At 31.7% G+C, this 115,343-nt stretch carries 113 protein-coding genes and 2 tRNA genes (2 of these 115 only partly in view); 64 read left to right on the top strand and 51 right to left on the bottom strand.

Annotated elements, in window-relative coordinates:
- From Q0807_RS06095 to Q0807_RS06105, 3 genes are all read left to right on the top strand, one after another.
- Positions 1 to 347 carry the final stretch of an MATE family efflux transporter gene (locus Q0807_RS06095; RefSeq protein ID WP_299107561.1) on the top strand. It extends 1,036 nt beyond the left edge of the window, so the window shows 347 of its 1,383 coding nt (coding positions 1,037–1,383); its start codon lies beyond the left edge, outside the window; the stop codon is at positions 345 to 347.
- A 247-nt stretch (positions 348 to 594) separates the two neighbouring features.
- Positions 595 to 822 carry a hypothetical protein gene (locus tag Q0807_RS06100; protein ID WP_299107563.1) on the top strand — a complete coding sequence of 76 codons (228 nt, stop codon included), beginning with the start codon at positions 595 to 597 and terminating at the stop codon, positions 820 to 822.
- The gene (locus tag Q0807_RS06105; RefSeq protein WP_299107565.1) at positions 822 to 1,391 is read left to right on the top strand and encodes a phosphatase PAP2 family protein; all 570 of its coding nucleotides are present in this window, start codon (positions 822 to 824) and stop codon (positions 1,389 to 1,391) included. Before Q0807_RS06100 ends, Q0807_RS06105 begins: the two co-directional genes overlap by 1 nt.
- Here the strand turns inward: Q0807_RS06105 and Q0807_RS06110 are convergent.
- The 6 genes from Q0807_RS06110 to Q0807_RS06135 all read right to left on the bottom strand — a co-directional run bounded on the left by Q0807_RS06110 (position 1,378) and on the right by Q0807_RS06135 (position 6,373).
- Positions 1,378 to 2,988 (bottom strand): glycosyltransferase family 39 protein, encoded by a 1,611-nt coding sequence (locus Q0807_RS06110; protein WP_299107567.1) that lies wholly within the window; start codon positions 2,986 to 2,988, stop codon positions 1,378 to 1,380. The genes Q0807_RS06105 and Q0807_RS06110 overlap by 14 nt on opposite strands.
- A gap of 2 nt (positions 2,989 to 2,990) precedes the next feature.
- A complete protein-coding gene (locus Q0807_RS06115) occupies positions 2,991 to 3,614 on the bottom strand; it encodes a lipid-A-disaccharide synthase N-terminal domain-containing protein (RefSeq protein WP_299107570.1) in 624 nt (207 codons plus the stop codon).
- Entirely contained in the window at positions 3,611 to 4,327 is a 717-nt protein-coding gene (locus Q0807_RS06120; protein WP_299107572.1) for a glycosyltransferase family 2 protein, read from the bottom strand. The genes Q0807_RS06115 and Q0807_RS06120 overlap by 4 nt, the downstream gene beginning before the upstream one ends.
- A gap of 77 nt (positions 4,328 to 4,404) precedes the next feature.
- Complete coding sequence (locus Q0807_RS06125; RefSeq protein ID WP_299107574.1) at positions 4,405 to 4,638, bottom strand: hypothetical protein; 234 nt, start codon at positions 4,636 to 4,638, stop codon at positions 4,405 to 4,407.
- Between the two features lie 74 nt (positions 4,639 to 4,712).
- Complete coding sequence (gene meaB / locus Q0807_RS06130) at positions 4,713 to 5,792, bottom strand: methylmalonyl Co-A mutase-associated GTPase MeaB (RefSeq protein ID WP_299107576.1); 1,080 nt, start codon at positions 5,790 to 5,792, stop codon at positions 4,713 to 4,715.
- Between the two features lie 14 nt (positions 5,793 to 5,806).
- On the bottom strand, positions 5,807 to 6,373 hold the full coding sequence (locus Q0807_RS06135; RefSeq protein ID WP_299107578.1) for a DUF2911 domain-containing protein: 567 nt from the start codon (positions 6,371 to 6,373) through the stop codon (positions 5,807 to 5,809).
- Positions 6,374 to 6,581: 208 nt separating this feature from the next.
- Between Q0807_RS06135 and Q0807_RS06140 the strand changes: the two genes are divergently transcribed.
- The 4 genes from Q0807_RS06140 to Q0807_RS06155 all read left to right on the top strand — a co-directional run bounded on the left by Q0807_RS06140 (position 6,582) and on the right by Q0807_RS06155 (position 10,155).
- Positions 6,582 to 7,139, top strand: a complete 558-nt coding sequence (locus Q0807_RS06140; protein WP_340155346.1) for a sigma-70 family RNA polymerase sigma factor — start codon at positions 6,582 to 6,584, stop codon at positions 7,137 to 7,139.
- Complete coding sequence (locus tag Q0807_RS06145) at positions 7,123 to 7,704, top strand: hypothetical protein (RefSeq protein ID WP_299107583.1); 582 nt, start codon at positions 7,123 to 7,125, stop codon at positions 7,702 to 7,704. The genes Q0807_RS06140 and Q0807_RS06145 overlap by 17 nt, the downstream gene beginning before the upstream one ends.
- A 52-nt stretch (positions 7,705 to 7,756) precedes the next feature.
- Positions 7,757 to 9,343, top strand: coding sequence for a hypothetical protein (locus tag Q0807_RS06150; RefSeq protein ID WP_299107585.1), 1,587 nt, complete (start codon positions 7,757 to 7,759; stop codon positions 9,341 to 9,343).
- A gap of 125 nt (positions 9,344 to 9,468) precedes the next feature.
- Complete coding sequence (locus tag Q0807_RS06155) at positions 9,469 to 10,155, top strand: peptidoglycan DD-metalloendopeptidase family protein (protein WP_299107587.1); 687 nt, start codon at positions 9,469 to 9,471, stop codon at positions 10,153 to 10,155.
- Here the strand turns inward: Q0807_RS06155 and Q0807_RS06160 are convergent.
- From Q0807_RS06160 to Q0807_RS06210, 11 genes are all read right to left on the bottom strand, one after another.
- A complete protein-coding gene (locus tag Q0807_RS06160; protein ID WP_299107589.1) occupies positions 10,152 to 11,450 on the bottom strand; it encodes an APC family permease in 1,299 nt (432 codons plus the stop codon). The genes Q0807_RS06155 and Q0807_RS06160 overlap by 4 nt on opposite strands.
- A gap of 72 nt (positions 11,451 to 11,522) precedes the next feature.
- Positions 11,523 to 11,930, bottom strand: a complete 408-nt coding sequence (locus Q0807_RS06165) for a hypothetical protein (protein WP_299107591.1) — start codon at positions 11,928 to 11,930, stop codon at positions 11,523 to 11,525.
- A gap of 62 nt (positions 11,931 to 11,992) precedes the next feature.
- Positions 11,993 to 13,072, bottom strand: a complete 1,080-nt coding sequence (gene corA / locus Q0807_RS06170) for a magnesium/cobalt transporter CorA (protein ID WP_299107593.1) — start codon at positions 13,070 to 13,072, stop codon at positions 11,993 to 11,995.
- A gap of 3 nt (positions 13,073 to 13,075) precedes the next feature.
- Positions 13,076 to 13,609: a mechanosensitive ion channel domain-containing protein gene (locus tag Q0807_RS06175; RefSeq protein WP_299107596.1), complete on the bottom strand. Its 534-nt coding sequence runs from the start codon at positions 13,607 to 13,609 to the stop codon at positions 13,076 to 13,078.
- A 39-nt stretch (positions 13,610 to 13,648) separates the two neighbouring features.
- A complete protein-coding gene (locus tag Q0807_RS06180; RefSeq protein WP_299107598.1) occupies positions 13,649 to 14,584 on the bottom strand; it encodes a septum formation inhibitor Maf in 936 nt (311 codons plus the stop codon).
- Positions 14,585 to 14,662: 78 nt separating this feature from the next.
- The gene (locus Q0807_RS06185) at positions 14,663 to 15,256 is read right to left on the bottom strand and encodes a Maf-like protein (protein ID WP_299107600.1); all 594 of its coding nucleotides are present in this window, start codon (positions 15,254 to 15,256) and stop codon (positions 14,663 to 14,665) included.
- Position 15,257: 1 nt separating this feature from the next.
- Positions 15,258 to 16,184 carry a geranylgeranylglycerol-phosphate geranylgeranyltransferase gene (locus Q0807_RS06190; RefSeq protein WP_299107602.1) on the bottom strand — a complete coding sequence of 309 codons (927 nt, stop codon included), beginning with the start codon at positions 16,182 to 16,184 and terminating at the stop codon, positions 15,258 to 15,260.
- An 8-nt stretch (positions 16,185 to 16,192) separates the two neighbouring features.
- Positions 16,193 to 16,504, bottom strand: coding sequence for a hypothetical protein (locus tag Q0807_RS06195; RefSeq protein WP_299107604.1), 312 nt, complete (start codon positions 16,502 to 16,504; stop codon positions 16,193 to 16,195).
- 7 nt (positions 16,505 to 16,511) lie between these two features.
- On the bottom strand, positions 16,512 to 17,045 hold the full coding sequence (locus Q0807_RS06200) for an HAD family hydrolase (protein WP_299107606.1): 534 nt from the start codon (positions 17,043 to 17,045) through the stop codon (positions 16,512 to 16,514).
- 11 nt (positions 17,046 to 17,056) lie between these two features.
- Entirely contained in the window at positions 17,057 to 17,629 is a 573-nt protein-coding gene (locus Q0807_RS06205) for a hypothetical protein (RefSeq protein ID WP_299107608.1), read from the bottom strand.
- Positions 17,626 to 18,414, bottom strand: coding sequence for a Rossmann-like and DUF2520 domain-containing protein (locus tag Q0807_RS06210; protein WP_299107610.1), 789 nt, complete (start codon positions 18,412 to 18,414; stop codon positions 17,626 to 17,628). Before Q0807_RS06210 ends, Q0807_RS06205 begins: the two co-directional genes overlap by 4 nt.
- A gap of 69 nt (positions 18,415 to 18,483) precedes the next feature.
- On the opposite strand from Q0807_RS06210, the gene Q0807_RS06215 reads away from it, so the two are divergent.
- From Q0807_RS06215 to Q0807_RS06235, 5 genes are all read left to right on the top strand, one after another.
- Positions 18,484 to 18,876 carry a group III truncated hemoglobin gene (locus Q0807_RS06215; protein WP_299107611.1) on the top strand — a complete coding sequence of 131 codons (393 nt, stop codon included), beginning with the start codon at positions 18,484 to 18,486 and terminating at the stop codon, positions 18,874 to 18,876.
- Between the two features lie 54 nt (positions 18,877 to 18,930).
- Positions 18,931 to 19,380, top strand: coding sequence for a large conductance mechanosensitive channel protein MscL (mscL, locus tag Q0807_RS06220; protein WP_299107613.1), 450 nt, complete (start codon positions 18,931 to 18,933; stop codon positions 19,378 to 19,380).
- A 104-nt stretch (positions 19,381 to 19,484) separates the two neighbouring features.
- Positions 19,485 to 22,682, top strand: coding sequence for a cytochrome c biogenesis protein CcsA (gene ccsA, locus Q0807_RS06225; RefSeq protein WP_299107616.1), 3,198 nt, complete (start codon positions 19,485 to 19,487; stop codon positions 22,680 to 22,682).
- Between the two features lie 100 nt (positions 22,683 to 22,782).
- Entirely contained in the window at positions 22,783 to 23,022 is a 240-nt protein-coding gene (locus tag Q0807_RS06230; protein ID WP_299107898.1) for a T9SS type A sorting domain-containing protein, read from the top strand.
- A 48-nt stretch (positions 23,023 to 23,070) separates the two neighbouring features.
- Positions 23,071 to 24,225, top strand: a complete 1,155-nt coding sequence (locus Q0807_RS06235; RefSeq protein WP_299107618.1) for a PLP-dependent aspartate aminotransferase family protein — start codon at positions 23,071 to 23,073, stop codon at positions 24,223 to 24,225.
- Between the two features lie 68 nt (positions 24,226 to 24,293).
- Here the strand turns inward: Q0807_RS06235 and Q0807_RS06240 are convergent, their stop codons facing one another.
- The 3 genes from Q0807_RS06240 to Q0807_RS06250 are packed head-to-tail and all read right to left on the bottom strand — an operon-like array spanning position 24,294 to position 28,543.
- Complete coding sequence (locus tag Q0807_RS06240) at positions 24,294 to 24,980, bottom strand: DUF2490 domain-containing protein (protein WP_299107621.1); 687 nt, start codon at positions 24,978 to 24,980, stop codon at positions 24,294 to 24,296.
- Positions 24,981 to 25,035: 55 nt separating this feature from the next.
- Positions 25,036 to 26,646, bottom strand: coding sequence for a phosphoenolpyruvate carboxykinase (ATP) (pckA, locus tag Q0807_RS06245; protein ID WP_299107623.1), 1,611 nt, complete (start codon positions 26,644 to 26,646; stop codon positions 25,036 to 25,038).
- A 58-nt stretch (positions 26,647 to 26,704) separates the two neighbouring features.
- Positions 26,705 to 28,543, bottom strand: a complete 1,839-nt coding sequence (locus Q0807_RS06250) for an SLC13 family permease (RefSeq protein ID WP_299107625.1) — start codon at positions 28,541 to 28,543, stop codon at positions 26,705 to 26,707.
- Between the two features lie 222 nt (positions 28,544 to 28,765).
- Here Q0807_RS06250 and bshB1 point away from each other — a divergent pair, with 222 nt between their 5' ends.
- Positions 28,766 to 29,488: a bacillithiol biosynthesis deacetylase BshB1 gene (gene bshB1 / locus Q0807_RS06255; protein WP_299107627.1), complete on the top strand. Its 723-nt coding sequence runs from the start codon at positions 28,766 to 28,768 to the stop codon at positions 29,486 to 29,488.
- Positions 29,489 to 29,547: 59 nt separating this feature from the next.
- Positions 29,548 to 29,623 (top strand) — tRNA-His (locus tag Q0807_RS06260).
- 110 nt (positions 29,624 to 29,733) lie between these two features.
- On the opposite strand, the gene Q0807_RS06265 is transcribed toward Q0807_RS06260, so the two are convergent.
- The 3 genes from Q0807_RS06265 to Q0807_RS06275 form a co-directional block, all read right to left on the bottom strand.
- Complete coding sequence (locus Q0807_RS06265; protein ID WP_299107629.1) at positions 29,734 to 31,311, bottom strand: M28 family peptidase; 1,578 nt, start codon at positions 31,309 to 31,311, stop codon at positions 29,734 to 29,736.
- Positions 31,312 to 31,441: 130 nt separating this feature from the next.
- Positions 31,442 to 32,473: a M28 family metallopeptidase gene (locus Q0807_RS06270; RefSeq protein ID WP_299107631.1), complete on the bottom strand. Its 1,032-nt coding sequence runs from the start codon at positions 32,471 to 32,473 to the stop codon at positions 31,442 to 31,444.
- A gap of 169 nt (positions 32,474 to 32,642) precedes the next feature.
- On the bottom strand, positions 32,643 to 32,999 hold the full coding sequence (locus Q0807_RS06275) for a hypothetical protein (RefSeq protein ID WP_299107633.1): 357 nt from the start codon (positions 32,997 to 32,999) through the stop codon (positions 32,643 to 32,645).
- 264 nt (positions 33,000 to 33,263) lie between these two features.
- Between Q0807_RS06275 and Q0807_RS06280 the strand changes: the two genes are divergently transcribed.
- From Q0807_RS06280 to Q0807_RS06380, 21 genes are all read left to right on the top strand, one after another.
- A tRNA-Ser gene (locus Q0807_RS06280) sits at positions 33,264 to 33,348 on the top strand.
- Positions 33,349 to 33,555: 207 nt separating this feature from the next.
- Positions 33,556 to 34,014, top strand: a complete 459-nt coding sequence (locus Q0807_RS06285) for a hypothetical protein (protein WP_299107635.1) — start codon at positions 33,556 to 33,558, stop codon at positions 34,012 to 34,014.
- A gap of 26 nt (positions 34,015 to 34,040) precedes the next feature.
- Entirely contained in the window at positions 34,041 to 34,265 is a 225-nt protein-coding gene (locus Q0807_RS06290; protein ID WP_299107636.1) for a hypothetical protein, read from the top strand.
- 10 nt (positions 34,266 to 34,275) lie between these two features.
- A complete protein-coding gene (locus Q0807_RS06295) occupies positions 34,276 to 34,641 on the top strand; it encodes an arsenate reductase family protein (protein WP_299107638.1) in 366 nt (121 codons plus the stop codon).
- Positions 34,642 to 34,736: 95 nt separating this feature from the next.
- Positions 34,737 to 35,123 (top strand): hypothetical protein, encoded by a 387-nt coding sequence (locus Q0807_RS06300; RefSeq protein WP_299107640.1) that lies wholly within the window; start codon positions 34,737 to 34,739, stop codon positions 35,121 to 35,123.
- Between the two features lie 6 nt (positions 35,124 to 35,129).
- The gene (locus tag Q0807_RS06305; protein ID WP_299107642.1) at positions 35,130 to 36,404 is read left to right on the top strand and encodes an MgtC/SapB family protein; all 1,275 of its coding nucleotides are present in this window, start codon (positions 35,130 to 35,132) and stop codon (positions 36,402 to 36,404) included.
- 261 nt (positions 36,405 to 36,665) lie between these two features.
- Positions 36,666 to 36,932, top strand: coding sequence for a DUF5661 family protein (locus tag Q0807_RS06310; protein ID WP_299107644.1), 267 nt, complete (start codon positions 36,666 to 36,668; stop codon positions 36,930 to 36,932).
- Between the two features lie 136 nt (positions 36,933 to 37,068).
- Complete coding sequence (locus Q0807_RS06315; RefSeq protein WP_299107647.1) at positions 37,069 to 37,578, top strand: ferritin; 510 nt, start codon at positions 37,069 to 37,071, stop codon at positions 37,576 to 37,578.
- A 32-nt stretch (positions 37,579 to 37,610) separates the two neighbouring features.
- Positions 37,611 to 39,212 (top strand): oleate hydratase, encoded by a 1,602-nt coding sequence (locus Q0807_RS06320; protein ID WP_299107649.1) that lies wholly within the window; start codon positions 37,611 to 37,613, stop codon positions 39,210 to 39,212.
- A 26-nt stretch (positions 39,213 to 39,238) separates the two neighbouring features.
- Positions 39,239 to 40,057 carry a DUF1269 domain-containing protein gene (locus tag Q0807_RS06325; RefSeq protein ID WP_299107652.1) on the top strand — a complete coding sequence of 273 codons (819 nt, stop codon included), beginning with the start codon at positions 39,239 to 39,241 and terminating at the stop codon, positions 40,055 to 40,057.
- A 105-nt stretch (positions 40,058 to 40,162) separates the two neighbouring features.
- Complete coding sequence (locus Q0807_RS06330; RefSeq protein WP_299107655.1) at positions 40,163 to 40,873, top strand: 2,3-bisphosphoglycerate-dependent phosphoglycerate mutase; 711 nt, start codon at positions 40,163 to 40,165, stop codon at positions 40,871 to 40,873.
- Between the two features lie 4 nt (positions 40,874 to 40,877).
- The gene (locus Q0807_RS06335; protein ID WP_299107658.1) at positions 40,878 to 41,336 is read left to right on the top strand and encodes a hypothetical protein; all 459 of its coding nucleotides are present in this window, start codon (positions 40,878 to 40,880) and stop codon (positions 41,334 to 41,336) included.
- A 23-nt stretch (positions 41,337 to 41,359) separates the two neighbouring features.
- A complete protein-coding gene (locus Q0807_RS06340) occupies positions 41,360 to 41,860 on the top strand; it encodes a hypothetical protein (protein ID WP_299107661.1) in 501 nt (166 codons plus the stop codon).
- 8 nt (positions 41,861 to 41,868) lie between these two features.
- Positions 41,869 to 42,438, top strand: a complete 570-nt coding sequence (locus Q0807_RS06345; protein ID WP_299107664.1) for an HdeD family acid-resistance protein — start codon at positions 41,869 to 41,871, stop codon at positions 42,436 to 42,438.
- 30 nt (positions 42,439 to 42,468) lie between these two features.
- On the top strand, positions 42,469 to 43,113 hold the full coding sequence (locus Q0807_RS06350) for a DUF2238 domain-containing protein (protein ID WP_299107667.1): 645 nt from the start codon (positions 42,469 to 42,471) through the stop codon (positions 43,111 to 43,113).
- 160 nt (positions 43,114 to 43,273) lie between these two features.
- Positions 43,274 to 44,626, top strand: a complete 1,353-nt coding sequence (locus tag Q0807_RS06355) for a ferric reductase-like transmembrane domain-containing protein (RefSeq protein WP_299107670.1) — start codon at positions 43,274 to 43,276, stop codon at positions 44,624 to 44,626.
- A gap of 310 nt (positions 44,627 to 44,936) precedes the next feature.
- Positions 44,937 to 45,590, top strand: coding sequence for a BON domain-containing protein (locus Q0807_RS06360; RefSeq protein ID WP_299107673.1), 654 nt, complete (start codon positions 44,937 to 44,939; stop codon positions 45,588 to 45,590).
- A gap of 175 nt (positions 45,591 to 45,765) precedes the next feature.
- Positions 45,766 to 46,428: a BON domain-containing protein gene (locus tag Q0807_RS06365; RefSeq protein WP_299107675.1), complete on the top strand. Its 663-nt coding sequence runs from the start codon at positions 45,766 to 45,768 to the stop codon at positions 46,426 to 46,428.
- A 58-nt stretch (positions 46,429 to 46,486) separates the two neighbouring features.
- Positions 46,487 to 47,383, top strand: a complete 897-nt coding sequence (locus Q0807_RS06370) for a 3-hydroxyacyl-CoA dehydrogenase (protein WP_299107901.1) — start codon at positions 46,487 to 46,489, stop codon at positions 47,381 to 47,383.
- Between the two features lie 74 nt (positions 47,384 to 47,457).
- Positions 47,458 to 48,111, top strand: a complete 654-nt coding sequence (locus tag Q0807_RS06375) for a BON domain-containing protein (RefSeq protein WP_299107677.1) — start codon at positions 47,458 to 47,460, stop codon at positions 48,109 to 48,111.
- 31 nt (positions 48,112 to 48,142) lie between these two features.
- Positions 48,143 to 48,907, top strand: a complete 765-nt coding sequence (locus Q0807_RS06380; protein ID WP_299107679.1) for an exodeoxyribonuclease III — start codon at positions 48,143 to 48,145, stop codon at positions 48,905 to 48,907.
- Between the two features lie 26 nt (positions 48,908 to 48,933).
- Here the strand turns inward: Q0807_RS06380 and Q0807_RS06385 are convergent, their stop codons facing one another.
- The 5 genes from Q0807_RS06385 to Q0807_RS06405 are packed head-to-tail and all read right to left on the bottom strand — an operon-like array spanning position 48,934 to position 51,842.
- Complete coding sequence (locus Q0807_RS06385; protein ID WP_299107682.1) at positions 48,934 to 49,287, bottom strand: hypothetical protein; 354 nt, start codon at positions 49,285 to 49,287, stop codon at positions 48,934 to 48,936.
- Positions 49,288 to 49,312: 25 nt separating this feature from the next.
- The gene (trxA, locus tag Q0807_RS06390) at positions 49,313 to 49,624 is read right to left on the bottom strand and encodes a thioredoxin (protein ID WP_299107685.1); all 312 of its coding nucleotides are present in this window, start codon (positions 49,622 to 49,624) and stop codon (positions 49,313 to 49,315) included.
- 57 nt (positions 49,625 to 49,681) lie between these two features.
- A complete protein-coding gene (locus tag Q0807_RS06395) occupies positions 49,682 to 50,089 on the bottom strand; it encodes a hypothetical protein (protein WP_299107688.1) in 408 nt (135 codons plus the stop codon).
- A gap of 11 nt (positions 50,090 to 50,100) precedes the next feature.
- Complete coding sequence (locus Q0807_RS06400) at positions 50,101 to 51,057, bottom strand: J domain-containing protein (protein ID WP_299107691.1); 957 nt, start codon at positions 51,055 to 51,057, stop codon at positions 50,101 to 50,103.
- 14 nt (positions 51,058 to 51,071) lie between these two features.
- Positions 51,072 to 51,842, bottom strand: coding sequence for an RNA polymerase sigma factor (locus Q0807_RS06405; protein WP_299107692.1), 771 nt, complete (start codon positions 51,840 to 51,842; stop codon positions 51,072 to 51,074).
- 168 nt (positions 51,843 to 52,010) lie between these two features.
- Here Q0807_RS06405 and Q0807_RS06410 point away from each other — a divergent pair, with 168 nt between their 5' ends.
- From Q0807_RS06410 to Q0807_RS06420, 3 genes are all read left to right on the top strand, one after another.
- The gene (locus tag Q0807_RS06410; protein WP_299107694.1) at positions 52,011 to 52,661 is read left to right on the top strand and encodes a BON domain-containing protein; all 651 of its coding nucleotides are present in this window, start codon (positions 52,011 to 52,013) and stop codon (positions 52,659 to 52,661) included.
- A 17-nt stretch (positions 52,662 to 52,678) separates the two neighbouring features.
- Positions 52,679 to 53,224 (top strand): hypothetical protein, encoded by a 546-nt coding sequence (locus Q0807_RS06415; protein ID WP_299107697.1) that lies wholly within the window; start codon positions 52,679 to 52,681, stop codon positions 53,222 to 53,224.
- A gap of 206 nt (positions 53,225 to 53,430) precedes the next feature.
- Complete coding sequence (locus tag Q0807_RS06420; RefSeq protein WP_299107700.1) at positions 53,431 to 53,814, top strand: protease inhibitor I42 family protein; 384 nt, start codon at positions 53,431 to 53,433, stop codon at positions 53,812 to 53,814.
- Positions 53,815 to 53,879: 65 nt separating this feature from the next.
- Here the strand turns inward: Q0807_RS06420 and Q0807_RS06425 are convergent, their stop codons facing one another.
- A complete protein-coding gene (locus Q0807_RS06425; RefSeq protein WP_299107703.1) occupies positions 53,880 to 54,362 on the bottom strand; it encodes a hypothetical protein in 483 nt (160 codons plus the stop codon).
- 228 nt (positions 54,363 to 54,590) lie between these two features.
- On the opposite strand from Q0807_RS06425, the gene Q0807_RS06430 reads away from it, so the two are divergent.
- Genes Q0807_RS06430 through Q0807_RS06440 form a run of 3 tightly spaced genes read left to right on the top strand, consistent with a single transcriptional unit; the run spans position 54,591 to position 55,490 of the window.
- Positions 54,591 to 54,923: a YtxH domain-containing protein gene (locus Q0807_RS06430; RefSeq protein WP_299107706.1), complete on the top strand. Its 333-nt coding sequence runs from the start codon at positions 54,591 to 54,593 to the stop codon at positions 54,921 to 54,923.
- A gap of 2 nt (positions 54,924 to 54,925) precedes the next feature.
- Positions 54,926 to 55,291 carry a hypothetical protein gene (locus Q0807_RS06435; protein WP_299107708.1) on the top strand — a complete coding sequence of 122 codons (366 nt, stop codon included), beginning with the start codon at positions 54,926 to 54,928 and terminating at the stop codon, positions 55,289 to 55,291.
- Positions 55,272 to 55,490: a DUF6327 family protein gene (locus Q0807_RS06440; RefSeq protein ID WP_299107710.1), complete on the top strand. Its 219-nt coding sequence runs from the start codon at positions 55,272 to 55,274 to the stop codon at positions 55,488 to 55,490. Before Q0807_RS06435 ends, Q0807_RS06440 begins: the two co-directional genes overlap by 20 nt.
- Before the next feature lies 1 nt (position 55,491).
- On the opposite strand, the gene Q0807_RS06445 is transcribed toward Q0807_RS06440, so the two are convergent.
- The 6 genes from Q0807_RS06445 to Q0807_RS06470 form a co-directional block, all read right to left on the bottom strand.
- The gene (locus tag Q0807_RS06445) at positions 55,492 to 56,562 is read right to left on the bottom strand and encodes a response regulator (RefSeq protein WP_299107712.1); all 1,071 of its coding nucleotides are present in this window, start codon (positions 56,560 to 56,562) and stop codon (positions 55,492 to 55,494) included.
- Position 56,563: 1 nt separating this feature from the next.
- Positions 56,564 to 59,281: a PAS domain-containing protein gene (locus Q0807_RS06450; RefSeq protein WP_299107714.1), complete on the bottom strand. Its 2,718-nt coding sequence runs from the start codon at positions 59,279 to 59,281 to the stop codon at positions 56,564 to 56,566.
- 24 nt (positions 59,282 to 59,305) lie between these two features.
- Positions 59,306 to 60,352, bottom strand: a complete 1,047-nt coding sequence (locus Q0807_RS06455; RefSeq protein WP_299107717.1) for a mechanosensitive ion channel family protein — start codon at positions 60,350 to 60,352, stop codon at positions 59,306 to 59,308.
- A gap of 101 nt (positions 60,353 to 60,453) precedes the next feature.
- Positions 60,454 to 61,221 carry a patatin-like phospholipase family protein gene (locus Q0807_RS06460; RefSeq protein ID WP_299107719.1) on the bottom strand — a complete coding sequence of 256 codons (768 nt, stop codon included), beginning with the start codon at positions 61,219 to 61,221 and terminating at the stop codon, positions 60,454 to 60,456.
- 83 nt (positions 61,222 to 61,304) lie between these two features.
- Positions 61,305 to 62,732 carry a cardiolipin synthase gene (gene cls, locus Q0807_RS06465; RefSeq protein WP_299107721.1) on the bottom strand — a complete coding sequence of 476 codons (1,428 nt, stop codon included), beginning with the start codon at positions 62,730 to 62,732 and terminating at the stop codon, positions 61,305 to 61,307.
- Between the two features lie 14 nt (positions 62,733 to 62,746).
- Positions 62,747 to 63,346, bottom strand: coding sequence for a DUF6134 family protein (locus tag Q0807_RS06470; RefSeq protein WP_299107723.1), 600 nt, complete (start codon positions 63,344 to 63,346; stop codon positions 62,747 to 62,749).
- A 309-nt stretch (positions 63,347 to 63,655) separates the two neighbouring features.
- Here Q0807_RS06470 and Q0807_RS06475 point away from each other — a divergent pair, with 309 nt between their 5' ends.
- The 4 genes from Q0807_RS06475 to Q0807_RS06490 are packed head-to-tail and all read left to right on the top strand — an operon-like array spanning position 63,656 to position 68,434.
- On the top strand, positions 63,656 to 65,095 hold the full coding sequence (locus Q0807_RS06475) for a TolC family protein (protein WP_299107726.1): 1,440 nt from the start codon (positions 63,656 to 63,658) through the stop codon (positions 65,093 to 65,095).
- Positions 65,092 to 66,066 carry an HlyD family efflux transporter periplasmic adaptor subunit gene (locus tag Q0807_RS06480; protein ID WP_299107729.1) on the top strand — a complete coding sequence of 325 codons (975 nt, stop codon included), beginning with the start codon at positions 65,092 to 65,094 and terminating at the stop codon, positions 66,064 to 66,066. Before Q0807_RS06475 ends, Q0807_RS06480 begins: the two co-directional genes overlap by 4 nt.
- Positions 66,067 to 66,074: 8 nt before the next feature.
- Entirely contained in the window at positions 66,075 to 67,256 is a 1,182-nt protein-coding gene (locus tag Q0807_RS06485; protein ID WP_299107732.1) for an ABC transporter permease, read from the top strand.
- Positions 67,253 to 68,434, top strand: coding sequence for an ABC transporter permease (locus Q0807_RS06490; protein ID WP_299107735.1), 1,182 nt, complete (start codon positions 67,253 to 67,255; stop codon positions 68,432 to 68,434). The genes Q0807_RS06485 and Q0807_RS06490 overlap by 4 nt, the downstream gene beginning before the upstream one ends.
- A 28-nt stretch (positions 68,435 to 68,462) precedes the next feature.
- On the opposite strand, the gene Q0807_RS06495 is transcribed toward Q0807_RS06490, so the two are convergent.
- From Q0807_RS06495 to Q0807_RS06510, 4 genes are all read right to left on the bottom strand, one after another.
- Positions 68,463 to 69,146: a hypothetical protein gene (locus Q0807_RS06495; RefSeq protein WP_299107738.1), complete on the bottom strand. Its 684-nt coding sequence runs from the start codon at positions 69,144 to 69,146 to the stop codon at positions 68,463 to 68,465.
- Positions 69,147 to 69,196: 50 nt separating this feature from the next.
- Positions 69,197 to 69,736: a hypothetical protein gene (locus Q0807_RS06500; RefSeq protein WP_299107741.1), complete on the bottom strand. Its 540-nt coding sequence runs from the start codon at positions 69,734 to 69,736 to the stop codon at positions 69,197 to 69,199.
- 119 nt (positions 69,737 to 69,855) lie between these two features.
- Complete coding sequence (locus Q0807_RS06505; protein WP_299107744.1) at positions 69,856 to 70,788, bottom strand: PorP/SprF family type IX secretion system membrane protein; 933 nt, start codon at positions 70,786 to 70,788, stop codon at positions 69,856 to 69,858.
- Positions 70,789 to 70,792: 4 nt separating this feature from the next.
- A complete protein-coding gene (locus Q0807_RS06510; RefSeq protein WP_299107747.1) occupies positions 70,793 to 78,481 on the bottom strand; it encodes a BspA family leucine-rich repeat surface protein in 7,689 nt (2,562 codons plus the stop codon).
- A gap of 393 nt (positions 78,482 to 78,874) precedes the next feature.
- Here Q0807_RS06510 and Q0807_RS06515 point away from each other — a divergent pair, with 393 nt between their 5' ends.
- From Q0807_RS06515 to Q0807_RS06525, 3 genes are all read left to right on the top strand, one after another.
- Complete coding sequence (locus Q0807_RS06515) at positions 78,875 to 79,504, top strand: NAD(P)H-dependent oxidoreductase (RefSeq protein WP_299107750.1); 630 nt, start codon at positions 78,875 to 78,877, stop codon at positions 79,502 to 79,504.
- Positions 79,505 to 79,567: 63 nt separating this feature from the next.
- Complete coding sequence (locus Q0807_RS06520) at positions 79,568 to 80,761, top strand: DegT/DnrJ/EryC1/StrS aminotransferase family protein (protein ID WP_299107753.1); 1,194 nt, start codon at positions 79,568 to 79,570, stop codon at positions 80,759 to 80,761.
- A 16-nt stretch (positions 80,762 to 80,777) separates the two neighbouring features.
- Positions 80,778 to 84,539 (top strand): transglutaminase domain-containing protein, encoded by a 3,762-nt coding sequence (locus tag Q0807_RS06525; protein WP_299107756.1) that lies wholly within the window; start codon positions 80,778 to 80,780, stop codon positions 84,537 to 84,539.
- Positions 84,540 to 84,597: 58 nt separating this feature from the next.
- Here Q0807_RS06525 and ribB read toward each other — a convergent pair whose 3' ends face one another.
- From ribB to pheT, 8 genes are all read right to left on the bottom strand, one after another.
- Positions 84,598 to 85,746: a 3,4-dihydroxy-2-butanone-4-phosphate synthase gene (gene ribB / locus Q0807_RS06530; protein ID WP_299107759.1), complete on the bottom strand. Its 1,149-nt coding sequence runs from the start codon at positions 85,744 to 85,746 to the stop codon at positions 84,598 to 84,600.
- Positions 85,747 to 85,781: 35 nt separating this feature from the next.
- The gene (locus tag Q0807_RS06535; RefSeq protein WP_299107762.1) at positions 85,782 to 87,770 is read right to left on the bottom strand and encodes an LptF/LptG family permease; all 1,989 of its coding nucleotides are present in this window, start codon (positions 87,768 to 87,770) and stop codon (positions 85,782 to 85,784) included.
- A gap of 18 nt (positions 87,771 to 87,788) precedes the next feature.
- Complete coding sequence (locus Q0807_RS06540) at positions 87,789 to 88,430, bottom strand: outer membrane lipoprotein carrier protein LolA (RefSeq protein ID WP_299107764.1); 642 nt, start codon at positions 88,428 to 88,430, stop codon at positions 87,789 to 87,791.
- A gap of 24 nt (positions 88,431 to 88,454) precedes the next feature.
- A complete protein-coding gene (locus tag Q0807_RS06545; RefSeq protein WP_299107766.1) occupies positions 88,455 to 90,908 on the bottom strand; it encodes a DNA translocase FtsK in 2,454 nt (817 codons plus the stop codon).
- A 45-nt stretch (positions 90,909 to 90,953) separates the two neighbouring features.
- Positions 90,954 to 91,739 (bottom strand): M15 family metallopeptidase, encoded by a 786-nt coding sequence (locus Q0807_RS06550; protein ID WP_299107768.1) that lies wholly within the window; start codon positions 91,737 to 91,739, stop codon positions 90,954 to 90,956.
- A gap of 79 nt (positions 91,740 to 91,818) precedes the next feature.
- Entirely contained in the window at positions 91,819 to 92,187 is a 369-nt protein-coding gene (locus Q0807_RS06555; protein ID WP_299107770.1) for a diacylglycerol kinase family protein, read from the bottom strand.
- A gap of 4 nt (positions 92,188 to 92,191) precedes the next feature.
- Complete coding sequence (gene tpx, locus Q0807_RS06560) at positions 92,192 to 92,692, bottom strand: thiol peroxidase (protein WP_299107772.1); 501 nt, start codon at positions 92,690 to 92,692, stop codon at positions 92,192 to 92,194.
- A gap of 190 nt (positions 92,693 to 92,882) precedes the next feature.
- Positions 92,883 to 95,309, bottom strand: coding sequence for a phenylalanine--tRNA ligase subunit beta (gene pheT, locus Q0807_RS06565; RefSeq protein ID WP_299107775.1), 2,427 nt, complete (start codon positions 95,307 to 95,309; stop codon positions 92,883 to 92,885).
- Between the two features lie 166 nt (positions 95,310 to 95,475).
- Here pheT and Q0807_RS06570 point away from each other — a divergent pair, with 166 nt between their 5' ends.
- The 3 genes from Q0807_RS06570 (at position 95,476) to Q0807_RS06580 (ending at position 97,603) form a co-directional block, all read left to right on the top strand.
- Positions 95,476 to 95,703, top strand: a complete 228-nt coding sequence (locus tag Q0807_RS06570) for a hypothetical protein (protein WP_299107778.1) — start codon at positions 95,476 to 95,478, stop codon at positions 95,701 to 95,703.
- A gap of 17 nt (positions 95,704 to 95,720) precedes the next feature.
- Positions 95,721 to 96,275 carry a hypothetical protein gene (locus Q0807_RS06575; RefSeq protein ID WP_299107781.1) on the top strand — a complete coding sequence of 185 codons (555 nt, stop codon included), beginning with the start codon at positions 95,721 to 95,723 and terminating at the stop codon, positions 96,273 to 96,275.
- A gap of 101 nt (positions 96,276 to 96,376) precedes the next feature.
- Entirely contained in the window at positions 96,377 to 97,603 is a 1,227-nt protein-coding gene (locus Q0807_RS06580) for a peroxiredoxin (RefSeq protein ID WP_299107784.1), read from the top strand.
- Positions 97,604 to 97,749: 146 nt separating this feature from the next.
- Here the strand turns inward: Q0807_RS06580 and Q0807_RS06585 are convergent, their stop codons facing one another.
- Entirely contained in the window at positions 97,750 to 98,652 is a 903-nt protein-coding gene (locus Q0807_RS06585; RefSeq protein WP_299107786.1) for a LysR family transcriptional regulator, read from the bottom strand.
- A 93-nt stretch (positions 98,653 to 98,745) separates the two neighbouring features.
- Between Q0807_RS06585 and Q0807_RS06590 the strand changes: the two genes are divergently transcribed.
- Positions 98,746 to 99,342 (top strand): NAD(P)H-dependent oxidoreductase, encoded by a 597-nt coding sequence (locus Q0807_RS06590; RefSeq protein WP_299107788.1) that lies wholly within the window; start codon positions 98,746 to 98,748, stop codon positions 99,340 to 99,342.
- Positions 99,343 to 99,680: 338 nt separating this feature from the next.
- Positions 99,681 to 100,562, top strand: a complete 882-nt coding sequence (locus Q0807_RS06595; protein WP_299107790.1) for an NAD(P)-dependent oxidoreductase — start codon at positions 99,681 to 99,683, stop codon at positions 100,560 to 100,562.
- Between the two features lie 99 nt (positions 100,563 to 100,661).
- On the opposite strand, the gene Q0807_RS06600 is transcribed toward Q0807_RS06595, so the two are convergent.
- Positions 100,662 to 101,549, bottom strand: coding sequence for a hypothetical protein (locus Q0807_RS06600; protein WP_299107793.1), 888 nt, complete (start codon positions 101,547 to 101,549; stop codon positions 100,662 to 100,664).
- Between the two features lie 236 nt (positions 101,550 to 101,785).
- Here Q0807_RS06600 and Q0807_RS06605 point away from each other — a divergent pair, with 236 nt between their 5' ends.
- From Q0807_RS06605 to Q0807_RS06615, 3 genes are all read left to right on the top strand, one after another.
- On the top strand, positions 101,786 to 101,941 hold the full coding sequence (locus Q0807_RS06605) for a YqaE/Pmp3 family membrane protein (protein WP_299107795.1): 156 nt from the start codon (positions 101,786 to 101,788) through the stop codon (positions 101,939 to 101,941).
- 8 nt (positions 101,942 to 101,949) lie between these two features.
- Complete coding sequence (locus tag Q0807_RS06610) at positions 101,950 to 102,591, top strand: SDR family oxidoreductase (protein WP_299107797.1); 642 nt, start codon at positions 101,950 to 101,952, stop codon at positions 102,589 to 102,591.
- A 76-nt stretch (positions 102,592 to 102,667) separates the two neighbouring features.
- On the top strand, positions 102,668 to 103,228 hold the full coding sequence (locus tag Q0807_RS06615) for a type 1 glutamine amidotransferase domain-containing protein (RefSeq protein WP_299107799.1): 561 nt from the start codon (positions 102,668 to 102,670) through the stop codon (positions 103,226 to 103,228).
- Between the two features lie 55 nt (positions 103,229 to 103,283).
- On the opposite strand, the gene recG is transcribed toward Q0807_RS06615, so the two are convergent.
- Positions 103,284 to 105,386: an ATP-dependent DNA helicase RecG gene (gene recG, locus Q0807_RS06620; RefSeq protein ID WP_299107801.1), complete on the bottom strand. Its 2,103-nt coding sequence runs from the start codon at positions 105,384 to 105,386 to the stop codon at positions 103,284 to 103,286.
- A 155-nt stretch (positions 105,387 to 105,541) separates the two neighbouring features.
- On the opposite strand from recG, the gene Q0807_RS06625 reads away from it, so the two are divergent.
- On the top strand, positions 105,542 to 107,509 hold the full coding sequence (locus tag Q0807_RS06625) for a M1 family metallopeptidase (protein WP_299107803.1): 1,968 nt from the start codon (positions 105,542 to 105,544) through the stop codon (positions 107,507 to 107,509).
- Positions 107,509 to 108,393: a patatin family protein gene (locus Q0807_RS06630; protein WP_299107805.1), complete on the top strand. Its 885-nt coding sequence runs from the start codon at positions 107,509 to 107,511 to the stop codon at positions 108,391 to 108,393. Before Q0807_RS06625 ends, Q0807_RS06630 begins: the two co-directional genes overlap by 1 nt.
- A 43-nt stretch (positions 108,394 to 108,436) precedes the next feature.
- Here Q0807_RS06630 and Q0807_RS06635 read toward each other — a convergent pair whose 3' ends face one another.
- Positions 108,437 to 108,958: a hypothetical protein gene (locus Q0807_RS06635; protein ID WP_299107807.1), complete on the bottom strand. Its 522-nt coding sequence runs from the start codon at positions 108,956 to 108,958 to the stop codon at positions 108,437 to 108,439.
- Positions 108,959 to 109,176: 218 nt separating this feature from the next.
- Between Q0807_RS06635 and Q0807_RS06640 the strand changes: the two genes are divergently transcribed.
- From Q0807_RS06640 to Q0807_RS06665, 6 genes are all read left to right on the top strand, one after another.
- Positions 109,177 to 110,214: an LVIVD repeat-containing protein gene (locus tag Q0807_RS06640; protein WP_299107809.1), complete on the top strand. Its 1,038-nt coding sequence runs from the start codon at positions 109,177 to 109,179 to the stop codon at positions 110,212 to 110,214.
- A gap of 34 nt (positions 110,215 to 110,248) precedes the next feature.
- Positions 110,249 to 110,677, top strand: coding sequence for a hypothetical protein (locus tag Q0807_RS06645; protein ID WP_299107811.1), 429 nt, complete (start codon positions 110,249 to 110,251; stop codon positions 110,675 to 110,677).
- A 54-nt stretch (positions 110,678 to 110,731) separates the two neighbouring features.
- Entirely contained in the window at positions 110,732 to 111,400 is a 669-nt protein-coding gene (locus Q0807_RS06650; RefSeq protein ID WP_299107813.1) for a hypothetical protein, read from the top strand.
- A 29-nt stretch (positions 111,401 to 111,429) separates the two neighbouring features.
- Entirely contained in the window at positions 111,430 to 112,119 is a 690-nt protein-coding gene (locus Q0807_RS06655) for a hypothetical protein (RefSeq protein WP_299107815.1), read from the top strand.
- 13 nt (positions 112,120 to 112,132) lie between these two features.
- Positions 112,133 to 112,681 (top strand): hypothetical protein, encoded by a 549-nt coding sequence (locus Q0807_RS06660; protein WP_299107817.1) that lies wholly within the window; start codon positions 112,133 to 112,135, stop codon positions 112,679 to 112,681.
- Positions 112,682 to 112,762: 81 nt separating this feature from the next.
- Positions 112,763 to 115,343, top strand: the 5' portion of a protein-coding gene (locus Q0807_RS06665) for a sensor histidine kinase (protein ID WP_299107819.1). 245 nt of this gene lie beyond the right edge of the window; 2,581 of the gene's 2,826 nt are visible here — the first part of the coding sequence; its start codon is at positions 112,763 to 112,765; its stop codon lies beyond the right edge, outside the window.

Here is a 115,343-nt window from a genome sequence, read left to right on the forward strand (position 1 = left end):
TGGATTTAGATGATCCAGCAAATGCAGTAGATGCAGCTGAGGTTGTAAAAATTGCGGCAACGTTATTATTAGCGTCTGCTGTTTTTCAGATTAGTGATAGTCTTCAGGTTATTGTGCTTGGTGCTTTACGTGGACTTCAAGATGTTAAGATACCAACTATAATAACTTTTATTTCGTATTGGGTTGTCGGTTTTCCTATCAGTTATTATTTAGGAAAAGAAGATGCTTACGGAAGTTTAGGTATTTGGATTGGTCTTATTGTAGCCCTAAGTGTAGCTGCCATTTTATTATTCATTAGATTTAATTACCTGACTAAGAAGTTGATTTTAGAAAGTGATAAGATTTAAATTTTCAAGTACTTAAAGTGCCTTAAGTTTATAGAAATAAGTTAGTTCGAGTGAATTTAACGATTGATAAATCGTAAAATTAGTATCTAGAATAAGTATTTCGGTCTTATATAGTTCTCCAAATCATTTTATTAAATCAAAAAATCACTCTAACAGACCTTGTAAATCATTAGTAAATTTAAGAGTCTTAAACTAAAAGAGATTTACTACTTTTGCTATACAGTACTTACAACTTTAATCTAATTACATGGAATTACCAAAATTCATTTTAGGAGACAATACAGATCATCCTGATGCTATTTATATTATACATACAGAATTTCCTCGTTTTATCATTAATTTAGAGAATGACGAGGTAGAATGGTTTGAAGAATTTGACCAACACGACGAAAAAGAATTAGAATCGGAAACTGAAAACTACATCCAAGAAGCAACCGATTTTTATGATAGAGAAGTAGCGAGATACGACGATTAATGTTAGAGCAACTTTTACAATACGATAAAGAACTTTTTCTATACCTTAATAATTTAGGTTCTGAAACTTGGGATGGCTTATGGTTGGTAATAACCAATAAGTTCTCTTCAATACCTTTATACCTTGTATTGTTGTTTTTAATTTACAAGAAATTTGGCTGGAAAGCCTTAGTGTTAATGGTTTTTGTAATTGCAGGTATGATTGCTTTTACGGATCAAATGACCAATTTGTTTAAAGACACATTTCAACGTCCAAGACCATGTAGAGCAGAAGGCGTAATGGATTTAACGCGCTTTATTGCACCACGTTGTGGTAAGTATGGCTTTTTCTCTGGTCACTCTTCTAATTCCATGGCAACGGCTATTTTCGCTGGTTTGTTATTGAGACCTTATTTTAAGAATCTTATTTATTTACTAATAGTCTGGAGTTTGGTTGTAGCCTATAGTCGTATTTATGTAGGCGTACATTACCCTATAGATGTTGTTTGTGGCTTAACCTTTGGTGTTTTTGCAGGTTTCGGATTCTACAAATTGACACTATATCTTATAAAACGCTTTATTTCAAAGTAAGTTTATATAGCTGATTCACTAACCTAGATCGGTGTTTGCTTTCAGAAAAGTTTAAGTCGTATGTGGCAATGAATTCAATTGAATAAAGTTTAGAAAGCTCAATTGTTTCTTCAGGTTTTGAGGTTGCCGTTAATAAATAGAATTGCTTTTCTGCCGGAATAACAATACCATCATCAGTTTTAATACTCAAAATTTTATCACCATAATTATAGATGGCTTCAGGAGAAACAGCATCTAAAGTGTAAAGTGGTAAATTGTCTGAAGCTAATTCTGAAACTGCTTTGTAATTATCTTGAGCTTGAAGCTTAGCTAGTGGTAAAGCCAAGAAACCTATACTCATCATAAAAGCAATAAAAAGATAAAATACCATTTTGATATTTTTAGCTTTCAGAAATTTAAAAATATAAACACCAATAACAGCCAAAACTAGACTAGAAATTATAAATCTTACCCAAGTTAGTCCTGTTAAAGAAGGCGCTAAAAAGAAGCCAGCAACCCAAAATAATACAGCAATACTTCCTATTAATCCGAATTGAAAATAGACAGGAAATGTTTCTTTTTTCGATTTTAAATTCTTGAATTCACGAATGAGGTATTCAATATAAAAGCCAATATTTATAGCCAAAGGAATTAAAACAGGCATTAAATAGCGCGATTTCTTTTCAGGAATAACAGATAATAGAATGACTGCAATAATAGTCCAGAAGAAACTAAAACGATAAGCTTTTAAGTTTGAAACTCTCGTTTTTAAATAAGGATAAAGCAAACTTATAAATGCAGGAATGGTCCATAAACCACTCTGAATAAAGAAACTCCAGTAATAATAAAACGGTCTTACATTGTAACTGCTCCAATTAGACGTTTCACGTTCTGCAATGGCTGTAAAAGTTTCAGGGTCTGCAACCCTAACATGAAAATACCACCAACCACCTAAAACAATTCCGAAAACTAAAAGGCTTATTAATTTTAAAAAATGAATAGGTTTTGCTCTAAATTTAAATGTAATGCCATAAGAAACAACAAATGGTAAGAATAAAACATAAAGAGAAACAGGTCCTTTAGATAGCACAGAACCAGCCAAACAGAATACAAACAGAATACTTCTTAAAATTGATGTTTTTTGGTCTTTAAATAGAATGAATAATTGATACAAAGCCATGAGCATAAAGCCATGTGTGTAAATATCCCAAGGTGCTTCAATGGTAATACCAATGCAATAGAATGATGTTAAAACAATGAAGCCATTAATTAAACTGTGGGCTTTGCTGAGTTCTAATTTTTTAGATAACAGATATATTGAAATTCCTAGGCTTGCTAAAAAGAGTAGTGCAGGCAAACGTAAAGCTAAAACAGAAGTTATACCAAATATGTAACCAAACATTGCCGTAATCCAAGTTGGTAAAGGTGGTTTTTGGTAACGCGCTTCACCATTCATAGTTGTTAATATCCAATTGTCATCGGTAAGCATTTCTCTAGCCGAAATAAAATTACGCGCTTCCATAATAGTTACCGGAATCGCATCAATCGTAAACCCAAGCATCACAATAACAAAAAGCAATAGACTGATGATAGGATATTTTTCTATAAGTTTAATCATGCTTAATCTTTAGTTTTTCGGATTAAATAAGCATTACGAGCATAAATTATTAAGCCAAATAAATGGCCAACAAATAAAACAGGGTCTTCTCTAATAATGGCATAGGTAAGTATTAATCCTGCGCCAATTAAACTCAACACCCAAAATCCCATTGGTAAAGTAGATTCTTTTTGTCTTTCAGAATGAATCCATTGGTAAACAAAACGTAGTGTAAAAATTACTTGTGCTACAATACCTAAAACTAATAGCCATGTTGGGATGTCAGCATTTTTAAATAGTAAATCAACATCTATTTGATTATTGTTAAAGTAAAATATAACAATAAAAATAGGCGCAAAGAATAACAAGTATCGCACTAGTTTTGGGAATTTTTGCCATTGACCTTGTAACTGTAAATTTCTAATATATATAAAATACGTTAAACTCTGACCCAACATAATGGCAAAGTCTAAGCGTAAATAACCATATATAAAAAGTAAAAATGAGGCGATTAAACTCAGTGTCCAAAATGTTTTTGGTGTAATAACCTTACGTTGCTTTTCAGAGGTTATCCATTGAATGATTAAACGCGAAGAAAATAATATCTGAGCTAAAAATCCAATGCTATAAATTATCCAATCTTTCATTTACTGGATTTAGAAACTTCGTAATTAATATACTTTTTCTTCATCCATAGATATGCAAAGCAATCCATTAAAGGTCCTAAAAGTCTATTCCATAATCCAAATTTTGCTGTACCAGCCATTCTTGGAAAATGTTGAACCGTTATTTGAGTTACACGTCCATTTTGTAACATTATCATTGCAGGTAAAAAACGATGTAAACCTCTAAACATTGGTATGCGTTTAGCGTAGTCTGTTTTTATAACTTTAAGAGGACAGCCAGTATCATCCATGCCATCATGCGTAAATGCGCGTCTAATTCCGTTGGCAATTTTAGACGACATATTTTTTACAAATGAATCTTTTCGGTTAGAACGTACACCTGTAACTAATTCATAAGAGTCAATATGTTCTAATAAAATATTAAAATCTTCTGGAGCGGTTTGTAAATCCGAATCGATATAACCAACCAGTTCAGAATCTACATGGTCAAAGCCAGCTTTAATAGCTGCACTTAAGCCTCTATTTTCTTTAAATAAAATGTATTCAAAAGCGTCGTTACGTTCGCAAATAGCTTCAATTAATGTCTGACTTTTATCTGTAGAACCATCGTTCACAAATAAAATTGAAGTAGAAACTGTGGCGATATTTAGATAGCTAGAAAGTTCTTTTTCTACGCGTTCTAAATTGTCTTCCTCATTATAAACAGGAACTATGATGGTAAACTTATACGTCATGTATTTATTTGCTTAGTCGTTGCAAAAGTATTGTTTTTTTAAATACGGATAAAGACTAATTATTTATAGCTTTTTAATTAAATAAACATTCGCCAAATACTAAAGATAGAGAGTATAATTGCTAGTAAAGAAATTAAGGAAGCTAATAATGCTAATTCCTTACTTCTTTGTTTAATAGCAATAATAATACTAATTATAAAACCAATAGCTGGTAGAGTTCCGTAATAACGTTTATAACCGTAACTTAATGATTCTGTTAAACCAAATAATGCTCTATTCTTTCCGGTAGTTGATAAATAATGATAATACATACTAAATTGTATTTTTACCAATATTAAGAGGCAAAATCCACTTATTATTATAATGCTATATATTATTTTTTTACTCAAATTTTAAGCAGGAATTCTGCCGCAGCAAAAGGCGTTGTTTTTGCTTCTTCTACCAGTTTTATTTGCTTTTCTAATTCTACTTTAATCTTAGGGGAATTATAAAAATTAGATTTTAAACGGTCTTCTATGGTTTGCAGTAGCCAAAACTTATTCTGATTATTTCTGTTCTCTTCAAAATAATGATTTGCTTTTGTAATTTTGGTGTAGTCTTTAATCATATCCCAAACTTCAGAAATACCTTCACGTTTAAGAGCACTACATAAAGTAACTTTTGGAGACCAATCTGAGGATTTGGATGGATATAAATGCAAAGCTCTATTAAATTCTAACTTCGCTGATTTGGCAGCTTTAACGTTTTCACCATCTGCTTTATTAATAACAATAGCATCTGCCATTTCAATAATACCTCGTTTTATACCTTGTAATTCGTCTCCAGCTCCAGCTAATTTTAATAAGAGAAAGAAATCAACCATACTATGCACAGCAGTTTCACTTTGGCCAACACCAACGGTTTCTATAATTATAGTATCAAAACCAGCAGCTTCACATAATATAATAGTTTCACGTGTTTTTCTGGCAACACCTCCTAAAGAGTTTCCTGAAGGCGAAGGTCTAATAAATGCATTTTTGGTTTTTACTAAGTCTTCCATTCGGGTTTTATCACCCAAAATACTGCCTTTGCTTAAGCTACTACTAGGGTCTACAGCTAAGACAGCAACTTTTTTTCCAATAGAAGCAAGGTGAAGACCAAAGGCTTCAATAAAAGTGCTTTTTCCAACACCAGGTACGCCTGTGATACCAATTCGTGTAGATTTATTTGCGTAAGGCAAACATTGCGTAATAATGTCGTTTGCTTTTTTAGTATGCGAAGGATTAGTACTTTCTACTAATGTAATAGCTCTGCTTAAAGCCGTAATGTTTTCTGAGGTAATACCCGAAACTAAATCGTTAACAGATGGCTGTTTTCTACGGTTTTTCTTAATGGTATTGGCAGCCGTAGAACTTAAACTATTTGGCGGTTTTACACCATCTTGTTCATGCAAAGCAGATTTATATGATTTGTTTTCTTGTGCCACCTTGCATTAATAATTTAAGGTTTGTTTGCTACATATTCTGATAAAGGAACTTCAATAAAAGTGCTGTCCCAAGCCATTGTAAGTTTTAAATTCCCGGTTTTGTGATCAAAAGCAATAGTAAACTGTTCTACCGTTTCATCAATATGTTTTGACGGAACTTCAATCTCTAAAGCATCGTAATTAGGATCCCACATTGGTTCCATTTTTTCATTAACTCCCCAATCATATTGCTTAGAATTAAACATTACTTTCCAAGAGTTTTCCTTAGGAACGGTCCAAATAGTATATTTTCCTTTTTTTAAAACCATTCCATCAATCATTAAATCTTTGTTGGTTTGAAAGGTTGTTGCTTCATTTGCACCAGTTCGCCATACTTTATCAAAAGGCACAAGTGCACCAAAAACATCACGTTCGCGTTTAGAAGGTCTGTTGTATTCAACTTTTAATTTTAAATCGTTAAGTGTAATTTCAGCAGAATCTTTTGGACTTAAGCGTGGCGCAAAAATATTTTCTACAAATACAGAATATAAAAATAATCCTAAAGCTAAGATGCTTAGGATAATGACGAGGCGTTTCAACATAGTTGTTATTCTAAAAATTAAGTAAGTTCAATGAAATGCAAACTTATGCATTCTAAGTTTAAAGATAATTCAAATCCTTAAATTTATAAACTACAAACGATGAATTTTAAGCATTTCTTATAAAAAAAGATTTTTTATGAAAGTTTTTGCAACACTTCATTATTTGTATCGTCTTTAAGTTGTAACCAATCAAAAAATCAAAACCAAAATCAGTACGTTTCAAATTCATATAGTTGAACAATGCAAACAGAACAATAGACAAGCGCAAATGCAATTGTATAATCAATATTGCAATGGTATGTTGGTTGTTGCGAGCAGATATGTGAATAACACTATGGAAGCTGAAGATATTGTGCAAGATGCATTTATAAAGGCATTTTCAAAGTTAGAGCAGTATAAAGCCGAAGTAAGTTTTGGTGCATGGTTAAAACGCATAGTAATTAATAGATGTATTGATGTTTTAAAATCTAAGCATCAACGATTAGTTGAATTAGAAGATTTTCATTTGAATGTTATTGCGGATAAAAATGATAGTGATTGGCAAGTAGAAACTGACGTTACTATTGAAGATGTAAATTTTGAAATTGAAAAATTACCTGAAAAATATAAATATGTAGTGCTTTTGTATTTGGTAGAAGGTTATGACCATCAAGAGATTTCCGAAATATTACATATTACAGAAGTCGCTTCTAGAACGCAACTATCTAGAGGGAAACAAAAATTGAAAAGTGCCTTAAAATTGAAAAGAAATGAAGCAAGATATTAGAGATTTATACAAAAACGAATCTACAAATGAAGCTGTAAAAATGTCTGAAGGGCATCAATTACGTTTTCTTCAGAAACTTGAAAAAGAGTTGCCAGAGGCGCAAGATAAATCGCCAAAATCATCAAACATATTTACACTTTTTAATGTGGCTGCAAGTGTGGTTGTGTTGTTAGGTTTGAGTTTTGGAGCTTTTCAGGTTTTTCAAGATTCTAAAGTTGAAACAGATCCAGTTGAAGTTGTAGATACAGAAATTAAATCCTTAGGAGATGTTTCTCCAGACTTTAAACGTGTAGAAGATTACTATTTAGCAAGTATAAATTTAGAGTTATCTAAAGTGCAATTAACACCAGAAAATAAGGAATTGTTTGATGGGTATGTAGCACGTTTAAAAGAGTTAAATGACGAGTATAAAAGGTTAACTATTGAACTAAATGAAAACGGACCCAACGAGGCCACTTTAGATGCTTTAATAGAAAATTTAAAATATAGGTTAAAGCTTGTAATGCGTTTAAAGGATAAGCTAAATGAATTTAATTTAGACACGTTAGAGCAGCAAAGTTCATAGAAATCAATCAATCAAATTAAATCAAAAAACGAACAGTTAAATCAAAAAAATCATGAACAAAATCAAAATTTTACTCATCTGTCTTGTAACCACATTTGGCTATGCGCAGAAAAAACTAAGTAAAACATCGCAATCCATAAAAGTTAATAAAGATGTGGTAGTAGACCTAAATACTAGTAATGTAGAAATACAATTAGAGACGTGGAATAAAAACACCGTAGAAATTGAAGCTTACATTGAAAGTGATAAGCTAACTGATGAAGAATTAAAACGTGCATTAGAAGCTTGGAATCTTAAAGTAGATGGGTCTAGCAACAAGGTGAGTATTTCATCAAGTGGAGGAAGAACTATTGGTCTGGTTAACGCAGATGACTATTCTGGATTACTAAAAGATTTAGAATACCAACTCATAGAGTTTCCTGAGATGCCAGAGATGCCAGAAATGCCGAGACTTCCAGAAATGGTGCAAATGCCAAGAATGCCAGAATTACCAGAAATGCCTATTATGCCCAAATTGCCAGAGTTACCCAAAGGTGTTACAACCATTGAATTTGATTATGAGCGTTACCAAGAAGATGGTGAGGATTATTTGGCAGAATGGAGTAAAAAATATGAAAAGAAAGGTGGTAAAGAATTTCAGAAAAAAATGGAAGATTGGGCAAGGAAGTTTGGAGAGTCTCGTTACCAAGAGAAAATGGAAAAATGGGGAAAAGAATATGCCAAACGGTTTGATGGTAAATGGACTAAAGAAATGGAAGAATGGGGCGAAAAATTTGGAGAGAAATATGGTGAGGATATGGAGAAATGGGGAGAAGAGTTTAGTGAGAAATTTGGTAAGGAATGGGAAGAGAAAATGAAAGTTTGGGGCGAACGTTTTGGCAATGAAATGGATGAGCGTTCTGAAGTTTTGGAATTAAGAAAAGATGCGCTCATTAAAAGAAAAGAAGCTATGTACGAGCAAAGAGAAGCGCGTGTACATGCCTTAGAAGCCAGACGAGATGAATTACAAAACAGACGAGATATTCAGGTCATTCACCGTTTAGAAACAGGTAGCAATAGTAAAGTAAAAAAGGTGATTAAAATTAAAATCCCTAAAAAAGCGAAGTTAAAAACTAATATTAGACATGGTGAATTAAAATTGTCTTCAGTTATTTATAACATGGAGGGTGATATTTCACATTCCTTTTTAGTAGCAGAACATATTGATGGAGGTGATACCTCCATTAATGTGTCTTATTCACCAGTTATAGTGGATACTTGGAGTTTGGGGACGCTTAATCTTAATTTTGTAAATAAAGCTCAAATTAAAAATGCGAATAACTTAGTGTTGAATTCTAAATCATCTAATATTAATATCGAAAATCTCTCGGATACAGGTGTTATTGATGGTAGTTTTGGAGACTTAACTATTACTCATCTTACTGAAAGCTTTAAGAATCTTAATTTAGTTTTGGAGAATAGTGACGCTTTAATCAACTTACCTAATAGTTTAGATTATACACTTTACTTTAAGGGGAATCGTTCAAAGTTTAATAATAAAACGACCACACAAAAAACGATTCGTCATTATCCAGAAGGACAAAGTTCTGATCGTAATATTGTTATCAATGCTAAGTTTAGTGATGTGATTATTAATTGATTTTTTTATTCTGAGTTTATTTTAGAATCTTTAAGTCTTAAAGTAAATTCGTTTTATTTTTTTGAAGCACAATTTCTTCCTGTTTTCCATAGAATACATTTGTATTTTTATGGAAATTTTATTTTATGACCTTTTCGTCTTTTGAATCTTTTCTTAAATCTCTCAATGCGCATTCAGTAATTGGTGCTTCCATTAAAAAAACGGATTATATACCTTTAGATTTATCAATTGATAATGCAGAATTAAGAGTAGTTAACACGTCATCTTCTGCGGATTTAGAACAATTCATTTTCAATTACATAAAAACCAACAAGGCAAAAGTAGCTTTTGGTGGTTATCTCGAAAAACGTAACATCTATCAACGAAGCACGTATTTTAATCAACATAACTCTAAAGAAGAACGTAATATTCACATCGGTTTAGATATTTGGGTTGAAGCGAATACAGCCATTTATGCACCTTTAGATGGAACAATTCATAGTTTTAAAAACAATACTAATCATGGTGATTATGGTCCTACTTTAATTTTGAAACATCGGATAAACGATATTGAATTCTATACACTCTATGGTCATTTAAGTGAATCATCAATTGCTAATAAATCAGTAGGTGTAGAAGTGAAGCAAGGTGATGTTATTTCGGTATTAGGTGCTTCTGAGGTGAATGGTGATTATCCGCCACATTTACATTTTCAGATTATAAAAAATATAGAGGATTACAAAGGAGATTATCCTGGTGTTAGCAATTTATTGAATCTAGAATTTTATAAATCAAATTGCCCAGATCCAAATTTACTCTTAAAATTAAATTAGTTTTTTTGGTTACGCTCAGTGGTTTTGTACATCCATTCAGCAATAAAACATAGTAATATTATGGACATTGACACAATGACTCCGGTGAGATTGGTTAAATATTGTTGGTGAATTAAAATGACCAATGCCACCATACACAAAATAAAACCTATTATAGGAATTACTCTATTACTGCCTGTGTCTTTAGCGAGTTTAAAACCTACTAAATTTACAATACCAAATATGAGAATAAAGCCAACGCTTCCGGCTGTTGAAATACTTTCTAAATCTAAAACATTGACTAAAATTAAGGTTGCAATGGCTGTGATGAATAAACCTATGGGTTGATTCCAAAGTTTAGAAGTAAAGTGAGTTGGTAATTCATCATCTTCGGCAATTTCAAAATTGACACGACTTCCACCATATAATGATGCATTAATAGCCGAAAAAGTTGAAATCAAAGCCGCAATTGTAATTATGGTAAATCCTATTTTACCAAGCATAGGTTTAGCTGCTTCTGCTAAAACGTAATCTTCAGCTGTGGCAATTTTATCAAAAGTAAGCGAGCCAACGGTAACGATAGCAATTATAAAATAGAGAACAATTACAAAAATCACAGAGTAATAATAGGCTCTCGGAATGTTCTTTTTAGGGTTTTCGATATCTGGTGCTGCATTTGCAATGAGCTCAAAACCTTCATAAGCCACAAAAATAACCATACCAGCAGCAAATAATTGTAAAGGTGTTTCCCAGTTAGACATTGCTAATTGCGAGAGATTAGGGTTGCCAATAAGTCCGTAAGCACCAATGCCAATAAAACCTATTAGTATGATTAGTTTAATAATTACAGCATAAGATTCAATTTTACCAACTATTGCGACGCTATAATAGTTTATGGCTGTTGCTAAGATTATAATAGCGCTAGCATAAATATGAAAGTTTATGGTTTTGTTTTGTGTTATTTCAAATAAATTAGGAGCATAAGAGCCAAAAGCAGAAGCATACAAGGAGAGCATAATAATATAACTTACCCAAAGTAAATTGTTGATACTTCCACTAAAAATAGTCACACCAAAACCTTGATTGATAAACTTAACGGTTCCGCCTCTGTCAGGATATTTCTGTGATAATTTTACGTAACTATAAGATGTTATTAGAGCTAATAAACCAGCAAATAAAAATGCAATTGGTGTTCCGCCTTGTGCAATAGAAACTGCTAAACCTAAGACCGCAAATATTCCGCCTCCAACCATGCCACCAATTCCTATGGATATCGCTTCTTTTAAACTTATTTTGTCTGATGTAGCTATAGGCATTAATATGTTTTTAGATTAAGATTAGAATAATTTGGGAGTCAGTTTTATAAGCGCTAAATGAATTAATACAATCTAAAAATTTGTGATTTGTTTCTGAGCTATTATTTTTCCTATTAAAAATCCCGCAATAGCAAATATCCCATCGGAAATAGAGAACCATAACTCTTTTGGTAACATAAAAATGGTTACAAAAGTGGCTATTAGCATTAATCCACCAACGATGTAAGAAGGAATTATGCTTTGTTTAGAAATCTTTGCAGCAGCAAACATACCAGCAATAATACCAGCAAAATGAGCAATAACAACAAATATTTTTGAACCAGTAGGTATTTTATCCATGTTGTTTTTTATCCATTCCATATCTGAAAGTTGTGCCTCAGCAGGAAATGTAAATAGGTTATGACCAATTACGGCTTCAAAGAGGTGCACCGTTAAACCAGCGATAAATAATCCGATGATAGTTGCTAATACGTTTTTCATGGCTATGTTAATTAGAGGTATAAGATAATAAAATTATAGAATACGCATTATTAAGCGTCAAATTATAACCACTTTCTACGTTTAAAATAATATAATAATCCCAAAAACATTAAGAACATTACACCGAGTAAAACAAAGTAGCCATATCTGTATTTTAGTTCTGGGATGAATTCAAAATTCATTCCGTAAATACCAGCAAGAAAAGTTAGTGGGATAAAAATAGATGACATTATAGTCAGGACTTTCATAACCTCATTCATCTTATTACTAATCGTTGTCATATACATATCCATTAAACTCCATATCATTTCACGATAAATATCAATGTTTTCAGACACTTGAATTAAATGGTCGTAAATATCTCTATAATAGGTAATTGTGCGCTTGTAGATTAAAGGGTGTTCTCCTTTTTCAACGCGATTTATTATTTCACGCAGTGGAAATATAGCACGACGAACTTTTAATATTTCACGTTTTAGTTGTTGTACTTCAATGTTAATATTATCTCGAGAATGACCTTCAAATAAATCGGTTTCTAAGTCCTCAATTTTGTTGCCTAGAGTTTCTATAATACTAAAGTAATTATCTACAACAGCATCAATTAAAGCATATAGTAGGTAATCTGATTTTAAACCTCTAATTCTGCCATTACCGATTCTAATTCGTTCTCGTATGGTATCAAAAACATCACCTTCGGATTCTTGAAACGATAGCACATAATTTTTTCCTAAAACTAAGCTTACTTGCTCAATAGCAATGTTTTCATCATTATCATAATAAAGCATTTTAAGTACTACAAAAAGGTAATCGTCATACTCATCAATTTTTGGTCGTTGCGTAGTATTCACAATATCTTCTAAAACGAGTGGGTGTAAACCATACTGCAAACCAATATTTTCAATCTCGTCAATAGAGCTTAATCCATCTATATTAATCCATGTTACAGAATCGGTTTCTTTAAAAGATTTAGCATCTTCAATATTTGTAAGTATCGTTTCAGAAATAGAGTCCTTGGTATAATCAAAAGATTCTATTTTGACGTTTTTATGCGATTTTTCACCTGTGTAAACAAGCGTGCCAGGAACTTGACCTGTATGTTTTTTATAATGCTGCGTGCGTTTTTTGGTCCTTTTTTTATTCATACGTTATAAAATACTAGTATCATCTAAAGCATCCTTTTGCAATAAAGTTACAGCTTTTTGTAGAAGTAGATTGTTTGGATAAGTAACTAAGTCGCCATTATCTTCTCTTAGGTGAATCTGAAAGGCTCTAATGTCTTCTATAATAGCTTCAACAGGATAATCTTTATCGTGAATCCTAATTTTGTCTCCAACTCTATATGGAAAGGAAAAAAACATAATAACGCCAGAAGTAACATTGCTTAAAATAGACCAAATAGCAAATAAGCCGACACCAATGACTGCAAATACGGATGAGAAAACGAGTGAAACTTGTTCTGGTTCAACACCTAAAATAAACGTTTCTATGAGTATCGCAATTAAAACTAAGATTACAGTGATATAACGACCAATTAGTCCAGCACGTGCTTCTGTAGTTCCGCTTTTTTTGCCAATCTTTTTTACGGTTATAACAATGATAGATCTTATAATAATAAGTATTATGAGTAATATAGAAGTGTATATAATTATATCTTGATAGTTGGTTAAAATAGCAGTCATATAACGGGTAATTTACTTTTAATTAGAATCAAAGTTAGTTTATTGCAATTTTAAATCTTTTCTTAGACTTAAATCTGCATTACTTTTCTTATTCCAATAATCTGTTTTTAGAGTTTCTAATCTGGTCGCTTTTGTTGTTAAGGTTTTAGCAGAAAGACCATCACCTGTTGTTATGGTTTCTTTCCATCCTAAAATATCATAAGGAAAATTAGGGTTGAAGTCAATTTGTAATGTTCTGCCTAAATCTTCATAACTAACAATGTAACTCTTATTGTTTAAACTCGCTGTTGCGTTGTATGTTTTAAGTTCATCATGATTTAACCGTACACTTTCTATAGATGGTATAAGATTTATATCTCCAACAGGAAGACTTTTTGGGTCTATTCTTAATTTTGCCCATAATTCATTTTCTGTCCAGTTTTTGTTAAGTTTAAAAGTGGTATCTGCTTCACCTTGAAAGTAAGAATGTGAAACCACTTCAAAATCATCACGATTGTTTAATTGCGTATAAACATGACCACACCATTCTTGTACGGATGCCGAAATTTTTAAAGCGTGTTGGTTATTAGCTACAGGGAAAAAGGTGCTCTGCATTATAGAGTAAGGGTAAATACCAGTGTTGAAGTTCTTGGTCATATTCAATTTTAAAATCGGAATATTACTAGCATCATAATTATTAGCTTTAACCTGTTCGTTTGGTAAAAAATCTTCAGTCACAAAAATTAAGACTGACGTTCCTTCTTTTATTTCGCCATAACGAGCTTGTTCTAATTTATAAGATGTTATTTCCGCTTCACCATTATACCAATAATCTTTAAAGTCTTCAGACAATTTGGTTTTTGGTGCTAAAGGTTCAGCTTTTAACTCTGAAATCTGAGCAGTTTCCGTTATAGTTGTATTATTTTCTTTACAAGATGTAATGCTTAAAATACTTCCTGTTATTAAAACAACTATGAGTTTTAAATTCTTTATCATAATGTGAGTATTTCGTGGTTTTATAACCTAAAAAAGCATAGGTAATCCAATACTAATTTTTATAATAAAGGTACGCTTCTAAATACTGTCTGCAATGCTATTTAACGTTTTGTAAAGTAAATGTGTTGGTAAGCCTACAACATTATTGTAAGAGCCTTCAATGCTAGTAATAGCAACAGCACCAATCCATTCTTGTATGCCATATGCACCAGCTTTGTCTAGTGGTTTAAAATGGTTAACGTAGTACCAAATTTCTTCATCAGATAGGCTTTTGAACGTCACTTTTGTAATGGTGTTAACAATATATTGTTCAGCATTAAACGTGCAACAAATAGAGGTAACCACTTCGTGTGTTTTATTGCTTAACGATTTTATCATATTAAAGGCATCATCTAAATCCTTTGGTTTTCCTATGGCTTTATCGTCTAGCCAAACAATAGTATCACTTGTAATAAGAATATCATTGCTTTGTAGGTCTCCAGCAAAAGGTTCAGCTTTCAATTTGGATAAAAAATCAGTGATTTCTTCTCGCTTTAATTGCTCAGGATAAATTTCTTCAACTGGTTTTAACCGAATTTCAAAATCGAGATGCATGTCTTTTAAAAATGCATGACGACGAGGTGAAGCTGATGCTAAAATAATATTGAAGTCCTTAAGTTTGTCGTTTAGCATACTATTTTAATATAAAATTATAAAGTAATAACGATAACATGCCACTTAACATCACTAACTTATAGATTAAACTTATATGCTTGTATTCTGCTTTATCCTTGGCATTAAACAATTTGATACTTGCATAAATTAAAGGAGCAATGACCAAAATTAAAAAGTAACCTACAACAGTCAGTTGTTTAAATAAGTATGTGACAACGTAATACGTTATTGATAAAATAGGAACTAGTGAAATAAGAAATACAATTTTATTTGCGCGTTCTCTACCTAAAACTACAGGTAGCGTTTCTATTTCTGCTTTTTGGTCCCCTTCAATATCTTCTAAATCTTTAACCAATTCTCTAACCAGATTAATCATAAAAGCGAAAATCGCATAATCCTTAATAACGTTAATAAAGGTGGTTTGTACAGCTTCATTGCTAGCATTTATAGCAGGTATCAACTCAAAAACACCGACTAATAAAATACTTAAAGCAACAACTAGAGATACAACGGCATTACCAACAATGGCTATTTGTTTTAGCGATGTAGAATAAATATAGAGTAGTGCAGATGCAATAAAAAAGATAGCAAAAAAACTAGTTTTACCAATGCTATAAGTTAAATAAAAACCAAGACCAACACCAACAATATTGAGTACCATAAATAATGTTGTGGCATCTTTTTCACTGATGTATTTATTTATAATAAGTTTATTTGGTTTGTTAATTCTATCGGTTTCAATATCTTGAATATCGTTAATAACATAACCAGCAGCAGCAATTAAAAGTGTGGCTAATACTAACAGGAAAAAATTGAAATGCGACAATGTGGTTACAACACCATGACTTTCACTAAAAGGTAACAAAAGTGCATATTTTATTAAGTACTGCATTATTGCAATCATTAATAAGTTTTTCCAACGGATTAAATTGAGAAAGTGAATCATTTGAAGGTTTAATGAGATGATATTTTAGTAAATAAATAATAGGCAACAGCTGCAATGATAATAAAAACAATGATACTAAGAAATAGAGTTCGTTTTAAAAGTTGCTGTTCTTGCCGTCTTATTTTATCCTTAATTTTTTGTTTGTCTTCTTTAGTTAGATCAATATGCAAGAAATCCATTTCATAATGCAAATGAGCTTCTAGGTCTAGTTTCTCTTTGTATTTAGAAAAAGGTGTAGATGATTTTCGGTTAAATGTTGCCTGACTGTTTCCAAAACCAATATATCCAAATCCTGTACTATGTCTTCTTCTTCCTGACATATATCAATTAATCGTATTTGGCATTAAAATTACCATTCCATTTGCCTTGAACTTTTAAAACTTGTTCAATAACATCTCTAACAGCACCTTTTCCACCATTTTTGTGTGAAATGTATTTTGAAATCACCTTAATTTCTGGGACTGCATCTTGCGGACAACATGGTAAGCCAACTAATTCCATAACAGGAAAATCTGGAATATCGTCTCCCATATACAACACTTCAGATTTTGAAACATTGTGTTGATCTAAATAACTATTTAGTTGTTCTATTTTATTATGTGCACCTAAAAAAATGTCTTTTATACCTAAGGCAGCCAAACGTTTACGGACACCTTCGTTAGAACCACCAGAAATAATACACATATTAAAACCAGCATCAATAGCTGTTTTAAGTGCAAATCCATCTTTAATATTCATGGTTCTTAGCATTTCTCCGTCAGTAGTTACGGTAATTGTTCCGTCTGTTAAAACACCATCTACATCAAAAATAAATGTAGTAATGTCAGCTAAATATTCTTTATAACTTTTATCGTCGCTCATAGTCTATGATTTCAAAGATTTAAATCATTTAATTGGTTAAATATATCAAAATAATGTTGTTCCGTTCTTAATTCTATAGTCAAGGCATTTTTTAATTTATAAATTTTGTAAATTTCATTCAATTTAAATAATGGTAGAAATAATGGTAGAAATAATTGAATTAATTCTTGAATTAAATGTGACTTCTTTTCTGTTATTAAAAGGTAATTTGAAGCTGATTCTAACTCTATAATATTTGCATTGAATAGTTTTAAAACGGAATCTTTAGTAGCCTTTCTTCTTATTATAAAATCAGCAATATTTATTGCTGTAAGTTCAGTTTTCCATGTTGCTGAAACAAAAAGGTTTTGTGTCTTTGCCGATAATAATAAATTACCAGAAGAGAATGTAGATTTTTTATATTCTAAAATCCATTTTCTTGGTGTTTCAATTTTTCCAATAACTAAATAAGACCAAGCATTGTAATTACCTTTTATTTTGCCTTTATGCTCAATAATAAAATCTTCAAACTCTGAACAAGATGATTCATTCTTAATATAGAATGGTGAATCTGTTTCGTTCGTATCAGCGTTTGGTGTTATCATCGTTTTATTTGCTTGCTAGACCTGTTAGAAACATTATGGGTCTTTTTAATTGATGAGGTTAGCATTTTGTAAATCGCTTCATGCTCTTCTTTTTCAATCAATTTTAACTGTCGCTTTATAGTTTTTTTGTCATTGCGTTTTGCAGGACCAGTTTGTGCCATAAAAGGAGACATTTGTTGAATTTTCTTAGCCGTTTCTTCAATTAACGGATGTAAAATCTCAAATTCTATATTCTTGGTTTCACAAATTTCATGACCAATTCTATAGAGTTGATTTGTAAAGTTATTTACAAAAACAGCGGCTAGGTGAAGCGTTTGTCGTTGTTCGGTTGTAATCTTATGAGGTTTGCAACCCACAGCTCTTGCTAAATCCCTTAAAAGTTCGAGATTCTCTTTTTCATAAACTTCAACACAAATTGGCACTTCAGAAAAATCAATATCTGCGCCTTTAGAAAAGGTTTGCAATGGATAAAATACACCAATTTTATTTTTTTTGTCTATATCGTGCATGGCTACACTTCCAGAAGTGTGCACTACAAGACGGTTGGTGAATGGTAAAGTCGAAGAAAATTCGGCAATGCTATCATCGCTAACGGCAATAATATAAACGTCTGCTTCTTTTAATTCCTCTAATGAATCCGTTATTTCTACGTCATTTGAATACGAAGAAATTGAGGAACGGGTTCTATTATACCATTGTTTTACAGAAACGGTTTCCGAATTTGAAAATGCTTTATATAGATGTGTGGCCACATTGCCGGCACCAAGTAATATCACTGAAATCATGCTGTAAAAATACTAAGATTTCTTATCTTAGAATCACAAGAAAGCGATTAAAAGAATAACTTTGAAACTATGAATAAAAAAGACATAAAAACTAGAGAAGATGTTTTTCTTTTAGTTTCCAAATTTTACGCTAAAGTTAGGGGAGATCAAAAAATAGGACCGTTTTTTAATGAAACTATAAAAGATTGGGAAGCGCATTTAGAACATCTAACTACGTTTTGGGAATCGAGCTTGTTTTTAAAAACCAAATTTAAAGGCAATCCATTAGAAGCGCATACTAGAGTAGATAAAGCATTTAATCATAGTATTACAGAATTACATTTTGGACTATGGTTAAACTTATGGTTTCAAACTATAGATGAATTATTTGAAGGTGATTATGCAGAAAATGCCAAACGTAGAGCTCGTAAAATGGGCACTTTTATGTACATGAATATTTTTGCTGCGAGGAATAAGGAATAAAACGCTTCCTTCTTCATAAATTTGTGGTTTTAAAAATCTAAAATTAAAACACAAATGAAGCTTTTAAAAGAATTTAAAGAGTTTGCAGTAAAAGGAAACATGATGGATATGGCTATTGGTATCATAATAGGTGCAGCCTTTAATAAAGTTATAGATGTCCTAGCTAAGCAAGTTATTTTACCGCCTTTATCTTTATTAACCGATAGTGTTAGTTTTAGTGATAAAAAGTTAGTGCTAAGAGATGCAATTGTAGATGCCTCAGGTGCAATTACAACAACGGAAGTTGCGGTTGCTTATGGGAAATTATCTGAAGTGTTTTTAGATTTTCTGATTATTGGTTTTTCGGTTTTTATTATTGTGAAATTCATGAATAGACTTAGAAATAAAGCTCAAGATGCAAGTGATGAAACCGTGGCAACACCAAAGGATATTCAATTGTTATCTGATTTAAAAGATTTAATGGAAGAGCAAAACAAAATGTTGAAGGCAAATTCCAACCAATAAATCAATAGTATTAATAGAATTTTAACATCTTTTGCACCATTTAAGGGAACTCGTAAATCGTTAAAAAACCATATCTTTGCGCGAGCTTAAAAAAGCCCTTAGTTATGCAAAAGAAAATCGCTAATTTCCTATTCTCCACAAAACTTACCGGATTCTTATTTATTGCCTTTGCCGTTGCTATGGCAGTTGGTACTATTTTAGATAGAAATATGGGCACATCTCCAACGCCTTATACTAGAACATTGATTTATAATGCTTGGTGGTTTGAAGCTATTATGGTGTTTTTTATCATAAATTTTGCTGGCAATATTTTTAGATATCGCCTGTATAAAAAGGAAAAATGGGCAACTCTAATATTGCATTTATCTTTTGTTTTTATTCTGTTAGGTGCTTTTATTACACGTTATGTCAGTTTTGAAGGTATGATGCCAATTGTTGAAGGTGAAACTGAGAATGAATTTTTCTCTGCAAAAACGTATATAGGTGGAAGAATTGTTGGTGATTATAAAATTAATGGTGAATTACAACAGCGTAGAATAGAGGAAGAGGTCGATTTTTCTCCAAGGTTAGATAATGACTTTAATAGAACTTTTGATTATGGTGATACAGAAGTTACAATTAAACTTGAAGAGTTAATAAAAGGCGCAGAAAAAGATATTATACCTAATGAAACAGGAAAAAGATATCTAAAGATAGTTGAAGCAGGACAAGGAGCACCACACAATCACTTTTTAGAGGATGGTCAAACATCAAACTTGCATAATGTATTAGTATCGCTGAATAAGTTTCAAGAAGGCGCAATTAATATTATGGAAACTGAAAATGGTCTTTTCATTAATTCACCTTATGATGGTGATTACATGACTATGGCTACGCGAGCGCAAGGAAAATTAATAAAAGATAGCTTACAGCCATTAATCTTAAGATCTAGATATGTTATTGGTAATATGCAAATAGTTATGCCTAAACCAATTGTTAGAGGTGATTTCGGTGTTGTAAAAAAAGCATCATTTTTAAAAAATGATGAAGATGGCGTTATCTTAAGTGTCACGGCGAATGGTGAAACTAAAAAAGTGGGCCTTTTAGGAGGTCCTGGAAATTACGGAACTTTAGAAGAGTTTGAAGTAGGTGGCTTAGAAATGGGTCTACAATATGGACCTAAAGTATTAAAGTTACCTTTTGATATTAAACTTAATGATTTTATTGCCGAAAAGTATCCTGGTACAGAAAGCGCTTATTCATCTTATAAAAGTAAAGTGACCGTTTTTGATAAACAAGATGGCGATTTTGATTATGAAATATTCATGAATCATGTGCTAGATTATAAAGGATATCGATTTTTTCAATCTGGTTTTGATTCTAATGAAACACGAACTATTCTTTCTGTAAATCATGATTTTTGGGGAACATACATTACCTATGCTGGTTATATGCTATTGTATTTTGGTTTAATGGCAATTCTGTTTGCTAAACACACACGTTTTGATGATATACGCAGTAGATTAAAGAAATTAAGAAAAAAGAAGGCAGAATTGATGACTGTTATTTTGCTTTTAATCAGTTTATCTGGTTTTGCACAAGAACACTCAGCAGATGATGGACATGATCATTCTACAAAACCTGAAAAGGAGCAGATAGATTCAATTCTAAGAGTTCATATTACACCAAAGGAGCATGCTGCGAAATTTGCAGAAATGGTGGTTCAGGATTATAGTGGTCGTATGATGCCTATGCATACATATTCTTCAGAAATGCTTCGTAAGTTGAGTAAAAGTGATGTTTATGAAGAATTTAATTCAGACCAAATATTCCTTTCTATACAAGAGAGTCCGATGCTTTGGTACAATGTTCCAATTATATATTTAAAACCTAGGAAAGCGGATTCAATAAGAACAATTATCGGAATTGGTTATGATGTTGAGCATTCTAAACTTGTAGATTACTTTACACCAGATGGAAGATACAAATTAGCACCTTATTTAGAAGAAGCTTATAAGGCACAAGTGCCAAATGGTTTTCAGAAAGAAGTAAAGGAAGCTGACTCTAGAGTTAATTTATTATATAATGCAATAGAAGGTCGCTCTAATAAAATATTTCCTATACCAGATGATGAAAATAATAAATGGATTTCATCATTAGAATTTAGAGAACAAGGTTTCAGAGAAAAAATTAAAGACACACTCTACGGTAACTTTATTAATAATGGTTTTAGTGCTTATTTAGTAACATTAAATAATGCTAAACAAACAGGTGATTATTCTAAAGCCGAAGAATTACTTAGCGGAATTAAGAAAACACAACAGAAATTAGGTAGTGCCGTAATGCTCCCAGACGATAAAATTAAAGCCGAAATTCTATACAACGATTACGATATTTTTAAACGTTTGTTTAGTTGGTATATGTATGCTAGTACAGTGTTATTTATCCTTATTATAGTTCAGATTTTTAAATATAGAAGTAATTGGATTAATATAGCTATTAAAGTACTTATTGGTGTAATTATAGCATTGTTTGTATTGCATTTAGGTGGTTTAATATTACGTTGGTATTTGTCTGGTCATGCACCTTGGAGTGATGCTTATGAATCTATGATATATGTTGCATGGTCTGTAATGTTATTCGGATTGTTGCTCGGTATAAAGAAGAGTAGTTTAACAGTTGCAGCATCTGCATTTGTATGTTCTATGATATTAATGGTGGCACATTGGAATTGGATGGATCCAGCCATTGCAAATTTACAGCCTGTTTTACAAGGTTATTGGTTAATGATTCATGTATCTGTAATTGTCGCTAGTTATGGACCATTTGCCATCGGAATGATTTTAGGAGTTGTAGCTCTATTGCTAATGATATTAACAACTGAAGAAAATAAAGAGCGTATGCTCATTAATATTAAAGAGCTAACCATAATTAATGAAATGGCTTTAACTGTCGGTTTAGTAATGCTAACGATTGGGAATTTTCTTGGTGGAATGTGGGCTAATGAAAGTTGGGGAAGATATTGGGGTTGGGATCCAAAGGAAACTTGGGCACTTATTAGTATAATGATTTATGCTTTTGTAATACACATGCGTCTTATACCTGGTTTAAGAGGTCGTTGGATCTATAGTTTATTATCTATAGTGGCCTTTGCAAGTATTTTAATGACTTATTTTGGTGTTAATTTTTATTTATCAGGTTTGCATGCTTATGCAAGTGGAGACCAAATATTAAGCTTTCAGTTTATAGCAATCACAATCGTCGCAGTGGCTGTACTTGGTTTCTTCTCTTTTCTGAAGTATAAGAGATATTACAAGAAATAATTAGTAGATTGGTTATTTTTAGATTTTATTTTGTGGTAATTATGGATACCATTAGAGACAAGTATTATCTGTTTCTCAAACTGAATTTGAAGATATAAAAATATGGCATTCAGCACTACAGAATGAATTAAATATAAATGGACTTTCAAAATACAACGGTTCAATTGCTATAATGCTGCATAGTATTGATGGTAAACGAATTATTGACGAAAAAATCTCAGGTAATAACAATTCAAATACTATAAAACTCCCAACTATAGATATTACTGCAGGTGTTTATATTCTAATAATAGAATCAGATACGTATTCATACACAACTAAATTTTGTATTGAGAATTAAGATTCTACTGACTATTTTCATTAATTTTATTAAATTAATAATTATAAGATGTCAGAAAACAAGAATCTTGGTTTAAACACCATTTGTGCACATATTGGAGAAGTAAAAGATGAACAATTTAAAGGTGCAATTTCACCAATGTACTTAAGTTCATCTTATGAGTATTTAGATGTTGACGTAAAACGTTACCCTCGTTATTTTAATACACCAAATCAAGAATTTTTAGCTAAAAAAATAGCAGCTTTAGAACATACAGAAACCGCAATGATTTTTGGGTCTGGTATGGCTGCAATTAGCACTATGTTTTTAGCATTTTTAAAACAAGGTGACCATCTTGTGGTTCAGAATACATTGTATGGAGGAACCGTTAATTTTATAAAAGAAGAATTTCCAAAATACGGCATAGAATTTACGTTTACGAACGGTTATAAAGTTGAAGATTTTGAGGTTGCTATACAAAGTAATACCAAACTCATTCATATTGAAACTCCTTCTAATCCTTTATTAACTATTACAGATATTAAAGCAATTGCAAAATTCGGTAAGTCTCAAGGGATTTTAACTTCTATAGACAATACGTTTGCATCACCTGTAAACCAAAAACCTATGGATTTAGGTATAGATATGGTAATGCATTCGGCTACAAAATATTTTGGTGGTCATAGTGATATTTGTGCAGGAGCTGTAGCCAGTTCAGCTGAACATATAGAACGCATTTGGAATGTCGGAAAAAACCTTGGTGGAAGCTTAAGTGATATGACGGTTTGGATGTTAGAACGTAGTATGAAAACCTTAGGACTGCGGGTAAAAGCGCAAACGAAGAATGCTATGAAACTTGCGAAATGGTTGGATAAACATTCAAAGGTTTCAAAAGTGTATTACCCAGGATTAAAATCACATCCAGAATATAAATTAGCAAAATTGCAAATGAGTGGTTTTGGAGCAATGCTTTCTTTTGAATTGATAGATGGCTTAGATTCGCTACAATTTCAACAAGAATTAAAATTAATAAAATCTTCAATGAGTTTAGCAGGTGTAGAGAGTACAATGATATCACCACATCTTACTTCTCATGCTTTATTAAGTCAAGATGAGCGTGATGCTGTAGGTATCAGTGATCAATTGATTCGTTTTTCTGTAGGTATTGAGAATACTAAAGATTTAAAAGAAGATATTAACCAAGCTATTGAGAAATTAAAATAAAAAAGAGGCTAAATACTTAGTCTCAATTCAATGTATCCAAACAATATTTGGCAGAAAAATGATTTTTTTTATTGTTTTTTCTCTTTTCTAAAGTCGAATTTTAAATTAAGTTGAACTGATAATCGGTTAAAGCTTTTAGTTTTAAATGAATGTCGGGCATAGCCAAATTCTGCTTTTATATTTTTATCAAAACTAAAACCTAAACCAACGAAAACCCTGTTTTGTTGAAAATCGAATTGATTTAAATAAAAGTGAATTTCATCATAAATAGATACAAACAAAGTATTGTTAATAGGTATTTTTCCTTTAAATCTATAGCGTAATCTATGCTTAAGGATATTTTCAGTTTCATATTCTAAAAAACGCTGTTCTAATCTAAATCTTTGAGAAAGTTTAATTTTATTTAGTTTGTGATTAAATACAAGTTGTTCTAAAATACGGTGTTCTTTAGTGTGAGGTGTGTTATTAACTTCAAAAGAAGAGTCAATATCACCATAAGCATAGCCAATACCAATAGAAGTTTTTGTGTTTAAATGATAATTAGCACCTACTATACCCAAGAGTAAATGCGTTTTTTCTGCTGGCAACTCGTAATTCCAACTCGTTAGTGAGCCAAACAAGCTATACTTATCGCTAACTCTGTTAGATGAAGTGATTTCGTACCAAGAACCTAGTTTACTTTCTCCAGTATTTTGAGCTTGTAATTGGGTTTGAGTGAAAATAGCAATAATGAATATGTATATGTAATTTTTCATAAAAGATGTAATAAAAAAAGAGCCCTAAAAAGGACTCTTTTTAGTCATGGAATTATTAAACATGGTCGTTTAAGTGATGGTGTTCATCAATTAATGGACCGCCTTCAATAATTTGTTCTGATGCTTCACTCGCAAATTTTTCAAAATTTAAATGGAATGAATGTGCTAATTGAATTGCTTTACTAATGTATCCACCTTTTTGTAACCAAGTATTCATTGGGTCTAAAATTTCAGTAGGAACATTAGGACAGTATTTTGGCATGTGTAATCCAAATATTGGATGTTGGTCATAATCCACTTTGTCTAAATCACCGTTTAAAATTGCAGTAATCATAGCTCTAGTATATTTTAGTTTTATACGAGATCCAACACCATAAGGACCACCACTCCAGCCCGTGTTAATTAGCCAAACGTTAACACCTGCTTCTTGCATTTTTTTACTTAGCATTTCTGCATAAACTGTTGGGTGTAATGGCATAAATGGCTCTCCAAAACAAGCAGAGAACGATGGTACTGGTTCTGTTATACCTGCTTCTGTACCTGCAACTTTAGCTGTGTAACCAGAAATAAAGTGGTATGCAGCTTGACCTGGTGTTAATTTAGAAACTGGAGGTAATACACCAAAAGCATCTGCAGTTAAAAAGAAAATATTTTTTGGGTTATCTGCGTAAGAAGGTTTTTGAATATTATCTATATGGTATATTGGGTAACTTACACGTGTATTTTGCGTAATGCTACTATCCATATAATCAACTTCTCCATTGTCTTTAAAAACAACATTTTCTAAAATCGCACCTGGCTTAATAGCTCTAAAAATATCTGGTTCTTTTTCTTCAGAAAGGTCAATTACTTTTGCGTAGCAACCACCTTCAAAGTTAAAAATATTGTTGTTTGCAGTCCAACCGTGTTCATCATCACCAATTAATTTACGTGTAGGATCGGCTGATAATGTCGTTTTTCCTGTGCCAGATAATCCAAAGAAAATAGCAGTATCACCATCTTCACCAACATTAGCAGAACAGTGCATTGGTAATACATCTCTCTCTACAGGAAGAATAAAGTTTAAAGAAGAGAAAATCCCTTTTTTAATTTCACCTGTATAACCAGAACCACCAATTAAGGCAATTTTTTTAGAAAAATTAAGAATTGAAAAATTTCCTTGACGTAAGCCAACAGCCTTTGGATCTGGTGCTACATAACCAGGAGCACAAAGAACCAACCATTCTTCTTTGAAATTTTCTAATTCAGATTCATCTGATCTTAAAAACATATTATAAGTAAACATGCTAGACCAAGGGTATTCTGTAATGGTTCTTACGTTTGTTTTGTATTCTGGATCAGCACATACATAAGCATCTCTCGCATAAATTTCTTTACCACTTAAGTATTTAACGATTTCAGATTCTAATTTGTCAAAATTTTCAGGTGAGATAGCTTTGTTTGTTTTTCCCCACCATACTTTATCTGCTGTGTAATCATCTTTTACAATAAAGCGGTCTTGAGGAGAACGACCAGTAAATTTACCAGTATTAATAGCTAAAGTTCCGTTAGCGGTTTCTTTTCCCATTCCTTTTTCAACAGTAAAGGCTTGTAATTCTTCAGGACTTAAGTTCCATTTTGCAATGGCGTCTTTAATTCCGTATTTGGTTAGGTCTCTTGTTTTCATAACTAATTTGTTTAATAAAGTTTCCATAATTAAAAATTTTTATAATTCGACGTTCGATTTAAAATGGCCAAATTAATGGCACTAATAATAATGTTGTTATTAAAAAGAGTAGAAGCAGTGGTGCACCTACTTTTAAATAATCCATAAATTTGTATCCACCTGCTGTCATTACCATTGCGTTGGTTGTTGTACCTACAGGAGTTAAAAATGCTGTTGAAGCACTAATAGCAACCACAATCATAAATGGTGCAGGAGAAATGTTTAATGTATTTGCTGCTATAATTACAATTGGAGCCATTAATACAGCTGTTGCTGAGTTGTTTATTACTTGACTGAAAGTTGTTGTTAGTAAAAAGACACCTCCTAGTAAAACTACCGGATGAAAACTACCTAATGAGCTTACGAGTCCATTGGCAATTAATTCTGCTGTTCCTGTTTTTTGTAAAGCTATTCCCATGGGTATCATGGCAGCAATCATTACTACACTAATCCAACTAATTCCTTTATATGCTTTTACCATTGGTACGCAACCTGTAATTAAAATAATACCTGCAGAAATCAATGCTGCTATTGCACCAGGTACAATTTTAAAGACTAACATTACTATCATAAGTAATAGTGAAAATAAAGCAATGTAAGATCTTATAGAAAGAGTAGTTACTGTTTTTGCCATACCTTCTGGACTACCACAAATTACAAGATGTTGGTAATGATTTTTTAGTTCATCAATAGCACTCCATTCACCTCTAACTAAAAATGCATCGCCTGCTTTTACTGTAATATCTTGTCCGTCTAATGGTCTAGAATTTCTTGAAGCTGCCATTAATTGTAGATTATATCTTTCAAAGAAATGGCTAGATTTTATTTTTTTGCCAACCCAAGCAGATTGAGGAGTAACTAAAACTTCGGTCATACCAACTTCTTGATTGATAAGATTTTCTCTTAATTCATTTTCAATGGGATTTAGAGGTAACAAACCAAGTCTAAATGTTATCATTAGAGCATTTATGGCTTCGGTATTTCCTTTTACAGTAATAATATCGTGGTAAAGAAATTCTGTATCACCTGTTGGTAATTCAATAAATGGACTGTTACCCTTTAAACGATTAGGATGTCTTCTTTTTATACGAAGGATTGAAACATTAAACTTATTTTCAAAATCCCAATCACTTAATTTTGTATTTAATAATGGAGAAACTGACCTTACTCTTAATCTGTAGTATTCACCATCAACTTGGTAAGCTCCAATCCATTGGTGAAGTGTAGTGCTAATGTTTACAGGCTTGTTATTAGTTTTGTTACTTGGTAAAAGTCTATAACCAATAAATCTAAAATAGAGTAGTGCTAATATTAGTAAGGGTAGACCAATAAGACCAAATTCAAAGAATGAGAAACCTTCTAAACCACTTTCTATCATTGTGTTGTTTACAATAATATTAGGAGGTGTACCTGTTAAGGTTAGTAAACCACCTGTATTAGATCCAAAGGCAACTGGCATTAATAGTTTTGATGGCAATGTACCAATACTCCAAGCTGAAGATATAGTAACAGGCATTAAAGTCGCCACTGTACCAGTATTACTAACAACTCCAGAAAGTAGTCCTGAACCTAACGTTGTAATCAGTAAAAGTTTTACTTTACTTTTACCTGCTAGTTTTATAAATTTTTCACCAGCTAAAGCTGTCCAACCCGTTTGAGATAATCCTTCTCCTATAATAAAGAGCGCAGCAATCATAATTACAGTTGGGTTACTAAAACCACTTAAAGTTTCAGTTAGGTCTAATATTCCGAAAATAAATAGACTCAACATTGAAAGAAGTGCAATAATATCTGGAGTGAATTTTCCCCAAATGAAGAGAGAAATAGTGATGATTAGTATGGCTATCATTAAGCTCATATGGTGTGGTTCTTTTTAATTATAGTGTAAAGGTAGAATCAATAGGAACTATTATATATGACGAATGTCATACTTTGGTTGTATTGTGAATTTTTCAATTTTGATTAGTTTTTTTTATGAATTTGTAACTTTAATTCAGTCGATAACGTTTGCGAATTAAAAAGTAAGCTGATATCTACCTTCTTTTTAATATTTTTGGTATTCAGAAAAACAAAAACGAGCATGAAATTAGACATATTGGCTATTGGAGCACATCCGGATGATGTTGAATTAAGTTGTGGAGCAACCTTAGCAAAGGAAGTTGCTAATGGTAAAAAAGTTGGAATTATAGATCTAACACGAGGGGAATTAGGAACAAGAGGAACTGCAGAAACGCGTGATGAAGAAGCCTCTAATGCAGCAAAAATTTTAGGAGTACATACAAGAGCAAATATGCGATTTGCAGATGGCTTCTTTATTAATGACAAAGCTCATCAAATAGAAATCATAAAGATGATTCGTTATTATCGGCCAGAAATAATTATTTGTAATGCTGTTGATGATAGACATATTGATCATCCTAAGGGCAGTCAATTAGTAAGTGATGCTTGTTTTTTAAGTGGGTTAAAAAAAATCGAGACTAAATATAAGGATAGCAATCAGCTTCAAGAACCTTGGCGTCCTAAACAGGTATACCATTATATACAATGGAAAGATATAGAGCCAGACCTTGTCGTAGATGTAACTGGTTTTATGGATATTAAGGTAAAATCTGTTTTAGCTTATAAAACTCAATTTTTTGATCCAAACAGTAAAGAGCCTGAAACTCCGATTTCTAGCAAGAATTTTACGGATAGTGTTGATTATAGGGCAAGAAATTTAGGACGATTAGTTGGTGTGGAACATGCTGAGGGTTATACAGTTGAGCGTTTTGTTGCAGTAGATTCGATATTTGATTTAAAATAATTATAAAAAGTCTTTGTAGAAAAATGTAAATATTTTACATTTGCAATCCAATTTAAAATGGTGGTTGTAGCTCAGCTGGTTAGAGCGTCGGTTTGTGGTACCGAAAGTCGCCGGTTCGAACCCGGTCTTCCACCCAGAAGTAATAAGCCTTTCAGAAATGAAGGGCTTTTTTTGTGGATAGAATTAAAAAAGTCCTTCATTGTGTTAGTGAAGGACTTTTAATATGTATTTGATGAGATTGAAATCTATTCGCTAGCTTTATCAACAATAACTCTTTCAGCTCTGTTAGCTACTTCCCAAGCCGTATAGAAGACTAAACGTGATCTTGTTTCTAATAAGTCGTATTCAATTTTATCTGGCGTGTCCGATGGTTTATGGTAATCATCATGTGTTCCATTAAAATAGAAAATTACAGGAATATTATTCTTTGCAAAATTGTAATGATCCGATCGGTAGTAAAAACGATTTGGATCATTGTCGTCATTAAACTTATAATCCAACTCCATTTGGGTGTATTTTGTATTTGCTTCTTCAGAGATGTTATGTAACTCTTTGCTTAATTTATCACTACCAATAAGATATATATAATTTCTAGTACCGATAGTTCGTTTAGGGTCAGTTCTACCTATCATATCTATATTTAAATCGGCTACAGTATTTTCTAACGGAAAAATAGGGTCATTATCTGCATAATGCTTTGATCCAAGAAGCCCTTTTTCTTCACCCGTAACATGTAAAAACAGGATTGTACGCTTTGGTCCATGTCCTGCTTTTTCAGCTGCTTTAAAAGCTTGAGCTATCTCTAAAATCGCAACAGTACCAGAGCCATCATCATCTGCACCATTATATATTTCACCATTTTTAATACCTTCGTGATCTAAGTGAGCAGAGATTACAAGAATTTCATCTGGTTTTTCAGAACCTTTAATGTAAGCTACTACATTTTCTGAAATAACTGATTCAGATTTGTTTTCAACTTCAATATTAACATTTACATTAATTTGTTTGGCTGTAGCATCATCTAGAATAGTAGAATTAAGTGCTTTTCCTAAGTCTTCATTAATCATTAACATAAGAATGTTGTCTTCATTACTTTTTAAAGTTAAGCGACCTGTTGAGCCAGATTCTGCTTGTCTTTGGTAAAAAGGCGCATATTTAGAAAACGATTCGCTATTCATATATAAAAGCGCTTTAGCACCATTTGTTTTTGCGGCTTCTTTTTTACTAGAAAGCGCTTGTCGACCATTAGTCCATTTTGTATCATCAGTTTTACTAGAAGTAATAAAATTTCCTTCTTCGTCTTTAGGTTCACCAGCTTTTGCTAATACTATTTTATCGGTAACATCAATATTTTTATAGTCTGAATAGTTTTCATCATCAATACCATAGCCAACGTATACAATTTCATCTGCAGAAATCGTCATGCTCTTTGAAGCAGCTAAAACAATATGATTTTTAAAATTTTCGAATTCTTTTCCGTTAACGGATAATTCTGCTTCTGAAACTTGTTGTTTTTCTAAAGGAACTTCTTGAAAATAATCTTCTCCACCTAAAGGCGAAGGAATACCCATTGCCTGATATTTCTCTTTTAGATATTCAACTGCCATTTTCTGACCTTTATCACCAGTGTTTCGTCCTTCAAATTCATCTGACGCATATTTGTATAACATGGTTTTTAACTCATCTGAAGTAATGGTAGAAGCATAATCTGTAGGGGCAGCAATTACTTCTTTTTCAACCTGTGTATTGGTTTTGTTCTTTGTTGAGCTACCACAACCTAGAATAAGAAATGCACTACAACCTAGAATTAGTATTTTTTTCATGTTTAAGTTTTATTAAAAAGTTTGAGCAATTAGAAAGTTAATTTATCCTCAAATTGGTTTATTGTAAAAATATATAAAAAACAGTAATGCTTGTTGTGTTACTTATTTATAAAGGAATAATTTTTTTTAATTATATAATTTCGGGCTTTAGTCGTTCTTTAGAGTTTGCCAAATACCAAGCTGTTGCAAATATCAATTTAGCACGTTTTTCTAGAAGTGGATAATTTATTTTTTCCGCTGTATCAGTGGGTTTTGTGTAATCTTCGTGCTCACCATTAAAAAAGAAAATAACAGGTACACCCTTTAATGCAAAGTTATAATGGTCTGATCTGTAGTAATACTGATTTGGATCACTGTCATCATTGTATATATAATCTAATTCTAAATTTGTAAAAGTTGAATTCGCTTCTTGAACGATAAAATCGAGTTCAGTACTAATTTTATTTGATCCAATTAGATAAATGTAGTCTTCATTGTCTATATGTCTTGGATCTACGCGACCAATCATATCTATATTTAAAGTGGCAACTGCATCTTCTAATGGGAAAATAGGATTTTCTGTATAATACCTCGATCCATGAAGACCGACTTCTTCACCAGTTACATGTAAGAATATAACACTTCGTTTTGGTCTGTGACCATCTATAACAGCTTGGCTAAAAGCTTCTGCCATTTCTAGAACTGCAGCTGTACCAGAGCCATTATCGTCAGCACCATTATAGATTTGTCCATCTTTTATGCCTTCATGATCAGAATGTGCGGAAATATAAACATATTCATCAGGGAATTCAGATCCTTTTATATAAGCGATAATGTTTTGAGAATCGTTGAGATTGTTAGGCAGTGTTTCCTTTGGTACAACTTGGTAATAATTAGGATTTGTTTTTGGAGCAATTATATTTAAACCTATATATTGATTTCTTATAAAATCGCATACTTGGTTATGACCTTCTTCACCAGTCATTCTGCCTTTATATTTATCTGCAGATACTTCTACAACATAAGATTTTAGTTGTTCTGTATTAATAGTATTGAGATACTTCTCTACGATATCTTTATCATTATAATGAATACTATCTTTAAGATTGTCAATTTTCTCGCTATGTCTTAATGTGGCGCAAGAACCAACTAAAAGTAGAGCAGAGGCAATGAGTGTTTTCATGTGTTTTTATCTATAGTTCTTAGTGGTCACATGCTGTTAGCAACAAATCAATTTACTTGATACTTGGAGTTCTTTCTACTCTTGTTTCGTTTAAAAAAATGATTTGGGTAAAAATAAGTTAATTTGAGAGAAGATATTTCTACAAATGAAACCAAAACTTAAAATCTAATTAAATTTTTCCTTTTGGTTGACTTAATTGTGGATCTATTAATTCAATATTTTTTTGATCATCTTTGTCTACTTGATCAGTTTGATCAGTTTGTTTTATTTGTTCTGTTTCTATAGTTTTTGGTATAATAGTAATGTTTTTATAGATAGTAAGTCCTAAAGACATTATAACAAGTAGAAATATATACTGAATAGGTTTTGTTTTGCTTTGTGCCTTTTTTGTAATAAATAATAAAACTAAACCACTGATAAAAGCTATTATAATAGGAAGAACGGAAAAGCTATAAAATTTAGTCGCTGATAAAACGGTTGCTAATATTGCTGTGATAAACCCGACGATAATCAATATGTTTTTCATGTTTTTTTCAATTTTATTTTATTAATAAATTATTTCAATGTGATTAAAGAATTTCTTAGATTAAGATAATTCGTAAATTTAAACATAAAGTCATCATTTATTATGCCGAAAAAGATTAAATAGCCTTAAAAAGTATTGAATATTAACGTACTATAAACTGAATTTATATTTTTTCGAAAAAACTAGTCAAAAATATTTGTCTAAAACAAAAAGGGGCTTATATTTGCAGCCGCAATCAGGCAAATAGCTTGATGAGGCACTCAAGGAGAAATGGCAGAGTGGTCGAATGCGGCAGTCTTGAAAACTGTTGAGGGTCACACCTCCGGGGGTTCGAATCCCTCTTTCTCCGCAAAACGAAACCCATAACGAAAGTTATGGGTTTTTTGTTTTTACTATTATTTTAACCTCATTTCATAAATATCCAAAAACAAGAAAACTATATAGAACGGTATTTTTTTTAGTTTTTTCTGTTGAAGTTAATATTCTGCTCTAAATGACCTAGATCATTTTAAAGCCAAAATCACCAATTTATCTTTACACTATAAAATTTCTTATCATGAATGATTTTAGATACAGACCAAAAGATAAATATATTCAACAAGCCGACTGGCAAAAATTATATGTACTTACAGATCATTGGAAATCAGACCTTTTATTTTATAATGATGATTTAAGATTTTTACATCATCTTATTGATAAGTATTTTCTATGGATTTCAAAAAAAGAAAATATAGATATGGTGGAAGAGATAGAAGTTAATTTACTAAAAATAGATAAACAATGTGCTTTGTTATCCGAAAGAGTAAACACGCATTTACATCATCTTAAAGAATTAATTGATAATCCATTTGTATTTGTATCCGAAAAATTTAGAGATGAACACGAACTTTTAGAAGACGACTTAGCCCAGTTTTTAAAGGACTTTAGGGATAATCGAAAAGAAATTTTTAAAATTACAGAATACATAGTAAAACGGGAAGAATTGGAGGGGAAACTAAGCCGTGTTATAAAATAGTCACAGTTGAGAAAACAATTTGTATTATGAAAGATTTACATAACATGCTAAAAGAGATAACGGAACTCACAACTGATATAGAAACTAATTATCCAGAATTGTATCGCTCATTAGAGGAAATTCCAATGACTATCCCTACAAACGAAAACCCTAATGTAGATAAAGTAGTTATGCAAGACTATTTAGAAAGTTTAAAGCAATTATTAGAACATTACTTAAAAGAAGAAAAAGTAAGAGTTAGCAAGCCTTAAAATCATAATTATGGGAGAAATAGCAACATCCAACAGACAAGTTACTTTGTTTTACAATTCAGATTCACCAAGAGGAGAAAAAACTTTGGCTTATGCTAAAGCAAAACACTTAAAACTGGAAGAGATTGATATGCTAAAAACAAAACTTACAGGAACCCAAATTGTAGAGTTGGCACATAAATTACATTTAGAAGTTACTGATCTTATAAATCAAAACCATCCTGCATACGCTTCACATTTTGAGTATCATAATTTTTCTGAGGATGATTGGATTAAAATGATTCAGCATAATCCAGAGATTATGAAACAACCAATAGCTCTAAAAGGAGATAAGACTATTATAGTAGAAACGCCAACTGATATACTTAAAATCTAGAACCTTAAAAGGATTTGCTTGAGTCTGACTTAGGTCATTTGAAACCTTCTATTATTGATCAACCTTTGTTAAACAAATCATTAAAATCAAATACCATGGAAACTAAAATTTTATATAATTCAAACATGCATTTTGAACACAAACTTTGGAAAGGAGAACTCGACTTTTGGAAAGATGAATTAAAATCATTTAATAATCGTTTAAGTGAACTAGTAACGCGCTGGACCAACAAAGATGTTTTAGCGCAATTAGAACATTTTCAAAATGAATTTGTGCTTCATGGTTCAGTGATTGAAGATTTAGAAGAAACCATTAATGAACATGAAGAACGCATAGCTGGCCAAAGTATAGAAGGTGAAGATGCTATCGATGTGCCATTAGCTAAACAGCACGTTGAATTTAGAAACCGTATAGAGACACAACGTGAAATCTATTCAAAACTTAAAAAAGACTTTTTTAGTTTTCTAGAAAAATATATGTAATGCTATATGCAAATAGCTCAAGAAATAAACGAACTAGTTGAGTCCTATATTCTTGGGGTATTAATAAGTATGGGAATTGGTCTCATAATAGGTTTAGAAAGAGAATACGACAAAATTAAGGAAGACCAAGGATTTGCAGGAATACGAACTTTTCCTATTGTTGCAATTCTTGGTTTTTCTTTAGCTAGCCTAACAGAGTTTTTTACGCCTTGGTTATTAATAATTAGTCTAGGTTCGTTTATTCTATTTTTGGCGTTTAATCACTTTAAACAAGAAAAGGAAGAACATGGACAAGGATTAACCACTAATTTAGCTTTAATAGCAACATTTGTTTTAGGTGTAATGGTTTCTGTACAATATTATAGAGATGCCGTTGCAACGGCTGTTATTATAGTAACATTACTTTCTCTTAAAACGCGTTTTCGTTTATTCATAAGTAATATCACGTCCGAAGAACTTTTCGCATTTATAAAATTCTCAATAATTGCCTTATTAATTCTTCCTTTTTTACCGAACAAGGATTACGGTCCAGATAGCTTATTAAATCCTTTTGAAATAGGTTCAATTATTGTAATCGTTTCTTTTTTAAACTTTATAGGTTACTTTTTAGTAAAATTTGTGGGTTCTAAAAAAGGTATAATTCTTACTGCAATATTGGGCGGACTTATATCGAGTACAGCAGTGGCTTGGAACTACGCATCAAGAAGTAAAGAATCACCAGAACTTTCAAAAAAATATAGCGCAGGTATAATAGCAGCATCAGCAATTATGTTTCCAAGGCTAGCTTTACTAGCCTATATTTTTAATGTTGAAATCTTAAAATATTTAGCGCTGCCCTTTACTTTATTAACATTAGTATGTATTACAGCGACTTTAATATTGATAAGAAAAGACGACAATAAACCTGATACAAATATTAAATTAGGTAATCCTTTAAATATTTTAAATGCCATAGGATTTGGTGTAATGTACGTCGTTATTCTATTCGCAGTTTTTTATAGCAATCAATTTTTTGGAGAACGTGGTTTATACTATTCTGCTTTAATTGCTGGTTTGGCAGATACAGATGCCATTACAATAAGTATGTCAAAATTCTCTCTAGATGGCGACAAGTTAACGCTCGCATCATCCGTAATCATTGCAGCTACCATAAGTAATATGTTAGTAAAATTGGGTATAACCGCATTTAAAGGCTCTAAAATAACAGGCAAACTTGTTGGTTATGCCTTTGGTAGTGTTATCCTAGTCGGTATCATTTACATCCTTATTATTAGAGGCTAGTTACAATTCAATATTTAAAATTTGGGCGTGACCACAAGGGTCAGGCTTTTCGTTACAATTCCTCGCATCTCCTGCGTCGAGCTGTGGGATTTCCACTGCAATCCTTCACGCAAACCCCAAAAATCAAAATAACCTTCAATAAAACATTCCTTTTCATCATGCTGACCCAAGTCAGTGTTGGTATTCTTTTAGAAAAGTAATTTTATACTAGAAATTGTGACACTGGTCCTTTGAGATTTCTGTCAAATAAATAGTAATACCATGAAAAAATTAAATGCACAAGAAGCAAAAGAGATAGGTAATACTCTTGGTATTCATTGGGAAGATATACCATTAGATGAATTCACAAAAGGCATAAATGTCGAATTTGAACATGGTACCAGATATCCAGAAACCAATGTTACTAATAACGATAAAGCCTTAACAGGAAAAATAGCTTGGGCTCATTTAAAAGAGTTTCCAGATTACTATACACGCTTAGAAAAAATGGAAAATGAAGCGGAAGACTATTGGAACAAAAATAAGTAAACTGATTTAAATTAGTTTACTCACTCTGACTTAGGTCAGTGTGCCTCTCTTGATAACATTCTAATTTTGAAGTGTAAACAGATAACAATAGTTAGATGTACAATAGCAAAAAATAATTTATTTAAATAATAAGAAAATGAAAACTAAATCAGAATTTTTAAGTGAAGCAATGGTGAAATTGCTGAATTATAGAGTAGAGCAAGAAGAGTTTTCTGCGAGAATTTATTTAGCAATGTCCACATGGTTAGATGACAAAGGATTTGTAGGAGCCGCAAAGCTTTTTAAACAATATAGTGATGAAGAACTTATACATGCAGATAAAGCTAAGAAAATGCTTTCAGCTAATGGAATAAGACCTATTACACCAGCTTTAAAACAGCCAAAACAAGATTTTATTAGTCTTCCAGATGTTATAATATCAGCTTTGGCACACGAAAAAGAAATTACCACACAATGTTACGCACTTACTAAAGCTGCACATAAAGAAGAAAACTTTATGGTGGTAGAACTTGGTTTGTGGTATTGCAAAGAGCAAGCAGAAGAATTAAGTAAGGTACAATACTTAATAGATAGATTAGAAGCATTTGGCGAAGAACCAAGTATGCTCAGAAAATTAGATGAAGAAATGGGAGAGCTAGCAAATTAATTAGCTAGTTAAAAATCTTAAAATATTGTATTATGAATTTTTATAATAAAGATAGAAAAGCCTACTTCATAGGAGGAGGTATTGGATCATTAGCAGGAGCAGCATTTTTAATTCGTGATGGAGGATTCTTAGGAGATAATATTACAATCTTTGAGAGTTTACCTCTTCTTGGCGGAAGTTTAGATGCAGGCGGAAACCCAGAACAAGGTTATACTTTAAGAGGTTCTCGTATGTTCACATTAAATATTTATGAATGTACTTGGGACTTGTTTAAATCCATCCCTTCGCTCACAGACCCTAATACATCTGTAACCGAAGAAACCATTGCTTTTAATAAAAAAGTAATATCAAATTCAAAAGCCAGACTTATAGATAAAAACAGAGCAATTGTAGATTCGTCTAAATTGGGTTTTTCAAATTCTGATCGATTAGAACTATTAAAGCTAAGTGAAGCAAGCGAAGAGAAATTAGGTAATAGTTCAATTTACGACTGGTTTTCTCCCTCTTTTTTCGAAACAAATTTTTGGTTTATGTGGCGAACAAGTTTTGCATTCTCACCATGGCATAGTGCAGTAGAATTTAAACGTTATCTGCATCGTTTTATGCAAGAGTTTCCAAATGTAGAAACTATGACAGGTGTTAAAAGAACAATTTATAATCAGTATGATTCTATGGTTCTTCCTTTACAGGTTTGGCTAAAATCTCATGGTGTTAATTTTAAAAAAGAGAGTACTGTTACTGATTTAGATACTGTATATGCTTTAGATCCAGATACAGAAACTGAAAAGGTGGTAGTAAAACATATTACTTATAAAAATGCAGGAAACATAAAGACTATAGAAATTAAAGACAGTGATTTAGTGTTCCATCAAAATGGATCAATGACAGATGCTTCAAGCTATGGTTCAATGACAAGTGCACCAAAATTCTTTAATAAAGAAGATAGTCAAGGTTGGAGGTTATGGGAAAAATTAGCAAATAAATATCCTGGCTTTGGTAAACCTGAAGTGTTCAATTCTAATATAGCAGAGTCCTTTTGGGAATCTTTTACAATAACCTTAAAAGACACAGCTTTCTTTGATCAAATGGAAAAATTTTCTGGGAACAAAGCAGGTACAGGTAGCCAAGTAACCCTAAAAGATTCTAATTGGTTTATGAGTTTTTCATTAAATAATCAACCTCATTACAAAGATCAGCCATCTAATGTGCAAGTATTTTTTACCTATGGTCTACATCCGGATCGTGCTGGGAATTTTGTTGGTAAACCAATGACAGAATGTACAGGAGAAGAAATTCTTAAAGAACTATGCGGTCATTTAAAATTCGATTATGATGTTGTGTTTGCAAACGCAATTTGTATTCCATGCAGAATGCCATATATCACTAGTATGTTTATGCCACGTCTAAAAACAGACAGACCACTTCCGGTACCTAAAAATTCTAAGAATTTAGCATTTATTAGTCAGTTTGTTGAAATCCCAGATGATTGTGTATTTACAGTAGAGTATTCAATTAGAGCTGCACAAATGGCTGTTTACGAATTATTAGACATCGATTTAGAAATTCCACCAATAACAAAATTCGATAAAAAACTAAAAGTAGAATTAGAAACAGTTGCGAAAGCATTTCACTAAATAATAACACTTAAAATATAAACAAAATGGCAAATATTATCGTCGTTTCTTTTAAGGAAGAAACAAAAGCTATTGAAGCTTTGCATAGAATTAAAGAATTAGCTGTTTATGGAGATATTACACTCTACGAACACATAATGATTCGTAAAAAAGACAACAATCAATTCGAAGTTTTAAATGACCAAACAGATGGAGAAGGCTGGAGAACCTTAACAGGTATGGCTATTGGTGGTCTTGTTGGAGCATTTGCAGGACCTGTAGGTTTTGTCGTAGGGCTTCTTACAGGATCAGCAGCAGGTGCAATTTGGGATGTAAATCACTTTGATTTTGAAAATAACTTTATAAAAAAAGTAAGTGCCAAAATGAATGTAGGTACCATTACTATTATAGCAGAAGTAAATGAAGATAGTTCGGTATTTATTGATGATGCTCTTAAACCTTTTAGTTCAGAAATAATTAGAAGTGAAGCAGACCTTGAGTATAATGATTATATGGATGAGCAGGTAGAAGATTTAGAAGAGGAAATTGAAGAACAACGCGAAAAATTGAAAAAAGCTACTGCAGATGAAAAAACTAAAATCAATGCAAAAATAGCAGCTTTAAAAGCTAAACGTAAAGCTAAAATAAACGAATTAGAAGCTAAACGAAAAGCAACTCTAAAAGACATAAAAGATAAAACTAACGCCAAAATCAAAAAATTAGAAACACGTTTAGATGGCTATGAGAAAGCTGTCACTGATTCATTTGCAAAAGCGAGAAGAAATAGATTAGAAAAGAGAATTAAAAGAGAAGAAGAAAAATTATATCAACTCCATAATGCACTAGGAGAAGATATTGTGGATTGATTTAATGCTAATAGTGATTCAATGCCTTTGTTAGTCTTATTTAAAAAGGAAATTTTTTTACCAGAGCTGTAGAGTTTAGGGTTGTAATCATAAAATTGAATAAAAATGGGAAAGTTAATTTTAGTAAGACACGGAAAAAGCATCTGGAATATGGAAAATATTTTTACAGGTTGGACAGATGTAGACCTCGCGTCACAAGGTATTGAAGAAGCTAAAATAGCAGGTGAAATTATTAAAGACCATAGTGTAAATATTGATATCTGCTTTTCTTCTTATTTAAAAAGAGCAATTAAAACAGCTTCGATTATTATGGAGACAGCAGATATTATGCATATTGATTTTATTAAAAGTTGGAAATTAAATGAACGCAACTATGGTGCTTGGCAAGGGCGAAATAAGGATGAAGTAAGAAGTGAAGTTGGCGAAGACCTTTTCTGGAAAGTTAGAAGAGGCTATAGTGACGCTGCTCCTGCACTTTCATTAAATGATAAAAGATATCCAAAATTTGATTATAAATATCAAAGTCTAAATAGTTCAGATTTACCAGTAACGGAATCTCTAAAGGATACAAAGCAAAGAGCTGTTCAATATTATTTTGAAACTATTGTACCACAATTAGTAAACGGTAAAACAGTTCTCGTTTCTGCTCACGGAAATTCTATTAGAGCATTAATGACCGAAATATTAAATATTCCGGCAACTGAAATCTCAAAAGTTGAAGTACAAACAGGCGTCTTAAATATTTATGATTTTGATAGTACAATGATCTTAAAAGATCACTATAAATTAGAGCAAAAGGTTGAATTAGTAATGTAAAATCATGCTAAAAAAAGCAAACATATTATTCTTGATGATAATAGCGATTCTTATGTCTACTATGCCAATTCGTTGTGGTTCTGTAGCAAAAAAAGATACGGATTCATCAAGAGATTCTCAAAAAGAAATTAAAGTTACTGAAAAAGTAGATTGGGAAGAATTTAATAAAGATGCTCAGATTGCCATAAAAGAAAGAGAATCTCAAATAGAAGAATTACGAAAAGAAATTTTAATAAACAGAAAAAAGGAACAACAAAAATTGAATACTACGCTCGATTCGTTAGAGCGAAAAAAGAACAATTTAAAAACGAATTTAACACGTATTAATAAAAAACTTAAAACAAACTTAGATAATATTAATGAATCAGATAACGTCTTAAAATCAGCTTTTGAGAATGCATTTGTAAAAGATATGAATGAACTTTTAGATGGACTTAGAGATTTTTGGAAAACAAGCAAATGAAATAATTTTTAAAACAATTAATTATGAAAACAAATATTATATCCTTAATCATAATAGTATTTATGACAGGAACAGTTTTAACAAGCTGCGGAGAAGCCTCTAAACAAGATGCAAAAGCGGCTAAAGAAGATGCAAAAGAACTTAGTAAAGATTTAAAGCAAGGCGCAGAAGACACGAGTAAAGAAATTAAGACTGCAGTAAGTGCAGACTGGCAAAAATTTAAAGCAGAATCTGAAACAGCTATTGAAAATTCAGAAAAAGAAATTAAAGTACTAAGAGAAAAAATTTCAAAAGCAAGTAAAAGTGAAAAAGAAAAGTTGACTCAACAACTCGATAAGCTTGAACAAAAAAGTAATGAACTAAAAGAAAAATTAGCAAAAAGAGGCAAAGCATTTAAAGACGGAGTAATTTCTTTTAATGAGGCTTCTATCGCTACAGAGCGAAAATTTGAACGCGAGTTTACTCACGATATGAATGAACTAGGTACAGCCTTAAAAGATCTTTTTAAAAATAACGTAAATTAAAAAATGTCATGGCAACTACAGTATTCAGTTCAGCACAATCTGCAGTGAGAAATTGGTGGATATCACTCTTAATAGGGGTTTTATACATCATAGCTGGAGTTTGGGTGTTTCAAACGCCATTAACAAGCTATGTGTCATTAAGTATTGTTTTTAGTGTATTCATTTTTATTTCAGGTATATCTCAAATTTTGTTTTCTATTTCTAATAAAAACGACATAAATAATTGGGGTTGGTATCTCGCAGGTGGTATTCTAGATCTTATTATAGGCATATTATTAATATCACATCCATTAATGACTATGGCAATTCTACCTTTCTACGTTGGTTTTTGGCTATTATTTCAGGGCTTTATGGCCATTGGGCTATCGTTTCAGTTTAAAGCTGTTGATGTTCCAAATTGGGGATGGTTATTGTTTTTAGGGTTTCTTACATTAGTTTTTGCATTTCTACTATTGGCGAATCCTGTTTTTGCAGGTTTAAGCATTGTATATATGACAGCGATGGCATTTGTAAGTGCAGGTATATTTAGAATATTTCTGGCATTTGGTTTAAGGAGAATTAAGAACGACTTTAGTTAAAACAGCATTATTATATAGAATTATTTTGAAATGAAATGGAAGCACAGTGTTATAACTGTAATCGGACATAAGGTTTTTTGGTATGGTTTGCTATTTTGTATTGTTTGGACAAATTCTCTAATTGGCACTACGGACCTTAAGAATTGGCTTATAGAAAATACGTTAACAGTTATTTCACTGCTCTTTTTAATATTTAGCTATGAAAAATACAAATTTAGCAACTTTAGTTATTTGCTGATTTGTATTTTTTTATGCCTTCATGTTTATGGTTCCAAATACACTTATGCTCATAATAATTTTGGTTATTGGCTTCAACATATAATGCATTCTTCACGAAATCAATACGACAGGTTGGTACATTTTTCTTTTGGCTTATTATTATACTATCCACTTCAAGAATTCCTTTTTAAAGGGTTTAAAATGACAAAACAGATAGCACTTAAAATTCCTGTATTAATAATTCTTTCAGCAAGTGGATTATATGAAATTATAGAGTGGCTAGTTGCCGATATTTTTTTCGTAGAAGAAGGTGTTTCTTATCTAGGTACACAAGGTGATGTTTGGGATTCGCAAAAGGATATGGTAATTGCTTTTTTTGGTGTTGTGATTGCTGCTACCCTCTATTATGTGTACGCAAAATTAATAAATACAAGAAAAGATTCAATACTGATTTAGGTCAGGTCTATTGTTAATTCCATCTAATATATTTACTTGTAAGTAATTAAACGTGCTACATAACGTCTCTATTATTTCATCCTTAAAAATGGATAAAAACGTTATAATAATCTATAAATATTTACCGTATACGTTTGTTTATAGCCTAAAATAAATGACTATGCTTAGAAATATAAAAATCTCATTGTGGATAGTTTTAGTAGGTTTAACTAGTTTATGGGTATTTGCAAATATACCTTTTCTAGATACAATGTCAGGTAAAACTATTCGCGGTTTATTCATTCAATATTCTGGTGTCATTGGTATTGGTGTAATGAGTATTGCGATGCTGTTGGCACTTCGTCCTGTTTGGTTAGAACCCATTCTTGGTGGACTAGATAAATCTTATAGGCTTCACAAATGGTTGGGAATTATTGGTTTTGGAGCTACGATTTTTCATTGGGTAGCTACAAAAGCACCACATTGGTTATCTAGCCTTGGATTAATAGAGGGTAGTCATGGTCGTGGTGGTGCTGGCTCACATTTAAAATCCAATTCACTAAATCAAGTTCAGGCATTTTTTGATAGTCTACATGGACCTTCAAAAATCATTGGAGAATGGGCTTTCTATGGTTTGGTTCTACTAATTATATTGGCTTTAATCAAGCGATTTCCCTACCGACTTTTTGCCAAGACACACACTGTAATTGCATTGGTTTATCTCGCTTTGGTATTTCACACAGTAGTATTATTTAACTTTACTTCATGGACAGAGCCATTGGGTATTGTAATGGGATTTTTGTTAATAGTTGGAGTAGTATCAGCTATACTTGTTTTGACACAGCAGGTTGGTAAACGACGAAAAGTAGAAGGTACTATAGAGTCACAACACTACTTTTCAAAAATGAAGGTACTAGAAACTTTGATTCTACTTAAAGATGGTTGGAAAGGACATAAAAGTGGTCAATTCGCTTTTGTTAGTTTTGATAAGAAAGAAGGGCAGCATCCCTATACGATTGCCTCTGATTGGGATGCAAATAACCCACGTATTATGTTTATCACCAAAGCATTGGGTGATTACACAAATCACTTACCCGAAAAACTAAAAGTTGGTGACAAAGCAATTGTTGAAGGTCCTTATGGCTGTTTTACATTTACAGATGATGCTAAACGTCAAATCTGGATAGGTGGAGGAATAGGAATAACACCTTTTATTTCTCGGATGAAATACCTTTTTCATAATCCAAAAGCTCAACCTATCGATTTATTCCACTGTACAAGTGAAATAGAACCTGATGCGCTGAACAAACTAACTACTGATGCTACTGCTGCCAATGTGAATTTACATGTGATAATTGACAGTAGAGATGGTCAATTAAATGGAGAAAAGATTCGAAAATTAGTGCCAGATTGGAAATCGGCAAGCGTTTGGTTCTGTGGTCCTATTGGATTTGGGAAAGCACTACATAAAGATTTGTTGAAAAACGGTCTATCTCCTAAATCTTTCCATCAAGAGCTTTTTAGTATGCGTTAAGAATATTTGCAAATATATCTGAGGATATTAGGAAATACGCATTCTTTTTATAGATTGCTAGGTTTATCATTATAAGCTTTGAGAATAATTTCGAAGCTTTTTTATGGTTGAAAAAGGAAGCTCAGATTGAGTTAAATATGATAATAACTTTTACTTAGTAATTCTTTTTATTTCATATTCTATCTAAAAAATAAAATCTATGTTAAAACTTTCAGAAAAATAATTCCTTCTGATGTGTGTCATTGTCAGTGCTTTAAATCTAAAATATCTTTGATGTATTCAAACAAAGTTTAATTTAAATCATAAAATGATGAGAACAGATTCAAGTATCAAACAAGATGTATTAGATGAACTAGAATGGCAACCAAGTATCGATGAAACTCAAATCGGAGTCGTTGTAAAAGATGGTGTTGTTACACTATCCGGAACCGTTGATAGTTATGTAAAGAAACGAGAAGCAGAAAATGCAGTTAAAAGCGTTGTTGGCGTAAAAGCGGTTGCAGAAGATATAGAAGTGCACTATGGAAACGGCTATAAGAAATCTGATACGGAAATAGCATCTGCAGCAGTAAATGCCTTAAAATGGAATATTTCAGTACCTGAGAACAAAGTTGATGTAAAAGTCGAAAATGGCTGGGTTTACTTAACTGGTGAAGTGAAGTGGGATTTTGAAAAAAATGCTGCAAAAAAATCGGTAGAGAATCTACAAGGTGTAAAATATGTAGTTAATAATATCTCACTGAAAAATTTAGTAGATACAGGAGATATAAAAACTAAAATCAGAAAGGCTTTTGAGCGTTCTGCAGATATTGATTCTAAAGGTATTAATGTAACGGCTGAAGGTCATACGGTTAAATTAACAGGGAAAGTACATTCTTTAAAAGAAAAAGATGATGCCAGAAAAACAGCGTATTACTCACCTGGAGTTTGGACTGTGGATAATGAACTAGAAGTTGCTTATTAGCATTATTTTTTTGAATTACTCAAGGATTCAATATGTATTGCTTAAACAAAAAAAACAGCACTTGTCTTTACGAAGATTAGGGCTGTTTTTATAATGATCTAAGTCATTATCTAGCACGCTAAAGTGTGCTAATTTTACATTAAAATTAGTGTTATTTATTTAAAATAAATGCAAAATGAGAACAGATTCAGAAATAAAACAAGACGTACTAGAGGAGTTAATTTGGCAACCACTTCTAAAGGAAAAACTATTATGTATCGAAGTTAAATATGGTGTAGTTAGGCTTTCTGGTACAGTGAATAATTTAGCAGAGAAAGAAGTAGTTGAAAATGCAGTTAAAAAAGTAAAAGGTGTAAAGGCTGTTGAAGAAAATATTGAAGTTGAGTATAAAAGTAGTATCAATGACAAAGACCTTTTTAAAAAAATAAAATCGGATTTAGAATGGAACACCTCTGTACCACAAGAAAAAATTAATGTGCAAGTTAAGGATGGCCATGTTTTCTTATCAGGTATAGTAAAATGGGCATATCAAAAAAGTGAAGCAGAAAAAAGCTTAGAATATATTGATGGGATAAAAAGTATATCTAATGATATCACTATTGCGGCAAAAGTTCCGCCTATTGATATAGCGCATAATATCTTAAAGGCTTTTGAGCGTTCGGCAACAATTGATGCTAATAATATTACTGTTACAGTTGAAGGTAATACCGCAATCTTAAGAGGTGAAGTAAATTCAATTAAGGAAAAGGATGATGCTTTAAGAGCAGCCTATATGGCAGAAGGTATTACTGATGTTAAAAATGAACTACAAGTAGAATATGTTGCCATCTATATGTGATTAATAGAAGATTATTTAAAATTCAATAAAACACAAGTAACTATTAAAAATTATTATGATGAATTACAAAAATATTACCATAGCAGGAAGTGGTGTTTTAGGATACCAAATAGCATTTCAAACTGCATTTTATGGATTTAATGTAACTATTTATGACATTACTGATGCAAATTTAGAGAAAGCTAAAACAAAATTTAATACGTTAAGTGAGGCTTATAAAAGAGATGTAAATGCAACACAAAAACAAATTGATAGTACGTTTAAAAACTTAAGTTATACTTCAAATTTAGCTGAAGCTGTTAAAGATGCTGATTTACTTATTGAAGCTGTACCAGAAAACTCTAAAATTAAATTAGATTTTTATCAAAAATTAGCAAAAGTAGCTCCGAAAAAAACGGTATTTGCTACCAATTCTTCAACACTTTTACCGAGTCAATTTGCAGAAGTAACAGGGCGACCTTCTCAGTTTTTGGCATTACATTTTGCTAATACTATTTGGGTTCATAATACCGCAGAAATTATGGGTCATGCTACTACAGACTCAAAAGTTTTTAATGATGTTGTTGCTTTTGCAAAGGCAATTGGAATGTTGGCATTACCGCTTCACAAAGAACAACCAGGCTATATTCTTAACTCATTATTAGTGCCATTATTAAGTGCAGCAACAAGCTTATTAGTTAATGACATAGCAGATACTGAAACTATAGATAAAACATGGATGAAAGCAACTGGTGCACCAGTAGGACCTTTTGGTATACTTGATGTTGTAGGTATTACAACAGCTTATAATATTGATAAAATGGCGGCTGATAAGACCGAAGATCCCTTAAAAATAAAAACGGTAAAATACTTAAAAGAAAATTTTATAGATAAGAACAAATTAGGCGTTGCAACAAGCGAAGGGTTTTATAAATATCCTAATCCAACCTATAAGAAACCAGATTTTTTGAAATAGGTTGTTTATAGTTTAAAAGGCTAAGGTAAAAGTTTTTAAAACTTCAATAAATAATTACATAAATCCAGTAAATCATGAAAACAGATTTAGAAATTAAAAATAGCATTTTAAAAGAATTGGCATGGCAGCCCAATGTAAATGAAACTCAAATTGGAGTTGTAGTAGAAGATGGAACAGTCATGCTCACAGGTGTTTTAAACGACTATCTTAAAAAAGTGGAAGCAGAAGAAGCTGTTAAAAGAGTAAAAGGAGTAAAAGCTTTGGTTGGGAATATTCAGGTGAAGTATGGCACTAAATATAAACAAACAGATAAGGAAATTGCTAAGGCTATTGTACAGGCTTTTAAATGGAACACTGCAGTCCCTGAAGACAAAATTGATATTGAAGTACGAGACGGTTGGATTTCGCTTTCTGGTGTAGTTGCATCAGCTTACCAAAAAGATGCGGCTAAGCGTGTAGCAGAAGATGTCACAGGTGCAAAATGGGTAAATAATACCATAACTGTAAAAAATTCAGTTAACGTAAATGATATTAAAGACAGAATAGCAAATGCATTAAAGCATACTGCAGATATTGAAGCTAGTGGTATCACAGTAGAAGCAACCGAAGACTTAATTAAGTTATACGGCACAGTACATTCTATAGCAGAAATGAAAGCAGCTGAAAATGCAGCATATTTATTACCAGGTGTTGATGTTGTAATAAATGAATTAGATGTTTTAGATTAATGTCTTAACTTTAAGAGAAATAAGATTTAATATGAAAATAGTTTCTTGGAATGTTAATGGGATAAGAGCCATTGTAAAGAAGGATTTTTTTGATTCTATAAAGAAATTGAATCCGGATATTTTGTGTTTACAAGAAACAAAAGCTCAAGATGCTGAAGTAGAAAAAGCTTTATTACAATTATCTGATTATGAGCAATATTCTAATTCGGCAGAAAAAAAAGGATACTCAGGGACCGTAATTTTAAGTAAAATAAAACCTATATCAGTTACTAACGATATGGGTATAACCCAACATGATGCGGAAGGAAGACTTCAATGTGCAACGTATTTAAATTTCTATTTAGTGAATGTCTATGTACCTAATTCCGGACAACAATTAGACCGACTTGAGTATCGAAAACAATGGGATTTAGATTTTTTGCACTATTTAAAAGAGCTAGAAAAATCGAAGCCTGTAATTATTTGTGGAGATTTTAATGTGGCTCACAAAGCAATCGATTTAAAATATTATAAATCAAATTATAACAAGACAGCAGGTTATACACAAGTAGAAATAGATGGCATGGATAACCTTATTAATGCTGGTTTTGTAGATACGTATAGGTATTTCTATCCAAGTGATATTATGTATACTTTTTGGAGTTATCGCTTTAAGTCTAGAGAACGAAATACGGGTTGGAGAATAGACTATTTTTTAGCTCATACATTATTAATTAAAAAATTAAAATCTGCGACTATTTATACTCATATTTTAGGCTCCGACCATTGTCCAATTGCCCTAGAAGTTGATTTGTAGTTTTATCTAATGCTTCAACAAAAAAGTTACTTATTGAGATAATCATTTAAAATATCAACCTGAAATTCACTAACTACAGGTAAACTAGGATCCGCATTCATCATCACCAATCCATAACCTAAATCAGAAAGTTTACAGTCTTGAATAATTCCATCCTTTAATCCACTAAAAACTGGCATAAAATGCTTGTGTGCTTCAATTCCTGAAGAATTTGCTACTTTAATTGCAGCAGAAATAGCATCAGAGATTTGTACTGGTGACAAGCCTTTATCTAGAAGGTCACTTGCCAAATATTTCATGTGTGTAGCATAATAAATATTCATAAAATTTTGAACTGTATCTGCTATATCATAGGTTGTTGTATATATTGCTAATTCCATAATACTATTTTTTAAAGATTTATATTTATCCCAATACAGAGGTGTGTTGCTTAATTACATTTATAAGTTGCGACTTACTATGTACACCAGATTGTCGCCAAACTATTTCTCCCGCTTGGAACAAAACTAAAGTCGGTACGCCTCTTACATTGTAACGTTGTGCTACAGCTTGATTTTTATCAATATCTATTTTGATAATACGCACTTTTCCGTTTACTTCTTGTGCAAGTTCTTTAATAATTGGAGACTGCGCTTTGCAAGGACCACACCATTCTGCAAAGAAATCTACCAAAACAGGTGTTTGTTCATTTACTATTTTATAAAATTCTCCTTTCATTGTTTTTAATGTTAATCCAACTATTAATTCACTGATTAATAGTTGGATGATTTAATGTTATAGACCTTTAGAATAATCAAAAACTATTTTTTTAAAGGTTTTAAAATCATTAGAAAACGTGTCCATTTTGTTATGGATGTGCTGATGTTTCTGTCTGTAATCATTGTCTGATAATCCTTTCTCAGAAAGTTCTATTCTAGATAATAATTGTTCGTGTTCTATGATGCTTTCTTCTAAATCGTTAAACAAATCATTATGAATTTTGTCTAAATTTTTTAGCATGTTTTCATAGTCTGAATTGTTCTTTTTAGAAGCTTCTTTTTTAGTTAAAAGGTCTTCGAAAAATCTAACTTCATCTTTGTGAAAGTTAATAGTATCTAACCATTCTCTGCTTTCAAAGTGTAATACATCTAGTCCTGCACCTAATAGATATTGTGCTTTTGGGTTTGAAATTAATATGTCCATAATTGTATTTTTTATAATGCATTTGTTGTTTGTGGTTCTCTTAAACTTTGTAATTTTCTAAATAAATCTTGTTCTTCTTCAGTAAGTTTTTTTGGCATACTGATGGTTAATTTTACCAGTAAATCCCCATAAGTTGAAGGCTTACTATATTTAGGCATTCCTTTCCCTTTTAATCTTAGCGTTTTACCTGTTTCACTTCCTTTAGGGATGTTTACTTTTACACTGCCAGAAAGTGTTGGTACTTCTATTTTTCCTCCTAAAAGCGCTGTATATAAATCTACAGTTGCATTGTAAATAAGATTATCTCCTTTTCTTTCAAATTGAGGGTCTTGTTGTACGCGCAGAATAATGTATAAATCTCCTCTATGACCACCATTAACGCCTTGTTGTCCTTTTCCTTTTATTTTTAATTGCAGACCATCGTAAGAGCCTGGTTTAATGGTGATACGTAATTTTTTATTATGTATTTCAAAGGTGCGTTTGCTTCCTTGGTAGGCTTCTAAAAGTGTTATAGGCATTTCTGCTTTTGTATCCCCTCCAGAGTTATTAGTCCTTTGACCTTTTGCACTTTGTCTACCTGCTCCAAAAAATGTTTCAAAGAAGCTAGAAAAATCTTCGCCTCCTTGTGCACGTTGACCAAAGAAATCAGAAGGGTCACCTTGGTAAGAATAGCTATTTCTGCGGTTTTGTTGTTGATTAGCATTATTGGCGTAATCTCTCCAATCATCTCCTGTATTTTGATAAGCTTCCCAGTTAGAACCTAGCGTATCGTATTTTTCTCGCTTTTCTTTATCGCTGAGAACTTCATTGGCTTCATTTATTTCTTTAAATTTTTCTTCAGCTAACTTATCATCAGGATTCTTATCCGGATGATGTTTAGCTGCCAATTTTCGATATGCTTTTTTTATATCTTTAGCAGAAGCATCTTTTTTAACTCCTAATATTTTATAATAATCCTTGTAGTTCATCTTACAAAGTGATTTTATTGTACAGGATATCTATTTATAAAGCTGACTTGTAAGGCTTTTTTAGCATCCTTTAAAAGTTGTTGTACGTCAATAAGTGTATTGTTTCTTATCTGTGCAATTTCATCTAAACTTAAATGTTGAGTAGTGGAGAGTTGATATACAATTCGCATTTCTAAAGGCATATTATATAACATCATTTCTATGTGGTTATTAATATCTTTAGTACTTAAATCTTTATCAATTTTTTTAATCCAGTCGTTTTCATCATTCTCAATAAATACATGGTTTAATGTATAATCATTGTGATTATAAGATTGGTCATCTAATTCTTCAATAAGTAATAAATCACCACCACCATCTGTACTGTATTTTTCTTGCATTTCATCCCATTCAGGTCTTGTGTAATCGTCAATGTTTTTAAAGAAAAATTCGTCAAACTCTTCTTCAACCGTTATATCTTCTAACAGATTATTGGTTTTTTTAAATAGCCATAGGTAAAAGTCTTTTTCTTGCTTAACCTCTTCAATATGGTCATAGATTTCTATAAATAGTTGATCTATAATATCATCAGCTTTAAACTTGTTCTTAGAAAAGTGTCCTTTTTTTATAGCCGTATTTAATTGCGTATTTACATACTGTCTAATTTGTGGCATAATCTTAATCACTAAGGTATTAAAAGAGGCTTGGTTGCCTTCTTTTTTTAGTTGAACTAAATCCGAGTAAGATTTAGTTACAAATAGTCTAAACTCCTTTTTGTTTTGATAATAAGAAACATCGGTTTGCATAATACTAATTCTTAATAATTATAATGTAAAGGTGCAAACTTCAGCCCTATAATGAAATGATCCAGATCAGTGTGATAATTTATTTTGTTCTGATCTCAATCATTTCCAATGGCTTAATAGCGAGCTACTTTTGACTAGAAATAAAGTATAATTAAAACTTAGAATATTATGAGATCAGATTTAAGTATTAAGGAAGATGTTCTTGATGAGTTAGCTTGGCAACCCAACATAGACGAAACGGAAATTGGTGTTACTGTTAAAAACGGAGTTGTAACTCTAAATGGTATTGTAGATAATTACACAAAAAAGAGAGCAGTAGAAAATGCTGTAAAGAATGTAACAGGCGTAAAAGCTGTTGCAGAAGAAATAAAGGTTCAGTATTCAGTAAATGATAAACAGACTGATGCCGATATTGCTAAAGCAGCTTTTAATGCTATAAAGTGGCACTCTTCTCTGCCTGATGATGTTGTAAATGTTAAAGTAGAAGATGGTTGGGTTTACCTCACTGGAGAGGTTGAGTGGGAATATCAGAAAACGTCCGCTATTAATTCCGTTGAAGAAATTAAAGGTGTACACGGAGTATCAGATAGTATAACCTTAAAACGAGCGGTTAAGCCTGTTGAAATTAAAGAGAAAATAAAACGCGCTTTTGAACGAATGGCAGATGTAGAAGCTAAAAATATTATTGTTGAGGTAGAAGGGCATACAGTGAAGCTTATAGGTAAGGTAAACTCAATCTTAGAAAAAGATGAAGCCAGAAAAACGGCCTATTATGCTCCTGGTGTTTATGAAGTGAAAAATGAATTAGAAGTAATTTAATTATAAATATAAAAAAAATGAAGAAAATTTTTTTAGGCCTATTAACATTAGGAATAACAATGCATTCCTATGGTCAAGACACGTTTTTTAAAGTAAAAATCAAAAAGGAAACTGTTCCTACAACTATTATTGAATCTATTGATAATGATTATGGTAATTTAGAGGTTATTGAGTTTTATGCACTACCTATAGAATATATAGAAGAAGATGTATACATAAACGATGATATTGAATCCGAAGAAGATTATGAAACCTTTCAGGTCAAATTTAAAGGAGAACAAGGTAGTTTAGTAGTCACTTATAATAAAGAAGGAGAGGAATTAAGTACTGTAGAGCATTTAAAAAATGTGGCACCTAATATTGAAGTTAGAGAGGCTGTGGCTAAAAGTTTCCCAGGCTGGACTCTAAAAAAAGATTATTATAAAATGATTCATTTTGCTAATAAGAAATCTAAAGAGCGTTACAAACTTATTCTTAAAAAAGGAGATGATGAAAAAGTAGTATTTATGGATGAAAAAGGTGAAATTTTAAAAGTTCATAAAAAAATAAATATCAACCTTTAATAACGTTAAATTGATAGCTGAAATGGTATTTGTACTATGAGTTATCAACTTAAAACTCATAATTTGTAGTGAAAATTATCAGTTTAGAAATAACTAATTATTTGGCTAATTGATATGTTAAGCTATTAGTTTTAGGTTGGGAAAAGGAAGCCTTGGTTGGTTGGCTTCCTTTTTTTTTATTCTAACGTTTTACAAGACAAAACACTATGAAACTTAATTATTTAAATCTAAAAATTATTGCGACCTTACTAATTACTTTGATGTTAGTTAGCTGTTCTGGTCCAATTACTTACAAGTCTAATAACAAAACGATTGAGCTCAGTGAGGATGATCCTTTTCAAATTGTATTAGAAGGTGATTCAAACTCTGACTATCAGTGGGAATTGATTTCTAAAAAAACCTATGTTAAACTGCTAAAACCAGTAACCATATCAACAGAGACTGATAAAACAACCTACACATTCGATTTTAAGACACTTTCAGACGGTGAGCAAATTATTAAATTAATATATACTGATGGTGAAATAATAGAGGATGAATTTACTGTGACTATTATTGTAGGAACTATTGGTCTTATTACTGCAGATTAAATTATCAGCTATTAGTTAAATTACAATAAAATTGTATAGTACAATTAAGAAATTAGGTTGTTTTTCTATTTTTTTAAACTGTCTTCTAATGAAATTAATTCATTTTTATTTCCTCTAACTATTAATAAGAAATTGTTTTTATTTAGAGTTTTTAAATAACTACTTACACTGTTTGGTTCTATACCAAGACCTCTTAAAATGCCGAATATTGCGGTAGGCATTTCTCCTATTTGTTTTTTATTTACTTCTTGTAAAAACAAAGGCGCTAAAAATCCTGCTATAAAAATAGTGCCTATTTCAGGGTTTGAGATGATTCCGAAATTTGAAGATAGTTTCAATTCATTGTCACAGTATCTTTTTAAATCTAACCAAGAGTCTCCATGGTGTGTTTCTAAATCCATGCTCTCTAATTTTCCTAAAACTGAAATCTGGACAGTTTTAATATCCATTTTACAAATACGTTTTATTAAGTTTTCTATCAGTCGGATTTTTGGAAAGGATTGTATAAGTACTTTTTTCTCTCTTGCTATTTCTAATTTGGAGGCCATCTCTTTTGTATTATTTACTGCATTAAATCTTAATACCCTACTAAATTACTGCCATTAAGCTTTGTACGAAATGACCTATATCAATTTGGTAATTTTTAGCTTGTCTATATTTTTTTTTGAGAATGATGTAGGTCATTCTAATAAAGGGGTGTTTGCACTAATTTTGATGTATAAAAGTTAGTTAACCAGACCTTATTGCATTTGCATAGGTTTTAAATTATAGTAATCATGACAAATAATAGCGAAAACACATTATTGGCTTTATTAACAGGAGCAGTAATAGGAGCAGGAATTGGAATTTTGTACGCACCAGATAAAGGTTCTAAAACCAGAGGAAAAATTAAACAAAAAACAGAAGAAACTAAACATGAAATTGCAGAGCGTATTGCGCATGCAAAAGCAGACCTTACAAAAACTGTAAATGACAAAAAAGTAGAGTTTGAACAGAAATTAGATGATACCATTTCTAATATGAGTGGCAAGGCAGAAGATATTATTTCTAGTTTAGAACATAAGTTAGAAGAACTTAAATATAAAAATTCACACGCTCAAAAAAACTAATCATGGCTTTTGAGGAATTTAAAGAAAACTTATTGCAAGCAGATGTAAATATTCACGGATACATTGAGAGTAGTGAAGAATACATTAAGCTAAAAAGTTTTAAGGCACTTATGATTGGCGTTTTATATATTACTAAAATTATAATCATAGGTGCTCTATTAGGTATTACATTATTAATTTTATCTTTTGCTTTTGCATTTAGATTGGCGCAAGTTTTAGACAATACATTTTATGGATTCTTAATTGTAGGTGGTTTTTATGCTTTAGTTGCACTAATTACATATGTGTTTAGATCAAAACTAAATGGACCTTTATTGAGAAAATTTTCTAATTATTATTTTACTAAAGATGATACCAAAAAGCTATAATTCGTTTAACGAAATAGACAACCAATTAAAGATACTTAGTTTGCAAAAGCAAATTTATAAGGAGGGTTTAAAATTGAGTTTAAAAAATTCTAAATTAAACTTAAAGCCCTTGACAATTAAAAATGAATTGAAAGGATTTTTGCAAAATGAACTTTTAAGTTTAGTGACTGAAAAAGTTTTGAATAAATTCAAAAAATAACTTAACCAAATTCAGCAATATCCTTTAAGCTTTCTTTATCTAATAATACGAGCCTTCTGTTGGTCTCTACCGTGATTAATCCTTCGTTTTTAAACTCTGTTAGCATTCTAATAGCCGTTTCTGTTGCGGTGCCAATTAAGCCAGCAAAATCTTCTCTTGGTATACTTATACCTTTATGAGTTTCATCTGCAATCATACCTTTTGCATCTAGTTCTAACAAGGCTTTAGCTGTTTTTTGTCTTACAGAGGCAAAAGCCATATCTACTAAATGTTCTTGTAGGTCAATTAAATTATGAGACATCATCTCAATAAATTTATTAGACACTTCTTTATTACCATAGAGCAATTTTGTAAAGTCTGCTTTTGGAATACCACAGATTTCTGCATCCTCTAAAACACTAGCTGTTTCTATGTAAACACCAGAGTCACCAAGCAAAGATAATTGACCAATAAAATCTCCTTCGCCAAAAAAGCCAGTAACAAATTCTTTTCCAGATTCAGTAGTTCTGTATGTTTTTATAGTTCCGCTGTGTATATAAAATAATTGGTGTGCAGCGTTACCTTCATCAAAAATGCGTTCTTTACTCTTGTAAAATTCTTGTTTACGATTTTTAGATAATGCTTCTAAGTTGAGATATTCTGAAGCTTCATTTAGAAATTGAGTAATTCCTTCTGTGTTTTTAGAGAATTCTTTCTTTAGAAAGTCATTTTTTTTAATTCTACATTCAATAGCCTCCAGTAATTCATCTTCCTCAAATGGTTTAGTTAAATAATCATCAGCACCTAAATTCATGCCTTTTCTCATATCTGCTTTTTCAGATTTGGCTGTTAAAAAAATGAAAGGAATGCTTGCCGTTTTTGGGTTGTTACTTAAGCTTTTAAACACACCATAACCGTCTAACACAGGCATCATAATATCGCATATTATTAAATCTGGAATATTATTCAATGCTTTGTCTACACCTATTTTACCGTTTTCAGCAGTAGTTACCTCGTAATTTTCTAATTCAAGAATTTCGGATGTATTCTCTCTAACATCGTTGTTGTCTTCTATTAATAGTATTTTTTTCATTTTATTTTTTATTTAGAGGAAACTCAACCCAAAAAGTTGTGCCTACATTTAATTCGCTTTTAAATGAAATTGTGCCTCCCATAAGTTCGGTGTATTGTTTTACAATATTTAATCCTAATCCTGTGCCTTGAATATTGGTTGTGTTATTTGCGCGATAAAAACGTTGAAACATATTGTTTAAATCTTCTTTTGGGATACCAATACCTTCATCTTTAATTTCTATAACTAAATATTGGTTGGTTGATTCTATATTAAATGTAATCGGTTTATGTTCTTCGGAATATTTAATGGCATTAGATAATAGATTAAAGATGATATGTTTCAATAACTTTTGATCTAAAAATGCCGTAATATTTGGTTGTTGGTGATTAAAATAGATGTCTTGACCTTCTTTTTTAATGCCTTGGATTTCTTCAATAACAGATTTTGAAAAGTCAATAAAATTAAAAGATGATGGTTGTGCTATAATTTTTCCTTCTTGGAGTTTACTCAATGATAGAAAATCATTAAGTATTATCACTAAGTCTTTTACATTAGATCTAATTTTTGAGACATGCTTTAATCTTTTTTCCTCTTTACCAGGTGCGTTTAATTTTTCTATTAGTATGGCAGATGATAGTATAGCGCTAAGTGGTGTTCTAAACTCGTGCGATGCCATTGAAATAAAACGAGATTTTAATTCACTTAGCTCTTGTTCTTTTTTTAAGCTTTTTAATATTTTAGATTCTGCAGTTTTTTGAAGTGTAATATTGTTATGCACTAACAAAACTTGTTCTATTTTCTTTTCTGCATTGTATAAAGGTGTTGTGTTTACTAAAAATGTTCGGTTTTGATAGGAGATTTCAAAAGAACAATGTTCACCTTTAAATGTTTTTATAATGTGGGCTTTTACTTTGTTTTTCACATTATCCGGAACACCTATAAAATTGTCTAATAAAGTTTTTGATTCGGCTAATCCTTTAAATCCTAATTCTTCAACTTCTTCTCCTTCAACTAATAGTGTGTTAAAATCAGAGTCAAAAACAGCCACAAATCCTTTTGGGAAATTTTGAGAAATATTATCAAGTAAATATTTGTTCTTTTCTCTTTCGTTTTCTGCAGACTTAGTTATTAAAATTTGATCTTCTAAGCTCAAGTTAGATTCTATTAATTTCTGAACCGTAGATGTGAGTTCGTGGGTGCGTTCTTTTACCTTGTTTTCTAATTTTTCGGTATAATTACGTAAGGCTTCCTCATCTTCTTTTAGTTTTTGTTTTGTTATCTTTTTTGCAGTAATATCGTGGGTTACACCAATGATTCTTACTGGTTTTCCTGTTTTGTTTTTGAAAATTTTTCCTTTTTCGTGTAACCAGTGAACCGATTTGTCATTATGTATTACTCTATATTCTAAAGTATAAGTACTTGCTGTTTTTATAGCTTCTGATACTTTTGATTTTACATACGTTCTATCTTTAGGATGAACCTTATTTGTAAACGATTGGTACGTATCTGTATCGTTATTTATATCTAATAAATTCTCTTGAAAAGCATCTCTAACTATTTGGTCGGTAATTAAGTTCCACTCCCAAGAGCCAAATTCACCTACTTCTAAGGCCAGTCTTTTTCGTTCTTCATTTTCTAAAATACTCTTTTCAATGTCTTTTTTTTCTGTAACATCGCGAATTATAGTTAAAAAATTTCCTTCATCCGTTTGGATTATTCGCGATTCAAGATGTACTAATTTATTATTAATTTGAAGTGAGTACTCAATAGTTTGAATCTCCTTTGTTAGTTCACAATTAGTAAAACCTTGTCTAATTATTGTACAAACGTCTTTAGGAAGAATAGCATCAATATTTTTACCAATATGGTCATCGTAAGGTACTACAAGTTGATGGTTTTCGGGCGCATGTAACTCAAGGTGATTGCCGTGTTTGTCATAAACTATCATAACGTCTGGTAACGTTTTTAAGAGAACTCTTATCTGCGCTTCGTTCTTAATAATTTGCTTTTCTGCAATCTTACGTTCGGTAACGTCTCTAACAATAGTAAGAACGCCATGTGTATTTAAATGGACTACTCGAGCCTCAAAAAAATCTTCTCTAGCTTCAGTCTTAACGCTAAACTCTTCAATTTGTAATTCTCCGCTTTTAATGGCAAGACTATGAGCCTTTCTCATGATTTTAAATACATGAGAAGGTAATATTTCTTTCATGTTCTTACCTATAAACTTATCGGGAGATACAAACAGTTTTTCATCTTGTGGAGCATAACAATCGAGGTAATTTCCTTCTAAATCTTGAATGAATAGCATATCTGGCATAGCTTCTAATAAAGCCTTATTTCTAGCTTCCTTTTCAAATAATTGCCTTTCTGTTTCTTTCTGTTTTGTAATGTCTTGTATAAAACCTTCTAAAGCAGTTAAATTGCCATTAGTGTCATAAACACCTTGACCTTGTTCTAAAAAACTCCTAACTGTTCCGTTTTTATGCGTTATTTGGTATTCAATATTAAAAAGCACTTTGTTAATGATTGCTTTTTGTAGCTGTTTAGAAATTGAATTAAAATCTTTAGCTATAATCATTTGAGCTAAAGTTACTGTTCCATTTAAGAAATCCTCACGTGTGTATCCTGTTAAGGCAAAACAACCTTTACTTATAGCTTCTATTGTCCAGTTTTTATCGTTCTTTCTACGATAAAATAGACCTGATAGATTATTGATAAGGTTATCTAATTTCATATTTAGAGCTTTGTTTTAAGCATTTTAGTCTATGTTTCTACTGATATTAATTTGTCTTATTTTAGGAAGATTGTCTGCATGATTTTCTTGAATAAATTTAATTAGTTTTTCCCTTACATTACATCTTAAATTCCAAATATCACTTGCGTTTTTTGCACTAAATGTTGCCCTTAGTTCCATGGTATTTGAATCTGTATTTGTGACGAGTAACTCAGCGACATTCTTATCCCATAAGGCATCATTTTTTAGGACGTGCAATAGCTTTTTTCTTATATCAATAACAGGAAACATATAATCTACATGTAAGAATACGGTACCAATTAAGTCTTGTGTGCTAAATGTCCAATTAACAAAAGAGTTATCATTAAAATAATTAAGAGGAAGAACTAGACGTCTCCAATCCCATGTTTTAATAACAACATAGGTCAGTGTTATGTCTTCTACGACACCAAACTCACCTTGTATAACCACTTCGTCGTCAATTTTTATGGGTTGTGTAAATGCTATTTGAAAACCTGTAATGAGGTTGGCTATTGATTTTTGAGCGGCAACACCTGCTATGATTCCTATAACACCAGCAGAAGTTAATATGGTAGTACCAAGTTTTCTTACTGAAGGGATATTCCACAAAATTGCAGCAACAGCCAGCGTAATAATTATAACTACAGATAGGCTTTTTATAAAACGCAACTGCGTTAAAACTTTTCTTTCCTCTATTTTATGAATATCATTATTAGTAAATTTTTCTTTAACAACATTTTCTATTGCATTTAATGAAGCGATTAATAACCAAGAAAAATTAATGATGATGAGACTTTCAAAAACCTTTTGCCAAGAGGCGTTTATATCTAGAATATTAAACGCACTAAAAATAAATAGAATAGGAAATAGAAATTTGGCAGGTAGCGTTAAATGTTTGAGCAGTTGCTTCTTTAGAATTGTGGACTTTCTTTTAATAGAGAGTTTAATAAGTAAAAAAAGAATCCATTGTACAAGTAGACCAAGTAGTATGCAACAAAGAATTACTAAACTATAGGTAATCCAAGAATCTAAATGTGTTAGTAATTCCATTTGGCTGAAAATCATGTCGTTTACAAAACTAGATGAACCCTTTTCTAATTAAAATGACCTATGTCATTTTAATTAGAAAAAGAAAGAATGGAAGCGCTAATTTATTTTTTAAATAAAGCTTTGTTTTCTGCTAATATCGTTTTTGTAGAAGTGTAGCCTAAGTTGAAAATAGCATCAATATTATTCATGTTAAAAGTGCCATATTTCACTAAGTCCTTCGGATTTATTACCATATCACAATCAGGAAATTTGCACATTGATTCTGCGGCAACTTTAATTTTATAAGCTCTTTCAACTATGGAATATGAATGTCTTAAATCCTTAATGGTAACTTCTTTTAATGGGTTAACATAAACGCCAATAATTTTATCACAAGTTACTTTTAACGGTTCTACAGGGAAATTATTTAAAGTTCCACCATCTACATAGTATTCACCATTGATTTCGGTAGGTGTAAAAACACCAGGAAAAGATGCTGAAGCAATAATGGGTTTAATGAGTTCGCCTTTGCTAAATATTTTTGAAGTGCCATCTACAATATTTGCAGCAGTAACAAACAATGGCTTTTTTAAAGTATCAAAATTATCCTCAGGAAAAAAGGCTTTAAGGTCATCATAAAAGTTCACGGAATTTAAGAAACCAGGTTTGTTGCGTGCATATCTGTAAGCACTAAAAATAGTTATGGTTTTAAAGAAACGTAATATTTCGGACCAAGAAACGCCTGCTGCGTATAAACTACCTACAATGGCACCTGCACTAGCGCCAGAAATATGTGTTGGATGTATGCCTTCTTCTTCTAAAGCTTTAATTACGCCTATATGAGCTGCACCTCGCGCACCACCTCCAGAAAGTACCAATCCAATATTCATTTAACGACTTATTATTTGTTTTATAAAGGTATTATGATGATAGTTATTCAATTTGACATCTAAATTAATCTAAAAATATGATATTATAAAACAGGACTAAATACTTTGGCGATGCCTTCTTTTAATCGTTCTGTTTTTGGTCTTTTTAGATATTGTTCATAATCTAATGGCTCACTTTTTTTACAATCTTTTAAAAAGTCTTGCTTTAATTCTGTGGTAATATTGCTATCGTAAATTAAAACGTTGACTTCATAATTCTCTTCGAAACTTCTAATATCTAGATTTGCAGTTCCTATCGTGGCAAGTTCATCATCTGAGATAATTACCTTGCCATGTAAAAAACCATCAGGATATAAATAGATTTTAACACCTGCGGCTAACAAATCTTCAAAGCTTGAGCGCACAGTCCATTTTACCAAAAGGCTATCTGAATTTGCAGATAATAATAATCTAATATCTACACCACTCATTGCTGCAACTTGTAAAGCTTCTTTTAAAGCTTCTCCAGGAATTATATAAGGATTGGTTATGTAAACATATTTTTTTGCACTGTTAATTATTGAAAAATAATGTTGATGTATGGAAGAGAAATCAGAATCTGGACCACCAGCAACAACTTGCGCAATAGAATTATTATCTGTTGTGTGTTTTACTAAGTATTTTGTATTTAATAAGTTATCTGTACCACTAGCAAAACTCCAATCCATAGCAAAAACGGCTTGTAGACTATTCACAACATTGCCTTTTAATTGCAAGTGCATATCGTACCAATTCCCCAATATAGGATCACCAGAGATGTATTTGTCAGCGACGTTAATACCACCTGTAAAACCATAAATACCATCTACAATAACTATTTTTCGATGGTTTCTGTAATTTATGGATGAAATAAATTTACCAAAATGCATAGGTAAAAATCCATAAACTTCTATGCCTTCTGCTTTAAGGCTATTAATATATTTATTACTTAATGATCGGCTTCCTAAAGCATCGTATAGAAAACGTACTTCAATACCTTCTCTTACTTTTTGAATTAGAATGGATTTAAATTTTTCGGCTAAATCACCTTCTTCAAAAATATAATACTGAATATGAATGAACTTTTTTGCTGTTTCCATAGCTAAAAAAATAGCTTCAAACGTAGAAGCCCCATTTTTTAAAGGAATTAATTCATTTCCAAAAGTAGGATTGAAGTTAGAACCTTTAGTGACAAGTTTAACTAGTTTTAAATGGTTTTTAATGGCTATAGGTACATTGTTTACTTTGTCTATATGATCATTGTTTTCAACCTTTTCTAGATATTCTGAAATAGCCTTAGTTTTCTTAAGTGTATAGAATTTATTCTTTTTTCGGTTTCTGCCAAGTATAAAATAAAACAACATACCACCAACCGGAATTGTAAAAATAGCTAACAGCCAAGCCAACGTTTTTGTGGGACGCACACCATAAAGCAACAATCTGCCCATTAAAACGAACGCTATAAGAAAATATATAATTAGAGCTATCGTCATAATTTTAAGTTGTATTAGTTTTTGGCAATAATTTCGAATTTAATTAATCCGCTATCTATAGTTGCCTTTTTTAAAATCCCTTTGTTGTAGTAGTAAATGTTTTCTCGTCCTTTAGAATTAATTTTTTTATACGAATGATTTCCTAATGCCATTATGGTATTAAAACTTCCATCTTGTTCAGAAAAGCACTTTTTTATGTTTTTTGGCTCTTTAAAATAAAGTTGAACCGTTGTATAATTAATTGAGTCTGTTAAGATTTCATTGTCTTCATCATTTTTTATAATTTGATAATCTGAATCATTCCTCAGCGTCTGCGTTTTGGCATGTGGCTTTTCATTTACGGTAATATCTACTTTAGAGGATTCTAACATGTTGTTTTCAAAAGCGACATCATATTTGTAGTGTACTCGTATTTCTTTTATAATTCGAGTTTCAATTGTTGTTGAACTCTGATAGTAAGTTATAGAGTCTTTCAAAGTTTTCGTGGCATTTAGGCTACCAATTACTTTTCCATTATGAACGACATCAAAATAAAGGTTTTTGTTTAAAGTGTTATTGGTACTTCCCCAAAAAACAAATAAACTTATCACTAGCAGATTTCGAAATATGTGCATGCTTAATTCTCTTATTTAATACAAATTAAGGTAAAAATAAAAAGGTGAACAATGACCTTAATCATATTCAAGATTGAATTAAGTACAGGCACTAAATCACTAGGGCAAATGAATTTATTGACACGTGCTAGAAGTGTTGGTTTTGATAGTTTTTTTTGAAATTAAAAGAAGAAAAACACTGACATAGGTCATGTTTAATTAGGCTTATGAACAGTACTTTTACTTAAATTTTATCACTAAATGTTCAATTTACAAATGAAACATTTGATTTATTTATATTCAAAAAAAACAATTAGTATCATTAACATTATGTCACTAATGTTGCTCTGTAATTTTTATAGTTATGGTCAAGAAAGAACAATTAGTCTTTCTGAAGCTTTAGAAATTAGTTATTCTAATAACGAGAATATAAAACGCTACGCAGAACGTGTTGAGCAAAAGAATTACGAGGATAAAGCCGCAAAGGGTAATTTTTTACCTTCCATTAATCTTCTTGGAGTTTATACTTATTTAAGTGAAAATATGGAGGTAAATACATCTCAAGTTCAAAGTTCTTTAGATGATTTAGGAGGAAAATATGGTGCTGCTTTTATACAAGCTTATGGAGATCAGATAGGCCTATCTGGAGTATCTGCAGAAAGTGCATTCAGTACTTTAGTCGGAGTTTTAGAGCAATTTCCTGCATATCCCAATGTAATTGTAGACAACCAACAGATTTATACTGCAGCAATAACAGCAACACAACCCATTTTTACAGGTGGAAAAATTATAGCAGCTAAGAAGTATGCCAAGGCAGAACTAGAATCTTCTGAAATAGAATTTAAACAAGTTAAAGACGAAATAGCAACTGAGCTTATAGATCGTTATCTCACAGTTGTTTTGTTAAAGCAAGTAATTAAAACACGTCAGCAGGTTTATGAAGGAATGCTAACACATAAAGCACAAACAGAACGTGCAATTGAATTAGAGATTCTGCCAAAGCATGTATTGTTAAGAGCGAAAGTAGCCGTTGCTGATGCCGAAAAAGATCTAAACAATGATAAAAACAAATTAAAATTAGCAGAATTAGCTTTGCGCACCACTATGAATTTATCTGATGCTGTGCCACTTAAAGTAATGGATAGTATTGGCTATCAAAACCTTAATTTCAATTTTAATGAACTTTTAGAAACAGCAAATACAAATCAACCGATGTTAGAATTGATTGACCAGAAAGAAATTATGGCTAAACAGGCTTATGCGTTAGAACGATCTAAGTTTATGCCTAATATTGCTGCTTTTGGTACTTATAACATGTTTCGTGAAGATTTACCCATTATTCCTCCAAAATTTATTGTAGGTGTGCAAGCACAGCTTAATATTTTTAATGGTTTTAAAGACGTCAACAAACTTAAAGCTAGTAAGCATTTGAAAGAGGAAGTGAAAAATGCAAAAGCATACGCTTCGCAACAAATTAAACTCCTAGTAGAAAGTAATTATATGAATACGCTTAACCAACAAAAATTATATAATAGCCAAATAACTACAGTAGAACTCGCAAAAGAAAATCTTAGAATTAATACCAGACGTTTTGAAGAAGGACTTGGTAAATCTATCGATGTCATTGATGCCTCTTTGCTCTATGAAAAATCTAAAATAGAACAACTAGTTGCTTTAGACGGTTATTACAAAGCTATTGCTCATTTGTATAGTGCTATTGGACAACCAGAAAAAATAATACCAATCATTAGTAATCAAATTTTACCATGAAAAAATCATACATCATATTAGCTATTCCGATACTTATTATACTATTCTCTATTGTATATTTTTTGGTTAGGTCTGCTACTCCAGAACAAGAAATATATGTTGGTATGCTAGAAACTACTGAAGTGAATGTATCATCAGAAATTCCTGGACGTGTAAATTCTATTTTAATCGAAAAAGGAAGTGTTGTAGAAAAAGGACAAGTTTTAGCAACACTAGAAGCAGATATTTTAGATGCCAAAAAAGGACAAGCTGAAGGTATGGTAAAAGCAGCACAGTCTTTAATTGAAAAAGCACAAACAGGAGCACGTAAAGAGGAAGTTAGTGCATTACAAAATCAATACTTAATGGCTAAAAGTCAATTTGATTTTGCCGATAAAAGTTATAAACGATATCAAGCACTTTATGCAGATAGTATTATTTCTAAACAAGAGATGGATGAAGTACAGTTTAAATATGATGCTGCTAAAGAACAAATGAATGCTGCGAAATCTATGTGGGAAATGGGTAAAAAAGGGACTAGAAAAGAAGATATAAAAGCAGCACAAGGAAGTTATGAAAGAGCGCAAGGTGCGTACAATGAAGTAGAAGCTTATTATGATGAGTTAGATATTGTTGCACCAGCATCTGGTATTATTAGCAATCAAATTGCAGAAGAAGGTGAGGTTATGGCTTCAGGCTATCCAATTGTTACAATTCAAATACCCGAAAAAATATATGCTATTTTCAATATAAGAGAAGATCATTTATCTGATTTTAAAATGGGAACAACATACAAGGCTAAGGTGCCTGGATTAAATAATGAATTCGTTAATTTTAAAGTCACTTATATTTCTCCTATGGCAGATTTTGCAACTTGGGTGCCTATAAAAGCAAAAGGTGAATATGAACTTAAATCATTTGAAATTCATCTAAAACCACAAGAACGTATTGCAGATTTGCGTCCAGGAATGTCGATTCAAATTATTAAATAATCATCTCCATGAAATGGTCTGTATACCATATTTTTAAAAGGGAAATGAAAAGATTGTCTCGGCAAAAATCTGCCAGAAATCTATTTTTAATAATTCCTTTTGTTGTCTTTATTTTATTGGGTTTAATTTACTCTAAAGGTGCACTAAGAGAAGTTTCTATTGCAGTTTATGATAATGATAATAGTGAATTAAGCAGAACTTACATTCGTTCATTAGAGGCGTCTCCTAACTTAGACGTTATCTACTATATGTCTTCAGAAGACGATTTAGAATCTGTGTTTGTAGAAAACGAAGTTCAAGGTATATTCTATATTCCAAAAGACTTTTATAAAGATGTACTTAAAGGTATTCCTGTTGATGTAAAAATTTATATCAACTCTACAAATATTGTTTTTGGAAATCTGTTGTATAAGTCGGCATCAGAAGTGACACAACTAATGAGTGCTGCTGTTGTTGTGAAAAATATAGCATCTTTAGGTATAAATCCCAATAAAATATTGGGAACTGTAATGCCAATAGATGTTAATACTAAAGTTTTAGCAAACCCTCAGTACAACTATATTTATTATCTATTACCTGGTTTGGCAACGGTTTTAATACAGATGATTCTATTTTTTGCCGCTTCAAGAGCCTTTAATAACGAATGGAAATTAGATACCTATTCAGATTTATATGCCACTGCTAATGGAAATATTATTACCATGATTTTAGGTAAATATTTAGCCTATCTTGTATTTGGTTTAAGTCTATGTGGGTTTTTATTTGCAATAGTATTTCCCATTTTTCAGATTCCTATTTATGGTAGTATAGGTTCACTTTTAGTACTACTTTTAATTTTTCTTACCGTTAATATTTTTCTGGGTTTTGGAGTCTCGTTTCTCTTTAAAAATGAAATAATTGCTTTAGATGTGGCTATTTTTTATAATTCACCAGCCTTTGTGTTTAGCGGTTTTACGTTTCCTATTTGGGCCATGCCTTGGTTTAATAGTGTGTATGCTCAAGTTATCCCTTATACACACTTTTTAACAGGCTTCTTAAAAATTTACCAACTAAATACACCTTTCAAGTTTATAGTACCCGAAATACAGAGGCTCTTTGTATTTCTTTTAATTGGCGTATTGATTATTGGTATTGGATTAATAGTTAATAGAAAGACTATATTTCTGCACCCCAAAATGAGTACGATATGAACTTAAAACTCATTTGGATATTGCTCAAAAAAGAAGCCAGCTTGGTCTACAACGACCATAGTATTCTATTGGCTTTGTTGGCGGCACCTTTACTTTATTTTGCTTTAATGGGTTCTACTTATTTTAATAAAGATGAAGAGGAGGTAAGTGTAGGTATTGTAGATTTAGATAACTCGCAAAGCAGCAAGTCCTTTTTAAATAAAATTAACGCCACTCAAAAAATAAATATAACGAATAGTTACATCAACTTGGCTGAAGCTAAAAACGGATTTTACAGTTTTGATGTGCAAGGATTAATACATATACCAAAAGGGTTTGAAGAGAAATTAATAGCGCAAGAGAGTACACCAATTGGTTTAATTCTTAATAATTCTAAATTTCTGTCTTCTAACGATATTAACAAAGCGGTCAATTTGGTCGCTATGGAATATGCCGTAAACTCTCGTCAAAAGTTTTTTGAATCTAAAGGTATAAACCCTTCTTTGGCAGAATTAAAAGCGCAACCTATAACGGCACAAATTAATGCAGTTTATAACCCAACTAATAATTATGGTAATTTTTTACTACCAGCATTATTTATTCTTATTTTACATCAGACGTTACTAATTGGTATGTCTGAAAGTGTCGCCTACGACCGAGAAAATAATGTTCTAAAATCTAATTTTGAAGAAAGTAATTACAGTTTCCTTAATTATATATTAGGTAAAACAAGTTTTTATCTATTACTCTATTTTGCTTATATGCTGCTTACTTTTTTTGTTGTGTTTCCTGTTTTTGATTTACCATTAAATGGAAGTTTTTTTACATTGATTATGGTCTCTTTTTTGTTTTTTATGGCGACCATATTATATGGATGGTTTGTGTCGTCTTTTTTTAAATCTCAAGCCAAGGTTATGGAGATAATGGCATTTATATCGTATCCTGTTTTTTTAATTACCGGAATCACTTGGTCCTTTAAAGATATGCCACTAGTATTACAATATGTTTCAAATTTAATTCCATTAAAACCTTATTTCGAATTTTTAAAGAAACATACTATAATGGGTGTGGATAGTAGATTATACAATTCTGAAATCATTCACATACTTCTTTTACTATTAGTTGGGTATGTTGCTGCTTTATTGAGATTCTATTATTTGAAAAATCGAGTTTTAGAATTAAAGTCAAAACCGATTTAATAAATGATTGTAATAGGTTAAAGACTTTCTACAATGCTCCATTAATGGTAGCTATAAATGCTATTATAACAAGGAGTGTTAATATTCCTAATGCTAAAGCATAAATTTTTACTAAGGTATTTTTTACGGTTTTATTAGGACTAAAGTACTTCTGAAAAAAAGGAATACTGATAGGTATAAAAATAAGTAATAAAGTATATGCTGTAGAATTAACAAATGTTGCGTCGCTATTATTCTTTTTAACATAAATAGCTCTTGCAGAATAATGACAGATAATTGGATAGAGAACTATTAGGCCAACAAAATTGATAGTTTCTCTTGTTGCATATAAAACCCAAGTATAATTATCGTAAGAGTTGCTTAGAAAAGCAAATAAAGCCTCATAGACTAAATTATATAGTAGATAAAACAGAAATAACCCAAATGCAATACGAAACCATTTTACAGGAATGCCAAGTTTAGAATGTTCTACCGAAAGCGTTGTTGCTCTCAACCATAAAATCCAGAGTAAAAAAACTAAGGCAAAAAGTATAAAAACAACAATTAAAAGAATAGAAATCACTTGTATTTGTGATTCGAGTCCTTCCTTTAAATTACGAAGAGAAACCGAAAGAATGGTATGAAAGGCTATGACTATTAGCGGAAAAATAATTAGATAAATTGCTAATTTTTTAGGAGATAGCTTTAAGATATAATTTGAAATTTTATGCATACAATTGTTAACCTGTGTGTAATGAATAGATTGTTGAGGTTTTAGATTAATTAGTAACGAGAAACCTCAATACCATTAGCTTTTGCATAAGGAATTGCAATATCCATTAAATTTGAATGTAAATCCCAAAAATCATCTAAATTGGATTTTTCAAACAAGATTATTTCTTGGTGAATCTCAGATTTTGGGGCATTGTTATCTATAAGTTTAGCAATTTTTATGTATTCTGATTTGTATTTGTCTAAGGTGAATTCATGCAGTTTTAAAGAGGCATTTATCATTGCTTCTGTACTTGCTGTTACTTTTAAATCTTTAATCTCATTGATACTTTTTTCCATATTAGGAATGACGTATGTTGTTAAATGAGGAACAAGCATATCTTGCATATCATAAGTTTCATTTTCAAGTTTAATATACAATGCCTTTTGTGATTTTGCATTCATGTAGTTCTCAAAATCTTGTTCTCCAAATCCACCCAATAAATTAGTGTTTAGAGCAACTTTACCAAAATATTTTTCAGGACTTACGCTAAAACTGCACGACTGTGCTATTAAAATGAGAATTAAAATTGTAAAAAGTTTTGTTTTCATGATGGTTAAATTTTTGATTTTTTTTCACATTACAAAACTAATTTGGATTCAAATTTCTCAATACCCTGAAAACCGTTAAAATATAAATGTAAACAGGGATTATTTAGTTACGTTTAATGTTACTTATTACTATAGCCTTTGTTAAACTGATAACTTAAAATAAAACCATGAGTATTACCTAAGGGTGAGTTGTTTGTTGTTAAATTATAATTATAAATAAGTCGAAAATTATTAAATAAATATACACCAGCTAATAGATTAAGTGAGTTATTAGTTCTGTAACCACCACCAAGCTCAAATTTGTTTCTAACACTAACAGCAATATTAAAATCTACTTGTAAAGGAGCACCTTTTTCATGTTTTAATAACACATTTGGTTTAATAAGTAAATCTTGAAAACGGTTGTTAAAAAATCGATATCCAAAATAACCGTAATAGGTATTAGAAATATTAAAACTCTTATCAGACACCAGAGCATCACCTATAACATTAGGTGAAGAAAAACCAACATAAAACGTATTGTGATTAAATAAAAACCCAATACCTATTGTTGGTACAGTAGCACTAATATCTTCAGCGAAAATATGATCATTGGTAATACCTAATTCTGTGAGGTTGTCTTGGTATTGTTGTAGGCCTGCAGTCACACCAAAAGAAAGTACACCTGGATAATAGTTTTGCCAATAAGGACGGTCACTATCAAAATCAAAATATATTTTATAAGCGTATGCTGCAAAGAAACTTGTAGATTTTGTTACACCAATCTCATCACTAACAATACCAGCTCCAAGTCCTACCTTTTTTCGGTTAATAGAACCGTGTCCACTTAACGAAAAACTCTTTGGACTGCCATCAAACGGACTAAAATAACCCGAATTGCTTATAGAAAACTCCGTGTTTGACGTGAGTCCTGCATAAGCCGGATTTATAATAAATGGATTATAGTTGTATTCTGAAAACGAAGGTGTTTGCTGCGCAATAACCGTATTTGTCAAAAGCGTTGTTAATCCAATAATTGTAGTAATAACTATTATTTTTCTTCTAAAATTCATCTAATTATCTTTTAATAACAACGTAACCTTTTAAAGTTTTAAAATTGTGCTCACCACTAATTGAAAATTGAAAGAAGTAGGTGCCATCAGGTAGTTTACCAGCTCCCATTTTAGTCTTTTTATTAGCGACTCCTCTAAATACATTAGATGTGTTATTATAATCATCAATCTGAAAAACTAAATCGCCCCATCTATTGTAAATACTTACGGTGTTATTAGGATGGTCTTCAATGCCTTCAATATTCCAAAAATCGTTAACACCATCACTATTTGGTGAAAAACCATATTTGACATCATTTTTCGGAACGAGTAGTGTAGTAAATTCGCTTTCTGAACAGTTTTCAGCTTCTCCATTTATGTTATACGGAATGATTGTGATGTAGTAAGTTGTTATGCTTTCTAGCTCATCGTCAAAACTATAGGTTGTTGTAAAACCTACATCTAAATTATCAACAATGTCAGTACCTCCAGATTCTGTACCTACAGATAATATATAACCATCAGCATTTGATATGGCTTCCCATGTTAAGTCAGTTTCTATAAAGACATCAATTTCACTATCGTACGGACTTAATAGTTCAGTACAAACAGGCGTTTTAACAATATCAAATATCTCTGAACTACAGCCTATTGCTTCAATAGTTCCATTAATAGGAATGATTGTTACAGCTACTATTTCATTGCTTAAAAATAAACTTGAAAAGTCGTAAAATGTATCTGTGGTTTCAAAATCTGAAACATTATTACTTGAAGTTCCGGTAATAGTGACTTTATAACTCGTTGCATTAGATACAGGATTCCATGTAATTTGAGTCAGATTAGTCGCAACATCAAAAGCACCATTTAATGGACTCGCAAGAGTAGTACAACTTGGTATTTCAGGAATAATAGTAAAACTTTCTAATGTACAACCAATAGCTTCAACAGTTTGATTAATAGGAGTTATAGTTACCGTTACAACCTCATCATTAACAAATGGATTAGTAAAATTGTAAAAAGTATCAGTAGTTTCAAAATCGGTAATATTGTTATAGGCAGTACCAGAAATAGTTACTTTGTAAGATGTTGCATTTGTTGCAGCATTCCATGTGATTTGATTGAAGTCTATAGCAACGTTAGTTTCACCATCTAAAGGACTAGCTAGAGCAGTACAATCTGGTGTTACAGGAATAATAGTAAAACTTTCAGTAGAACAACCTAAAGCTTCTACAATTCCATCCATAGGAATAATAGTTATAGAAACTACTTCGCTATTTATGAATGGATTTGTGAAATTGTAGAAGGTATCTGAAGTTTCAAAATCGGTAGCATCATTATTAGTAGTGCCAGAAATAGTGATTTTATAAGAAGTCGCGTTTGTCACAGCACTCCAAGTGATTTGATTTAAATCTGTAGCAATGTTAGTAGCTTCATTAAGAGGGCTCGCAAGAGTAGTACAACTTGGTATTTCAGGAATAATAGTAAAACTTTCTGATGTACAACCAATAGCTTCAACAGTTTGATTAATAGAAGTTATAGTTACCGTTACAACCTCATCATTAACAAATGGATTAGTAAAATTGTAAAAAGTATCAGTAGTTTCAAAATCAGTAATATTGTTATTGGCAGTACCAGAGATAGTTACTTTGTAAGACGTTGCATTTGTTGCAGCATTCCATGTAATTTGATTGAAGTCTATAGCAACATTAGTCTCACCATCTAAAGGATTAGCTAGAGCAGTACAATCTGGCGTTACAGGAATAATAGTAAAACTTTCAGTAGAACAACCCAAAGCTTCTACAATTCCATCTATAGGTATAATAGTTATAGAAACTATTTCGCTATTTATGAACGGATTTGTAAAGTTGTAGTAGGTATCTGAAGTTTCAAAATCGGTAACATCATTATTAGAAGTACCAGAAATAGTGACTTTATAAGAAGTCGCGTTTGTCACGGCATTCCAAGTGATTTGGTTTAAATCTGTAGCAATGTTAGTAGCTCCATTAAGAGGGCTCTCAAGAGTAGTACAACTTGGTGTTTCAGGAACAATAGTAAAACTCTCAGGTATACAACCAATAGCTTCAACAGTTTGATTAATAGGTATGATAGTTACCGTTACAACTTCATCATTAACAAATGGATTAGTAAAATTGTAAAAAGTATCAGTAGTTTCAAAATCGGTAATATTGTTATTGGCAGTACCAGAGATAGTTACTTTGTAAGACGTTGCATTTGTTGCAGCGTTCCATGTAATTTGATTTAAATCAACTGCTACATTTACAGCACTATCCAAAGGACTTGCAAGTGTAGTACAGTTTGGTGTTTCAGGAATAATAGTGAAACTTTCTGATGAACAACCTATAGCACTTTCCGTTGTATTGAATGGGATAATGGTTACTGTAACTATTTCACCATTTAAAAATGGATTGGAGAAATCATAAAACGTTTCTATTGTTTCAAAATCTGTTATATCATTGTTTGAAGTGCCTGAAATTGTTATACGATAAGATGTTGCATTTGTAGCGACATTCCAAGTAATTTGATTTAGATCTACAGCAATATTTGTTGTGCCATCTGTAGGACTTGTGAGATTTGTACAAACAGGCGTAGTAGAAATTGGGTCTTCAGTAGTAAATGTTTCTTCACTACATCCCGTTGCATCACCTATGGCGTTATAAGGAATTATAGTAACATAATAAGTCCGAGTATTCTCTAAATCATTAGGAATGTCGTAAGTAGTCATGTTGCCAACATCTATACTATTAGCAACTTCAATACCATTGCTCGTAGTACCTATACTAATCAAGTATCCTGTTGCATCTGCAACAGCATTCCAAGAAATATTTGTGTCTATTAGAACGTCTATTTCATTATTAATAGGACTAATTATACTTGTACATAATGGAGGACGAGGAATAGTTTGTGTTGTAAAACTATCTGTAGAACAACTGTTGGCATCACCTTCATCATTGTATGGTGTAATTGTAACCTCTATTAATGTTTCTTCAGGTAAATCCGTAGTGAAATCATAGGTAGTTATATTTCCAACATCTTCATTATTTAAAATAGTAACTCCTCCAGGATTGGTCACTGCAGTAATTCTGTACCCATTAGCATTGGTAATTGGTGCCCAATTTAAATCTGTACCAACTTCAACTTCAGTAGCTCCATTTATCGGGAACGTAAGATTTGTACAATCCGGAATTGTTGCTGCATCTGTTGATATTGTAAAGCTTTCTTCAGTGCATGGTCCAATAGCATCGCCTTCATCATTATAAGGGATAATGGTTACATATACAGTTTCTCCACCAACAAAATCACTAGGAAATTCGTATGAAGTAACATCACCTAAGGTCTCATTAATAACAGTTCCGCTTGGTTGTATAGTGATTTCTAATTTGTATCCACTGGCAAATAACACGTCTTCCCAAGTTAAATTGGTATTTACTGGTACGTCTGTAGCTGCATTTAGCGGTAAAATTAGTTGCGTACATTCTGGGATAGGACAATCTAAAATATCACCAACTATTGTCCAGCCATAATTATCTATTATTGCTTGTCGTTCTTGCAATGCATCACAATAGAGTAGAGTATTGGCACCTAGTGTAAGTCCTGGTGTTAATATAAGGTCTGACCAAGCAATTAAAGTTGCATCATAGTTTTCTCTAGTTAATGCAGTATCATCTAGCATGTTATTTACATTTGTAACATTACTCATATCCCAAGACACCAAGTTTTGATTAAAAGCTGTAGCATCTCTAAACATACTTCTCATGGTTACAGTACCTATATTCCAGGTATCCATGGATTGATTATAAGCTATAGCATCTCTAAACATATTCTCCATGCTCTCAACACCAGTTACGCGCCAATTATTTAAAGTTTGATTGAATACTGATGCACCATAGAACATATTCTCCATCGTAATTACTTTACGTACATTCCAACTATTTATTTCGCTATTAAAAGACGTCGCATCCTGAAACATACCTTCCATAGTTGTAACAGAGGCTACATTCCAACTATTCATTGCTTGGTTGTAGGTTGAGGCATCTCTAAACATTTCCTCCATAGTGGTTACAAACGATACATCCCAAGCATCTATATCTTGATTAAATAGTGTTGCACCTTTAAACATTTCTTGCATATTTTGGACTTCTCCTGTATCCCAACTATTTAATGGTTGGTCGAATGCAACAGCGTCTTCAAACATGGACATCATATTTGTTACCGAAGCAACGTCCCAATTATTTATTGGGTTGTTAAATAGGGTAGCGCCTTTAAACATAGCATTGGTAAGTGTTACTGAACTTACGTCCCATGAACTTAAAGGCTGATCAAAGCTTGTAGCATCTTCAAACATAGAAGACATAGTAGCAACAGCACTAACATCCCAATTATCAATAGGTTGATTAAAAAGCGTTGCACCTTCAAACATAGAACTCATATTAACGACAGAGTTAACGTCCCATTGATTTAAAGGTTCATTAAAGGCTATAGCGTTTTCAAACATGCTGGATGTTGTGAGTACATTTGTAACGTTCCAGCTATTAATATTCTGATTAAATAGAACAGCGCTAAAGAACATACCGTTCATGTTAGTTACTGAAGAAACATTCCAAGCATTTAAAGGTTGATTAAATGATGAAGCACTCGAAAACATTCTATACATTGTAGTAACACTGTTAACATTCCAATTGTTTAACGGCTGATTAAAATCTGAAGCACTAGCAAACATTTGACTCATATTTGATACATTACTAACATTCCATGCATCTATTGATTGGTTAAAAGTGTCTGCCGAGTAAAACATTTCTTGCATATCATTAACGTTGATAACATCCCAACTACTTATATCGTTATCAAAAGCATCGGCATTTTCAAACATTTCTTCCATTGTAGAAACACTAGTAACGTCCCAATTGGTTAATGGTTGATTAAATGCAGTTGCACCCTTAAACATGCTCTCCATGGTTGTAACATTAGCAACGTTCCAATTGTTTATAAGTTGATTAAAGGCTGTTGCTGTTTCAAACATTCGTTGCATATTGGTGACATTAGCAGTATTCCAATTGTCAATATTTTGATTAAAAGTGTTTGTTCTAAAGAACATTAAAGACATGTTAGTCACATTGCTAACATCCCAATTGTTAAGCGGCTGATTAAATATTTCGGCAACACCAAACATCCCATACATATTAGTAACATTACTTACGTCCCAAGAATTTATATTACCATCAAAATTTCTACAAACTATAAACATTCTGCTCATATCGGTAACGATAGAAATGTTGGGTATATCAGTTGCTAGATATTCCATGTTTGTACAACCTGCAAAAGCACCTTGCATGCTCTCCCAAATTTGTGTTCCCCATTGATCTATAGATAATAATTTATAGGAGTCACTATTAAATTCTTCGTGTCGTGGTGCAGGAAAATCACCAATTATACTAATCGTATAAATACCTGGAATTAAATACGTATGAGTTAGGTCTCCTGTAACATTATTGTTGTACTGACCATCTCCCCAATCTATAGAATAGTTATAAGTTATTCCTGATCTTGTTTGAAGTTTAAGTTGATTGATTGGTGTCGTTTGATTGCTATATTGAAGTTGCGTATCATACGTTAATTTAAAGGCGTCTGGGCTATTAACCCAACTATCAACTGTTTTAAAATAAATTTCTTCGCATCCAACAGCTGGTCCTTCATCGTTGTATGGAATTACAGTGACGTAAACATTATCACCAGGAAGAAACTCGTTGGTAAAAGTGACGCTTACAACATTGCCAACATCTTCATTATCAAAAATTACTTGTATTATATTACCCATATCATCTTCGCGACGTATACTTACATAATAACCTGTGGCGTTTGGTGCAGGATCCCAAATAATATTTGAGTTTGCTGGGACATTAAGATCACCATCAATTGGTGAAATTATAGTTGTACAAATTACATAGGAGCAATCAACACTATCACCTGTGATGTTCCAGTTATTATTATCGATAAGGTTTTGTCTTTCATCCAAACTGTCACAATAGGTAAGTGAAGTAGCACCTAAAGACACGTTGTTTTGTACGTTTTGAGCAGACCAACTAATTAATGTATTGTCATAATTTTCTAATGTGAGATTAGAATTACTTAGCATATTAGTCATAGTCGTTACGCTAGTAACATTCCAAGATCCTAAGTTTTGATTAAATACAGAAGCACTATTAAATGTACTTGTCATATTTGTAACGTTGCTAACATCCCAATTATCTAAAGGTTGATTAAATACAGGAGAATTATAGAACATACTACTTATATTAGTAAGCGCAGTTGTGGTCCAATTGTTTAATGGCTGATTAAATTGTTCAGCTTGATTGAACATACTACTCATGTTATTTACCAGAGTTACATTCCAGTTTTCTATAGGTTGATTAAAATTTGGTGCGTAATTAAACATTGAAGACATATTGGTAACGTTAGCAACATTCCAATTACCAATTGATTGATTAAAAGAACAACGTCTAAACATTGCACTCATATCTGTAACATTATTCGTTACCCAATTATCTAATGGCTGATTAAAAGCAGTGCTGCCAAATAAGCCATCAAACATACTTCGCATGCTAGTTACGTTACTGACGTCCCAACTATTTATAGGTTGATTGAAATCTCTTGCTCTTTCAAACATTGAAATCATTGAGGTAACGTTACTTACATCCCAATTACCTATAGGTTGATTGAATACTGTAGCTTCATCAAACATATTATCCATTAAAGTTACATTAGAAACAACCCATTGGTCTAACGGTTGATTAAAATCATTAGCATCGCTAAACATACTGGTCATGTTGGTGACATTACTTACATTCCAGTCGTTTATAGGTTGATTAAAATCTCTAGCATCTTCAAACATTTCAGCCATGTCTGTAACATTTGCCACATTCCAAGAGTTTAATGGCGAATTATAAGTTGACGCATTTTTAAACATGCGGTACATTGTAGTTACTTGATTAACACTCCAATTATCTATATTTTGATTAAATGAAGAGGCTTCGTTAAACATGTTAGACATATCAGTAACCGAAGAAGTGTTCCAGCTATCTAAAGGTTCATTAAAGTTTCCTGCGTCATAGAATGTTTCAGACATATTAGTAATAGCACTCACATTCCAATTATCTAATGGTCTATTGAAAATAGTAGCATCTGCGAACATTCCCGATATATTGGTAATAGTTGAGGTATTCCAGTTATTGAGAATTCCATTAAAAGAACTACAATTTCTAAACATGTTTTGTAAACTAGTAACCTGCGATAAGTCAGGTGCATCTATGGCATCAAAATTTAAGTTAATACAGCCCCAAAATGCATTTTCCATACTTTGCCATTGTATATTTCCCCAACTAAGAATCTCTTCAATTTTTAATTTATCACCTGTATTATTAAAATAGATTTGAGGGAAAATTCCAGATACATTAATGGTATAAGTACCTGTAGTGGTGTAAGTATGCGTAATGTTTCCGTTAACGTTAGTATCTGTATTACCATCTCCCCAATCTACAGTGAAATTATAGGTTAAAGTTGGGTTTGTTGGTATTTCAATCTGGTTGTCTAGAGTGGAATTATTAGTTGTATTAGTAGTGTTCCAAATAGCACTAAAATCTTGTGAGAAAGCATTAATGCTAAATACAAAAGTTAGAAATAATATAAGTTTTTTAATCATATCTTAAGGAGGTCTTAATCTAAACAAAAGCAGATTTTTAGCACATGCTTAAACCTATTAATATCGACGAAAATACAAAAAAATAGGTTAAACGGTAGTTTTTATCTGATTTTTAGTCAATTTTACATTTTTGGTATTAACGGAATCAATCCAGAAATAATTTTTTTACATGAAAGAGTTTTAGTTTTTGCTGTTACTATAAAATTATACTTTTTCAATATTTACGAATTCTTTATTTCTTTATAACAAAACTAATGTGGATAATCATTTCTCAATACCCTGAAAACCGTTAAATTTTAATTAACCTTAATTATGCTTTCAAAGTTTATATTTCAGTATGTATTGTAGATTTGACCATTGCTTAATTCCGTATTTTTACAAAAAAAAAACAAAATGTCTATTATAGAAAAATTGAACTGGCGCTATGCTACCAAAAAATTTAATGACTCAGAAAAAATTTCTAAAGAACAACTTAACACCTTAAAAGAAGCATTTAATTTAACCGCTTTGTCTTATGGATTACAGACGTTAAAAATGGTTGTTGTAGAAGACAAGATTAAGCGAGAAAAACTTGTTGGTATGTCTTATGGTCAGCGTCAAGTAGCAGATGCATCTCATTTATTAGTACTCTGTATTCAAACTGAAATTGATGAAAAAGATGTGGATGAACATTTTGAAACAATTAAAACGATAAGAAATACACCAGATGCAATATTATCACCTTTTAAAGCTCAATTACAGTCATCGATTAATGAGATGACCGTGACTAAAAAAGTGGATTGGGCAACAAGACAAGCCTATATTGCTTTGGGAAATTTAATGACCGTATGTGCAGTAGAAGGTATAGATAGTTGTCCTATGGAAGGCTTTGTTCCTAAAGAATTAGATGCAGCATTAGGATTAGATAAGTTAGGACTTACTTCTGTTTTACTTTTGCCAGTTGGTTTTAGAGCCGAAGATGATATGTTTTCAGGTTTTAAAAAAGTGAGGAAATCAATTTCTAAAACAGTTATAGAATTGTAGCTATTTTATTACGTTAAAGATTTTAAAATAGTATATATTTACTAGTAAAATAAAAATTTAAATATGCCAGGATTTGAATTGTTCAGTAATTTAGAACGAAAAGAAGTTAACGATGTATTAGACAATGGCGTTTTAATGCGCTATGGTTTTGATGGTATGAGAAATGGCCATTGGAAAGCAAAAGAATTGGAAGCAGAACTTGCAACCACATTTCAATCTGAGCATGTACAATTAGTATCGAGCGGAACAGCTGCAGTTTCAGTTGCATTGGCATCTGCAGGTGTTGGAGCAGGTGATGAGGTTATTATGCCAACCTTTACATTTGTAGCAAGTTTTGAAGCTATAATGATGTTAGGAGCAATTCCTGTTCTTGTTGATATCGATGATACGTTAACCTTAGACCCAAAAGCCGTTGAAGCTGCTATTACACCCAAAACCAAAGCAGTAATGATTGTACAGATGTGCGGCAGCATGGGTAATATGGATGCGTTGAGTAAAATCTGTAAGGAATATAATTTGATTTTTTTTGAAGATGCATGCCAAGCTATTGGAGGATCATACAATGGTAAACCTTTAGGAAGCATTGCTGATTTAGGTTGTTTTTCATTCGATTTTGTAAAAACGATAACATGTGGAGAAGGTGGTGCAGTCGTTACTAACAATAAAGAGTATTACATCAATGCTGATCATTTTAGCGATCATGGACACGACCATGTAGGTAATGATAGAGGTGCAGAAACACATCCGTCTTTAGGATATAATTTCAGAATTTCAGAATTGCATGCTGCAGTTGGCTTGGCTCAAGTGAGACGCTTACCAGAGTTTATTGCAATTCAAAAAAGAAACTTTACTGTTTTAAGAAATGCTCTGGCAAAAGTACCTGGTGTAACTTTTAGAACAGTTCCTGAAGGTGGTGAAGAAAGTTATGCCTTTCTTAATTTCTTTATGCCAGATCTAGAGTCTGCTCAAAAAGTGTCAGAATCATTTAAAGCTAATGGTATTGATGCCTGTTGGAATTACTATCATAATAACTGGCATTATATTAGAAAATGGAACCACTTAAAAGACCTAAAATCGTTATATCCAATTTCTTCCGAAGTTAAAAAAGGGTTGGAATATCTTCAAACTAAAACCTTTGATCAATCAGATTTTTACATTTCTCGTAACATTTCTTGTTTAATTAAATTATCTTGGACTGACGAAGAAGTTAGAGCTAGAGCAGAAAAAATGGCTCAACTTATTCAAGCTATTAATTAATTTTTAAATCACATTTATGCAGAAAACTTTATTATTTATTGCAGTTGTTTCTTTATTTTCCTTCAGCTGTATTGCACAAAACAAAGACTACTCAAAATTTTGGGAGCATTTACTAACTAACGAAAGAGCTGAAGCGGGTAAGATAATCAGTAAAAATAAAAGTACTGATATTGAATGGCTTATTATGACAGAGCTTCATAGAAACGAGTCTGGAAAAATTAACAGGAATGACGCTTTTTTAAAAGAATTCTTAAAAAAAGAAGACTTTGAATATTATCTATTTGCATTTTGGAATAAGTCCTTTCTTTTTGATGATTATATTGATGAAGGTTTTAACAGTAACACTTTTGAAACCTTAGATAAAATACGTGCATTGAAATTAAATAATATTGATTTAAAAGATGCAGTTACTTATATCGATGCTATAAGAAATAGACATAATAATAACTGGGAAGGATATACTGCGCTTAATGCAGAAATAAATGCGATTAGAGACTGGCAGTATTGTGGGAGTTTTGAAAACATGAACAAAAGTGGATTAGATAAATTCTATGAGCCCGAAAAAACTTCAGCAAATAATGTAGATTTTGATGCAAAAAGTAATGGAATCATTAGATGGTACGATGGTAAGAATGAAAAGGAAGCTTATCAGTTTTTTTCAAACCATAATGAGTACGGCTCAAGTGTTAATTATGCGCAAACGTTTATAAATTCAGCAATTGATCAACGCGTTATCTTAAGAGTTGGTAGTGGGTCAGCATTTAAGATTTTTTTTAATGATGTTGAGATCTATAAATATGATAAAGATGTTTCAACAGACCTTAATGGTTATGAAGTTTTAGTTAATTTACCAAAAGGGAATAATCGTTTATTAATAAAGTCTGCAGAGAGTAATTCTAATTCTTATTTTATGGTTGGTGTTTTCGATGAAAACAAGAAACCATTAAATAATATAACGACTTCTAATAAACCGTCTAGCTATAACACATCTGTACTTTCAGCATTAAATCCTGTTGAAAAGAAAAATGATTTCGAAAACTATTTTGAAACTAAAATTGCGTCGCAACCAGATAACTTTCTTTATTCATATGCCTTATATAATTCTTATTTAAGAAACTCAAAATATGATGAAGCTAGAGATGTTTTAATGCCATTTTATAAAAAGTACCCAAAAAGTTCTTTATTAAGAAGTGCATTAATGACGACTTATAATTTAGAAAAAGATTATACATCTTCTAATGAATTAAGTGAGAATATTGAGCGTGACGATCCAGATTATTACTTGCCAATTATTAATAAATTAAATGAGTATGGTGAGCTTTCTAGGCTTTCTATGGATGAGTTTGAAGAATATATAGAAAAGTTGAAGAATGCTTTTGATTCGGAAATGATAAAAGGTGCTGCGGATTTCTTATATCATGCAAGAAAAGAAGATTTAGCAGGTATAAAAGCAACACTAGAGCATTTAAATACATTAGCAGAAGATTATAATAATACCAATCTTAAATTACGATATGCACCATTATTTGATCAAATTTTTCAAGATCAAGATAGAACTATAGCCGTTTTAGAAGAAATTTCTACTAATAGCTTTAGTTTAAGCGCAGAAAATAAATTGATTAATTACTATGATAAGAAAAATGAAAAAGATAAAGTCATAGATTTAATTGATAAACACTACAATGAATTAAAGAGTGACAATTCTTATTTAAAACGAATTGTTAATCGGTATGTAGAATATCAAATGTTTGATAAGGCATTGCCTTATACTGAGGAAATGCTTAAAAATTATCCATATAGTTTTACTACAATGGAACTTAGAGGTGATATTTTAAAGCAATTGGGCAAGACTAAGGAAGCTTTGGTTTATTATGAGCAAGCACTTGCTCATAATAGTGGTGATTCGGGATTGAGAAAGAAGATTAATGATGTTTCTAAAAAATCTAATCTTATTAATGAGCTGGTTTTAGAAGAAGCGTACGATTACATAACCGAAAACAGAAATAACATTACAACTAACAATTACGGTTTCAATATTTTATTAGATGAAGCTAATATCGAAGTTTTTGAAGAAGGTGGTTTTAAGTACCGTTATGTTTACGTTTATGAAGTAACGTCTAATAGTGGAGTAGAATCTTTTAAAGAGTATAATTTAGGTCTAGGAGGTTCTTATAAATTCTTAAAATCAGAACTTGTAAAACCAGATGGCAGTATTGTACCTGCAGCTCGTAGTGGTTCTAATTTAGTATTTAATGATATTAGTATAGGAGACGTTGTTTACATCGATTATGAAGGTGTTGCTACAACTACAGGACGTTTTTATAAGGATATTTCAGATAAAATGCAGTTTGATTCTTTTCACCCAATGGTATTTACATCAATGGACATATTAGTACCAAAATCTAGTCATCTTAATTATAAGTATATCAATGGAACTTTAAAACCAAAGATTACTAAAAAGAAAGACCACATATTATACCAATGGGAATTAAAAGATGCTAAAACCACAGAATTTGCTGAGGATTACATGCCAAATTCAGTAGATCAATTAGGGTATCTTCATTTTAGTACTATAGAAAGCTGGAATGATATTGCTGTTTGGTATTCTGATTTGGTAAGAACAAGAATTGAAATTAACTCTAAGGTAGAAAGCGAATTTAAAAAGCTCTTTCCTAATGGTCATAAAGACTTAAGCGAAGATCAGCGTGCTAAAATTATTTACGATTATATAACGTCTAACTTTAATTACAGTTATGTAAGTTTTAAGCAAAGTGGCTTTATTCCTCAAAAACCAGCGAAAACTATAAATACAAGTTTGGGTGATTGTAAGGATTTTTCAACCTTGTTTGTGACATTGGCAAAAATGGCTGATTTAGATTCTAACTTAGTATTAGTCCTAACTTCTGATTACGGGAGAAACAATTTAGTGTTACCGAGTACAGATTTTAACCATTGTATTGCTAAAGTAATGATTGATGGTAAGCCGCAATACTTAGAATTAACAAGTAAGTATTTGCCTTATAAATCATTGCCAACAAGTTTAAGAGGTGCAACGGCTTTAGAAATTCCTTTTGATGCTGAAAAAACGAATGAGACTTATGATTTAATTCATTTAGATAATGTGAGTAGAATAAAATCTAAAGTGAATAATAAAATTGAAATAGATTTATCTGACGAAAGCATGAATCTTAAGGTAGCAACAGAAGTAGTAGGACATAATACAGCTTATTATAAAGAAGTATTTAGCGAACCAAATACAGAAGTTGTAAAGAAATCTATGACGGAAGATTTTAACGCTAAACTTGTAGATGATTTTACTTTAAATTCAGTTTCGGATTATGAGCAAAACAATGATACTGCTGCAATTTCTTATAAAGCTGATATAACATTGAATAAGAAAATGAGCAGTATTGGTTCAATAAAAATTCTACAATTACCAATTATTACACATCCTTATGAAAATTCTATTATACAATTAGAAGATAGAAACTATCCTATAAATTATATACAGTATGAAACTGTAGATAGTTACTATACAGAATATAGTATTGACATAGAAGAAGGACAGATTTTTGTTGAAATACCAGAAAGTAGAAACTTTGAATTTAAGAATCATAAGTATTCAGTAACGTATAATAATCCAAAGCCAAATAAGCTTAATGTTGTAATTAAAGCAACAACACCTTATGATGATGTAATACCAGAAGATTACAAAGCTTATAAAACATATGTAAAGAGTATTTTAGATGCAGAAGCTGAGTATATTGGGTTTAAGTAAAACCTATTAAATTCAATTATAAACAAAAAAAGCCACTCATTTGAGTGGCTTTTTTTGTTTAGTAATTAGTATACTCAACAATCTCTAGACCGTAGCCAATCATTCCGACACGTTTAGTTTGAAGACTATTAGATAATAATTTGAGTTTGCCAATTTTAAGATCATGTAAGATTTGAGCACCAATACCAAAATCCTTGCTATCCATACCTAAACTTGGCGCTTTTATCAATTGACCTTCAACTTGACTCTCTTTAAGAATTGAAAGACGTGTTAATAAATTCATAGATTCAGGTTGCTGATTAATAAATATAATAGCGCCTTTACCTTCGGTATTAATGAGATTAAACATGTCATCTAGTTTCTTATCTGCATTGTTGGTTAAAGTCCCAAGAATGTCATTATTAACTAATGTTGAGTTTACTCGAGTTAATATAGGTTCATTAGATTTCCAATTACCTTTAGTTAAGGCAATATGGATTTGATTATTTGTAGTTTGTAAATAAGCACGTAATCTAAATTTACCAAAGCGAGTCTCAATATCAAAATCTTCTTTCTTTTCAATTAAAGAATCGTACTCCATACGGTAAGCCACTAAATCTTCAATAGAAACTATTTTAAGATTAAACTTCTTAGCCACTTTTATTAATTGAGGTAAACGAGCCATTGAACCATCTTCGTTCATAATCTCAACGATAACGCCTGCAGGTTCAAATCCAGCTAAACGTGCAAAATCAATTGCAGCTTCTGTATGGCCTGTTCGTCTTAAAACTCCACCTTCTTTAGCTACCAATGGAAATATATGACCAGGTCTTGCTAGTTCAAAGGGTTTTAAATCATCTTGAACTAAGGCTTTAACCGTTTTTGCTCTATCACCAGCAGAAATTCCTGTACTTACACCATTTCCTCTTAAATCTACAGAAACCGTAAAGGCAGTTTCCATTGGGTCAGTGTTGTTTCTTACCATCATGTTAAGCTCTAAATCTTCACATCTATTTTCTGTAAGAGGTGCACAGATTAAGCCACGACCATGAGTTGCCATAAAGTTAATCATCTCTGGTGTAACCATTTCTGCAGCTGCTAGAAAATCGCCTTCATTCTCACGGTTTTCATCATCTACAACAATAATAACTTTGCCTTGTCTAATATCTTCAATTGCTTCCTCAATGGTATTAAGGTTTATCTTAGTATTTATAGTATTAGTTGTCATAATTTAAGTATAGATTTATTAATACAAAGGTAAGGTTATTTTATGTTTTGAAGACAGCTCATATAAAAGTCTTGCGTAATCTTATTCCTTAAAACAAGATATTTTAAAGGGTAAAGAGGAAGCGTAATCATATGAATTAAAGGATTAATACGCTTACCTTCTAAGTTTGTAGTTTTATAGAATTTAGAATAAATAATAGCATCAACAACAACATAAATTATAAAAAATATAAATGCTGTGATACTCAATGTTATTGCGGTCTCTGCCAATTCTGGTAGCTTATTATTTCTAAATATAAAAAACAATACTAATAGAATTGCACCAATACAAAAGCTGATTAAACTTGTTTTTGAATAATCTTTGTAATCTTTTAATAGAACTCTAGCTTTTATAAGTTTATCCGGAACTTCTAAACCTTCAGACTTTAAACCTTCAAGCGGAATATTTCTTTCTAAGATGCTATGTAAAGCAATCTCTTTTGGTTTTTTATCTATATCAAATTCATCTTGTTTTTTAATAATTCCGACTAACTCTTCTATTGAATATTTTTTGTAAAAATTAAAGATTTTAGTGTCACTCTCAGAAAGTTGAACCTTATTTTTTGAAGCGAATAATCGTTTTAATGGCACTGTAATTGCATCAAATTGAAAAACACCTTTATCATTAGTGGCTCTTGTTGTTAAGTAAATACTAAGTGGTAACATTATGGCTGTAGAAAGCCAAGACCCAATAACAGGACTGAAACTTCCTTTTTCAGCACTGTTTTTTGCAAAAATACCGAAGAAATGATACGTTAAGAAAAGTACTATAGCAACAACCATTGGTAATCCTAGTCCACCTTTTCTAATTAATGCGCCCAAAGGTGCACCAACAAAAAAGAGAATAACACACGCAAATGCTAATACAAATTTATCATGTAATACTATAATGTGTTTATTAAGTCTTATTTTTTTTCCTTCAAATGACTTATTGTTGGAGTCAATAATTTGTCTTGTACTGTTAGCTGAATTTAGAGCTAAGTTTAAAATTTGAACTTTTTGATTCGTATTAAATAGTTTAAGAATGTTTTTGCCTGTAAACACTGAATCGGTTCTTGTAGTGTCAACATTTAAGTTAAGAGCCGCATAAGAACTTCGATTATATAAGGTGTTAGATAAGGCATAATAATCATCTTTCTCTTTGCCTTTAAGACTATCAATAGTGTATCTCAGTTGTGTTACATCTAACATGTTATATCTGTCAGAGTGATTTTTTTCGTCTAAATCATCAGAATTAAGAATTTCTAAATCTACATTAATGGTGTAGCTATCAAAATAACTTTTAACATGTGGGTGGTCTGGATCAATGGAACGGTTATTACCTAAAATTTCTTCGTAATAGTTACCGTTAATTAATTCAAGTTGAAGAATATTAGAGTCTGTACTACTTTTTAATTCCCCTTTTTCTGCAACAATAACAATATAGTTTCCAGATTTTTTCTTGTCACTTTTTTTATGAATAAGCACACCATCTAAAAACTGACCTCTATCTCCAGATTTCTCGTCAACTTTAATGTTAATGTTTCCTATCTCGTTAAATTGACCTTCTGCAATAGCTAAAGCTGGTTTTACTTTGGCAATATTTCGTCTTAAATTATAGAAATTATATTCTCCCCAAGGAATAACATTATTGGCAAAGAAAAACGAAGCGATTCCTAAACCTACAATAAACACACTTAAACTTCTCATAGCACGTTGCAATGAGATTCCGGTAGATTTCATGGCTGCAAACTCATAGTTTTCCGCAAAGTTTCCAAAAACCATTATTGAAGATAACAAAATGGTAAGTGGTACAACCAAAGGAATTAGCTTAGGCATGTAATACAAAATGAATTTTGCAGTCACCATAACATCTAAATCCTTACCAGCAAGTTCAGCAATATATAGCCAAACACCTTGTAAAATAAAGATGAACATGAATATAATAAAGACGCTAAAAAACGTCCTTAAGAATGTGATAAGTATGTACCTATCTAGTATTTTCACAAAGTTATGATTTTGAACTTAATCTATTTTATTGATATAATAATCGCTGTACTTACTTTCGTCAAAAGTAAATAAGGTTTTTGAAATAGGTTGGTCGGTTTTAAAAGAATTAACAGTTAATGTTGTTTTAGTTCCGTTCTTACCTACTTCGATTAAGTTATAAATATGCTTTGTAGTTGCGTCAATACCTAATAGTACGTGCTTTATCTCAGAATTTGTATCTATTGGACTGAGTTTAACGTATTGAATTTTTCTTCCTTTTACCGTCTGAACGATATCCATTTTAAAAATGTAACCATCTTTGTAAAACGATAACATTTTACTTGGTGTAATAGTGCTTTCGTCTTCTGTATTGTCTGTTGAAATGGTTACTTCTTCATCTTCAGGACTAATAGTATACAATGTTTTACCATCATAAATACGTGTAATACCTAATATGTTAAGTTTATATTTTTCGCCTTCCATAACAACATCTCCACGTGTTTCTTGGCTAATATTTTCGCTTACGTTATTTAATTCGTATTTAAAATCTAAGCTAATGTTTTTGTAAGCTTTAATTTTTGTACTTACCTCTTTAAGTAATGTTTCTGCTTTTGCATCACTTTGTGCAAATGCTGTAAATCCTAAAGTTAAAAATGTTATTACAAATAATTTTTTCATGTGTATTAAATATAAATAATCTTATTAATTTTTTTCGTTTTCTAATAATTGATCTAGAGCAACTAAATCTGGCACTAAAACCTGTCTTGCTTTACTACCTTCAAAATTACCGACTATTCCAGCAGCTTCTAATTGGTCAATAATTCTACCAGCTCTATTGTAACCTAATTTCAGTTTTCTTTGCAGTAATGAAGCTGAACCTTGCTGTGCTGTAACAATAAGTTCTGCTGCATCTCTAAACAATTTATCCCTGTCTGATATATCTATATCAAGATTTGTGCCACCTTCTTCACCAACATATTCTGGTAATAAGTATGCATCTGGATACGCTTTTTGAGAACCAATGAATTCTGTTATTTTTTCAACCTCTGGAGTGTCTACAAATGCACATTGAATTCTTATTAATTCATTGCCTTGTGTATAGAGCATATCTCCACGACCTATTAACTGATCTGCACCAGAACCATCTAAAATGGTACGCGAATCTATTTTACTTGTTACCCTAAACGCAATACGTGCTGGGAAATTCGCTTTAATGATACCTGTAATTACGTTTACAGATGGTCGTTGTGTTGCCACTATTAAGTGAATACCAATGGCACGTGCTAATTGCGCTAAACGTGCAATAGGTGTTTCTACTTCTTTACCTGCTGTCATTATTAAATCGGCAAACTCATCAATGACTAAAACAATGTAAGGTAAAAACTGGTGTCCATCGTTTGGATTTAATTTTCTTGCTTTAAATTTGACGTTGTATTCTGAAATATTTCTCGCAAATGCATTTTTAAGCATTTCATAACGGTTATCCATTTCAATACAAAGTGAATTCAATGTATTAATAACCTTAGCATTATCCGTAATAATAGCATCTTCACTATCTGGAAGTTTTGCTAAATAATGACGTTCTATTTTATTAAAAAGTGTAAGCTCTACTTTTTTAGGATCAATAAGCACAAATTTTACTTCTGCAGGATGCTTTTTATAGAGCAAAGAGGTAAGTACCGCATTTAATCCTACAGATTTACCTTGACCCGTCGCACCAGCCATTAACATGTGTGGCATTTTTGCTAAATCGACTACAAAAGTTTCGTTGCTAATAGTTTTACCAAAAGCAATTGGTAATTCCATGGTAGACTTTTGGAATTTCTGAGAAGCAATAACCGAACGCATTGATACAATGGTCGAATTCTTATTTGGTACCTCAATACCAATAGTTCCTTTTCCAGGAATAGGAGCAATAATCCTAATACCTAATGCTGCAAGAGATAAAGCAATATCGTCTTCTAGATTTTTAATTTTTGAAATCCTAATACCTGCATCTGGGACAATTTCATAAAGTGTAACTGTTGGTCCTATGGTAGCTTTAATACTAGAAATACCAATTTTGTAGTTGTTTAATGTTTCTACAATTCGGTTTTTGTTTTCTTCTAATTCTTCTTGGTCAATAGAAATCCCTTCGTTATCGTATTTCTTTAATAAATCTAAAGTTGGAAACTGAAATTTTCCTAATTCTAAAGTAGGATCAAACTGTCCAAAATCTTCAACCAATTTATCAGCTAAATTATCAGTTTCAGATTTTTCTTCTTCAACAGCTTCAACTTCAACTTTTAATTCTGGTATATCAACCGTTTCTTCTTTTGGTTTTTCTGTAACTTCCATCGTTAGCTTTTCGGCTTTAACTTCAGGCTTAACTTCGGTTTTAGTAACAGGAGTGGAGTGGTTAGATATTGTAGGTTCTGTTTTTTCTAATGGAATCTCAAAAGCAGATTTAATAGCTTCAGCTTCTTCAGTTAAATTATTATCAAAACTAACGATGGGTTCTTTTTTGCTTTCTTCTGCTTTTAAATCTTCTTTAATTGAGCTTTTTGCACTTTTAAAGGTATTAACAATACTTTCTCCTGTTACTTTAAATCTAATGGCTAAATACGTAATAAGTCCAAAAGCTAATAAAAGAATAGTTCCAATTTTGCCAATATAGTCTTGAAAATACGTGTTCATTTCAAAACCAATGGTTCCGCCAAGTAAATCGTATTTATGCGTGAAAAATCCGAAGAGAATGGATAACCAAATAACAATTAGTGTTCCCCAAATCCAATGTTTTCTCAGCTTTACTTTGTTTAAGTTTAATGCGACATAAACACCTGAAAGAAATATTAAGCCTGAAAATATAAAAGAAGGTAAACCAAAACCTTTAGTAATAAAGAATTCGCTCACCCAAGCACCAAGTTGGCTTGCCCAGTTTTTGTATTCTGTAGAACGTTCTGGGAAGCTATGTAATACACTTTGGTCTTCCTTACCAGTAAAGACGAAAGATAAAAATGAAATAAAAAGAAGAAGACCAATAATAATAAGTAAACTACCTAGTATAAGTTTATGCTGGCTTGTGAGCTTAAATGCTGGCTTTTTCACCTTAGGTGTTGCTTTAGCTTTAGGCTTTGCTTTAGTTGTGGTTTTCTTTTTTGTTGTTTTTTTTGCCATTTTATGCCGAATTGTTTTCGGTACTATTTCCTAATTAAAGGGAGTCTATTGTTTATATTCTTTTGCGTTTTTAGAAACACCATTTACGTAGTCTTCTATTATGTTTAGGTCTTTTGCCATTTCGGCACCTTCAAACCCATTAATGTCTTTTGTCGTAATATTAGAGTTATAAAATTCTAAATAGTCACTTGCTAATGGTAAATAAGACCAATGCCATTTTTCGAGATTGTAACCTGTTCTGCCATTTTCTTTGTTAGTATACACTTGGTAAAATCCGTAAGTATTGGCATTTTTATTTAACCAATCATAGATGCCTTTTCCTTTTCCTGTGCTAAAATACGAATTAGTTAAACTATTTAGGTCTAAATCTGTTCCCCAATGATGACGAGATGAACTTGGCATAGAGCTATACTCTAAAATTTTCTTAGCTCTGTCTATAGGTTCTAGGTTACTATATCTTTTCCATTTACGTTCCCAAATTGCTTTTTGCTCATTAAAATTGCGAGTGCCGGATAATATAATTAAATCAATGCTATCAATTTTCGCTGCTTTGTGCATTTCTAAAAACGCAGTATAAACAGCTTTATTTAGATATAAAGTTTTTGCTGAATGTTCAGAGTTAACTTTTATAAACGTTGAATCCGTTTTATAATCAAACTTACCTAGAACAAGTGTTTTGCTACTTTCTAAATTTGGTTTTACAACGGTTTCAGTAGTATCAATGGTATCTTTAGGAATTGTCAAAACTTCCGTAGCAGCAATTTTATCTGGTTTTGTATTGCAGCCCAACAGCATAAAAATCATAAAAAATGTAGCAAGAAATGATTTCATTATAAATCTTAAATGTGTTGTTGAATTTTAATGGCACAAAAATACAAATATGAAACGTTTATTCTAGTGCTTTTGGTATTTATAGGAATTTAGGAAGATAAATAATTCCTGCAATTATTACTGCTATGATGGAAGCGATAAAAACAGCTCCAGCTGCAACATCTTTTATGAGGCCTATTTTTTTATGATATTCTGGATGAATAAAATCTGCAATGTATTCAACCGCAGTATTCATGCCTTCCATACTCATTACAATACCAATCATAATAAGTTGAGCCATCCATTCGCTTTTAGAAATATCAAAATAAAAGCCAGCAATAGTGATTACAATCGCAATAAACAATTGCACCTTTATGCTAGCTTCTGTTCTAATAAGAATGAGCATGCCTTTAAAAGCAAAGCCTACACTTTTTAGTCTATTAACTAAAAACGATTCTTTTTTTTGCATCAAATTATTTCAGAGCAGTTAAAGCCGCTTCGTAATTTGGCTCATCTGCAATTTCAGAAACTTGTTCTGTATATAGAACTGTTCCGTCTTTGTCTACCACAACAATACATCTCGATAATAATGGTGCTAAAGGCCCAGTTTTAAACGTTAAACCGTAATCGTCACCAAAGCTTCCTGTTTTAAAATCGGAAAGACTTTCTACATTATCTAAACCTTCTGCGCCGCAAAAACGTGCTAAAGCAAATGGTAAATCTTTAGAAATACATAACACCTTAGTAGCTTCTAATGCGCTCGCTTTTTCGTTAAATGTTCTAACGGATTGAGCACAAGTACCTGTGTCTATACTCGGAAATATATTTAGCACCAATCTGTTACCTTCATAATCAGATAAAGATTTAGCAGATAAATCTGTTGCTGTAAGTTTAAAATCTGGAGTTTTACTGCCAACTGCTGGTAAACTTCCTGTAGTTTCTATAGGATTTCCTCCTAAAGTTATATTAGCCATATTCTTTTAATTTTTGAGTGTTAAAAATAAGAACTTTTAAGTGTAATAGTATTAAATAAACGATAATATTTTAATTCTAGTCTTTTATATTAGAAAGCTGATAATTGCTATTTTTTAAATTGAAAAACCTCATAAAGCAAACTCTAAACGAGCATATCTTATGAGGTTTTATCTATTTTAAATTAATCTTCTATCTCAACTCAGCACCAAGCTTAGTTTCAAAATTAGATTGTAGTTTAGACATTATTTTGTCAATTTGCTTATCGTTTAAAGTTTTGTTTTCATCTTGAAGAATAAAACTCACAGCATAACTCTTTTTGCCAGCTGGTAATTTTTTGCCTTCGTAAACATCAAATAGATTCACACTTTTAAGCAGTTGTCTTTCGGTTTGTTTAGCGATGGTATCTATCTCTTCAAAAGTCACTTTGTTATCTAATAGTAATGCGAAATCGCGTTTTACTTCTGGGTATTTAGAAATTGCCGTAAACTTAATTTTGTTATGCTGCGCCATTTCTAAAACGTTGTCCCAATTAAAATCAGCAAACAATACATTCTGAGAAATTCCAAAATGCTTTAATACTGATTTTTTAACCAAACCAAAGTCAACCATTTTTTTCTTTCCAACAGAAAAACTCATGCCTTCACTAAAAACGTCCGATTTAATTGGTGCAGACTTCAATTTTGTTAAACCTAATCGTTGTAATACAACTTCAACCGTTCCTTTTAAATAAAAGAAATCACTTGGGTTGCTAGAACTATTCCAACGTTCTTCATTTTTATTTCCAGTTACAAAAACAGATAAGTGTTTATGTTCTTCGCGAGCTTCAGCATATTGATGGTAAGTTTTACCAAATTCAAATAACTTTAAATCATCTCGCTTTCTGTTAATGTTATGCGCTACAGCTTCTAATCCAGAAAATAATAACGACTGACGCATTACTTCTAAATCGCTACTTAACGGATTCAACATTTTTACATTATGCTCTTCGTTTAAATCAGCACTTAATTCTATATACTTTGGCGTTGTTAATGAGTTAGCCATTATTTCATAGAAGCCTTGAGAAGCCAATTGATTTCCTATTATATTTTGAAGTTTATAATCTTCAAATCTAGATGAGTTAGAAATTGACGCATTTAATTTAGTCGTTGTAGCGATATTATTGTAACCATATACTCTTAGTATTTCTTCAATAATATCAGCTTCACGTTGCACATCATTTCTATAAGCTGGTACAGTTAAACCTAAACCTGCTTCTGTAACATTATTTATTTTTATGTCTAAAGATGATAAAATACTTTTTATAGTTTCCTTAGGGATTTCTTCACCAATTAATTTTTTAGCATTGTCAAAACTTAATCTTACTTCAAAATCCTTGATTTTCTTTGGGTAAGCATCAACAATATCACTAGTGATTTCACCACCTGCAATTTCAAGAATTAGTAAAGCCGCACGTTTTAATGCATATTCTGTAAGATTTGGATCAATTCCTCTTTCAAATCTAAAAGAAGCATCTGTATTTAAAGCATGACGTTTAGCTGTTTTACGAACACTCACAGGATTAAAATAAGCACTTTCTAAGAAAATACGTGTTGTATTATCTGTAACACCAGAATCTATTCCGCCAAAAACACCTGCTATACACATTGGTTTTTCTGCATCGCAAATCATTAAATCATCTTCGTGTAATTCGCGCTCAACACCATCTAAAGTGGTGAATTTTGTACCAGCTTCACAGGTTTTAACTTCAATTTTATTATCAGCTATTTTATCAGCATCAAAGGCATGTAAAGGCTGTCCTAATTCATGTAAAACATAATTAGTTGCATCTACAATATTATTAATAGGAGCTAAGCCAATAGATTTAAGGCGATGTTGTAACCAAGCTGGTGACGCTTGTACCTTTAAGCCAGAAATAGTAACACCACAATAACGAGGTGCTTTTTCTTTGTCTTGTACATCAACATCTATTTTTAATGCTCTAGCATCTACATGGTAAGAACTTACAGAAGGTGTAATTAACTCTAAAGACACTTCCTTTTGTAATAAACCTGCTTTTAAATCTCTTGCAACACCATAATGACTCATAGCATCAGCTCTGTTTGGTGTTAAGCCAATTTCAAAAACCTGGTCATTTTCAACTTTAAATAAATCTGAAGCTAGCATACCAACGTTAAGGTCAGCATCTAAAACCATAATCCCATCGTGACCTTCACCAAGACCTAATTCGTCTTCTGCGCAAATCATTCCGTGGCTTTCTTCGCCTCTAATTTTACCCTTTTTTATTTTCCAAGCTTCACCTTCGGCAGTGTAAAGTGTTGTGCCAATAGTAGCAACAGGTACTTTTTGTCCGGCTGCTACATTAGGAGCACCACAAACAATTTGTACAGGCGCATCTGCACCAATATTTACGGTCGTTACCTTTAAACGGTCTGCATTTGGGTGTTGTACACAAGTTAAAACCTCGCCAACAACAATACCTTTTAATCCGCCTTTTACAGATTCGTAAGTGTCAATACCTTCTATTTCTAAACCTAGGTCAGTTAATAAATCGCCAGTTTTTTCTGCGTCCCAATCGGTTTTTATAAACTGCTTAAGCCAGTTGTATGAAATCTTCATAATTTTATTTTAATAGAACCACAAAGATAAAAATACTTATGGCAAAAAGAATAAGTTAGCAGTTAGTTTGATTTATTTATTTTAATTCCATTTTTTGTGACGTATATTACAAAACAGTGTCTCTATATACGTAGGTTCAATTGTTTAATATTTAAACCCAAATTTTATGAAAACATTTTTTAAAAGCTTAATTGTTTTAAGCATATTATTTACAATTTCTTGTAGAGAAACCAAGGAAGAAGATGCGCAAACAACAGAAGAACAAATAGAAGTAATTGATGAAACGGTGAATGCTGTTGATGCTACTGATGTAGATTTAGATGCTGCTGAAGAGGTTATTAACCAAACCGAAGAAAAATTAGAAGACGCATTAAATGAATTAGATAATATATAATTTAACGAAAAATAATTATGAAAAAAATAATTAATATTTTAGTAATTGTGTTGTTTGTTGCTTTTAATAGTACAACAATATATGCACAAGGAAAATCTCATGAAGCTAAAGAAAAGATTGAAAAGAAATCTAAGAATGCTAAGGATGAATTAAAAGCTGAGAAAAATCAAGCAAAAGAAAAAATGTCCAAAAAAGCTGAAAAGGTAGAAAAGGATGTGAAGGGTAAAAAAGAGGAAGTACATGCTCGTAAAGATGAAGTAAAGAAAAATTTAAATGCAGAAAAAACAAGTGAATTTGGACAAAATAAGGCTGCTGAAGCTAAAAATAAGCTGAAAACCAGGTCTGATTTTATTCAAAAAAAGGAAGAGAAATATAAGGCTTCTGAGGATAGAATTACAGCAGCAAAAATGCGTTTAGCTAAGCTTAAAAAGGAAGGTATGTTATCTCCAGAACAAATAAAAGAGAAGGAGGGAATTATAACTAAAGCTGAAGAGCGATTAGCAAAATATAAGACTTCAATAAGTTCAGCTAAAGAGAAGGTGAAAGGTAAAACCCGAGCTTTAGAAAATTAAAATAAAAGATAATTTTTAAAAATGGTGCTAATTTATTAGTGCCTTTTTTTATTTGTAAGTTATTTGTTGTTATTTCGAACTTAATTAAACCCTTTTTCTATATGCGACATGTAATTGCCTGCCTTATTCTTTTAGTTTGTTATTCTTGTAAAGAAGAATCGAAACAAGAAACAGTGAAACAACAGCTAAAAACAGGAACTTACAGAGCAGTTTTAGAACTGCAAGATACTGAAGCGTTGCCTTTTAATTTTGAAGTCATCTCTGCAACAGAATTAAAGATTTTTAATGCTGAAGAAATAATAGACGTAGACGAAGTTACGTATAGAAATGATTCTATATTTGTCAACTTCCCAGTTTTTGAAGGTTATGTTGCTGCAACATTTAATGGCGATAATCTAAAAGGCCGTTTTATTAAAGAAAGCTTAGATAGAGTAGTGCCATTTTCTGCAGAGTTTGATAATACGACTCGTTTTAATACAAAATCTGAATCTACACAAAACGTTACAGGTATCTGGGAAACTGTTTTTAGCAAAGACATTGCTGAAGACGAATATGTTGCAAAAGGTATTTTTAAACAGGAAGGCGCAAAGGTGACCGGAACTTTTAGAACCACAACTGGTGATTACAGATATCTTGAAGGAGCAATGGACGGAAACACCATGAAGCTTTCTACTTTTGATGGTGCACACGCCTTTTTATTTACAGCGCAAGTCACGGATTCTACTATGGAAGGTACATTTTATTCTGGTAACCACTGGAAAGAACCTTTTGTTGCTAAAAGAAACGAAGCTTTTGAATTGCCAAGTGCTAACGATTTAACCTTTTTAAAGGAAGGTTACGATGTTTTAGATTTTACATTTCCTAATACGTCAGATGAGTTGGTGTCTATAAAGGACGACAGATTTAAAGATAAAGTAGTGGTGGTGCAAATTATGGGAACGTGGTGTCCTAATTGCTTAGATGAAAGTAAATACTACGCTGAGTTTTATAAAAACAATAAAGATAAAGACATAGAGTTTGTTGCATTGGCTTTTGAGTATGCAAAAACCAAAGAAGAAGCATTTAGCAGAATAGACCGTCTACAATCTAAAGTTGGTATTAATTATCCAGTGCTTTTAGCACAATACGGAACCTCAGACAAAGCCAAAGCACAAGAAAAACTACCAATGCTAAACCATGTGTTGTCTTACCCAACGTCTATATTTATTGATAGAAAAGGAAAGGTGAGAAAGATTCATACGGGTTTTAATGGACCAGCAACAGGTGATAAGTACACTGAGTTTAGGGAGGAGTTTGAAGAGTTTGTTGATTTGTTGTTGAATGAGTAGAGGGTTTGTTGCTTAATGGTTTTGTGTATGTTTAGTTGCGCGTTTCAGTAACTAATATAGTAAATGTAAACCGAATAGAAAATCATTGAGAATTTTCGTAAGTAAGCTATAAATAGCAATGAATTATTCACATTGTTGTACTGCGTTTATTTCATTTTTGATGTAAATATATTCTTAATTGTATCTAATTCTTTTTTGTATTTCAAATCTGTTCTTGATGCAAAATATAAGGTGTTTTCCGTTTTTACTTTTCCTTCCCAAACTAGATTTATCTCGTTTCTTAAAATTTGATCTTGACATAAAAAATCCGGAACCAATGCAAGTCCGTTTCCATTGTTTAAACATCTAATAATAGAAGTAATATTTGGTAAAATATAGTTGGGTTTAAAAGCAGGTTTCTTATTAAAGTTCTCAAACCAAAAACGTCTAAAATGTTCCATTTCGTTGGATGAGCTATACCAAATATTTTGAAGTAGTTGGTCTTCTAACTTGCTTAAATTTTTAGATTTAATGTGTTGTTGTATTTTAGTGACATTTGTTTTATTGCCTGCTATTAAAACGATTCTTTCTTTAGAAAACGGAATATAGTCAACTAAAGACTTTTTTTCATTTTGTTTTTTAGGTGTTATTACTAAGTCTAAAATACCGTTGTTTAGATCTTTTATTAAATCTGTATGTGCTCCAAATCTGGCGACTAGGTCGAAGTTTAGTTTGGGAATTTCGGGTTCAATAATGAGTTGGAACATTTCTGAACACATTCCAATGTTTAAAGATGGATTTTTTTCTTGCGTTGTTTTTTTGAAATGCTGTTCTGCTATTTCAAGTTTTTTTAAAGATTCAATAATATATTCATATAAAAATTTCCCGTCTTCTGTAGGAATCATTTTTCTCGAAGTACGTTCAAATAGTTTTTTACCAACATAAGCTTCTAAAGCATTTAAGTGCACACTAACTCCGGGTTGAGAAGCATATAAGGCAATAGAAGCTTTAGTTAAAGTTCCGTTTTTATATATTTCTTTAAATGTTCTATACCATTCTAAATTTACCATAACTATTAAAATATTTATACAAAGGTATGATTTGTATTATTTTTACAATAACAAGTATTGCTTTAATTTTGCCTCAAATAAAATAAGAGACAAATGAAAAATATATTTATAATTAATGGAAGTCATCCATTTGCGCATTCTGGTGGAAAATTTAACGAAACACTTTTCAATAATACTATTTCATATTTTGATACGCTTGAAGAATTTGAAGTGAAGTTTACTCAAGTAGGTGACAATTATGACGTAAAAGAAGAAGTTGAAAAATTTAAGTGGGCAGATATAGTGATTTATCATACGCCTATTTGGTGGTTTCAAATACCTTTTGGATTTAAAAAATATATAGATGAAGTTTTTACGGAAGGTCATCAAAATGGAATTTATGCAAATGATGGAAGAAGTAGAAAAAATCCAAACATTAATTATGGGACTGGTGGTTTAATGCACGGAAAAAAATATATACTTACTACAAGTTGGAATGCACCTAAAACCGCATTTACTTTAGAAAATGAATTTTTTAATCAAAAAAGTGTGGACGAAGGTGCTATGTTTGGGTTTCACAAAATGAATGCCTTTACAGGAATGGAATTATTAGCAACACATCATTTTCACGATATGGAAAAAAATGCAGATGTTCCTCTTGAGTTGAATAATTACAGTACTTTTTTAAATGATGTAATGATTAATTTGTAATTATCTGGTTTGGTTTCGAAAATGAAGTGCAACTTTAACTCATGTGAGTCCGTTTTAATGACTTATATCATACGTTAATCAATGATATAGAGTGTTATTAACAATTTTCACATTCTAAATATTAGAAGATAGACTTTTTTGAAAAGCAGTGACTGTGCCATTAATTTGCCTTGTTCCATATGGATATTATAAAATATCTAAGGGCTAATAACCTGGTTTTCTCCCCAAATATTCACTATGATGGTTTTAAAGTCGCTTAAACCGTGTTAGTGTTATGCTAAATTCTTTTATAAATGCTAATAGATACATATCTTTGCGTTTAATTATTATAATAAAATATGAAAAAACCAACTATCGGATTTATAGGACTTGGCCTCATGGGAGGGAATATGGTTGAAAATCTACAAAAAAGAGGATATGAGTTAACGGTAATGGACCTTAATAAGGACGAAGTTGCTAAAGTTATTGCTCGTGGTAATGCTAAAGAAGCTAGCTCTCCAAAAGAATTAGCTGAAAATAGTGATATCGTAATGTTTTGTCTTACGACTTCTGCTGTTGTAGAAAAAATCGTTTATGGCGATGAAGGTGTTTTAGCTGGTATCAAAGAAGGTTCTGTATTAATAGATTTCGGAACTTCAATTCCGGCTTCTACAATTAAAATTGGAGCTGCACTTGCTGAAAAAGGTGCTGGTATGATTGATGCGCCTCTTGGACGTACGCCTGCGCATGCAAAAGATGGTTTGCTTAATATTATGGCAGCTGGTAACGAAGATACTTTTGCTAAAGTGAAGCCAGTTTTAGATGATCAAGGAGAGAATGTATTTTATTTAGGTGCTCTTGGTGCTGGTCATACAACGAAACTGATTAATAATTTTATGGGTATGACAACTGTTGTAGCGATGTCTCAGGCTTTCGCTGCTGCTAAATTAGCTGGTGTAGATGGACAACAACTGTTTGATATTATGTCTGCAGGACCATCAAATTCACCATTTATGAAATTCACTAAAAACTACGCTGTAGATCACGTAAGTGATTTAGGATTCTCTATTGCTAATGCAAATAAAGATTTAGGATATTTTGTACAAATGATAAATGATTTAGGTTCAGTTTCTGATATCGCAAAAGCAACTTCTGGTAACTTACAAGCTGCTTTAGATGCTGGTATGGGAAGTGGAAATGTTCCAGAAATCTATGATTATTTCACGAAATTGAAGAAGTAATAGAATATTTTTTTTCTCTCGAAATAAATATCATAATTATAATCCTGGTAAGTCAAACTAGGCTCTAGTGTTAAACTATCTTTAGATTAAGATATGTTTTTATAATGTAGTATTAGCTATTTTATAATGTCTAGACCATTTTGTTGACTTACCAGGATTTATGTTTATAGCCACAAACAACTCCGGGCTAATAACATGTTTTTGTCCCCAAATGTTCACTTTGTTGGTTTTAAAACTTCCGGTTTCGCTAATTGTAATAGTACTTTTGCTATTTTTTAATTCCCAACGAGCATTCTCGTAGTTGTTGCCACTTAGGTTACTGAAGAAGTATTCTTTCTCAATAGTGTTTTTAAATTTTAGCCCCTTTTCTCCAATGAGTACCTTTTGCTCAGGATTAACGGTTTCTTCAAATAAATCGGGTTTAATATTAAATGGGAAATTCAATTCGTAATTAGGTCCTATTGCATCATTATTTATAGACATAAAATTATGAACGTATTCGTCTGTAATAATGACTTTTTCTCCTGTGTTTTCTAAATTGTATGTTATAGTAAAACCGTTATCTTGTAATTCAATGTGCTTATCTAAAATGTAAGCGTAACCATTGCTGATTTCAGATTGGCAGCGTATTAAAACCTTATGATCTTCTCTGGTTAACGTGAATTGAGCAGGTTTAACTTCATAAACTTTAGTGCATTTGTACTTATGGTTTATCTTTTTTAATAAGCCAACACCAATTTTATGAAACCAACCACCAATCTCAGTGTCTTCATATCCTAGAGCATGGTCAATTCCAAATTCGTTATAAAAGCCTTTACCTAATTGGTCTTCATTTTCTCCATTAGGATTTTCAAAACAAGATATCTGTGTGTTTTGAAACTTTAAGGTTGTTATTTTTCCTGTCCAATCAAATCGTGAGGTTTTATAACCTTCCAAAGGTGAGTCAATATGAAGTTCTATGTTTTCGTTTTTTAATATGTGTGGCATGATTTAATGAGCGCTTTAATTATCGGAATCTATTATGCAGATATTAAGAAAGCAAAGTTAATTTTTTAATTGCTATTGCAACATTATAGTTTATGGCTAAATCTGTGTTTTCCTGTTATACCAATGAAATCTTAAAGTTTTCCTAATTTATGATTTGCATCAATATCGCATTCATTAGAGTTAAGCCAAGGCTGTGATTCTAAGTAATTTTGACTCGAACCAATAAAACACATAGCATGTCAATTCTAACAATCGTACTCAGTATTCTATTGCCACCTTTAGCAGTTTTTCTAAAACATGGTGTAGGGACAGAGTTACTTATCAGTATCCTTTTAACTTTAATAGGATGGTTGCCAGGCGTTATTTATGCATTTTATGTGAACAGTAAATAAAAAAAAATATGGAAAATATATTAGTAGCTGGTGCCAATGGTACCACAGGAAAACAAATAGTAAACCTTTTAAAAGCATCGCAATATTTTAATCCTATTGCAATGGTGAGAAAGGAAGCGCAATTAGATCAATTTAAAGCAGATGGTGTAGAAACAGTGCTTGCAGATTTAACAAAGGACTTAACACATGCGGTTAAAGGTGTAGATAAAGTTCTTTTTGCAGCAGGTTCTGGAGGGAGAAATGTTGTTGAAGTTGATCAAGAAGGCGCTAAACGTTTAATGGCTGTGTCTAAAATGGCGAACGTTAAGAAATTTGTAATGTTAAGTACCATGGGAGCAGATAATCCGCAGGCTGTAGAAGGTATGGAGGATTATATGAAAGCAAAGCAAAATGCTGATGAGTATTTAAGAAGTAATGATCTCAATTACACTATAATTAGACCAGGAACTTTAAATAATTCTCAAGGAAAAGGAAAAATTGAGTTGAGTGAAAAATTAAACAAACAAGGTGAAATTAGTAGAGCAGACGTTGCGCAAACCTTGGTAAGGGCTTTGCATGATGATGCGCCAAACAATTCTACTTTTGAAATTATACAAGGAAATGCCTTAATTGGAGAAGCTATGAATGAATTAAATATGAGTGTTAATTAGGTTTTACCTATAGTCGAAAAATAAATACAAGATTAGAATTAAAAGTAAAACACAAATTTAAAACACGAATATAGAAATGGAAAATTTAAATAAAAAGACAGTAGCAATTTTAGCAACAAATGGATTTGAAGAAAGCGAATTAAAATCACCTAAAGCAGCGTTAGAAAAAGCAGGAGCAGAGGTGCATATTGTATCCTTAGAATCTGGAAAAATTAAAAGCTGGAAAGATGGTAATTGGAGTAATTCTTATGACGTAGACAAAACGTTAAGTGAAATTAGTCAAAAAGACTATAACGCTTTAATGTTACCAGGAGGACAGATAAATCCTGATTTATTAAGAAAGAATAAAGATGCGGTGAACTTTGTGAAATCATTTTTTGAAAATCATAAACCAGTGGCAGCAATATGCCACGCACCATGGTTGTTGGCAGAAGCAGGTGTTTTAGAAGGTAGAAAAATTACATCGTATGATTCCATTAAAACGGATATGATTAATGCAGGAGCTAATTGGGTAGATGAAGAGGTAGTTGTAGATTCTGGATTGGTAACGAGTCGTTCACCAGAAGATTTGCCAGCATTTAATGCCAAATTAGTCGAAGAGGTTTATGAAGGTAAACATGAAGCTCAAGTTGCCTAATGTAACATTGTTATGAAAAAGAAGAATGAGGAGATACTTTATGTATCTCCTTTTTTTAGCTAATATAATTCCAGATATTACGAAACTTACTCATTTGTCTGTAAGTGAATAGAATCATTTTATGTTCTGGAGACGCTAAGCTTGGGTCTGTTTTAAGTATGTTTTTAGCGTAGTAACGTGCTTGTTCTAATATATCCTTATCTTTTACAATATCTGCAATCCTAAGGTTTAGAACACCACTTTGTTGCGTTCCCATAAGATCACCAGGTCCTCTTAGTTTTAAATCTACTTCTGCAATTTCAAAACCATCACTGCTACGCACCATGGTTTCTAATCTTGTTTTACTGTCTTGGCTAAGTTTGTGGCTGGTCATTAAGATGCAATAACTTTGTTCTGCACCGCGACCAACACGTCCTCGTAATTGGTGTAATTGTGATAAGCCAAATCGTTCTGCACTTTCAATAATCATAACAGATGCGTTTGGTACATTAACGCCAACTTCAATAACAGTAGTTGCTACCATAATTTGAGTTTCACCTTTTACAAAACGCTGCATTTCGTATTCTTTATCTGCAGGTTTCATTTTTCCATGAACAATAGAAATCTGATAATCTGGCATCGGAAATTCTCTAGAGACACTTTCGTAACCATCCATTAAATCTTTATAATCCATTGTTTCGTTTTCCTGAATTAAAGGATAGACGATATAAATTTGTCGACCTAAAGCGATTTCGTCTTTCATAAATTTGAAAACTTTCAGGCGATTATTATCATAACGATGAACGGTTTTTATCGGTTTTCTTCCAGCTGGTAATTCGTCAATAACTGAGATATCCAAATCGCCATAAACAGACATTGCTAAGGTTCTCGGAATTGGTGTTGCAGTCATCACCAGAACATTGGGAGGAAGCTCATTTTTATGCCATAATTTACTCCGTTGTTTAACTCCAAATCGGTGTTGCTCATCAACAATGGCGAGTCCTAAATTCTTAAATTTCACTTTGTCCTCTAGAAGTGCATGCGTACCTATTAATATCTGTAAACTGCCATTTTCTAGGTTTTTATGAATGATTTTTCGTTCTGAAGTTTTAGTTGAGCCTTGTAATAGTGAAATGCTGATTCCTAGTGTTTTGCATAGCTCACTTAATCCTTGGTGGTGTTGAGCTGACAAAATAGCAGTAGGAGCCATTAGGCAGCATTGGTATCCGTTGTCAAGTCCCATGAGTATTGACATAAATGCTACTATAGTCTTCCCAGAACCTACATCTCCTTGCAAAAGCCGATTCATTTGTGCGTTACTACCTAAATCGTGTCTAATTTCTTTTAAAACACGTTTCTGTGCATTGGTTAATTCAAACGGTAAATGGTCTTTATAGAACGTGTTAAAATAGTCACCAACTTTATCAAATGCGAAGCCTTTAATTTTCGATTTATGGATAAGATTTTTAATAATTAATTGGAGCTGAATGTAAAATAATTCTTCAAATTTTAATCGGAATTGTGCTCTCGCTAAAAGCTCTGGAGTCTTCGGGAAATGAATATTAAAAAGTGCTTCAGATTTAGTGATTAATTTTAATTCTGAGATTACAGAATTGGGTAAGGTTTCAACAAAACGTCCATTGGTTTCCAAAAATAATTGCTGCATTATTTTGGAGACAACTTTATTTGTGACACCCTTATTTGATAATTTTTCTGTAGATGGATAAATAGCTTGCATGGCAGAACGCAAATTATTTTCGTGTTCTTTTTGCAATTCAATTTCGGGATGAGGCATACTGAATTTTCCATTGAACCAATTGGTTTTTCCAAAAATCACATAAGGTTGACCGACTTTAAGATTTTCTCTTATCCATTTTTGTCCTCTAAACCAAACGAGTTCCATCATTCCAGATTCGTCTTTAAAGTTGGCGACCAAACGTTTCCCTCGTTTTTGGGCTACTTCTTTAAACCCTGTGATAATACCTATAATCTGAACTTCTGCATTATTGCGTTGCAATTCATTTATTTTGTAGTATCGTGTACGATCTATATAACGGTTTGGGAATAAATTTATAAGGTCTTGATAAGTTTGAATACCCAACTCTGAGCGCAATAAATCTGCTCGGTTAGGGCCAACACCTTTGAGGTAATCAATGGGAGTTTGTAAATTCGCACTCATAACTGCGAATTTACCTATTTCCTTTTAAAAAAGTAATTTTTTTGTTATTGAGAGTGAAACGAAGAATTTATAAAATTATGTTATTTCTAAGACGTAACTTTTTAGTAATGATATAAAAACTCTATTTTGGTCTTATTCTTGTTTTATATATGTCTATGAAGAGTTTCTTAATAATTTTATGTGTTTTTTTTACCAGTATTTCTATAGCTCAGCAAACAGATTATGTAGATTTTATTTCAGTTGATGCTGGATTAGAGTTTGTATCAGAAAAAAAAGAAATTAAGTTAAGAGCTAAATACACTTTCAAGATATTGAAAGCGGTAGATTCGATTTATTTAGATGCAAAGAATACATATCATTATGAGCTTCACGATAGTAGCTTTAAAGGTGGAATTCATTTTTCTGGAAAAGATAAAATTGTCGTTAGAAGTGACAATTTTGAAGTAGGTAAAACATATAATTTCACATTGATTTCTTTTTCGCGCCCTAAGAAAGCTATGTATTTCACAAAGCAGAATAATGACAATCAAATCTGGACACAAGGTCAAGGAAAATACACGAGTAATTGGTTGCCAAGTATAGATGATGTTAATGATAAAATTGAATTTGATATCTCAATTACCTACCCAAATGGATATGAGGCTTTGGCTAATGGGAAATTAATTGACAAACAAGTTGGTGATTCTTTAACTATTTGGAAATATGACATGAAAAAACCAATGTCTAGCTATTTGGTCGCAATAGCAATTGGTAAATACAATAAAAAAACAGAAACTTCAAAAAGCGGAATACCTCTAGAATACTATTATTATCCAGAAGATTCTTTGAAGGTTGAACCAACCTATCGTTACTCCAAACAAATGTTCGATTTTCTAGAAGAAGAAATCGGTTTCGCATATCCTTGGCAAAATTACAAACAAGTACCTGTTCATGATTTTTTGTATTCTGGTATGGAAAACACCAGCCTAACTATATTTTCAGATGCATTTGTGGTAGACTCTATTGGGTTTAACGACAGAAACTATGTTAGCGTTAATGCACATGAGTTGGCGCATCAGTGGTTTGGAGATTTGGTAACAGCGAAATCTGGGGAGCATCATTGGTTGCAAGAGGGCTTTGCCACTTATTATGCACTTTTGGCTGAACGTGATATTTTTGGTGATGATTATTTTTACTTCAAGTTATTAGAGTCGGTTTTAGATTTAAGTCGGCAAGATTTAACAGGTAAAGGCACATCATTGTTAGATGCCAAGGCTAGTAGTTTAACGTTTTATCAAAGAGGTGCTTTTGCGTTACATGCTTTAAAAGCTAAAGTAGGTGATGCTGTTTTTAAGAAAGCGGTAAAAAATTATCTAACAAAGTATCAGTTTGGTAGTGTTGAAACAAAGGATTTTATTGCAGAAGTGCAACGACTGCACGGCAAATCATTAACTAGCTTTGTTAATTACTGGATTGTAAGTAAGGATTTTCCATATGAGCAAGCGTTTGAGTTATTAAAACGTCAATCGGTTTTTGTAAATGAATATGCTATAGTAGATTGTGAAGCGAAGTCGTCTAAATGTGCAGAACAACTTAAGTATTATATTTCAGATGAAGCGAAGGCTAAGATAATTTCTCAAGTACCAGATTTGGTGACTGCAGATACCTTTAAGAATGGCTTAAAAGTACGCCAAGCTATTTCTCAACATGTTACCAAGATTCCTGAGAGTTTAAAAACCGAATATGAGTCTTTACTCGATGATAAATCTTATATTACAATAGAAAGTGCATTGTATAATCTCTGGACTAACTTTCCTTTAGATCGTGCTAAATATCTGTCTAAAACTCGAGATGTTATTGGTTTTAGTGATAAAAATGTGCGCTTATTATGGATTGTTTTAAACTTGAATACACCTTATTATGAGGCGGATAACAAGCGAGAGTTATTTAATGAGTTGAAACAATATACTGGTGAGGCTTATAATGCGGATTTAAGAATGAGTGCTTTTAATTATTTAAAGTTAATGAAGTCTTGCGATGATGACTGTAAATTGAATTTAGAGAACGCAAAATCGCATCATAACTGGAGATTGGTTAAGTTTGCAAAAGAATTATCTGAACAACTAGAAGAAAAAAAGGATTAATGCGAGCATTAGTAATATCAGGAGGAGGAAGTAAAGGCGCATTTGCAGGAGGTGTTGCGCAATACTTAATGGAGCGCGAAAAACATAATTACGATATGTTTTTAGGCACATCTACAGGAAGCTTGCTCGTTCCGCATTTAGCCGTTGGTGAAATCGGTAAACTCTATGATATTTTTACTAATGTACAACAACACGATATATTTAGCGTAAGCCCTTTTATACAGCGCAAAAAAGGAGATAGAGAATATGTGTCTATAGATTTTATAAACTCTCTTTGGCAGTTTATGAGACGCAAGCGAACTTTTGGAGAAAGTAAAGCGCTAAGAAAACATATTAGAAAACATGTTACTTACGAAGAGTACTTGCAAATTAGAAAAGAGAAACACGATGTTGTAGTTACTGTTGCTAATTTATCATTAAACCGTGTAGAATATAAATCTATACAAGAGTGTTCGTATGAAGAATTTTGCAATTGGATATGGATTTCTTGCAACTACGTTCCGTTTATGTCATTAGCTAAGGTTGATGGCTACGAATATGCAGATGGTGGCTTAGGAAGTGTTATTCCTATTAGAGAAGCCATACAACGAGGTGCAACTGAAGTTGATGCTATTGTTTTAGAAGCTGAAAATTTAGGAAAACAAAAGGTATTAGGTAAAAACCCATTTTCATTAATGATAAGCTTGTTTGGGCATTTATTAAATCAAGTAGAGCGCAATGATATAATGATTGGAAAGCTTGCAGCCAGAAATAAAGGTGTAAAACTCAATTTGTATTATACGCCAACTAGTCTCACGGAGAATTCTTTAATTTTCAGTAAACGCTTAATGGAAAAATGGTGGCATGAAGGTTATGAGTACGCTGAAAGACGACACGAAAAGTAGATTTTTAGGTATAGCTATCTAAAAATCTAGTAATCTAACAATCTTACCACATCTCACTAACTTCCTGCTTAATAAAAGCGAGAGCTGCATTACTTGGTGCTGGTTTGTCAATTAATTCGGTTAAAACAACTTCACGTAATTTATTGGCTGTATCTGTACTTTCTAACATTGTAGATTTTCTTATCAGTTGAATCGTAGCATTTTTAGCAGCCTGTGTTATTGACCAGCATTGATCGCTTACATAGATTTGTTGCGATAAATTGTGTTCAAACTCTTGTTCAATGGTAGCGATAAGCAAAGCTTCGTAATCTTCTTTATTTGAGGAGGTTGGGTTGACTCTTGTTAATAGTTTAGAAGGTGCAATTCTCTCTAAGAAAAGTGCCATACGTTCGTAAGCTTGCAAACGTAAAGGAAAGGTTTCTTTCTGTAAATCTTTTTGTAATAGAAAACGTCTTCTGCTGTTTTCATTATCAGTATGCATTTTAAAAAAGTAATAAGCAATTGCGCCAACAACTAAAGCAGGTGCAATACTAAAAATGAGTTCTATTATTTTATCGATATCCATGGTGTAATTTTAAGACACAAACTTAAAACCTTTCAATCTAATGTCCAAACAAAACAGGTAATTGGATCAACTGTATGTTTTATTAAATGAAATCGCCCTTATGCTTGATGGTTGTATGTGGTCTTTTAATTACAAGGTATTTTGCTGCTGTGATTAGTGGTTTTAGTTATAAAAAGCAATAAGTGAAAACTCTAATAGTGCCCTAAATCAATAAATCAATGAAAAATATTAAAACTAGTCTATGCCTGTTTATCATACTGTTTACTTTTAGTTGTAGTGATAATAGTTCGTCAAGTTCATCAGGAAGCACAATTACTCCACAATATGCATATATTACAGATGGTACAGATTTAAAAATTATAGATGTATCTACACCAACAACACCAACTTTGGTAAATAGTATTGCTATTAATACATCTTATTTTGTAAGTGTTTCACCAAACGTCGCTTACGTTGCTCAATACGATGCTATTGAACCATATATTAGTTTAGTAGATATTAGTAATCCAGTGTTTCCTTCAATAGCAACTACAATACCAAAAGATAATACGCTTGCTTTTAGTTTGTTAAGTGATATGTACACGGTTAATGGTATTGGCTATCTAACAGATATTTACAGAGGCTTGCACGTTGTGGATTTAGTAAATCTAAACTTCAGTTCTCAAGTTAATTTGGGAGGCGATGCTATGAGTTTAACAAAGATTCAGAATGAATTATTTGTAATAGATCAAGCCAACGGATTGCATTCTTATGAAGTAACCAATCCTGGTACTCCAACTGCAACAGGAATATTTAATACTACAGATATAGATATTGCTTCTTATGGAGATTCTCCTTTTGGGCAATATCACAGTTGGGTAGAAACAGATGGCACATATGTTTATGTTGCAAATACTATTGATAAAAAAATTAAACAGTTTGATGCTAGTTCATTAACCTTAGTAAATGAGGTGAATATTGAAGGTTATCCAACGGCTTTTGCAATACATAATGGTTATGCTTATATAACGATGAAAGCTAGTGCAAATGCACCACTACAATCTAGTTCTGATAGTGTTAGAATGTACGATTTAGCGACGTTATCGTTACAAGATATGAAAATCCTTTCTAGAGCCAGTGGTGTTGCATTAAGTGGGAATTACGCCTATGTGACAGATGCAGATGGATTACATATTTATGATATAAGTAGTAGTACTTTTAATTTACAATCTTCATTACAAATTGGCTTTGGCAACTTTGTAGCACTTGGCCAATAAACAAATAACAATTTAACCTAAACAAATAATAATTATGAAATCAATTTTTAAAACAATCCTTTTACTTGCAATTACACTTACAATCTCTAATTGCGATAACGACGATGGTAGTGCAGATAATCAAGACGATTGCAATTATGCAGGCTTTACTTTTTATGATAGTCAGAATACACAAACACTAATACCAGAAGCAGACCTAGTCACAGATTTTTATCAAACGTCTTCTAATGGACCAGAAATAGAAATTTACAAAGCTTCGGATCCAGGTGATTTTTGGTTTGTTACAGAAGTTGTTACTAATAATGCTACAGGATCAGGACAATTGAGTGTTGGTGGTACAATTTATAGTGTAAATGTAAAATGCCAACGTGCAGGAACTGCTGTTGGAGAAGAAATGCGATATGATATAACAGGTGGAGGAGTAGAAGCAGAATATTGTGTAATTATTGACGTCTTTCATTAATATTCAAAACCATAATGTACACTCTTAATTAGAGTGTACATTAAAATTAGTATTATGAAAAAGCTTAAACTTTTAATAATAGTGTCTATTTTGACATTTACAAATTGTGATAATAATGACGATGCTGTAACTACTGTTTCAACTGACGGATTTACAATAAATGCAACGTTTTATGATACCGAAAACGCATATATTACCATAGACCAAATAGATTCTAATAATGATGGCCTTCCCGATTATTATAATTTTTTCTTTACTGATGGAAGAATGACAGATACATTTGGAGATGTAGGTGTTGGCCACGCTTATGCTTATAGTTTAAACACAACTTCAAAATTGGTAAAATTAAAAGTATTGGCAGATACTTCTAATCCTAGTTTAACAACAAGTGCAATTGCTGCAGGGCAAACTTATGTTGCGTCTAGTATATTAACTAATGGGTTTAGCTCTGGTTTTTCTACCGATTCATTCATTGGATATAATCTACAAGTAAATGCAGCTTTTGGAACAGATAATGGAATTGATTATTCACACATTTCAGAAAATTTAGGTACTTGGTATTATCCGGGAACAATGGGTCCGACTGTAACAATAAATGCTATTAATATTGATTATTCTGCACCAACAAATAGTACAATTGATATAGATTATACGTTTCTGGCAACAGATGGAACTTTAATTTCAGGTCATTATGAAGGTACTTTAGGAATAATTTTAGATTAATCTCAAATCCATTTTTTAATTCATAAACAATGATGAAAACACTAAAAACAATTCTAATATTATTTACAATTTTAATTTTTAGTTGTGATAGTAATGATGATGCCCAGACGGATACAGCAACACCTTCAGATGGTTTTATGCATAATAATGTGTTTCATGAAACAGCCAATGCTTATTTTGAAATTGATGAGGATGATGATAATCCGGCAGATGGTTTCCCAGATGAGTATAATTTTTTCTTCATAGATGGTCGCATGGCAGATGGAGATTCAAGTTTAGGAGCACCAACGGATGCTGATGAGTATATATTTACATTAAACACGTCTAATTTTGTTTTTTTTAATTTGAAAGTCTTAGATAATCCAAGTTTGGTAAATTCGGTTCCACAAGCAGGAAACACCTATAATGGTGATGTCTACAGCGCACCAGGAAATATATCACCAGACACAGTTATAGTAGAAGACTACTTAGGAACTATGGAGTCTTTATCAACACCATATTTCATTGATGGACTTGAGTATGGAAATCCATCATCAGATGATTCAACTAATGCACAAGGTCCTAATAATGATACACCATTATTAATAGTGAATGCCATTAATATAAATAGTACAGATCCATCACAAAGTACAATTGATGTAGATTATGTATATGTAAACAATTTAGGTGAAATATTTACAGGGCATTATGAAGGGACTTTAGGTGTTTTTCAAGATTAAAAAAAGTTAAAAGATGAAAAAAATAATATATCTACTGTTTGCATTGTGTACTGTTACTTCATGTAATAATGATGATGATGGCTCAACTACTACAGGAAATACAGATGAGTATTTTAAGTACACAATTGATGGTGTAGAACGTATTTTTGATTATGATACGGAAGGGCATTTAGAAACCGATAGCTCTACAATAATTGATAAGTACGAGATTAATGCTTCTGGTCAGCAACCAAGTGGAGATTTTAGGCGTATTTCGGCTGTTTTTACTTTTGATAGTTCTGGTTCATTTATGCCAAATACTAATTATAATTGGGGAATTGCCTTAGATAGTAATCCTACGGCTAAATTTTATTTTTCAGAAAACACTTTTAGTAACCTTTTTGTGCTTTCTCTAGATTTTTCCTCTCACCCAATTACAGCAACTGTAACGTCAACAACATCAAATAATGTTGGTGATTATATAGAGTTTGATTTTTCTGGAACCTATTTAGATGATAATAGTGTCACTCATAATATTTCTGGTGTTTGCAGAGTAAAAAGAGATGCAGATCAAAATTATTAATATAAGAAAGCTTTACTTTGTAAATATATTAAATCAATTCAATTGAAAAAAAACAGGTTCCATATCACAATATATTTTATTTTGATATGGAGCTTTTCATTTTCACAACAATATACTAATATTTCTACTAAAGACGGATTACCTAGTAATCATGTCTATACTATTGTGCAAGATGCTAAGGGTTTTATTTGGTTTTTAACCGATAAAGGAATGGTAAGGTATAATGGTAAAGTATTAAAAAACTTTACAACAAAACAAGGTTTACCTAATAACGATGTTTGGGATGCGTTTACAACACCAGATGGTAAAATTTGGTATATGTCTAAATCTACACACTTAGGTTACATAGAAAATGATAGCGTATTTTCTTTTCCTAATGAAAATGAAGAGGAAGTAATAAATCCAATTTTTAGTACACAGATTGATAATAAGGTTTATCTCTCTGGTCCTAAAACCAGTCACCATTTAAAGGATAACGTTTGGAGGCGGTTTGCAAATCCAAAAACGTCAATAAATAAAATAAAGAATTATACTAGAGTTTATAATAGTAAAGTAAGATATCTAAATGTAGATTTTAATTCAAGCACTTTAAATTTATATGACGAAGCATTACATGTTTTGGCTCAATATTCAGCTAAAGATATTATGTATCAAAATGCTTCTCGAGGTCAGATATCAGATAGTTTGTTTTATTTAATATCAGATAAAAATTATACTTTTTTAAACTTAAATACCCTAGAGTTAAAAAGTTTCACCCACAAAGGAGAAGTTGGTATAGAGAGGCTTAAGCATCCAAGAATAAATTTGGTTGGAAATCAAATTCAGATTTCAGGTGATAGTTTTGTCGCTAAATTAGATAAAGATTTTCATGTTATAGAACCCATATTTTTTCCTTCGGAGTTAAATGCGCATTTCGGCTTTATAGATAGGCAGAATACGGTGTGGCTATCTACATTTACCAATGGTGTTTACAAATTGCCTTTTGTAAAGCAAAACATAGCCTATAAGTTTACTAATGAAAAGGTTCAGAATCTAAACATTGTAAATCGCAAATTGATTGCTAGTGTTTATAATAAAGGATTTTTTGTTTACAATGACTTAGACGAAACATTTAATCCTTATTTAAATTCTAAAGATTACATTTTTGGAGCGCTATCTATTAATAGTCTTAATACAAATTACTATTTGTCGTGGAGCAGTCTAATTGCAGAAAAGAATGGGAAGCGAGAAATCTTTAGTTTTGATGTATCGATATTTGACTCCTTAGAAGTCAACTCTTTTATAAAAAAGCTTACCTATTTTGAATCTCATATATATGGCATTTATTCTTTTGGTATTTATAAATTAGAGCCTAAAACATTAAATATAAAAAAAGACCTTGTTCTCAGAGGTTGTAATGATTTATTGGTTTTTAATTCTAGATTAATATTAGCAACTAATAATGGTTTAAAAGAATTAAAAAAGGATGCAATAAAAACAATTAGGTTTAAGAATGAAAAATTTAATAAGTCTGTATTAAGTATCGTACCGATATCAGAGTCAGAAATTTTAATAAATACGGATGGTTTTGGTAGTTATATTTCAGATTTAAAAACAATTAATCCTTTGGTTAATTCAGAGTTTTTGATTGTTCAGAATGCTTATGTAAAGGATGAATCTATTTGGTTGGCAACAAACTCAGGCGTTTTACATTTCCTAAAAAAAGATAACAATTATGAGTTAATTAGGACTTATAATGTAAATGACGGATTGCCTAATGATAATATCAATTCTGTTTATGTTACCACAAAAGATTTAATTGTAGGTGCAAATAATGGCTTAGCAATACTACCAATTCATCAGGCAAGAAAAGATTTATTAATAGATGTACTAATTAATAGCGCAACCTATAACGCAGAAGCTATAACAAAAGACCAATCTAGTTACAATTATAAAAGTAGCAATGTTGTTAATTTTAAGTTTGAAAGTATTGATTTTTCTGATGCTAACTTTAAAAATAAAGATTATCAATATAAACTAGAGCCTTTGCAGTCTAATTGGGTAAAGACTTCTGTGAATACGGTTAATTTTAATAATCTTCAACCAGGAAATTATGTCTTTAATATTCGGGACAAGTCGGTTACAAAAACTATTAACTTTAGAATAAAAGCGATGTGGTGGCAGACATTTTGGTTTAAAACTCTGATTGTATTTCTAGGTGTTTTTCTGGTGGCATTAATATCTGTTATATACGTAAAACGTTCCCAATTCAAAAAGAATCAAAAAATATTTGATGATAAACGATTGTCAGAATTGCAATTAAAGGCATTGCGTTCACAAATGAATCCTCATTTTGTGTTTAACTCTTTGGCAGCAATTCAATATTATATAAACGAAAATGATTTTGAAGCTTCAGAAATGTATTTGGTTAAGTTTTCTAAATTAGTAAGGCAATTCTTTGAGCTTTCTAAAGAAAATGAAATATCGTTAAGGGCAGAAACAACCTTGCTTAAAAATTATCTGGAAATTGAAAAACTTAGATTCAAAGAAAAATTAAACTTTCAAATTAATATAGATAATAGTTTAGATATTCAAAATACAACAATACCAACAATGATTTTACAGCCTATTATAGAAAACGCGATAAATCATGGTATATTTAATAAAATAGACGAAGGCGAAG

Origin of the sequence: uncultured Winogradskyella sp. (assembly GCF_947495255.1) — a bacterium.
GTDB lineage: Bacteria > Bacteroidota > Bacteroidia > Flavobacteriales > Flavobacteriaceae > Winogradskyella.

Excerpts from the sequence above, each read along its gene's own strand:
- Q0807_RS06380 (WP_299107679.1), top strand. The coding sequence starts at position 48,143 with ATGAAAATAGTTTCTTGGAATGTTAATGGGATAAGAGCCATTGTAAAG.
- Q0807_RS06360 (WP_299107673.1), top strand. The coding sequence starts at position 44,937 with ATGAGAACAGATTCAAGTATCAAACAAGATGTATTAGATGAACTAGAA.
- Q0807_RS06185 (WP_299107600.1), bottom strand. The coding sequence starts at position 15,256 with ATGCTAAACGACAAACTTAAGGACTTCAATATTATTTTAGCATCAGCT.
- Q0807_RS06330 (WP_299107655.1), top strand. The coding sequence starts at position 40,163 with ATGGGAAAGTTAATTTTAGTAAGACACGGAAAAAGCATCTGGAATATG.
- Q0807_RS06580 (WP_299107784.1), top strand. The coding sequence starts at position 96,377 with ATGCGACATGTAATTGCCTGCCTTATTCTTTTAGTTTGTTATTCTTGT.
- Q0807_RS06320 (WP_299107649.1), top strand. The coding sequence starts at position 37,611 with ATGAATTTTTATAATAAAGATAGAAAAGCCTACTTCATAGGAGGAGGT.
- Q0807_RS06235 (WP_299107618.1), top strand. The coding sequence starts at position 23,071 with ATGTCAGAAAACAAGAATCTTGGTTTAAACACCATTTGTGCACATATT.
- Q0807_RS06175 (WP_299107596.1), bottom strand. The coding sequence starts at position 13,609 with ATGACTGCTATTTTAACCAACTATCAAGATATAATTATATACACTTCT.
- pheT (WP_299107775.1), bottom strand. The coding sequence starts at position 95,309 with ATGAAGATTTCATACAACTGGCTTAAGCAGTTTATAAAAACCGATTGG.
- ribB (WP_299107759.1), bottom strand. The coding sequence starts at position 85,746 with ATGACAACTAATACTATAAATACTAAGATAAACCTTAATACCATTGAG.
- bshB1 (WP_299107627.1), top strand. The coding sequence starts at position 28,766 with ATGAAATTAGACATATTGGCTATTGGAGCACATCCGGATGATGTTGAA.
- Q0807_RS06515 (WP_299107750.1), top strand. The coding sequence starts at position 78,875 with ATGTCTATTATAGAAAAATTGAACTGGCGCTATGCTACCAAAAAATTT.
- Q0807_RS06355 (WP_299107670.1), top strand. The coding sequence starts at position 43,274 with ATGCTTAGAAATATAAAAATCTCATTGTGGATAGTTTTAGTAGGTTTA.
- mscL (WP_299107613.1), top strand. The coding sequence starts at position 18,931 with ATGAAGCTTTTAAAAGAATTTAAAGAGTTTGCAGTAAAAGGAAACATG.
- Q0807_RS06650 (WP_299107813.1), top strand. The coding sequence starts at position 110,732 with ATGAAAAAGCTTAAACTTTTAATAATAGTGTCTATTTTGACATTTACA.
- Q0807_RS06120 (WP_299107572.1), bottom strand. The coding sequence starts at position 4,327 with ATGACGTATAAGTTTACCATCATAGTTCCTGTTTATAATGAGGAAGAC.
- Q0807_RS06575 (WP_299107781.1), top strand. The coding sequence starts at position 95,721 with ATGAAAAAAATAATTAATATTTTAGTAATTGTGTTGTTTGTTGCTTTT.
- Q0807_RS06450 (WP_299107714.1), bottom strand. The coding sequence starts at position 59,281 with ATGAAATTAGATAACCTTATCAATAATCTATCAGGTCTATTTTATCGT.
- Q0807_RS06660 (WP_299107817.1), top strand. The coding sequence starts at position 112,133 with ATGAAAAAAATAATATATCTACTGTTTGCATTGTGTACTGTTACTTCA.
- Q0807_RS06615 (WP_299107799.1), top strand. The coding sequence starts at position 102,668 with ATGGAAAATTTAAATAAAAAGACAGTAGCAATTTTAGCAACAAATGGA.
- Q0807_RS06490 (WP_299107735.1), top strand. The coding sequence starts at position 67,253 with ATGAACTTAAAACTCATTTGGATATTGCTCAAAAAAGAAGCCAGCTTG.
- Q0807_RS06470 (WP_299107723.1), bottom strand. The coding sequence starts at position 63,346 with ATGCACATATTTCGAAATCTGCTAGTGATAAGTTTATTTGTTTTTTGG.
- trxA (WP_299107685.1), bottom strand. The coding sequence starts at position 49,624 with ATGAAAGGAGAATTTTATAAAATAGTAAATGAACAAACACCTGTTTTG.
- Q0807_RS06540 (WP_299107764.1), bottom strand. The coding sequence starts at position 88,430 with ATGAAAAAATTATTTGTAATAACATTTTTAACTTTAGGATTTACAGCA.
- Q0807_RS06435 (WP_299107708.1), top strand. The coding sequence starts at position 54,926 with ATGGCTTTTGAGGAATTTAAAGAAAACTTATTGCAAGCAGATGTAAAT.
- Q0807_RS06335 (WP_299107658.1), top strand. The coding sequence starts at position 40,878 with ATGCTAAAAAAAGCAAACATATTATTCTTGATGATAATAGCGATTCTT.
- Q0807_RS06305 (WP_299107642.1), top strand. The coding sequence starts at position 35,130 with ATGCAAATAGCTCAAGAAATAAACGAACTAGTTGAGTCCTATATTCTT.
- Q0807_RS06110 (WP_299107567.1), bottom strand. The coding sequence starts at position 2,988 with ATGATTAAACTTATAGAAAAATATCCTATCATCAGTCTATTGCTTTTT.
- Q0807_RS06135 (WP_299107578.1), bottom strand. The coding sequence starts at position 6,373 with ATGTTGAAACGCCTCGTCATTATCCTAAGCATCTTAGCTTTAGGATTA.
- pckA (WP_299107623.1), bottom strand. The coding sequence starts at position 26,646 with ATGAAAACAAGAGACCTAACCAAATACGGAATTAAAGACGCCATTGCA.
- Q0807_RS06105 (WP_299107565.1), top strand. The coding sequence starts at position 822 with ATGTTAGAGCAACTTTTACAATACGATAAAGAACTTTTTCTATACCTT.
- Q0807_RS06430 (WP_299107706.1), top strand. The coding sequence starts at position 54,591 with ATGACAAATAATAGCGAAAACACATTATTGGCTTTATTAACAGGAGCA.
- Q0807_RS06115 (WP_299107570.1), bottom strand. The coding sequence starts at position 3,614 with ATGAAAGATTGGATAATTTATAGCATTGGATTTTTAGCTCAGATATTA.
- Q0807_RS06405 (WP_299107692.1), bottom strand. The coding sequence starts at position 51,842 with ATGCAAACCGATGTTTCTTATTATCAAAACAAAAAGGAGTTTAGACTA.
- Q0807_RS06265 (WP_299107629.1), bottom strand. The coding sequence starts at position 31,311 with ATGAAAAAAATACTAATTCTAGGTTGTAGTGCATTTCTTATTCTAGGT.
- Q0807_RS06275 (WP_299107633.1), bottom strand. The coding sequence starts at position 32,999 with ATGAAAAACATATTGATTATCGTCGGGTTTATCACAGCAATATTAGCA.
- Q0807_RS06165 (WP_299107591.1), bottom strand. The coding sequence starts at position 11,930 with ATGAAAAACGTATTAGCAACTATCATCGGATTATTTATCGCTGGTTTA.
- Q0807_RS06195 (WP_299107604.1), bottom strand. The coding sequence starts at position 16,504 with ATGTCAGGAAGAAGAAGACATAGTACAGGATTTGGATATATTGGTTTT.
- Q0807_RS06595 (WP_299107790.1), top strand. The coding sequence starts at position 99,681 with ATGAAAAAACCAACTATCGGATTTATAGGACTTGGCCTCATGGGAGGG.
- Q0807_RS06645 (WP_299107811.1), top strand. The coding sequence starts at position 110,249 with ATGAAATCAATTTTTAAAACAATCCTTTTACTTGCAATTACACTTACA.
- Q0807_RS06180 (WP_299107598.1), bottom strand. The coding sequence starts at position 14,584 with ATGATAAAGAATTTAAAACTCATAGTTGTTTTAATAACAGGAAGTATT.
- Q0807_RS06640 (WP_299107809.1), top strand. The coding sequence starts at position 109,177 with ATGAAAAATATTAAAACTAGTCTATGCCTGTTTATCATACTGTTTACT.
- Q0807_RS06500 (WP_299107741.1), bottom strand. The coding sequence starts at position 69,736 with ATGAAAACAAAACTTTTTACAATTTTAATTCTCATTTTAATAGCACAG.
- Q0807_RS06570 (WP_299107778.1), top strand. The coding sequence starts at position 95,476 with ATGAAAACATTTTTTAAAAGCTTAATTGTTTTAAGCATATTATTTACA.
- Q0807_RS06425 (WP_299107703.1), bottom strand. The coding sequence starts at position 54,362 with ATGGCCTCCAAATTAGAAATAGCAAGAGAGAAAAAAGTACTTATACAA.
- Q0807_RS06480 (WP_299107729.1), top strand. The coding sequence starts at position 65,092 with ATGAAAAAATCATACATCATATTAGCTATTCCGATACTTATTATACTA.
- Q0807_RS06635 (WP_299107807.1), bottom strand. The coding sequence starts at position 108,958 with ATGGATATCGATAAAATAATAGAACTCATTTTTAGTATTGCACCTGCT.
- Q0807_RS06100 (WP_299107563.1), top strand. The coding sequence starts at position 595 with ATGGAATTACCAAAATTCATTTTAGGAGACAATACAGATCATCCTGAT.
- Q0807_RS06215 (WP_299107611.1), top strand. The coding sequence starts at position 18,484 with ATGAATAAAAAAGACATAAAAACTAGAGAAGATGTTTTTCTTTTAGTT.
- Q0807_RS06190 (WP_299107602.1), bottom strand. The coding sequence starts at position 16,184 with ATGATTCACTTTCTCAATTTAATCCGTTGGAAAAACTTATTAATGATT.
- Q0807_RS06445 (WP_299107712.1), bottom strand. The coding sequence starts at position 56,562 with ATGAAAAAAATACTATTAATAGAAGACAACAACGATGTTAGAGAGAAT.
- Q0807_RS06285 (WP_299107635.1), top strand. The coding sequence starts at position 33,556 with ATGAATGATTTTAGATACAGACCAAAAGATAAATATATTCAACAAGCC.
- Q0807_RS06160 (WP_299107589.1), bottom strand. The coding sequence starts at position 11,450 with ATGCCTATAGCTACATCAGACAAAATAAGTTTAAAAGAAGCGATATCC.
- Q0807_RS06145 (WP_299107583.1), top strand. The coding sequence starts at position 7,123 with ATGAAGCAAGATATTAGAGATTTATACAAAAACGAATCTACAAATGAA.
- Q0807_RS06485 (WP_299107732.1), top strand. The coding sequence starts at position 66,075 with ATGAAATGGTCTGTATACCATATTTTTAAAAGGGAAATGAAAAGATTG.
- Q0807_RS06410 (WP_299107694.1), top strand. The coding sequence starts at position 52,011 with ATGAGATCAGATTTAAGTATTAAGGAAGATGTTCTTGATGAGTTAGCT.
- Q0807_RS06155 (WP_299107587.1), top strand. The coding sequence starts at position 9,469 with ATGACCTTTTCGTCTTTTGAATCTTTTCTTAAATCTCTCAATGCGCAT.
- Q0807_RS06510 (WP_299107747.1), bottom strand. The coding sequence starts at position 78,481 with ATGATTAAAAAACTTATATTATTTCTAACTTTTGTATTTAGCATTAAT.
- ccsA (WP_299107616.1), top strand. The coding sequence starts at position 19,485 with ATGCAAAAGAAAATCGCTAATTTCCTATTCTCCACAAAACTTACCGGA.
- Q0807_RS06625 (WP_299107803.1), top strand. The coding sequence starts at position 105,542 with ATGAAGAGTTTCTTAATAATTTTATGTGTTTTTTTTACCAGTATTTCT.
- Q0807_RS06525 (WP_299107756.1), top strand. The coding sequence starts at position 80,778 with ATGCAGAAAACTTTATTATTTATTGCAGTTGTTTCTTTATTTTCCTTC.
- Q0807_RS06495 (WP_299107738.1), bottom strand. The coding sequence starts at position 69,146 with ATGCATAAAATTTCAAATTATATCTTAAAGCTATCTCCTAAAAAATTA.
- Q0807_RS06600 (WP_299107793.1), bottom strand. The coding sequence starts at position 101,549 with ATGCCACACATATTAAAAAACGAAAACATAGAACTTCATATTGACTCA.
- Q0807_RS06295 (WP_299107638.1), top strand. The coding sequence starts at position 34,276 with ATGGGAGAAATAGCAACATCCAACAGACAAGTTACTTTGTTTTACAAT.
- tpx (WP_299107772.1), bottom strand. The coding sequence starts at position 92,692 with ATGGCTAATATAACTTTAGGAGGAAATCCTATAGAAACTACAGGAAGT.
- Q0807_RS06365 (WP_299107675.1), top strand. The coding sequence starts at position 45,766 with ATGAGAACAGATTCAGAAATAAAACAAGACGTACTAGAGGAGTTAATT.
- recG (WP_299107801.1), bottom strand. The coding sequence starts at position 105,386 with ATGAGTGCGAATTTACAAACTCCCATTGATTACCTCAAAGGTGTTGGC.
- Q0807_RS06585 (WP_299107786.1), bottom strand. The coding sequence starts at position 98,652 with ATGGTAAATTTAGAATGGTATAGAACATTTAAAGAAATATATAAAAAC.
- Q0807_RS06505 (WP_299107744.1), bottom strand. The coding sequence starts at position 70,788 with ATGAATTTTAGAAGAAAAATAATAGTTATTACTACAATTATTGGATTA.
- Q0807_RS06300 (WP_299107640.1), top strand. The coding sequence starts at position 34,737 with ATGGAAACTAAAATTTTATATAATTCAAACATGCATTTTGAACACAAA.
- Q0807_RS06590 (WP_299107788.1), top strand. The coding sequence starts at position 98,746 with ATGAAAAATATATTTATAATTAATGGAAGTCATCCATTTGCGCATTCT.
- Q0807_RS06455 (WP_299107717.1), bottom strand. The coding sequence starts at position 60,352 with ATGGAATTACTAACACATTTAGATTCTTGGATTACCTATAGTTTAGTA.
- Q0807_RS06460 (WP_299107719.1), bottom strand. The coding sequence starts at position 61,221 with ATGAATATTGGATTGGTACTTTCTGGAGGTGGTGCGCGAGGTGCAGCT.
- Q0807_RS06655 (WP_299107815.1), top strand. The coding sequence starts at position 111,430 with ATGATGAAAACACTAAAAACAATTCTAATATTATTTACAATTTTAATT.
- Q0807_RS06205 (WP_299107608.1), bottom strand. The coding sequence starts at position 17,629 with ATGATAACACCAAACGCTGATACGAACGAAACAGATTCACCATTCTAT.
- Q0807_RS06630 (WP_299107805.1), top strand. The coding sequence starts at position 107,509 with ATGCGAGCATTAGTAATATCAGGAGGAGGAAGTAAAGGCGCATTTGCA.
- Q0807_RS06400 (WP_299107691.1), bottom strand. The coding sequence starts at position 51,057 with ATGAACTACAAGGATTATTATAAAATATTAGGAGTTAAAAAAGATGCT.
- Q0807_RS06290 (WP_299107636.1), top strand. The coding sequence starts at position 34,041 with ATGAAAGATTTACATAACATGCTAAAAGAGATAACGGAACTCACAACT.
- Q0807_RS06325 (WP_299107652.1), top strand. The coding sequence starts at position 39,239 with ATGGCAAATATTATCGTCGTTTCTTTTAAGGAAGAAACAAAAGCTATT.
- Q0807_RS06440 (WP_299107710.1), top strand. The coding sequence starts at position 55,272 with ATGATACCAAAAAGCTATAATTCGTTTAACGAAATAGACAACCAATTA.
- Q0807_RS06125 (WP_299107574.1), bottom strand. The coding sequence starts at position 4,638 with ATGTATTATCATTATTTATCAACTACCGGAAAGAATAGAGCATTATTT.
- Q0807_RS06415 (WP_299107697.1), top strand. The coding sequence starts at position 52,679 with ATGAAGAAAATTTTTTTAGGCCTATTAACATTAGGAATAACAATGCAT.
- Q0807_RS06210 (WP_299107610.1), bottom strand. The coding sequence starts at position 18,414 with ATGATTTCAGTGATATTACTTGGTGCCGGCAATGTGGCCACACATCTA.
- Q0807_RS06345 (WP_299107664.1), top strand. The coding sequence starts at position 41,869 with ATGGCAACTACAGTATTCAGTTCAGCACAATCTGCAGTGAGAAATTGG.
- Q0807_RS06375 (WP_299107677.1), top strand. The coding sequence starts at position 47,458 with ATGAAAACAGATTTAGAAATTAAAAATAGCATTTTAAAAGAATTGGCA.
- Q0807_RS06420 (WP_299107700.1), top strand. The coding sequence starts at position 53,431 with ATGAAACTTAATTATTTAAATCTAAAAATTATTGCGACCTTACTAATT.
- Q0807_RS06250 (WP_299107625.1), bottom strand. The coding sequence starts at position 28,543 with ATGAGCTTAATGATAGCCATACTAATCATCACTATTTCTCTCTTCATT.
- Q0807_RS06150 (WP_299107585.1), top strand. The coding sequence starts at position 7,757 with ATGAACAAAATCAAAATTTTACTCATCTGTCTTGTAACCACATTTGGC.
- Q0807_RS06315 (WP_299107647.1), top strand. The coding sequence starts at position 37,069 with ATGAAAACTAAATCAGAATTTTTAAGTGAAGCAATGGTGAAATTGCTG.
- cls (WP_299107721.1), bottom strand. The coding sequence starts at position 62,732 with ATGACGATAGCTCTAATTATATATTTTCTTATAGCGTTCGTTTTAATG.
- Q0807_RS06340 (WP_299107661.1), top strand. The coding sequence starts at position 41,360 with ATGAAAACAAATATTATATCCTTAATCATAATAGTATTTATGACAGGA.
- Q0807_RS06545 (WP_299107766.1), bottom strand. The coding sequence starts at position 90,908 with ATGGCAAAAAAAACAACAAAAAAGAAAACCACAACTAAAGCAAAGCCT.
- Q0807_RS06610 (WP_299107797.1), top strand. The coding sequence starts at position 101,950 with ATGGAAAATATATTAGTAGCTGGTGCCAATGGTACCACAGGAAAACAA.
- Q0807_RS06200 (WP_299107606.1), bottom strand. The coding sequence starts at position 17,045 with ATGAGCGACGATAAAAGTTATAAAGAATATTTAGCTGACATTACTACA.
- Q0807_RS06555 (WP_299107770.1), bottom strand. The coding sequence starts at position 92,187 with ATGCAAAAAAAAGAATCGTTTTTAGTTAATAGACTAAAAAGTGTAGGC.
- Q0807_RS06385 (WP_299107682.1), bottom strand. The coding sequence starts at position 49,287 with ATGGAATTAGCAATATATACAACAACCTATGATATAGCAGATACAGTT.
- Q0807_RS06550 (WP_299107768.1), bottom strand. The coding sequence starts at position 91,739 with ATGAAATCATTTCTTGCTACATTTTTTATGATTTTTATGCTGTTGGGC.
- Q0807_RS06350 (WP_299107667.1), top strand. The coding sequence starts at position 42,469 with ATGAAATGGAAGCACAGTGTTATAACTGTAATCGGACATAAGGTTTTT.
- Q0807_RS06475 (WP_299107726.1), top strand. The coding sequence starts at position 63,656 with ATGTCACTAATGTTGCTCTGTAATTTTTATAGTTATGGTCAAGAAAGA.
- Q0807_RS06605 (WP_299107795.1), top strand. The coding sequence starts at position 101,786 with ATGTCAATTCTAACAATCGTACTCAGTATTCTATTGCCACCTTTAGCA.
- Q0807_RS06270 (WP_299107631.1), bottom strand. The coding sequence starts at position 32,473 with ATGAAAACACTCATTGCCTCTGCTCTACTTTTAGTTGGTTCTTGCGCC.
- corA (WP_299107593.1), bottom strand. The coding sequence starts at position 13,072 with ATGAATAAAAAAAGGACCAAAAAACGCACGCAGCATTATAAAAAACAT.
- Q0807_RS06370 (WP_299107901.1), top strand. The coding sequence starts at position 46,487 with ATGAATTACAAAAATATTACCATAGCAGGAAGTGGTGTTTTAGGATAC.
- Q0807_RS06520 (WP_299107753.1), top strand. The coding sequence starts at position 79,568 with ATGCCAGGATTTGAATTGTTCAGTAATTTAGAACGAAAAGAAGTTAAC.
- Q0807_RS06240 (WP_299107621.1), bottom strand. The coding sequence starts at position 24,980 with ATGAAAAATTACATATACATATTCATTATTGCTATTTTCACTCAAACC.
- Q0807_RS06395 (WP_299107688.1), bottom strand. The coding sequence starts at position 50,089 with ATGGACATATTAATTTCAAACCCAAAAGCACAATATCTATTAGGTGCA.
- Q0807_RS06310 (WP_299107644.1), top strand. The coding sequence starts at position 36,666 with ATGAAAAAATTAAATGCACAAGAAGCAAAAGAGATAGGTAATACTCTT.